74 protein-coding genes and 7 pseudogenes (1 of these 81 only partly in view) are annotated in these 97,689 nt (G+C 70.3%); 41 read left to right on the top strand and 40 right to left on the bottom strand.

Translation table 11 applies throughout. The features are described from left to right. The 3 genes from ACFVYS_RS23755 to ACFVYS_RS23765 form a co-directional block, all read right to left on the bottom strand. Positions 1–568, bottom strand: the start of a protein-coding gene (locus ACFVYS_RS23755) for a class I SAM-dependent methyltransferase (RefSeq protein ID WP_389504937.1). It extends 575 nt beyond the left edge of the window; the window shows 568 of its 1,143 coding nt (coding positions 1–568); it begins with the start codon at positions 566–568; its stop codon lies beyond the left edge, outside the window. Beyond that, positions 565–2,463, bottom strand: coding sequence for an amino acid adenylation domain-containing protein (locus ACFVYS_RS23760; RefSeq protein WP_389504939.1), 1,899 nt, complete (start codon positions 2,461–2,463; stop codon positions 565–567). Before ACFVYS_RS23760 ends, ACFVYS_RS23755 begins: the two co-directional genes overlap by 4 nt. A gap of 67 nt (positions 2,464–2,530) precedes the next feature. Next, a complete protein-coding gene (locus ACFVYS_RS23765) occupies positions 2,531–3,715 on the bottom strand; it encodes a nucleotidyltransferase family protein (protein WP_389504941.1) in 1,185 nt (394 codons plus the stop codon). A gap of 342 nt (positions 3,716–4,057) precedes the next feature. Here ACFVYS_RS23765 and larB point away from each other — a divergent pair, with 342 nt between their 5' ends. Both larB and larC read left to right on the top strand, forming a co-directional pair. Beyond that, entirely contained in the window at positions 4,058–4,882 is an 825-nt protein-coding gene (larB, locus tag ACFVYS_RS23770) for a nickel pincer cofactor biosynthesis protein LarB (RefSeq protein ID WP_389504943.1), read from the top strand. Then, on the top strand, positions 4,879–6,201 hold the full coding sequence (larC, locus tag ACFVYS_RS23775; RefSeq protein ID WP_389504945.1) for a nickel pincer cofactor biosynthesis protein LarC: 1,323 nt from the start codon (positions 4,879–4,881) through the stop codon (positions 6,199–6,201). Before larB ends, larC begins: the two co-directional genes overlap by 4 nt. Here larC and ACFVYS_RS23780 read toward each other — a convergent pair. Then, the gene (locus ACFVYS_RS23780; RefSeq protein ID WP_389504947.1) at positions 6,146–7,012 is read right to left on the bottom strand and encodes a LuxR C-terminal-related transcriptional regulator; all 867 of its coding nucleotides are present in this window, start codon (positions 7,010–7,012) and stop codon (positions 6,146–6,148) included. The genes larC and ACFVYS_RS23780 overlap by 56 nt on opposite strands. A gap of 461 nt (positions 7,013–7,473) precedes the next feature. Here ACFVYS_RS23780 and ACFVYS_RS23785 point away from each other — a divergent pair, with 461 nt between their 5' ends. Beyond that, positions 7,474–9,459, top strand: a complete 1,986-nt coding sequence (locus ACFVYS_RS23785; RefSeq protein ID WP_389504949.1) for an ABC transporter ATP-binding protein — start codon at positions 7,474–7,476, stop codon at positions 9,457–9,459. Further along, a complete protein-coding gene (locus ACFVYS_RS23790; protein ID WP_389504951.1) occupies positions 9,456–11,276 on the top strand; it encodes an ABC transporter ATP-binding protein in 1,821 nt (606 codons plus the stop codon). Before ACFVYS_RS23785 ends, ACFVYS_RS23790 begins: the two co-directional genes overlap by 4 nt. 87 nt (positions 11,277–11,363) lie before the next feature. Here the strand turns inward: ACFVYS_RS23790 and ACFVYS_RS23795 are convergent, their stop codons facing one another. Beyond that, positions 11,364–12,092: an adenylate kinase family protein gene (locus ACFVYS_RS23795; protein WP_389504953.1), complete on the bottom strand. Its 729-nt coding sequence runs from the start codon at positions 12,090–12,092 to the stop codon at positions 11,364–11,366. Between the two features lie 534 nt (positions 12,093–12,626). Here ACFVYS_RS23795 and ileS point away from each other — a divergent pair. From ileS to ACFVYS_RS23830, 7 genes are all read left to right on the top strand, one after another. Then, positions 12,627–15,764 carry an isoleucine--tRNA ligase gene (gene ileS / locus ACFVYS_RS23800; RefSeq protein ID WP_389504955.1) on the top strand — a complete coding sequence of 1,046 codons (3,138 nt, stop codon included), beginning with the start codon at positions 12,627–12,629 and terminating at the stop codon, positions 15,762–15,764. A gap of 197 nt (positions 15,765–15,961) precedes the next feature. Next, complete coding sequence (locus ACFVYS_RS23805) at positions 15,962–17,074, top strand: radical SAM protein (protein WP_389504957.1); 1,113 nt, start codon at positions 15,962–15,964, stop codon at positions 17,072–17,074. A gap of 27 nt (positions 17,075–17,101) precedes the next feature. Then, positions 17,102–18,064: a PHP domain-containing protein gene (locus tag ACFVYS_RS23810; RefSeq protein WP_389504959.1), complete on the top strand. Its 963-nt coding sequence runs from the start codon at positions 17,102–17,104 to the stop codon at positions 18,062–18,064. Positions 18,065–18,108: 44 nt separating this feature from the next. Next, complete coding sequence (locus ACFVYS_RS23815) at positions 18,109–19,365, top strand: lactate racemase domain-containing protein (RefSeq protein WP_389504961.1); 1,257 nt, start codon at positions 18,109–18,111, stop codon at positions 19,363–19,365. 37 nt (positions 19,366–19,402) lie between these two features. Further along, positions 19,403–20,404 carry an alcohol dehydrogenase catalytic domain-containing protein gene (locus ACFVYS_RS23820; protein WP_389504963.1) on the top strand — a complete coding sequence of 334 codons (1,002 nt, stop codon included), beginning with the start codon at positions 19,403–19,405 and terminating at the stop codon, positions 20,402–20,404. After that, on the top strand, positions 20,401–21,360 hold the full coding sequence (locus ACFVYS_RS23825; protein WP_389504965.1) for a carbohydrate kinase family protein: 960 nt from the start codon (positions 20,401–20,403) through the stop codon (positions 21,358–21,360). The genes ACFVYS_RS23820 and ACFVYS_RS23825 overlap by 4 nt, the downstream gene beginning before the upstream one ends. 26 nt (positions 21,361–21,386) lie before the next feature. Then, positions 21,387–22,595: a ferric iron reductase gene (locus ACFVYS_RS23830; RefSeq protein WP_389504967.1), complete on the top strand. Its 1,209-nt coding sequence runs from the start codon at positions 21,387–21,389 to the stop codon at positions 22,593–22,595. 670 nt (positions 22,596–23,265) lie between these two features. Here the strand turns inward: ACFVYS_RS23830 and ACFVYS_RS23835 are convergent. Further along, positions 23,266–24,372 carry a cytochrome P450 gene (locus ACFVYS_RS23835; RefSeq protein WP_389504968.1) on the bottom strand — a complete coding sequence of 369 codons (1,107 nt, stop codon included), beginning with the start codon at positions 24,370–24,372 and terminating at the stop codon, positions 23,266–23,268. Between the two features lie 200 nt (positions 24,373–24,572). On the opposite strand from ACFVYS_RS23835, the gene ACFVYS_RS23840 reads away from it, so the two are divergent. From ACFVYS_RS23840 to ACFVYS_RS23865, 6 genes are all read left to right on the top strand, one after another. Continuing rightward, positions 24,573–25,697: an aldo/keto reductase gene (locus ACFVYS_RS23840; RefSeq protein ID WP_389504970.1), complete on the top strand. Its 1,125-nt coding sequence runs from the start codon at positions 24,573–24,575 to the stop codon at positions 25,695–25,697. A 45-nt stretch (positions 25,698–25,742) separates the two neighbouring features. Continuing rightward, positions 25,743–26,699 carry a TIGR03557 family F420-dependent LLM class oxidoreductase gene (locus ACFVYS_RS23845; RefSeq protein WP_389504971.1) on the top strand — a complete coding sequence of 319 codons (957 nt, stop codon included), beginning with the start codon at positions 25,743–25,745 and terminating at the stop codon, positions 26,697–26,699. An 86-nt stretch (positions 26,700–26,785) separates the two neighbouring features. Beyond that, entirely contained in the window at positions 26,786–27,760 is a 975-nt protein-coding gene (locus tag ACFVYS_RS23850; protein ID WP_389504973.1) for a phosphotransferase family protein, read from the top strand. A 59-nt stretch (positions 27,761–27,819) separates the two neighbouring features. Continuing rightward, positions 27,820–28,758 carry a RimK family alpha-L-glutamate ligase gene (locus tag ACFVYS_RS23855; protein ID WP_389504975.1) on the top strand — a complete coding sequence of 313 codons (939 nt, stop codon included), beginning with the start codon at positions 27,820–27,822 and terminating at the stop codon, positions 28,756–28,758. Then, positions 28,755–29,621 (top strand): ATP-dependent sacrificial sulfur transferase LarE, encoded by an 867-nt coding sequence (larE, locus tag ACFVYS_RS23860; protein WP_389504977.1) that lies wholly within the window; start codon positions 28,755–28,757, stop codon positions 29,619–29,621. The genes ACFVYS_RS23855 and larE overlap by 4 nt, the downstream gene beginning before the upstream one ends. A gap of 33 nt (positions 29,622–29,654) precedes the next feature. After that, on the top strand, positions 29,655–30,302 hold the full coding sequence (locus ACFVYS_RS23865) for an HAD family hydrolase (protein ID WP_389504979.1): 648 nt from the start codon (positions 29,655–29,657) through the stop codon (positions 30,300–30,302). Here the strand turns inward: ACFVYS_RS23865 and ACFVYS_RS23870 are convergent. Both ACFVYS_RS23870 and ACFVYS_RS23875 read right to left on the bottom strand, forming a co-directional pair. After that, on the bottom strand, positions 30,299–31,039 hold the full coding sequence (locus ACFVYS_RS23870) for an HAD family hydrolase (RefSeq protein ID WP_389504981.1): 741 nt from the start codon (positions 31,037–31,039) through the stop codon (positions 30,299–30,301). The genes ACFVYS_RS23865 and ACFVYS_RS23870 overlap by 4 nt on opposite strands. Beyond that, positions 31,036–31,800: a hypothetical protein gene (locus tag ACFVYS_RS23875; RefSeq protein WP_389504983.1), complete on the bottom strand. Its 765-nt coding sequence runs from the start codon at positions 31,798–31,800 to the stop codon at positions 31,036–31,038. The genes ACFVYS_RS23870 and ACFVYS_RS23875 overlap by 4 nt, the downstream gene beginning before the upstream one ends. A 724-nt stretch (positions 31,801–32,524) precedes the next feature. On the opposite strand from ACFVYS_RS23875, the gene ACFVYS_RS23880 reads away from it, so the two are divergent. Then, complete coding sequence (locus ACFVYS_RS23880) at positions 32,525–33,208, top strand: hypothetical protein (RefSeq protein WP_389504985.1); 684 nt, start codon at positions 32,525–32,527, stop codon at positions 33,206–33,208. A gap of 719 nt (positions 33,209–33,927) precedes the next feature. On the opposite strand, the gene ACFVYS_RS23885 is transcribed toward ACFVYS_RS23880, so the two are convergent. Beyond that, positions 33,928–34,335 (bottom strand): hypothetical protein, encoded by a 408-nt coding sequence (locus ACFVYS_RS23885; protein ID WP_389504986.1) that lies wholly within the window; start codon positions 34,333–34,335, stop codon positions 33,928–33,930. A 280-nt stretch (positions 34,336–34,615) separates the two neighbouring features. After that, positions 34,616–35,440: a universal stress protein gene (locus tag ACFVYS_RS23890; protein WP_389504988.1), complete on the bottom strand. Its 825-nt coding sequence runs from the start codon at positions 35,438–35,440 to the stop codon at positions 34,616–34,618. Positions 35,441–35,748: 308 nt separating this feature from the next. Between ACFVYS_RS23890 and ACFVYS_RS23895 the strand changes: the two genes are divergently transcribed. Further along, positions 35,749–36,624: a universal stress protein gene (locus ACFVYS_RS23895; RefSeq protein ID WP_389504990.1), complete on the top strand. Its 876-nt coding sequence runs from the start codon at positions 35,749–35,751 to the stop codon at positions 36,622–36,624. A gap of 41 nt (positions 36,625–36,665) precedes the next feature. Here ACFVYS_RS23895 and ACFVYS_RS23900 read toward each other — a convergent pair whose 3' ends face one another. From ACFVYS_RS23900 to ACFVYS_RS23920, 5 genes are all read right to left on the bottom strand, one after another. Next, positions 36,666–37,457 carry a universal stress protein gene (locus ACFVYS_RS23900; protein WP_389504992.1) on the bottom strand — a complete coding sequence of 264 codons (792 nt, stop codon included), beginning with the start codon at positions 37,455–37,457 and terminating at the stop codon, positions 36,666–36,668. Between the two features lie 182 nt (positions 37,458–37,639). After that, complete coding sequence (locus ACFVYS_RS23905; protein ID WP_389504993.1) at positions 37,640–38,539, bottom strand: universal stress protein; 900 nt, start codon at positions 38,537–38,539, stop codon at positions 37,640–37,642. Between the two features lie 63 nt (positions 38,540–38,602). Beyond that, on the bottom strand, positions 38,603–41,035 hold the full coding sequence (locus tag ACFVYS_RS23910; RefSeq protein WP_389504995.1) for a glycoside hydrolase family 65 protein: 2,433 nt from the start codon (positions 41,033–41,035) through the stop codon (positions 38,603–38,605). Further along, the gene (locus ACFVYS_RS23915) at positions 41,032–41,721 is read right to left on the bottom strand and encodes an HAD family hydrolase (RefSeq protein ID WP_389505069.1); all 690 of its coding nucleotides are present in this window, start codon (positions 41,719–41,721) and stop codon (positions 41,032–41,034) included. Before ACFVYS_RS23915 ends, ACFVYS_RS23910 begins: the two co-directional genes overlap by 4 nt. Positions 41,722–41,769: 48 nt before the next feature. After that, positions 41,770–42,645, bottom strand: a complete 876-nt coding sequence (locus ACFVYS_RS23920) for a universal stress protein (protein WP_389505071.1) — start codon at positions 42,643–42,645, stop codon at positions 41,770–41,772. A 307-nt stretch (positions 42,646–42,952) separates the two neighbouring features. On the opposite strand from ACFVYS_RS23920, the gene ACFVYS_RS23925 reads away from it, so the two are divergent. The 4 genes from ACFVYS_RS23925 to ACFVYS_RS23940 all read left to right on the top strand — a co-directional run bounded on the left by ACFVYS_RS23925 (position 42,953) and on the right by ACFVYS_RS23940 (position 45,790). Then, the gene (locus tag ACFVYS_RS23925) at positions 42,953–43,678 is read left to right on the top strand and encodes a CBS domain-containing protein (RefSeq protein WP_389504997.1); all 726 of its coding nucleotides are present in this window, start codon (positions 42,953–42,955) and stop codon (positions 43,676–43,678) included. Positions 43,679–43,740: 62 nt separating this feature from the next. Further along, positions 43,741–43,962 (top strand): hypothetical protein, encoded by a 222-nt coding sequence (locus tag ACFVYS_RS23930; RefSeq protein WP_020129639.1) that lies wholly within the window; start codon positions 43,741–43,743, stop codon positions 43,960–43,962. Between the two features lie 222 nt (positions 43,963–44,184). Further along, entirely contained in the window at positions 44,185–44,565 is a 381-nt protein-coding gene (locus ACFVYS_RS23935; RefSeq protein WP_389504999.1) for a hypothetical protein, read from the top strand. Positions 44,566–44,755: 190 nt separating this feature from the next. Further along, positions 44,756–45,790 (top strand): helix-turn-helix transcriptional regulator, encoded by a 1,035-nt coding sequence (locus ACFVYS_RS23940; RefSeq protein ID WP_389505001.1) that lies wholly within the window; start codon positions 44,756–44,758, stop codon positions 45,788–45,790. 18 nt (positions 45,791–45,808) lie between these two features. On the opposite strand, the gene ACFVYS_RS23945 is transcribed toward ACFVYS_RS23940, so the two are convergent. Further along, complete coding sequence (locus ACFVYS_RS23945; RefSeq protein ID WP_327186463.1) at positions 45,809–46,012, bottom strand: hypothetical protein; 204 nt, start codon at positions 46,010–46,012, stop codon at positions 45,809–45,811. Positions 46,013–46,549: 537 nt separating this feature from the next. On the opposite strand from ACFVYS_RS23945, the pseudogene ACFVYS_RS23950 reads away from it, so the two are divergent. After that, a pseudogene (locus tag ACFVYS_RS23950) lies at positions 46,550–47,199 on the top strand (CBS domain-containing protein). Between the two features lie 74 nt (positions 47,200–47,273). On the opposite strand, the gene ACFVYS_RS23955 reads toward ACFVYS_RS23950, so the two are convergent. Further along, a complete protein-coding gene (locus tag ACFVYS_RS23955) occupies positions 47,274–48,992 on the bottom strand; it encodes a GAF domain-containing protein (protein WP_389505003.1) in 1,719 nt (572 codons plus the stop codon). Between the two features lie 261 nt (positions 48,993–49,253). Here ACFVYS_RS23955 and ppdK point away from each other — a divergent pair, with 261 nt between their 5' ends. The 5 genes from ppdK to ACFVYS_RS23980 all read left to right on the top strand — a co-directional run bounded on the left by ppdK (position 49,254) and on the right by ACFVYS_RS23980 (position 57,292). After that, the gene (ppdK, locus tag ACFVYS_RS23960; RefSeq protein WP_389505005.1) at positions 49,254–51,941 is read left to right on the top strand and encodes a pyruvate, phosphate dikinase; all 2,688 of its coding nucleotides are present in this window, start codon (positions 49,254–49,256) and stop codon (positions 51,939–51,941) included. 122 nt (positions 51,942–52,063) lie between these two features. Then, the gene (locus ACFVYS_RS23965; RefSeq protein ID WP_389505007.1) at positions 52,064–52,936 is read left to right on the top strand and encodes a universal stress protein; all 873 of its coding nucleotides are present in this window, start codon (positions 52,064–52,066) and stop codon (positions 52,934–52,936) included. A 212-nt stretch (positions 52,937–53,148) separates the two neighbouring features. Continuing rightward, positions 53,149–55,983, top strand: a complete 2,835-nt coding sequence (locus tag ACFVYS_RS23970; RefSeq protein ID WP_389505009.1) for a cation-translocating P-type ATPase — start codon at positions 53,149–53,151, stop codon at positions 55,981–55,983. Further along, complete coding sequence (locus ACFVYS_RS23975; RefSeq protein WP_389505011.1) at positions 55,980–56,639, top strand: potassium channel family protein; 660 nt, start codon at positions 55,980–55,982, stop codon at positions 56,637–56,639. Before ACFVYS_RS23970 ends, ACFVYS_RS23975 begins: the two co-directional genes overlap by 4 nt. Then, positions 56,636–57,292 carry a potassium channel family protein gene (locus ACFVYS_RS23980; protein ID WP_389505013.1) on the top strand — a complete coding sequence of 219 codons (657 nt, stop codon included), beginning with the start codon at positions 56,636–56,638 and terminating at the stop codon, positions 57,290–57,292. The genes ACFVYS_RS23975 and ACFVYS_RS23980 overlap by 4 nt, the downstream gene beginning before the upstream one ends. A 138-nt stretch (positions 57,293–57,430) precedes the next feature. Here the strand turns inward: ACFVYS_RS23980 and ACFVYS_RS23985 are convergent, their stop codons facing one another. Both ACFVYS_RS23985 and ACFVYS_RS23990 read right to left on the bottom strand, forming a co-directional pair. After that, the gene (locus tag ACFVYS_RS23985) at positions 57,431–58,951 is read right to left on the bottom strand and encodes an AAA family ATPase (RefSeq protein ID WP_389505015.1); all 1,521 of its coding nucleotides are present in this window, start codon (positions 58,949–58,951) and stop codon (positions 57,431–57,433) included. Then, on the bottom strand, positions 58,944–59,813 hold the full coding sequence (locus ACFVYS_RS23990; RefSeq protein WP_389505017.1) for a universal stress protein: 870 nt from the start codon (positions 59,811–59,813) through the stop codon (positions 58,944–58,946). Before ACFVYS_RS23990 ends, ACFVYS_RS23985 begins: the two co-directional genes overlap by 8 nt. Before the next feature lie 321 nt (positions 59,814–60,134). On the opposite strand from ACFVYS_RS23990, the gene ACFVYS_RS23995 reads away from it, so the two are divergent. The 5 genes and pseudogenes from ACFVYS_RS23995 to ACFVYS_RS24015 all read left to right on the top strand — a co-directional run bounded on the left by ACFVYS_RS23995 (position 60,135) and on the right by ACFVYS_RS24015 (position 64,409). Further along, positions 60,135–60,740 carry a hypothetical protein gene (locus ACFVYS_RS23995; protein ID WP_389505019.1) on the top strand — a complete coding sequence of 202 codons (606 nt, stop codon included), beginning with the start codon at positions 60,135–60,137 and terminating at the stop codon, positions 60,738–60,740. 52 nt (positions 60,741–60,792) lie between these two features. After that, positions 60,793–61,851, top strand: a pseudogene (locus ACFVYS_RS24000) (nicotinate phosphoribosyltransferase); the annotation flags it as partial. Positions 61,852–61,874: 23 nt separating this feature from the next. Then, positions 61,875–62,640: pseudogene (locus tag ACFVYS_RS24005) on the top strand (helix-turn-helix domain-containing protein). Positions 62,641–62,792: 152 nt separating this feature from the next. Next, positions 62,793–62,989 (top strand): annotated as a pseudogene (locus tag ACFVYS_RS24010) (6-phosphofructokinase); the annotation flags it as partial. Positions 62,990–63,356: 367 nt separating this feature from the next. Then, positions 63,357–64,409 carry a class I fructose-bisphosphate aldolase gene (locus ACFVYS_RS24015; protein ID WP_389505021.1) on the top strand — a complete coding sequence of 351 codons (1,053 nt, stop codon included), beginning with the start codon at positions 63,357–63,359 and terminating at the stop codon, positions 64,407–64,409. 63 nt (positions 64,410–64,472) lie between these two features. On the opposite strand, the gene ACFVYS_RS24020 is transcribed toward ACFVYS_RS24015, so the two are convergent. The 3 genes from ACFVYS_RS24020 to ACFVYS_RS24030 all read right to left on the bottom strand — a co-directional run bounded on the left by ACFVYS_RS24020 (position 64,473) and on the right by ACFVYS_RS24030 (position 66,809). Continuing rightward, the gene (locus ACFVYS_RS24020; RefSeq protein ID WP_142267602.1) at positions 64,473–64,913 is read right to left on the bottom strand and encodes a pyridoxamine 5'-phosphate oxidase family protein; all 441 of its coding nucleotides are present in this window, start codon (positions 64,911–64,913) and stop codon (positions 64,473–64,475) included. 131 nt (positions 64,914–65,044) lie between these two features. Continuing rightward, positions 65,045–65,719 (bottom strand): pyridoxamine 5'-phosphate oxidase family protein, encoded by a 675-nt coding sequence (locus tag ACFVYS_RS24025; RefSeq protein ID WP_389505023.1) that lies wholly within the window; start codon positions 65,717–65,719, stop codon positions 65,045–65,047. A gap of 16 nt (positions 65,720–65,735) precedes the next feature. Continuing rightward, entirely contained in the window at positions 65,736–66,809 is a 1,074-nt protein-coding gene (locus tag ACFVYS_RS24030; protein WP_389505025.1) for a zinc-dependent alcohol dehydrogenase family protein, read from the bottom strand. A 275-nt stretch (positions 66,810–67,084) separates the two neighbouring features. On the opposite strand from ACFVYS_RS24030, the gene ACFVYS_RS24035 reads away from it, so the two are divergent. After that, positions 67,085–67,459 (top strand): STAS domain-containing protein, encoded by a 375-nt coding sequence (locus tag ACFVYS_RS24035; RefSeq protein WP_389505027.1) that lies wholly within the window; start codon positions 67,085–67,087, stop codon positions 67,457–67,459. A gap of 179 nt (positions 67,460–67,638) precedes the next feature. On the opposite strand, the gene ACFVYS_RS24040 is transcribed toward ACFVYS_RS24035, so the two are convergent. The 15 genes and pseudogenes from ACFVYS_RS24040 to ACFVYS_RS24110 all read right to left on the bottom strand — a co-directional run bounded on the left by ACFVYS_RS24040 (position 67,639) and on the right by ACFVYS_RS24110 (position 86,571). After that, on the bottom strand, positions 67,639–68,136 hold the full coding sequence (locus tag ACFVYS_RS24040; RefSeq protein ID WP_389505029.1) for a flavodoxin domain-containing protein: 498 nt from the start codon (positions 68,134–68,136) through the stop codon (positions 67,639–67,641). 16 nt (positions 68,137–68,152) lie between these two features. After that, entirely contained in the window at positions 68,153–68,884 is a 732-nt protein-coding gene (locus ACFVYS_RS24045; protein WP_389505031.1) for a CBS domain-containing protein, read from the bottom strand. A 13-nt stretch (positions 68,885–68,897) separates the two neighbouring features. Beyond that, a pseudogene (locus tag ACFVYS_RS24050) lies at positions 68,898–71,596 on the bottom strand (GNAT family N-acetyltransferase). A 143-nt stretch (positions 71,597–71,739) separates the two neighbouring features. Next, positions 71,740–74,124, bottom strand: a complete 2,385-nt coding sequence (locus ACFVYS_RS24055; protein ID WP_389505033.1) for a phosphoketolase — start codon at positions 74,122–74,124, stop codon at positions 71,740–71,742. 44 nt (positions 74,125–74,168) lie between these two features. After that, positions 74,169–75,050: a universal stress protein gene (locus ACFVYS_RS24060; RefSeq protein ID WP_389505035.1), complete on the bottom strand. Its 882-nt coding sequence runs from the start codon at positions 75,048–75,050 to the stop codon at positions 74,169–74,171. Next, positions 75,047–76,069: a zinc-dependent alcohol dehydrogenase gene (locus tag ACFVYS_RS24065; RefSeq protein ID WP_389505037.1), complete on the bottom strand. Its 1,023-nt coding sequence runs from the start codon at positions 76,067–76,069 to the stop codon at positions 75,047–75,049. Before ACFVYS_RS24065 ends, ACFVYS_RS24060 begins: the two co-directional genes overlap by 4 nt. Before the next feature lie 23 nt (positions 76,070–76,092). Continuing rightward, positions 76,093–76,998: a universal stress protein gene (locus tag ACFVYS_RS24070; RefSeq protein ID WP_327186450.1), complete on the bottom strand. Its 906-nt coding sequence runs from the start codon at positions 76,996–76,998 to the stop codon at positions 76,093–76,095. Positions 76,999–77,156: 158 nt separating this feature from the next. After that, a complete protein-coding gene (locus tag ACFVYS_RS24075) occupies positions 77,157–77,786 on the bottom strand; it encodes a hypothetical protein (protein ID WP_389505039.1) in 630 nt (209 codons plus the stop codon). A 385-nt stretch (positions 77,787–78,171) separates the two neighbouring features. After that, positions 78,172–79,083, bottom strand: a complete 912-nt coding sequence (locus ACFVYS_RS24080; RefSeq protein ID WP_389505041.1) for a universal stress protein — start codon at positions 79,081–79,083, stop codon at positions 78,172–78,174. Between the two features lie 296 nt (positions 79,084–79,379). Next, positions 79,380–80,108, bottom strand: a complete 729-nt coding sequence (gene pflA, locus ACFVYS_RS24085; RefSeq protein WP_389505073.1) for a pyruvate formate-lyase-activating protein — start codon at positions 80,106–80,108, stop codon at positions 79,380–79,382. Positions 80,109–80,113: 5 nt separating this feature from the next. Further along, complete coding sequence (gene pflB / locus ACFVYS_RS24090) at positions 80,114–82,372, bottom strand: formate C-acetyltransferase (protein WP_389505043.1); 2,259 nt, start codon at positions 82,370–82,372, stop codon at positions 80,114–80,116. A gap of 140 nt (positions 82,373–82,512) precedes the next feature. After that, a complete protein-coding gene (locus ACFVYS_RS24095; protein WP_389505045.1) occupies positions 82,513–83,436 on the bottom strand; it encodes a carbamate kinase in 924 nt (307 codons plus the stop codon). A 94-nt stretch (positions 83,437–83,530) separates the two neighbouring features. Next, positions 83,531–83,863 (bottom strand): annotated as a pseudogene (locus ACFVYS_RS24100) (ornithine carbamoyltransferase subunit F); the annotation flags it as partial. A 34-nt stretch (positions 83,864–83,897) separates the two neighbouring features. Continuing rightward, positions 83,898–85,112, bottom strand: a complete 1,215-nt coding sequence (locus ACFVYS_RS24105; RefSeq protein ID WP_389505046.1) for an arginine deiminase — start codon at positions 85,110–85,112, stop codon at positions 83,898–83,900. 51 nt (positions 85,113–85,163) lie between these two features. Continuing rightward, positions 85,164–86,571 (bottom strand): annotated as a pseudogene (locus ACFVYS_RS24110) (APC family permease). Between the two features lie 321 nt (positions 86,572–86,892). On the opposite strand from ACFVYS_RS24110, the gene ACFVYS_RS24115 reads away from it, so the two are divergent. Beyond that, positions 86,893–87,357, top strand: a complete 465-nt coding sequence (locus tag ACFVYS_RS24115; RefSeq protein WP_389505048.1) for a cyclic nucleotide-binding domain-containing protein — start codon at positions 86,893–86,895, stop codon at positions 87,355–87,357. Between the two features lie 37 nt (positions 87,358–87,394). Next, positions 87,395–88,078: a CBS domain-containing protein gene (locus ACFVYS_RS24120; protein WP_389505050.1), complete on the top strand. Its 684-nt coding sequence runs from the start codon at positions 87,395–87,397 to the stop codon at positions 88,076–88,078. Between the two features lie 153 nt (positions 88,079–88,231). On the opposite strand, the gene ACFVYS_RS24125 is transcribed toward ACFVYS_RS24120, so the two are convergent. The 3 genes from ACFVYS_RS24125 to ACFVYS_RS24135 form a co-directional block, all read right to left on the bottom strand. Beyond that, positions 88,232–89,221: an Acg family FMN-binding oxidoreductase gene (locus ACFVYS_RS24125; RefSeq protein ID WP_389505052.1), complete on the bottom strand. Its 990-nt coding sequence runs from the start codon at positions 89,219–89,221 to the stop codon at positions 88,232–88,234. A gap of 243 nt (positions 89,222–89,464) precedes the next feature. Beyond that, positions 89,465–90,493 carry a type I glyceraldehyde-3-phosphate dehydrogenase gene (gap, locus tag ACFVYS_RS24130; protein WP_389505054.1) on the bottom strand — a complete coding sequence of 343 codons (1,029 nt, stop codon included), beginning with the start codon at positions 90,491–90,493 and terminating at the stop codon, positions 89,465–89,467. A 141-nt stretch (positions 90,494–90,634) separates the two neighbouring features. Next, positions 90,635–91,327 carry a response regulator gene (locus ACFVYS_RS24135; RefSeq protein WP_389505056.1) on the bottom strand — a complete coding sequence of 231 codons (693 nt, stop codon included), beginning with the start codon at positions 91,325–91,327 and terminating at the stop codon, positions 90,635–90,637. A gap of 558 nt (positions 91,328–91,885) precedes the next feature. Between ACFVYS_RS24135 and ACFVYS_RS24140 the strand changes: the two genes are divergently transcribed. The 4 genes from ACFVYS_RS24140 to ACFVYS_RS24155 all read left to right on the top strand — a co-directional run bounded on the left by ACFVYS_RS24140 (position 91,886) and on the right by ACFVYS_RS24155 (position 97,456). Next, a complete protein-coding gene (locus tag ACFVYS_RS24140; protein WP_389505058.1) occupies positions 91,886–92,596 on the top strand; it encodes a CBS domain-containing protein in 711 nt (236 codons plus the stop codon). Between the two features lie 215 nt (positions 92,597–92,811). Further along, positions 92,812–95,472, top strand: coding sequence for a bifunctional acetaldehyde-CoA/alcohol dehydrogenase (adhE, locus tag ACFVYS_RS24145; RefSeq protein ID WP_389505060.1), 2,661 nt, complete (start codon positions 92,812–92,814; stop codon positions 95,470–95,472). 817 nt (positions 95,473–96,289) lie between these two features. Next, a complete protein-coding gene (locus ACFVYS_RS24150) occupies positions 96,290–96,889 on the top strand; it encodes a hypothetical protein (RefSeq protein ID WP_389505062.1) in 600 nt (199 codons plus the stop codon). Positions 96,890–97,240: 351 nt separating this feature from the next. Beyond that, positions 97,241–97,456: a hypothetical protein gene (locus ACFVYS_RS24155; protein WP_389505064.1), complete on the top strand. Its 216-nt coding sequence runs from the start codon at positions 97,241–97,243 to the stop codon at positions 97,454–97,456. Positions 97,457–97,689 lie beyond the last annotated feature (233 nt).

Consider the following 97,689-nt stretch of genomic DNA (forward strand, 5'->3'; position numbering starts at 1 on the left):
CGCTGCGCCACTCCGCCCAGGCGTGGTGGACGTCCTGCAGCCCGCGGTGGCGTACGTCGCCGAGGAAAAGGACGCCCGAGCCTCTCACAAGCCCATGGGCCCGGCGCAGGACGTCATGGACATACGCGCTGTCAGGGAAGTACTGGAGCACGCTGTTGAGGACGACGCAGTCGTACTCCCACTGCGGCACCCGGTCCAGATGAGTCGCACTGCCCAGCACCAGGCAGACCGCGGTGCCGGCCCGCGGATCCATGCCGAGGGTGAAACGGCGGAGGGCGCCAACGGAGAAGTCCAGGCCGCAGTAGGCGTCCAGGCTCGGCATCAGGCGATGGCCCAGAAGTCCGGTGCCGCAGCCGATGTCCAGCACAGTGTGCGGGCCGTGCTCCGTGATGCCCCGCACGGTGTCGTCGACCCACTCCTCCATCTCGGCTCGTGTGTAGGGCTCTGCCGTGTACGTGTTGGTCCATCCGGTGGTGTCGAAGGCTGCGCCGACGGGCTCCTCATCGATGCGGTAGGTGTGGTCGTACACCTGCCGCCAGAGCGCCTCGCGGCCTGGCCGACCGGTCACCCCGAGCACGGTGCGCCTCCCGCCGCGGCGACCACCGCCGCCGACTTCGCCACCGTGTCGCCGTCCATGAGGACGCGCGGGACGAGCGGATCGTCGTAGGCGAGGCCCAGCCGTTCGGTGAGCAGGAAGGAGATCTCGACGGCGGCGAGGGAGTCACCGCCCAGGTCGTGGAAATTGTCGTGCACACCGACCTCGTCCAGGTCGAGAACCTGTCCCCAGATGTCCGCGATCAGTTCCTCCATCGGCTCCGTCGGCTCCTGGAAGGCGGGGGTGATGTCGGGGCGGGCGCGGCCCGGGGCAGGCAGGCGGTCGGCGTCGATCTTGCCGTGTCGGCCGATCGGCAACGCGTCCAGCAGAACGATGCGTGATGGCAGGGAGCGCGCCGGCAGGCGGTCCGCCAGATAGGCGATGAGCTCGCCGGTGACGTCCGTCATGCGGAACTCGGGGGCCACCACGGCGTAGGCGACGAGCAGTGTCCGCCCGCTGCCCGCGGCATGAGGCCGTACGCAGGCTTCGAGAACGGCGTCATGGCCTCGCAGGACCGCCTCCACCTCCCCGGGTTCCACCCGCTGGCCGCGGATCTTCACCTGGTCATCGATGCGGCCGTGGAATTCGATCTGCCCGTCCGCCGTGTAGCTGCCCAGGTCTCCGGTGCGGAAGGAGCCCCACCCGGCCGGGGCGCCAGGCAGCACCGGCACGAAGCGCGTGGCATCCTCCTCGGTCGCCCCGCGGTAGCCGACCGCCACACCGATGCCCTGGATGTGGATCTCACCACGCTCGCCTACCGGGCAGACGAGCCCGTTCGGGTCCAGGACGTACAGACGGGTGTTGGTGATGGGTCTGCCTATCGGGACCGTCGGGCGTTCCTCGGCGTCGGCTCTGAAGTGTGTGACGTCGATCGCCGCCTCGGTTGGGCCGTAGAGGTTGTGCAGCTCGGCGTCCGTCTGCCGCCTGAACTCGCTGACGAGCGCTGCGTCGAGCGCCTCTCCGCTGGAGAACACCCGCCGCAGCGTGGGGCATCGACGGCCGCCGGACACGCGCAGCCACATCCGGAGCATGGACGGCACGAAGTGGGCGACGGTCACGCCGTGCCGGTTGAAGATCTCTATCAAGGCCTCGGGCGAGGTGTGGGCACCGGGTGGGACGACGACTGTCCGCGCTCCCGCGTACTGCGGCCAGAACAGCTCCCAGCCGCTGACATCGAACGTGCTCGGCGTCTTGAGGGCCACGCGGTCATCGGCCGAGAGCGGAAAGCAGCGTTGCATCCACTCGATCCTGTTGGTGAAACCGCGGTGTGTACACATCACGCCCTTGGGACGGCCTGTCGAGCCGGAGGTGAAGATGATCTGCGACAGGGCGTCCGCCGCCAGGGGGGCCGGCGCGAAGTCGGCCGGTCCGGGACCCTGTGCAGCCGTGTCCGGCGGGTCAATACGAAAGACGGTGTCGAACGGCTCGCCATCGTCCGGGGTGTCGCCGGCTATCACGGCGACGGTTTGGGCGGTTTCCACCACGGTGCGCTGCCAGGCGACGGGGTCTGCGGGGCCGAGCGGACAGTACGCGGATCCGGTCAGGGCGACGGCGTGCACAGCCTGGATCAGGTCTGCGGAGCGGTCGAGGGCTACCCCGAAGACGGGGTTCCGGGGCGGCGCCGAGCGCAGACCGTAGGTCTCCGTCAGCGCGTGGGCCAGGGCGAAGACACGCTTGCCGAGATCGTCGTACGTCCACTGCCGATCGCCGTCCGTCACCGCGATCTGCCCGCCGCCGCTGCGGTACCGGTCCCACAGTCCGCGGACGATCTTGTCGGCCGCGACGGGGCGCTCCCGGCCTTGGAGTTCCTCGATGACCTGCCGATCCGCGGCCGAGCAGCGGATCCACGGGTCCCTGGGCACTGGCATGTGCACTGCCTCCCTGTGCGTGGTCATGACGGCACGGGCAAGCCGCCGCCGACAGAATTCCGCCGCGTTACCACACGCGGACGGAGACGGGCTGGTCGGCACCGGTCGGCTGCCGGGGGTCGCCAAGCGTGAATTCGATGCCGATGTCGAGCAGCGTCGGCAGACAGTCGCCGACGTTCATGAGCGGTGTGATGGCCGTACGGATCTCCTCCGGGTCGCCCGGGTGCCCGATCGTGCTGCCGCGCAGCTGGTCGAATGCGCGCAGCACGTAGTAGAGGGACGGGGCGAGATAGGGGTAGCGCTGGGCCGTATGGCGGACGTGTCCGGCGTCGAAGGCGTCGTACCGCTGAAGCAACCGCAGGTGGCACAGCGCCTTGATGCTGGTGTCGTTGAGCAGCATGGCGTCCACGTAGAGCCGGTGCGGCAGCAGCCAGGACAGCACGCGCGGGCTGAGCGTCGCGACCGGAACGCCATCGATGTCGACGCGCTGCGTGTCATTCAGCCACACTTCCTCCGCGGGCTTCACGCGCGTGCCGATATCGTCGGCGATGTGGTTGAGCGTGTAGTGCAGGTCGACCGACAACTTCAGGCAGAACTGGCCGCCGGAGAAACAGAACAGAGTCGGAAAGCACTGCATAATGCGGCCGCTTTGTGCGGCCAGCTCCGGTATCGGGATCAGCCGTTCCAGAGGAGCACACTGACCGAAGGAATAGACCGACTGCTCCACCGCCTCGACCACTTGACTGGGCATCTGGCGCGCCTTGCCGTTCCGGATGCGAAGGTCGGGTACGTACCCCAGCTCCCGCATGCGCGCCACAGCTCGGTCGAGATCCCGACGTGCGACCAGAATGTCGATGTCACTGCCGAATGACGGCGCATCAGTGTTGGCCAATGCGGCGTCCATGGCTACACCCTTGAAGGCGATCAGCGGCACGCCGGCCGCCTCGAAAGCCTTCGCCAGGCAGGCCAGTTCGTGGCGGTGGGCGTCCCGGATAACCACACTGACTTCACGGAACAGCCAGAACAAGCCGTCCTCGGCAGCCACTACCTCCGACTTCCGGTGTGCAGCCACGGCGGCGTGCACCATGCCGCGACGCCGGAGATAGGCGAAGACGTCTTCTGCCCCAAGTTGGTCTACGAGGCGCCCGAATACGACTTCATCTTCCCCCTCTGCCATGTCTGGAAAGGGGCGCAATATCGACCTGATGAGATCTATTCGGTCCGAAATGCTCAGCTTGATCAGCGTTCCCACAGAGTGCTCCGGACGCAAATTCGGCCCCACCCGGTGTCTTCATCACTGCCACCGTTCCAGATTCCGAAAACACTGACCGACATGGCTCTGACCCCTTTGGCTTGCGCTACCGATAAAGCTTCCTGGGAAACCTTTCGAATCCCTGAGGTGTTCCGACGATAGGACGCCGTTCACGAGCATGTACAGCGCCAGGGGCGTCATCAAACTGCATGGCAGCAAGTGGGCAATCGAATGGATGAAACGGAAAGAAAGGGGCATCCTGCCCGCTTGGGGAATAGACAGTCGAAGACTGTGACTCCTAGGCTTTCAGCACCAGACCGGAAACCATGAGAGCGAGGGAAAATGGACCGAGCCGACGTCCGCAACCTGCTCGTCCGCGTCGCCCGGGGTGCAGAGTCCGTCGATGCGGCCCTGTCACGCCTGGCCGCCGGCCCGCTCACCGCCGGCTCGACAACGACTGCGGACCGGGCTGATGGTTTCGTCGACCTGGGGTTCGCCCGGGTCGACACACACCGCGGGCTGCGCACGGGTGATCCCGAGGTCGTGTATGGGGCCGGCAAGACCCCGCGGGAACTCGTCCCGATCGTCGAGGCGATACGCGCCGCATCCGGTACCCGGCCTGTGCTCGTCACTCGCCTGTCGCACGACGGAGCTGCCGAACTGCGCGCGGCGATTCCCGGGATCACCGTGGACGAGCCGTCACGCTGCGCGCTCCTCGGAGACCCACCCGAACCGAGAGGCCGCGTCGCAGTCCTCAGTGCCGGCACCTCCGACGGCCCCGTGGCGGCGGAGGCGGCTTTCGTGGCCCGCGCGATGGGAGTGCGGGCCGTCCGGTACGACGACGTGGGCGTGGCCGGACTCCACCGTCTGCTCGCCATCTCTCCCGAACTCGAGGGCTACGACTGCCTGGTGGTGGTGGCCGGCATGGAGGGAGCCCTGCCCAGCGTCGTCGGCGGCCTCACGGGGGTGCCCCTGGTGGCGGTGCCGACCAGCGTCGGCTACGGCGCCTCGTTCCAGGGGCTGACTGCGCTCCTGGCGATGCTCAACTCCTGTGCTCCCGGAGTCGTCGTCTGCAACATCGACAACGGTTTCGGCGCCGGGCTGTTCGCGGCGCGCCTGGCTCGGCGTTCGACGCCGCGGACCCCAGCACCGGGAGCCGTACGGTGACCACCGCCTGGTTCCACTGCGCCGCGGGACTGAGCGGCGACATGCTGCTGGGGGCACTGATCGACGCCGGTGCCGACATGGAGGCGATGCAGCACGCGATCGACATGGTCGTACCAGGCAGGGTACGGCTGCGCACCGAGCGCACCGTCCGGCGCACCATCAGCGCGCTCAAGGCACACGTGGACGTCACGGACGAGGCACACCATCGCACTTGGCCGACGGTCAAAGCGCTGATCACCGGTGCCGACCTGCCTGAGCAGGTGCGCGCCCACGCGCTGGAGGCCTTCGCCCGGCTGGCCCGGGCCGAGGGCCGGGTCCACGGCATCCCGGCCGAGGACGTGCATTTCCACGAGGTGGGCGCCCTGGACGCCATCGCCGACATCGTCGGCAGCGCGACGGCACTGCACTCCCTCGGCGTGGATCGGATCGTGAGCTCGCCCCTGACGCTGGGCTCCGGAGAGGTCGACACCGCCCACGGACTGCTCCCGGTGCCCGTGCCGGCAGTCCTCCAACTTCTCGCGGAGGAAGGCGCGCCCGCCCACTCCGGCGGCGAGGAGCACGAGATGTGCACGCCCACCGGCACGGCCTTCCTTCTGTCGGTCGTCTCCGCCTGGGGCGGTATGCCCCCTCTGCACGTCGTCGGCACGGGCACCGGAGCGGGCGGCCGGGACCTGCCGGACCTCCCCAATGTCCTGCGTGTGGTGCTGGGCACACCGATCGCCCCGTGGAGCGCTCCGCAGCACCGTGAGGAGGCGGGCGACATGCAGGCGCGTCCGGCTCTCGTCGTCGAGTGCAACGTGGACGACATGGACCCGCGGGTATGGCCCCATGTGTTGTCCCGGCTGCTGGATGCCGGTGCCGCCGACGCCTGGCTCACTCCGATACTCATGAAGAAGGGACGGCCCGCGCACAGCCTGGCGGTGCTGTGCCGGCCGGACCGGGTGGGCGCCGTCAGGGAAGCGATCCTGTTGGAGACGGCGACCATCGGCATGCGTGTCCACCCGGTCGAGAAGTGGGAGGCGGCGCGGGAGTTCGTCACGGTGTTCGTGGAGCGGGAGCCCATCCGAGTGAAGGTCGCGCGCCTGCGCGGGCGCGTGGTGAACGTGCAGCCTGAGCACGACGAGGTCGCCACGGCCGCCCAGGCCCTGGGCATCCCGGTGAAGAGTGCCCATGCCCGAGCACTGGCGGCGGCACAGGCGCTGTGGGACGAGCGCGAACCGGCGCCGCCGGTCTCGCAGATCTGGCCGCCCTACGAATCCGCCGTCACGAATCCATCCGCGCCAGGACGTAGCCGGCCTGGAACCGACTCTCCGCATTGAGATGAAGCATGATTTCGGCGATGTGTCTGCGGCAGGTCCGAACCGAGATACCCAGTCGGCGGGCGATAAAGTCGTCCTTGTGCCCGGCAGCCAGCAACTGGGCGATCGCCTGCTTCACCTGGTCGAGGCTCGCACTGTCGTCCAGAGCCTCACCGAACGGCGTGGCTGTCTTCCACAATTGCTCGAACACCCGCAACAGAAAGTCCACGACCGACGGCTCCCGGCTCAGCACCGCGCCGGTGGCCGAGCGTTCGAGAGGGATGACCGCCGTCTCCCGGTCGAAGATCAGTAGACGACTCGGCAGTTCCCGGGTGGTCCGGACGAGCGCGCCCGCCTTCTCCATCGCCCTCACATATCGCTGGGTGGGAGGGCTGAAACGGGCGGTGTCCTCGTACAGGATCCGCATGGCGATCCCGCGTTCGAGCATGGCCGAGTCGCGGGGAAACGCCTCCTCCAGGACGGCTGCGGGCCGCCCACCGCCCGGCTGGATCGTCAGCACTTCCCGCGTGCATTTCTGTGCGATGTCCGTGAGGACGGACAACACGGAACCGGTGTCGTCGAGGACGTCGATGGCCTCCTTCGACCGCCGCCGACGCCGATGCTCGTGGTACAGCGGCAGCAGGGACATCAGATCCGACCGCACCCGCTCGATGGTGGTCTGGCGTTGACGGATTTCGGCCTCGATCGGCGTGACCAGCTGCGCGGCGGCGGCCTCGGGACTCACCGGGACGAACAAATTGGTCTCATCCGCGACGGGCCGAATGAGATGCAGCGCTTGGAGTGCGTCGATGGATCGCTCGACCTTGTCCACGGAAAGCCCCAGCACGGACCGGAGAGAGTCCCGCGTGAATTGTCCTCGCTCAAGGGCAAAACGATATACAAGGGAACTCGCGTGATCCACTTTGGGTACGGCCTGAAATCCTCGCAATTCGGCAGTCACGCTACCCCCCTTGCGCTTCCTTCAGTCGCGTGTGAACATCTGACGCAATCCGACTTCACGCGGGGTAACGCGACCGATGAAAATCTCGGAAACCCTAGCCCACCGCCCAGAGTCTCCCCACTCGCCCGCACCCCACCGCGCCGGTAACCGCGCACCAATGGTCCTCCCCCGTTTTTGTCGAGAATTTCGGCGGCGTCGCAGTGAACATCTTGAAACGATTCATGATTTGCCCCGAAACCGCCCGAACCAGAACCTACCCGAGAGTGACAGACGCTTGAATCAACGTCAACCTCGATAGCCTCAAGTCGAGAAGTTTCGAAAATGGAGCGAAAATGGCAAAACTCGATTTACCCGACCCAAGGCGACGGCGAGGGGGGCTCCGGCCCGCCGCACTGCGTGCGCTCGTCGCCGAGCGGGTACGCCTGCTGCGCCTTCTGCCGCTCGCCGGGCGCAGATCGACGGCGGCGCTGCTGGCCGTCATGGCGACCATGGTGCTCACCGGTCCAGCCGTGGCCGTGCTGACGGGGGAGCTCCTGGACGAGGTGACGCGTGCAGGTACGAGCGGGGAGTCAGCCTGGGTGATCGCCGGTCTCAGCGGCACCCTGCTGCTCCAGCAACTGGTCCGGCCGCTAAGCGAGTTACTCATGACTCAGGCGACCCGGCAGATCGATGGCGCACTGCGCGCCCGGGTGCGCCTGACGGCGCTGGCCCCCGCGACCATCTCCCATCTGGACGAAGCGGAGTTCCAGAACGACGCCGCACGAGCGAGTGAGATCGGCGAGGGATGGTGGGTGCGCTCGGCCGGCACCGCCGCGTACAGCAGCATGCTGCTGGCCGGCCGTGTGCTGTCCGCGGCAGCCTCCGCGCTGGTCCTGGCCCGCTGGTTCCCCTGGCTCGCGGCCTTCCTGCTGCTCGCGTCACTGCTCAACCGCTCCCTGCAACGCCGCCAGTGGACCCATCTGGTCGCAGTCGGCGACCAGCTCACCGAGGGGCAACGCAGGGTCGACTACTTCGACGAGTTGGCCGCAGGACCCGCGGCGGCCAAGGAGATCCGACTGTTCGGCCTCGCCGACTGGGTGGTGAACCGGCGCAGTGCCGAGCACTGGGAGCTGCGCGCGCCGTACTGGGCGCTGCGTCGCAGCCTGCTGCGCCACCAGGGGCTGACGGTCGCGCTCTCCGTGTCATGCGGTGCGTCGGCACTCCTGGTGCCAGGGTGGGAAGCGGCACAAGGGACGATCGGCGTCGGCGCGCTGGGCGTCTGCCTCACCTCGGCCATGGGCGTCGTCCAGATCACGCTGATGGGGTACGAGACCTTCGACATCGAGTACGGCAAGGGCGCGGTGCAGGCCGTGGACCGGCTTGTCGCGCAGTACGGGGAGGACGACCGGCTTGTCGCGCAGTACGGAGCCGCCGAGGACGACCGGCCTGCCCCGGCCCGTCCCTCCGTTCCTGTAGCGCCCGGACAGCCGGCCCGGAGGGCCCCGGCCGTCCGCTTCGAGCACGTGGAGTTCAGCTACCCAGGCACCGACCAGCCGGTCCTGCGCAATCTCGACCTCACGATCGAGCCGGGCGAGGTGCTGGCGGTCGTCGGGGTCAATGGAGCGGGGAAAACCACGCTGACCAAGCTCCTGGCCGGGCTCTACCCGCCCACCCGCGGGCGGATCACCGTCGACGGGCGGAGCCTGGGCGGCGTGCCGATAGCCGCCTGGCGTCGTCGGCTGAGCGTGGTCTACCAGGACTTCGTCCGTTACCCAGCCACGGTCCGCGACAACATCTCCTGGGGCGCTCCCGAACACATTCCCGAACCTGACGAGGACAGTGAGCTGCTGGAGGTGGCCCGCCGCAGCGGCACGGACCCGCTGCTGCGCGGGCTCCCCCGAGGGCTGGACACCCAGTTGTGGCGGACCGGTAGTGGTGGTCAGGACCTGTCCGGCGGGCAGTGGCAGAAACTGGCCATCGCACGAGTGCTCCACGCCACCGGCCATGGCCGTGACCTGATCGTCCTGGACGAGCCCACGGCCAACCTCGATGTCAGGGCCGAGATCGAGTTCTTCGAGAAGGTGGTGGCCGGGGCTCGCTCCGACGGGGTCTCCGTCGTCCTGATCTCCCACCGGCTGTCCACACTTCGGCAGGCTGACCGCATCGTCGTCCTGGACGACGGCGCCGTCACCGAGTCCGGCAACCACGATCAGCTCCTGGCGGCGGGCGGCACCTACGCCCGGCTCTGGCGCCTTCAGGCGTCCCGCTTCACCGACCACGAGCCCCCGTTCGTGAAACCGACCGCCGGGGGCTCCGGCATCGAGGAGGCCGTCCGATGAGGAAGCCCGGACCCCGCGATCTCACCCGCTCGTCCCGGCTCGCCACGCTGGGCCGCATGCTGCGGCTGTCATACCTCGCCGCTCCCCTGGTCACCGTCGTCAACGTCGCCCTGATCGCCCTGCTCGCCGGTGGCGTCGCTGTCACCGCGCTCAGCCAGCGCCTGATCGTGGAATCGGCGGGCGACCACGCGCTCCCCGCCGTATTCGTCGCGGCCGGGCTGGGTGTCGTAGCCCACGGGGCGAGCTTCATCCTTCAGCACATCCAGGCAGAGGTCCGACAGGACCTCACGGTGCGCACTGCCCGACAACTCGATCACGAGATCCTCGGCCTGACCGCCCGCATCCCCACGCTCGACCACCTGGAGCGCCCCGACTTCCTGGACCGCGTCACCAATCTGCGGCGCGGTACGCAGGCCCTGGCCGCCTCCGCCTGGCGCGTGGCCCAGGCTGCGGCGGCGCTGGTCAGCCTCGGTCTCAGCGCCTGGCTGCTGGCCACCATCCACCCTGGGCTCCCCCTGCTCGCCCTGTGCGCGACGCCCCTGCTGCTCCTGACCAGCCGTGGGCGCCGGCACTTCCGGTCGGTTCGCGACAACTGCGCCGAGGACGAGCGCCTGGAGCGGGAGTTGCATGACCTGTGCCTGCGGCCGGACGCGGCGAAAGAGATCCGGATCGCCGGAAGTGGCCCGGTTCTGTCCGCGCGGGCCACGGAGTTGTGGGAGCGCACCACCGTCCAGCTGAACCGCGCCCGCCTGCAGGCTGTGGCCTGGGAGACGCTGGGCTGGATCCTGTTCGCCGCCTCGCTGGGCGGCGCGCTGGCCCTCACGGTGCATCTGTACTCCACGGGTCTGGCCGCTGTGGGGGACCTCGTCATGCTGGTCACCCTCGGCAGCGCGCTCAGCCGCCAGATCGAGGGGGCGCTGTTCGCCTTGGGCGTCGTCGCGGAGGCTGGACACGTCACCCGCCACTACGTGTGGCTCAAGGAGTACGCCGCGAAACAGCCCCAGGGCACGGTGCCGGCGCCTGCGCGCCTTGCCAAGGGGATCAGCCTGCGCGGCGTCGGCTTCAGCTACCCCGGCACCGACACCCCCGTTCTGTCGGGCATCGACGTCGACCTCGCCGCCGGTTCCGTCGTGGCCCTGGTCGGTGTGAACGGGGCGGGCAAGACCACCCTGGTCAAACTGCTGACCGGCATGTACCGACCGGACACCGGTACAGTCACGGTCGACGGCATGCCCGTCGCCGACCTGGACCAGCACACCTGGTCCGCCCGCTGCACCGGCACGTTCCAGGATTTCGCCAGGCTCCAGCTCGTGCTGCGGGAGAGCGTCGGTGTCGGCGAGCTGTCCCGCAGCCACGTGCCAGGGGCCGTGGAGGAGGCCATGCGGCGGGCGGGCGCCGAGGCAGTCGTCCGTGCCCTTCCCGAGGGATACGACACCCAGCTCGGCACGGTCTTCGGCGGCGCCGAGCTGTCGCACGGCCAATGGCAGAAACTGGCCTTGGCCAGGGGCCTGCTGCGCCGAGATCCCCTTCTGCTGGTCCTGGACGAGCCGACCTCCGCACTGGACCCGCAGGCCGAGCACGACCTCTTCGACCGTTTCACCGCCCAGGCCCGCGACGCCGCCGCACGCCTGGGCGCCATCACGGTCCTGGTCTCCCACCGGTTCTCCACGGTCCACATGGCCGACCACATCGTCGTACTGGACGACGGCCGCGTGGTCGAACAGGGCGGGCACGCGGAGCTGCTGGCCGCAAACGGCCCGTACGCCCAGCTCTTCACCGCTCAGGCGGCAGCATACGGAGCGACCGGCCCTCGCTGAGCAGCCCTTGGCCGGGCCCGCCACTCAGGCACGGTCAAGGGCCGGCGCGTCACCTGCCTGTCACGACCGCTTGGTCGTCGCGTTCACTCACCCCGCGACGTCGGCCGTCTCGTCGGCCTCCACACGCGCCCGCGTCGGCATCGCGTCGATCAGCGTCTGTGCCACGGTTTCGGTGGTTCCGGCGCCTTCGACTCGCACGACAAGGTCGCGGGGCGCGTAGTAGGCGAGGAGTTCTCGCACGCTCTCGCGGTGGTGCCGCAGCCTCTCCCCGAAGACGTCGGGCGCGTCGTCCCGGCGCAGCACCACGGGTCCCCCGCACCGCGGGCAGGAGGCATCCGGCACGGGGATCCCGTCCTCCACGAAGGTGTCACACCGCTGGCAGACCCGGCGTTGTCCGACCCGCGCCGTGGCGACCTCGTCCGGTACGTCCATATAGACGAAGCGGTCCAGTCCGAGGCCGAACCGTTCCAGCACACCGTCCAAGACCTGCGCCTGGTCGGCGTTGCGTGGAAAACCTTCCAGCACGACACCGGCGGCACCAGGCAATTCCATCTCGAGGAATACGCTCAGCCCTTCCCCTACGAACTCGTCGGGCAGCCACCGGGCCTGCGCCGCGTATTCCTTCGCGCGCACGCCAAGGTCCGTTCCCGCCGCAGCCTGCTGTCCGAAGAAAACTCGGACGGCGAAGTGCACGAGTCCCGGTCGCGCCGCGAAAACCGCACGCATCGCGGTGCTCTTTCCCGCAGCCGGCGGACCGACCAAAGCGACGACCGGTACAGCCGGGCAAACAGCACGATTCGACTCGACATTCGTCAAGGTATTCCCCTCACATGGAAGTCCTCACGATGGTTTCGCGCTCGTCTCCCTCTCGGAGTCTCCCCCTGGCTGGCATCGAGACGATGGGGACTCACACAAGTGGGAGACGGAATGGGCAGAAGAGGCGCCCGCGACCGCTGGAGCGCAGAAGTCTGCTCGCCACGCAGTCTACCCATTGCCGTCGCTGTCAACTCCCGCCCCTTTGACGGAAAATCGCCGCTCCCACGACGCTCTCTTCGTACACTGGGCGGAGCGAGAAGCGTGGATGGGGACGAGTAGCGGCGTACGCAGCCCAGAGCGACCCGGGGACGGTGGAAGCCCGGGGGCGAGCCCGACGCGAAGATCACCCCGGAGCCGCCGGAAGAAACCCCGCGAGGGGCGTTAGACCCGGCATCGCGACCCAATGAGGGGGCTCACCCGTGTGGAAGGCGCATCGGGGAGCCAAGGAGGGTGGTACCGCGGGAGGACGCATGGAGCGGCTCTCGTCCCTCCGGACGGAAAGCGCATTCAGTATCCGCCGGAGGAAGCCCCCTGATGACAACGCCGACGTACCGCCAGGTGCCCGCCCAGGTCGACCTGCCCGCCCTCGAGCACGCGGTGCTCGACTTCTGGCGCGAGCAGAAGATCTTCGCCAAGAGCCTGGAGCAGTCCGAGGGCCGCCCCGAGTGGGTGTTCTACGAGGGCCCGCCCACCGCCAACGGCATGCCGGGCGCCCACCACATCGAGGCCCGCGTCTTCAAGGACGTCTTCCCCCGCTTCCGCACCATGCGCGGCTACCACGTGGCCCGCAAGGCCGGCTGGGACTGCCACGGCCTCCCGGTGGAGCTGGCGGTCGAGAAGGAGCTCGGCTTCTCCGGCAAGCAGGACATCGAGGCGTACGGCATCGCCGCCTTCAACGACAAGTGCCGCGAGTCCGTGACCCGCCACACCGACGCCTTCGAGGCGCTCACGACCCGCATGGGCTACTGGACCGACCTCCAGGACCCGTACCGCACGATGGACCCGGAGTACATCGAGTCGGTCTGGTGGTCGCTGAAGGAGATCTTCAACAAGGGCCTGCTGGTCCAGGACCACCGCGTCGCCCCCTGGTGCCCGCGCTGCGGCACGGGCCTGTCCGACCACGAGCTGGCGCAGGGCTACGAGACGGTCGTGGACCCGTCCGTGTACGTCCGTTTCCCGCTCACCTCCGGTCCGCTCGCCGGCGAGGCCGCGCTCCTGGTCTGGACGACGACCCCCTGGACCCTGGTGTCCAACACGGCGGTCGCCGCGCACCCGGAGGTCACCTACGTCGTCGCGACCGACGGCGAGGAGAAGCTCGTCGTCGCCGAGCCACTGCTCGCCAAGGCGCTCGGCGAGGGCTGGGAGCTGACCGGCCAGTCCTTCACCGGCGCCGAGATGGAGCGCTGGACCTATCAACGTCCGTTCGAGCTCGTGCAGTTCCCGGAGCCGGCCCATTACGTGGTCAACGCCGAATACGTGACGACCGAGGACGGTACGGGCCTGGTCCACCAGTCCCCCGCCTTCGGTGAGGACGACCTCAAGGTCTGCCGCGCCTACGGCCTGCCGGTGGTGAACCCGGTCCGCCCCGACGGCACCTTCGAGGAGGACGTCCCCCTGGTCGGCGGCGTCTTCTTCAAGAAGGCGGACGAAAAGCTCACCGAGGACCTCCAGCAGCGCGGCCTCCTCTTCCGGTACATCCCGTACGAGCACAGCTACCCGCACTGCTGGCGCTGCCACACCGCGCTCCTCTACTACGCCCAGCCCTCCTGGTACATCCGCACCACCGCCGCCAAGGACCGCCTCCTCCAGGAGAACGAGAACACCAACTGGTTCCCGGAGACGGTGAAGCACGGCCGCTTCGGCGACTGGCTCCAGAACAACATCGACTGGGCCCTGTCCCGCAACCGCTACTGGGGCACCCCGCTGCCGATCTGGCGCTGCGAGGACGACCACCTCACCGTCGTCGGCTCCCGCGCGGAGCTCACCGAGCTGACCGGCACCGACCACTCCGAACTGGACCCGCACCGCCCGTTCATCGACGACGTCACCTTCGCCTGCCCCCAGTGCGCCAAGACCGCAGTCCGAGTCCCCGAGGTCATCGACTGCTGGTACGACGCCGGCTCAATGCCGTTCGCGCAGTGGGGCTACCCGTACAAGAACAAGGAACTGTTCGAGTCCCGCTACCCGGCCCAGTTCATCAGCGAGGCCATCGACCAGACGCGCGGCTGGTTCTACACGCTGATGGCCATCGGCACCCTGGTCTTCGACAAATCGCCGTACGAGAACGTCGTCTGCCTCGGCCACATCCTCGCCGAGGACGGCCAGAAGATGTCCAAGCACCTGGGCAACATCCTGCAGCCGATCCCGCTGATGGACCGGCACGGCGCGGACGCGGTGCGCTGGTTCATGGCGGCCGGCGGCTCCCCCTGGGCGGCCCGCCGCGTCGGCCACGGCACGATCCAGGAGGTGGTGAGGAAGACCCTCCTCACCTACTGGAACACGGTCGCCTTCCAGGCCTTGTACGCCCGCACGTCCGGCTGGGCGCCCAGCGAGGCGGACCCGGCCCCGGCCGACCGCCCGGTCCTGGACCGCTGGCTGCTGTCCGAACTGCACGCGCTCACCGACCAGGTGACCCAGTCCCTGGAGGCGTACGACACCCAGCGCGCCGGCAAGCTCCTGTCGGCGTTCGTCGACGACCTGTCCAACTGGTACGTACGCCGGTCCCGGCGCCGCTTCTGGCAGGGCGACAAGGCCGCGCTGCGCACCCTGCACGAGGTCGTCGAGACGGTCACCCAGCTGATGGCCCCGCTGACCCCGTTCATCACCGAGCGGGTCTGGCAGGACCTGGTCGTGCCGGTCACCCCGGGCGCCCCCGAATCGGTGCACCTGGCCTCCTGGCCGGAGGCGGACCTCTCCGCCATCGACCCGGACCTGTCGCAGCAGATTGTCCTGGTGCGCCGGCTCGTCGAGCTGGGCCGTGCCACGCGCGCGGAGTCGGGCGTGAAGACCCGTCAGCCGCTGTCCCGGGCGCTCATCGCCGCGACCGGCTTCGACGCCCTCGACCGCGAACTGCACGCGCAGATCACGGCCGAGCTGAACGTGAGCGCGCTCGCCTCCCTCAGCGAGGTCGGCGGCAGCCTGGTCGACACCACGGCCAAGGCCAACTTCCGCGCCCTGGGCAAGCGGTTCGGCAAGCGCGTCCAGGACGTGGCCAAGGCCGTCGCGAACGCCGACGCGGCCGCGCTGTCCCTCGCCCTGCGCGAGGGCACGGCCGCCGTGGAGGTCGACGGCGAGACGATCACACTCGCTCCCGACGAGGTGATCATCACGGAGACCCCGCGCGAGGGCTGGTCGGTGGCGTCCGACTCCGGTGCCACGGTGGCCCTGGACCTGGAGATCACGGAGGAACTCCGCCGAGCGGGCCTCGCCCGTGACGCGATCCGCCTGATCCAGGAGGCCCGCAAGAACAGCGGCCTCGACGTCGCCGACCGCATCGCGCTGCGCTGGACCTCCACAGACCCGGCCGTGATCGCGGCCCTCTCCGAGCACACGCCCCTGATCGCCGACGAGGTCCTCGCCACGGACTTCGCCCAGGGCGAGGCCGACGACACCTACGGCACCCCGTTCACCGACGAGGGCCTGGCCCTGACGTTCCGCCTGCGCAAGGCGTAACACTCCCCGGGTCGGGGGTGTTTCCGACACCCCCGACCCGTTGCGCGGCAGGGGATGCCACCCGGTCGCCGCATTTTCCTCTTCCTGCAATGCATTTTCCTGACACCCATGACGCTGGACTGCAGTCACATCTCCTTGCCAGGCTGATCACACGGCTTAAGACCGAAACCCGTGTGTCGTCTCGCCAAGGAGACCCCGTGACCGTTTCCCAGGGAATAACATCAGCAGAACGACCGGCCATCGCGGATCATGCCCGTTACGTGGTGCGGCGTATCGGTCCCGCCATGGAGGAATACAACGGTCGCCTCTACCAGAACTGCAGTGTTCTCCATTTCGATGGAGCTGAGTACCTGTTCAGTCACCGGGCCATCTTCACACTGGTGACCACGGCATCGTGCAACGCCGCCTGCAAGTTCTGCTCGAACGAGATCACTTTCACCCCCAACGGCCCCTACCTGGAGCCGACTCCCCACCTGGAGCGGGTTGTTGATTTCGCCGAGCTGGCAGGCGTGACCAAGGTCGCCTTCACCGGCGGCGAACCGACGGCCAACCCCGGCAAGCTTGCGTCGCTCGTCGCCGCCGTGGCGCCGCGTTTCCAACGTGCCAGGCTGCACACCAACGGATTTGGCCTGGCCAAGACGGTGGAAACGGCCCATGGCAGCAGTGAGCTGCTCCCCGCACTGATCGCCTCCGGACTGACCGGAGCCAGCCTCAGCATCGCCCACCACGAGACCGCGACGAACCGGCGACTGATGCGGATCAAGGGCCGCTGGGGCGGCATGAGCGAGGATGATGTGCGCTGGGTGGCGAGCCACGCCTCGGGCCGGTTCACACCACGGCTCAGTTGCGTTCTCAGCACGGAAGGCGTGCACCGGCTCAGCGATATCCTCGAATACATCGAGTGGGGCGTCTCAAACGGGATCAAGAGGTTCATATTCCGCTCGTGTTCACAGATTCCCGAACCCTTCCAGAAGGAAACTGAATACTCGGACTTCAATGAGTCCGAGTACATTCCGATCGAGCCGCTCGTTCAGCAGATGAGAAAACTGGACGGCGTCGAGGAAACATACGCCCAGCACAAATCAGACTCGCATGTCCATGTTTTCCGCATGGGTGACGACATAACCGTGGACATCGACGAGTCAAGCGAAGAAGAGGACCCGGATCCCAAGATCCGGCGCCTCAACGTCATGCCCGACGGGGTGGCCTACACGAGCTGGATCGACCCGCGCTCCCACCTGTTCACGGACGACGCCGAGCGGGTGCGCGCCACGATCCGCCGGGAACTCCCGCTGCTCGCCACACAGTGACCCGCGATCCCCGGAGCAGGAGGAAGCGTGCTCTCGCCCACCGTAGATGACCGGCCCGCGGCACCTGTCGACCTGCACACTCACACCACGGCCAGCGACGGACGCCTGGATCCGGAGGACTTGATCGTCGCCGCGGCTGCGGGCGGGGTTCGGGTCCTGGTCATCACCGACCACTCCGCGGTCACCTGGTCGCAAGCGCTCGTGGACCTGGCCGCGGCACAGGGTGTGGCGCTGCCCTTCCCCGGTATGGAGCTGAGCACGGTGGACGAGGGCGGGCGCTATCACGTGCTCGTCTACGGCCCCGGTTGCCTGGACCCGGACTTCGCCGCGTACGCGGAACGGCCCAACGAGGTGAAGAACGAGCGCATCGGACGCGCCCTCGACCTGCTGCGCGAGGAGCACCGGGGAGTGCCCGAACTGTCCGAGGTGCTGTGTGGCAGACTGCCGGACGGCTCGGCTCGCCATCCGCACAAACGTCTGCTCTCCCGGACCGATACCTGCGCGGTATTGGCACCGTTCTTGAACCGCGATGTCGAGGTCGCACGTGTCCTGCTCGGTGCGGCGCTGCGGGAAGTGGATCGGCGCGATCCTTGGCTGAGGGCCCCCGAGCACACCTATCTGCCCACGAAGGAGACTATCGAGCGGGCGGTCGACGCCGGTTGCCTGCCGGTCCTGGCCCATCCCCTGTGGCGGTTGTCCCACCAGGACGACGATCGTTCCCGTGTCGAGCGGGACATGGGGACGTTCCGTGGGCTCGGGCTGCGCGCCGCCGAGGTCGCCTCGTACCACCATCCCCGGCCGGGTGTCGACCGCCGGTTGCTCGAGCTGCTGGCCGATCTCGGTCTGGAGCGTTCGGGCGGCTCGGACTTCCACGGCAACGGAAAGAGCCGGCTCGGGCGGTACGGACTGACCTTCGCCGAGTTCGACAGACTCTCCGGACTCGTGCCGGGCGCGGGCATCCCGCAGGCTGACACCGGGGCGCGGCCATGATGATGCGGTCTCCGGTCCAGGAGCCATGTCCCGCGCCGTGCCCCGTGGCGCTTCCCTTCGGTGCGGGCGCCCAGACGGTGGTGCTGCCGTCGTCCGCCGAAGTGGTCGGTCCCACCGATTCCCTGGGACGCTGCTCCGAGGGGCACTCGGCGGCCGGTTCCGTCCGGGAGACACAGCGGGCCGTCGAGACGGGGCTGGCCGACCTCGACCGTGCGGGTCGCCTGGCCCGCGCCCGACGTATCGCGGTCTGCGTGACCGACGGGACGCGTCCGACGCCCGTGGAGCTGATGCTGCCGGTGCTGTTGCGGGCCCTGGTACTCGCATGCCCCGGCTCGGCAGACATCACCTGTGTGATGGCCACCGGCCTGCACCGGCCGATCGGCCTGGAACGCCTGATGGCCGGGGTGGCGGAGGCCGGGCTGACCGGACGGGTCACCGTGGTCGCACACGACGCGCACGCCGACGACCTGGTGGAGGTCGGCACCACGAACAACGGCACACCGGTGTTGATCAACCGCGTCGTGGCGGGTGCGGATGTCGTGTTGTGCGTGGGGGTGATCACCGCCCATGCCGAGGCCGGCTACTCGGGGGGTGCGAAGTGTGTCGTGCCGGGCGTGGCGGGTGCCAAGACCATCGCGGCTCTGCACGATCACGCCCGGCACCCCCTCGAGTTGCGGGGTCAGTTGCGCGACAACCCTTTCCGCGCCTTCTTGGAGGAGGCGGCCGGTCTGCTCGGTTGCGTGCAGGTGCTCAATGCCGTGTTACACCCGTGCGGGCAGGTGGCCAGGGCGGAGTTGGGTCCGCCGGTGGCGGCACACCGGCGCGCCTGCGCCTGGTTCGCACAGCGCTACGGAGTCACCAGGCCCGCGCGGCCCGACGTTCTGGTGCTGGGCGCGGGCGGTGCCCCGTCCGACAGCTCGCTCTATCTGGCGGAGGGCAAGGCCTGGCGCACGGGGCTCGACCTGCTCGGGCCCGACACCACCGTCGTCCTCGTCGCCGCGTGCGGACACGGCGTCGGAGGAGGCGACTTCGCGGCGGCGCTGACAGGCGCGGACTGTTCGGAGCACGCCGAACGCAAGGCGCGTTTCCTGCGCTCCCTCGTCAGCGGTGCGCGCGCCGCGTACCTGGTCCACGCGGGCCTCCCGGGCGAGGTGGTGTCCGCGCTGGGGGTCACGGATGACACCGGCAGTGCCCAGCAGGCTCTGGACACGGCCCTCGGCACCTCACACGGCGACCGTGTCGTCGTACTCGCCAATCCCAACTTCGTCGTCTGGACGGCTGCGGCCGACCGGACGTTCTGACCGCCGACGGGTCGTCGGCACAAAGGAGAACGCAGACATGCTGAGTGTGGTCATTCCGGCATCAGGCCGTGGCTGGACCCTGGAGGAGCGCGACATGCCTGCGCCGGGCGCGGGGGACGTGCTCGTCCGGGTGCTCGCCAGTGGCGTGTGCACCATGGACGTTCGGCAGGCTCGTGGCGAGATGGGCTATCCGCTGCTCGTGCCGGGACACGAGTTCGTCGGCGAGGTGGTGTCCCTCGGGGAGGGTGTGCACGGCCTGGCTACGGGCGACCGGGTCGGCGTGACCTGGCACCAGCGGTGGTGCCGGGTGTGTGAGCACTGCGTGCGTGGTCGGCTGGAGCTGTGCAAGGACGCCGACGAGACCGGCATCCACGTCGACGGCGGCCACGCCGAGTACGCGGTGGTGGACGCCGACAGTGCTGTCCGGATCCCGCCGGGCCTGTCGGACGAGTCGGCCGCCGTTCTGCTGTGCAGCGGTTATACGGCCTACTCCGCGCTGGTGGACACGGCCGTCGGCCCAGGCACATCGGTGGCCGTCATCGGCGTCGGCGGCATCGGTCATCTGGCCCTCCAGTACGCCTGTGCCATGGGGGCCGCGCGGGTTGTCGCCGTGACAGGGTCGGCCGCCAAGGCGGATCTGGCGAGGGAACTGGGCGCGGACGAGGTGATAGTGAGCGACGGCGGGGACTTCGCGCCCGCTCTCAAGGAACTCGGGCAGGTCGACGCAGCCGTGCTGACCAGCGAGGCGAAGGGCGCTCTCGCCTCCGCAGTGGAGGGACTCGCCCCCTATGGCCGACTGTCGGTGCTGCCGGCGACCGTGGAGCCGGTCCCGATGGTCCTCCAGCGTCTGCTGCACTTCAAACTGACGGTGCGCGGCTCATCGCAGGGGCCCCGCAACCGGCTGACGGAGACACTGCGGCTGCACGAACGGCACGGGCTCACGGCTCTGGTGGACAGTCATCCGCTGGACAAGGCAACCGACGTGCTGGACCGGGTGGCCCGGCGCGAGGCGCACCTGCGCGCCGTGCTGGTGCCGTGAGGATCGCTGCCTACGGGGAGCTGTCCCTGCATGTGAGCGTCGCACCGCCGAACGGCCTGCAGGACGGCGCCCGGGAGTTCCGGCTGCGGGGCGTGGACATGGAGGTCGGCGGGAGTCCGCACTACGTCGCGGCGCAGGCGGTCGCGGAGGGCGACAGCGCCCTGTTGGTGGGTACGGTCGGGCCCGACCCGGCCGGCGCCTGGATACGAGCGGGCCTCGCCCGGTGGCAGTCGCCCGCCGTCTCCGTGCATCTGGTGGAAACCGGCACCCGCAGTGCCCGGCTCGTTCTGGAGCCGAGCGCCGACGGGAACGACGTCGACATCACGGCCGACCCGGCGGACGGCAGTATCGACACGCTGGCCTACCGGGTGCCGGCGGTCGGTGACGCCGAATACGCGCATCTGTCTTGCTTTCCCGGGAGCGATCGGCTGCGCGAGGCGCTCGCCGCCACCGGCACACCGTTGATCGCGGACTTCGGGTTCCTGCCCTGGCGGCGGGACCCGCAGGCGCTGGCGCGAGCGGTCCGGTCCCGGCTGACCGGGGTTGCGGTGGCCGTGTTCAACGGGCTCGGAGCGGAAGAGGAGACGACACGCGTGGCCCGGCAAGCGGTGGCGGCGGGGGTGCGCGTGGCCCTGGTGACATTCGGCGCGGCCGGAGCACTGGTGTGCGATGCGCGGGGGATCCACCGCCAGTCGGCCCCACCCGTGCCCGTAGTCAACCCGGTGGGCGCCGGCGACACGCTCGCCACGGCGTTCGTGCATGCCTGGCACCGCGGTGCGGCACCGGACGACGCTCTGGAGTACGGGCAGTCGGCGGCGGCCCGGCATGTGAGCGGACGTCCAGCGACGATCGGAGCGGGAGCACGTACTCCCGGCGCGACAGGAGCGGGAGCGAGTCCCGTTGGAGCGAGCCGGACGGTGACGAGCCCTGCGGCACGGACAAGGAGTGCGGGATGAGAGCGGAGCAGCTCATGAGGGATCCGGTGAGATCCCTTCTCCACCTGGAGCGCTGGTGCAACGACGGCTCCCCCAGCGGTCTGTCCTTCGGCGCGCACCAGGTCTCCCCCGCGTACCGTCCGCGCACAGACACGGTGGACTTCCCGGCGGACGGTCTGGTCCTGCCATGGGGCGAGGTCGAAGTCTGCGCCGCCGCGCCCTCTTCCGCACTGGCGCGGGAGATCGTGCGTTCCGACGGGGTCGTGTTCATGGTGCACCCGGACAACCCGGTGCTCCGTGACGGGACGCCAGGTACCGCTCGGCGGGTGGCGCCGACAGCGTCGGCAAGGACGGTGGCGGTCCTGGACGCCGGGCCGGTGCACTATGCGAAGCTGCACTATCCGGGGTTGCTCGGACGCGTGCCACGGGAGATGGACGCCAAGCGGGTGCGGGCCAGCGTCCGGATGTCGGCGGCACTCGACGACGCGACGGAGCTGCTGCCAGACGGCTGCGCGTACCTGCCGGAGTCCATCGGAGTGGTCGCCCGGCTGGACGGCGCCGAACAAGGCGTCGTCTACCGGGAGTTCGTACCGCGCTCGCGCTCCGGTGGAACCGGTGGCGGCATGCAGCCGCAGATACCGATGTTCTCGCTCTTCTCCACGGATCTGCGGGCTCCCGAGGATCCCCCGCTACTGGTGGATCTGCTGCGCGGGCAGGGCGACGGAGCGAGGCCAGGCGAGGCGTTCATCGCTCTGCTCGACCTGCTGCTGGATTCGTACACCGCCCTCGTCCTCGGAGTGGGGCTGGTGCCGGAGGACCACGCCCAGAACGTGTTGATCGAGCTGGACCCATCCGGCGTTCCGCACCGTGTGGTCCGGCGCGATCTGCTCGACTGGTACGCCGACATGGAGATCCGTCGGCTGCGCAAGCTGCCGACGGACTTCGCGCGGGTACTGGACACCGAGGGTGATCCGGAACGGGCGTACGGCGGCCGCAGCTACGCGTTCGACTTCCGGCTCGGCGAGTACGTGCTGGATCCCCTCATCGCCTGCGCCGCCGAGCATCTCGGCGTCGATGCCGCGGGCACCCGTGCCTGGGTCAGAGAGCGCGTGCACGCGCTGGCAGCCACCTACAACGTCGATCTCCACGACTACTTCCGGCCGTTCGAGCTCACCAGTCGCTATGAGCGCGGGCTACGCATCTGGCGGGACGGCCGACCCCTCTTCCACCCGGGCCCCGCGCCCGTGTACCGATAGGGGGATCCGGGATGCCAGGTCTGACGCAGGGCAGGGGCGGAGCGTGCCGTCCATGAGGATCGCCGTCTGGACCATGCGACACGGCGGGCGGGAGCACTCGGCCATCGCCCGCACCATGGCCGGCTGGGGTGCGGATCTCGTCGCGGTTCCCGAATACCGCACTGGGGGCGAGCACGGCGGTCTCAGCGCCGCGCTGCGTCGGCACGGAATGGCGTGGACTGCGGACTCCGCTCCGGAGCCCGGCCGCAACGGTGTCCTCGTAGCGGCCGGGCTGCCCGGCCGATGCGAGATGACGACGTCGGCGGCGCTGCGCGGACGGGTGATCCGCGTCAGCTGGCGGGGCATGCCCCTGCTGATGGTCAGCGCGCCCTCGCCCAAGGGTGGTCGGCAGCGGCAGGAGCGGTTCGCCGAGGCGCTCTGGCGCATGGTGGAAGGGTGCCCCGGGGTCTGGCTGGCGGGCGATCTGAAGAGCGGCGGCGCCGAGGACGTCACGCCGATGGGCGTCCTGCTCGGACGGTTGTCGGGGGCGGGCTACCAGCGCCTCGGGCCCGCAGCAGGCCGTGCCCCGCATCTGCTAGTACCGGCCGGCTCAGCGCGGGCCCGGTCGGTGCGCCTGCTGTGGCCGGCCGGCACCCTATCCGATCGGCCCGCACTGCTGGTCGACCTCCGGTCACCCGAGAGGTGGGCGCGGTTCGAGCAGGACGGCGCAGCCCCGACCGGGGACGATGGTGATGGACTGCCGCCGCGGCGGTTCGGACCGCGAGTGAGCGGGCCGTACCTGGAAGGCGCGCACGAGAGCGGTGAGGGCGATGCGGACCATGGTCACGGCCAGCCTGTCCCCGAGGCAGCTGCGCGTCCCTCCGCCGAACGGCAGCCAAGCCGCGGGATCCTTCGGCAACGCGAAATCGCCGACTGCGGTGAAGCGTTCCGGCCGGAAGGCACGCGGCTGGGGATGCACGGCGGAGTCGTGGTGGACCGACCAGGCCGAAAGTCCCAGCTCGATGCCGGCGGCGAGCTCACGCCCGGCCAGCGTGTACGGGGCATCGAGCGTCCGGCCGAGCAGCGGGACGACCGGGCGCTGGCGGAGCGCCTCCAACACCACCAGGTGCAGGTAGCGCTCCAGTTCGGCGGTGTCCCGGGCGGGTACGCGCCGGTCGATCTCGGCCAGGACGTGCGGGGTGTGGGCGATGCGCTCGACAGACCAGGCGAGTGCCGTCGCGGCTGTCTCGTGCCCGGTGACCATCACGGTGGCGAGGGTGTCGCGCTGACAGCCGGTGGCGGAGCCGACGAGCCCGTCGATGCCGTAGCCGGGTTTAGCATCCGCGACCGCGTTCCGCAGAGCCTCGTCGAAGCGGGACGCGTTGCCGGCCAGGTGCGGCCAGGGGGCGGGCGGCGGTCCCGGCCTGGCCCAACGCCCCGCGTCCCGGCTGTCGGTGAGGTCGAGAAACAGCAGTTCCCGCAGGGAGTCGGCCACCGGGCCGTCAGCGGTTCCGAGCAGGGTGTGGAGCAGCAGGTCGAGCATCAGCCGCTGCTGGCGACGGTGCAAAGCCACGGGTCGGCCGGTCGGCCAGCTTCGTACGGTCCTCTGCGCCAGGCCGTAGAGCTCCTCCTGGAAGTCCTTGCCCCAACGGGCGAACGGGGCGCGCAGCTCACGCCGTCGGCTGCGGTGCTCGGTACCCGTGACGACCAGCACGGACGAGGCGCCGACGAGGGAGCCGAGGATGTCGTTGGCGTTGGCGCCGCTCCCTTCGCGTCCGGTGCGACGGAATGCGTCCATCACGTCGGCGGAGCGCCCAACGACGACGAACGAGGGCCGCCCGGCGCAGTCGATCCGGAATACCGGTCCCAGCAGGCGCCGCCCGGCGTCCAGCAGGACGGTCGGGCGATGTGCCCACAAACGTAACTGAATTCCGGCGGGGAGGGGCAGACCGGGAATCTTTCCAGCCTTTTCCATGGATTACCTCTACTTCGTCAGGGGTGGAAGACGGAGCGGAATTCCGCTCACCGGAGCAAGTAGATATGAATGGTCAGATCTACGCAAGACTGCGGCGGGAGAATTACATGAAACAGCGAAGGCTCGGCTCGACCGGACTTCTGGTCTCCGAAATGGCCCTGGGCTGCATGACTTTCGGGAACGAAGTCGACGAGATCGAGGCACAAGCGATCATCGCGGCCTTTGTCGAGGCCGGCGGAACCTTCTTCGACACGGCCGACTGTTATCACGGCGGCCGGTCGGAGACCATTCTGGGAAAGGTGCTGAAGAAGCGGCGCGACGACGTCGTGATCGCCACCAAGTCGGGCCTGCGCGTGGGCGACGGCCCGAATGATGTAGGCGCTTCGGCGAAGCATCTGATACGCAGCGCGGAGCGGAGTCTGCGCCACCTGGACACCGACTACATCGACCTCTACCAAATACATTGCTGGGATCCCGAGACACCGGTGGAGGAAACACTGTCCGCACTCGACACACTATGGCGTCAGGGAAAGGTCCGCTATTTCGGCGTCTCCAATCAGTCGAGCTGGCAGATCGCGAAGACCTATTTCACCGCGCTGCTGCGCCATCTGCCGGAAATCGTTTCCGTCCAGGCGCAGTACTCCCTGGTCGAGCGCGAGGTGGAGCGTGAGGTGATCCCCGTCTGCCGGGACCTGGGACTCGGAGTGCTGCCGTGGGGGCCGCTGGGCGGCGGTTTCCTGTCCGGCAAGTACCACCGCACGGCCGAGCCGCCCGCCGGCAGTCGGCTGGCCCGTTCCGTCGCCTGGATGGAGGAGCACTGGGAGCGCCGGGCAACGGACCGAGGCTGGGCCGTGCTCGACGCCGTCCGGCGAGTCGCGGCCGCGACAGGCGGCACTCCGGCGCAGGTGGCCTTGGCCTGGCTCGCCCGGCAGCCCGCTGTCAGCAGTCCGATCATCGGCGCTTCCTGCCTGGCGCATGCGAAGGACAACATGGGCGCCACCGCGTTGGAACTGAGCGACGAGCATCTCGCCCTGCTGGACCGGGCCGGTGCCCTTGAACCGACGTACCCGCAGCGGTTCGTGGACGTGGCCATGAGCAGCCGGTCGGACTTCGTCCCGAAGCGGGACGCATGGATAGGCCTGCGCTGACTCCGGCTCCGTCGCCCAGGCCGGTCACGTACGAGAGGACCCCCTATGCCCGAGTACGGTTTTGCCCTGATGGGGGAGGAACATCCCCCGGAACGGCTGGTCGAGATGGCCGTGCAGGCCGAGGCAGCCGGATTCGACTTCGCCATGCTCTCCGACCACTACCAGCCCTGGACCAGGGTGCAGGGCCACGGCAGCAACGTGTGGCCGGTGCTCGGATCCGTTGCGCGCGCCACCGAACGCATCACGGTCGGCACCGCGGTGGTCTGCCCGACCATGCGGGAGCATCCCGCCCTGGTCGCGCAGGCCGCGGCGACGACCGCGCGGTTGCTGCCCGGTCGCTTCCTGCTGGGCCTGGGCAGCGGTGGCATGCTCAACGAACACATCACCGGCGCCCCCTGGCCGCCGGCGGGGGTACGACTGGAGATGCTCGACGAGGCCGTCGTCCTCATACGTCAGCTCTGGGAGGGGAAACTGGTGTCGCACCACGGCCGGCACTTCACCGCCGTGGACGCACAGTTGTGGGGACTGCCTGACGCCCCGCCGCCGGTGCTGATCGCGGCCAGCGGGGTGCGGGCGGCGCGACTCGCGGGCACCAGAGGCGACGGTCTCATCGCCACCGTGCCGGACCACCGCCTGGTCGACACCTTCCGCGCGGCACGCGGGACGGACGCGCCTGCGTACGGTTGGATCAGCGTCTGTTGGGGGTTGCATCCCGATGACGCCCTGGCCACGGCCCACCATCACTGGCCCATAGCCGGACTATCCGGCGACCTCTTCCAGGAGTTGCGGCTCCCCCGGCACGTCGAGGCGGCCACGCGGCACGTGCGTCCGCAGGACATCGCCGAGGCCCTGGTGACAGGTCCGGACGCCGGCGCCTACACGGCGCGGATCCATGCGTTCCTGAATGCCGGGTTCACGCATGTGTGGCTGCATCAGATCGGCCCGGACCAGGAGGGTTTCCTGAAATTCTGGCAGGAGGAGGTACGTCCGTGTCTGCCCTGAGACGCGACGGCACTACGGTGCCGACGGCACACCACGATGGCTCCCCCACAGCGGTCGCTCAACCCCCGCCCGAAGTAGCGGAGCTGGTGGCCGAGCTGCGTCACGGCCGGGCCGGCCTCCCCGAAGGGGAACCGCTCGTGGGCGGGTTCCTGCACGACGTCCGGCGGATCCTCCTGGCCGACGGCAGCCGGGTCGTGGTCAAGCGGATCGGCCGCCGGTCCACCGACGCGAGCGGCGGCGACCGTTTCCGGCTGGGTGAGAGCGTCGCCCGCGCGGCCGTACGGCACTCCATACCGGCCGTCCCCGCCTACCTCGTCGCGGACGGTGATCCGGTCCTGTGCCTCGGGGACACCGAGTTGCTCTTCTACCCGGACGTGCCGGGCACGATCCTGTCGACAGCCGACCGGGCTGCAGATCCCGACCGCTGTCGGCGCGCCGGGGAACTGCTGGCCCGCATACACCTCTTGGACCTGCCCCAGCGGCCCTTCAGCGACGCGGGCGAGACACCACTCTGGGACACCATGGAGGACGTCCCCTGGGACCGGCTGTTGGCCGGCCTGCGTCGCCGCACCGGGGGCGGCCCGTCACGTGCGGACGCGGCGCTGCTCACGCACTGGTCCCGGGCGTACGCCGACGTGCTGCCGGGACTGTCCGGGCGCAGCTGCGTCGGGCATGGCGACCTGGCGCCCCGCAACATCATCGTGCACGGCCACGAGGATGCCGTGATCGACTGGGAACACGCCGGACTCACGGAGCCATGGACCGAACTGGCGGTGGTGGCCCTGGACTGGAGCAGCGGACCTGGCGTCGGGGTGAACCGTGCGGCGTTCAGTGCGGTCGTCAACGGCTATCTAGCAACGGCCGGAGGCGGTTCGCCGGACCCGAACGCCCTCGTCGGGCGGGCCGGCCGACTGCTCGCTTGGCTCCTCTACAACTCCCGCCTGGCCATGCGGCACGGGACCGAGCCGTACCTAGAACGCGTCGAGACAACGCTGCAGCTGCTGCGCGTGCAAGCCGACCTGATGACGGAGTTGACGACATGGTTCACTCAAGTGCGCTGAGCAGAAGGGCGGTTGTACCGCCGGGCGCCCCCGGATCCCCCGTGCGGCACACCCGCGACGTGCCGGAACAGGGACGCCCCGATGGGCGTCAGCGGGAGATCGTGTTCCTGTGCGACGAGCCCGACGCACAGGACCTGCGCCTTCTGCGCGCCGAGATCAGCAATCTGGGGGCAACCTCGGAGCAGTTCCATCCTGACGCGATGACGATCAGCTCGGCCGCCGGGCGCGCTCAGGTGTGGTGCGAGGACCAGCCGCACACCGCGAGCGTTCTGATCGGCTGGGTGCGAGGGGAGGCGCGGGCCGCGGCCATGGCGAAATTCTGGGCGCTGGAGCAGCTGGGGCTTGACGTGGTCAATGGCTGGAGCAGCATGTTGATGGCCGCAAACCCGTTCTACCGAAGCGTTCTGCTGCATGCTTCGGAGCTACCCCATCCACCGCTCTTCTCGGGCCGCGAGTCCGAGGCGGCTCTGTCACTGGCGGCGCGGGTCGGCTACCCCGTGGCGGCGCACCCTCTGGTCCTCCTGCCCTGCCACGGCCACAACCACCGCGGCTCCGTGCTCTTCGAGGACGAGACGTCTTTGCGGTCGTTCCTCACCCACCAAGTGGCGACGGAACACTTCTACGTCCACGCCCATCGGGGCGGCAGAACCCTACGGGTGACCTGTGTCGGCGGCATTCCCGTACTGAGCAGCTACGACCATGTGTCATGGGGCGCCTGCGGACTGCCGGCCCCGGGGCCCGTCGCGCTGGAGACCCTCCCCTCCGAGGCGGCGGCGCTGGCCGCTCAGGCTTCGGCCGTGGTCGGCCACGAGTTCACCTCGGTGCACCTGGCCGAGGACGACCTCGCTCCGGGCGGCTACTGGGTTCTCGACGCCGTCCCCTATCCGGCACTGGACAGCACCAGCTGGCCCACGCCCACCGTCGCGTCTGTCCTCGGCCATCTCGCGGCGGCTCTGTCGAGGCGGGCGCATCAGGGGTGTGCGGGAGGTTCGGCATGAGCAGGACAGATACGTCCAGCGGCGCGCCCGGCTCTTTGCCTGATGAGATCCGGGCTCGCTTGGACCAGGCGATGGCGGCCCTGTCCGGGACGGGATCGCTCCTGGTCGCCTTCTCCGGCGGAGCCGACTCGGCTCTCGTGCTCGCCATGGCAGTGCGGGCGCTGGGGCCCGGCCGGGTCGTCGCCGCGACGAGTGTGGCGCCGAGCATGCCTCAGTCAGAGCTGGCGCCGGCTGATGCGTTCGCAGCGGAGCTCGGAGTACGACACGAGCGACTGCACACCCGGGAACTGGAGCGGGCAGACTACCGGGCCAACGGCCGTGACCGCTGCTACTTCTGCAAGTCCGAGCTGCTGGACACGCTGCTGCGGCTGGCCGATGAGCTCGGATGCCGAACCGTGGCCACCGGCACCAACGCGGACGATGCGGTGGATCCCTTCCGGCCCGGCATCCGTGCTGCCAATGAGAGAGGCGTCGTGTCTCCTCTACGCGACGCGGGGTTCACCAAGGCGGATGTCCGGGAGACCAGCAGAAGCTGGGGGCTGCGGACCTGGGACAAACCAGCCAGCCCCTGCCTGGCCAGCCGGATCGCCTATGGCATTCCCATCGACTCCGCGCGGCTGGGGCGCGTCGAGGCCGCCGAGGAATCGGTCCGCGAGGCCCTACGGGCGCTGGGGATGGAGACCCGCGACCTACGCGTGCGCGACCTGGGCCACCACGTCCGCATCGAGCTCGACCCTTCGCTCGCCCAGCGGTTGGGTCGGGCCGCGGAACTGCGCTCCGCCGTCGACCACGCCGGCTTCTCGGGCGTGCCCATGGACGTCAGCGCCTTCCGCTCAGGGGCACTGAACCTGCTGGACATCTGACGACTCGAAAGGCGGTACCCGGCCTTGCATGCCGTGATCTTCGACGTGGACGACACCCTGCTACAGACCCATGCGGTCGCCTACCGCAAGAGTGTGCTCACTGCGCAGATGCTGGGTCTGCGGCCCCCCTCCGCTCAGGACTTCCGCCAGGTGTTCGGGCGGCTGACCTTCGAGGAGTGCCTCCAGGTGTGGCACCCCGAATTGCCGCCCGAGGAATACTCCCGTGTCTACGAGTCCCTCGCCGATGCCGTTCCCTATCGACCTGTGGACGGGGCGCGCCTCGCGCTCGAAGAGCTCTCGAAAAGAGGGACAACTATCGCCGTGCTGACTAACGGCCCCGGCCATAAGACCCTCCGCAAACTGACCGCCCTCGGTACCGGGACGCAGCCATTCGCATTCGTCCGCCACGCCGGGAACGCCCGCTGTCTCAAGCCACGCCAGGAGGCGTTCAAGGATCTCGTCACGGATTACGGTGTCGATCCCCACGGTTCGGTCTACATCAGTGATCTACCGGACGACGGAATTGGCGCGCGAGCAGCGGGATTCGGCTTTCTCGGTGTGCTGACCGGTCTGTGGTCCGCCACGGACTTCCGTACGGCCGGTGTACCGGACGAGAACGTCCTGGAGAGCGTCCGTGACATCGAGCACGGACTCTCCAGCCGGCACGCGGCCGACCGTTAGCCGGGCAGACGTCCGTCGAGCACGGCCAGGACATCCCCCAGCCTGTCGACCCGCGGGCTGGGGCAGTTCGGTCTGGGCGCCTGCTGCTCCACCGTGCCGGTCGCCGCTGCGCTGCGGCACACCCAGATTGCCCGCGCCCCAGCGGCGACAGCTCCCTCGACGTCATGGAGGAGATCGTCCCCCACGTGCACGAGCGCCGACACCGGTACACCGAGTGCGCGCGCCATGGCGAGGAAGGCACCGGCATCGGGCTTGTGCACTCCGAGGTCCTCCGATACGACGACCTGGTCCACCAGCCCGGCCAGCCCGCTCACGCGTAGCTTGCGCAGCTGTGTCCCGCTGCTGCCGTTCGTCAGCACTCCGACCGGCAGTCCGCTGCGGCGCACCCGCGCCAGCGTCTCACGGGCGTCGGGAAACGGGACGGTCGTGTCGTGCAGTGTCCTCATGAAGACTGCGGACACCTGCTCCACCTCGTCGGCAGAACAGACCACGCCGACCTGGCGCAGGGTCTCCGCCCACTGGTCCTCGACGGGCCACCAGGGCAGCCCTGCCGCGTCGGTCAACCTCTTCATCCGCAGCCCCACGGAGGAGAAGCTCTTTCTCACTTCGATCGCGGGAAGCCCGGGCAACAGCGTTTCCAGCAGGCCCAACCCTGCGTCGAACGAGCGGCGGATCGCTTCCTGGTGGTCGCACAGTGTGCCGTCCAGGTCGAATGACACGGCGCGCGTCGTGCTCAAGAAAGTTCCCGCCACTGCTCCGGCATCCGTGTCGCGAGTTGTGCGGCAATCTCCGCGCACAGCAGGGGAAGCCTGAGCACCGCGTCGCAGTGCCGCGCTCCGTCGGCCACTGCACGCACAGCCCCGCAACCGCCATGTGTGGGGCCAGGGTCGGCGTCGTCCCGACCGATGATCTTGCGGTAGAACGGCTCGTCATCCCAAATACCGTCCCAGCGCCAGCCCGCGACGAGCCGCTCCTCCGCCGCGGCCACATCGTCCAGAGTTACGTCGATGTGTTCCCTCAGCAGGTCCGTCGAAAGCACACAGCCGGACTCGGACACCTTGGAATAAGGGACCGTAACTCCATAATGCCCGGAAAGACGGCACACATATCGGCGGCCGGCCGGACCCCACCAACTCGTATTCATGCGCACGCCCAGAATCGACGGAAGCCGTTCCGGACGGCGTGCGTACCAGCGTGCGTACGACGCCGGTGGTTCGGCACTCCACTGACGCAACGTCGACATCGAGATTCCGAAGAAGACGGCCATGAGCAGGGCGCGGAACTGTTCGGCGGAGCCTTCCTCAGGAGTCCCGAACCGGAAGACAGCACTGTCCGGACGTATCAGACCCGCCTTTCGCGTGACCGGAAGTCGGGCGGAACGAAGAGAATGAATTCCCAGAAGCCCTCTACTCGCATCAGAAGTCGCCATGTCGAGCATCTTCGGGGGACCCGTGCAGGCACGTCCAGAGATCTCCGCTGCAAGTTGATGCAACGTCATGTTGAGGCCACCTCGAATGGATTGCCCGGAGCGACTGCAACAAAGGGCATGTGCACGAAACGGACGAAAGATCATCTACCCGACCCAGCGAGGTGTAGCGGCCCAACGCTATGGGCTACAGAGCTGACCAGCCCTTCCGGGGCCAGCAGCACTCAGCAGCTCAGGCCCCTTCGGCCTCGTCGCCGTAAAAGAGTCCGACCTGCCCCCACAGGCGGGTTGCCACCCCACCAGAGCGAGCGTCGAATGGAGTCCTTCCAGCGTCAAGAGTTCGCCCGCAACACCCACACCACACATAACGTACGGACACAAAAACCGCAGGCATGAGCCCTTGCTTGCCGACTCATGACAACGCACTCCACATGGTGCGTCATCAGAAACAGATCCATTGAGCAGTGCCGGATCCGACCCCACCTCGCCAGCGCGGCATCAGCCCACCCCACGAAAGACATGCCGGACGATACTTTTCGTAGGCGCTCAAGGCTTCCCGGGCCACCCCCCCCCCCCCCAGAGCGCCCGACATGACCCATTGATCCCGGGCAGCACCCTGACCGCAGCAAGCAATCGGCCCACCTGCGCCGGATTGGGCAAGCGGCTTGCGGTGGTCTGCGCCGGAAGTTGCCGACGAAGTCGATCCGGACTGCCGGGTTAAGTCCGAGACGCACCCCAATGTCGGCACCGCGGGATGTTGCAATCACGCCTGCTGGCCACCCGCATGCTCGTGAAGATGGACGAGCAGCAGCTCGGCTGGATGGCGGCTGACCGCGCACGGCAGCTCGCCGAGGCCGCACAAGGCGTCCTCGCCGTCGCCGAATCCGCCCGCCAGCTGGCCGTTTTGGCCAGGAAAGCAGGGTGGCACTCCGAGGCACTGTCGATCGCGCTGTTCGCCGCCGACCACCCGGATCTGCGCCGCGCTGGACGGCCCGGGGCCGCGGTACGCGGCCTTCTCGTGCAGAGCGCCAGTTACACCCTCGCGCGCAGAGGCGACCGGGACGGGATGCGGGAGCTGACCGACGAGGCCGCAGCCATCGCCAGGGAACTCGGCGGCGTCACCCTCCTGCGCGACCACGGCGGCGGCTTCAGCCCCCTCACCGTGGCACTTCACAAAATCAGCGCCGAGAATCACGCCGGGGACCCCCTGGCCGCGCTCGCCGCAGGCCACTCGATCTCCCTCAAGGCTCTCCCCAGCATCGAGCGCCGCTCCCGCGCCCTGAGCGACATCGCCGTCGCCTACGACCGTCTTGGCCGCCGCACCGATTGTGTCCGCACCCTCTTGGCCGCCGAACAGTGCGCTCCCCAAGAAACCCACGCCCGCCCAGCAACCAAAGCGCTCATCTCGAGCCTGCTGGTCTCCGGTCCCACAACGACGGAACTGCGCGGCCTCGCCGCACGCAGCGGCCTCCTTACCTGACGCTGGGTGACCGCGACCAGCGGGCCACAGCCGGGGACGGTGTCCGTCCACCATCTGACGGTCGCTGTAACGGCCTCCTTGCCCAGCCCTTCGCTCCAGGCGGACGGGAGCAGCTGGTAGGAGATTTCGGCGCTGGGATGGTGCTGAAAAGCCGTGCTCCGATCGGCGGGCATTACGGGGCGAGTGCTGATGCCGTCACGGGGATACGAGACGGCATCAGCACTGCACGGAATATCGTGGCATGCACCCTTCGCCCACGAAAGACCGCACAAATGGTCAGCCGGGGCGCCGGCAGCGGGCTGATCTGACTGCGACGGACGGGTGCGCTATGCGCTCCCGCTGGGGCAGGCACCGTGGACGGTGCCTGCCCCCTGCTCGACCTGCCTAGAGTTTGATAGCCGGTGTGCGGTAGACCTTGCCATTGCTCATCTGCCAGCCAGTGGCGTGGTCACGGAAGCCCTTCGGGCACTGGTACGACTTCGAGAAGGTGTCGTAGCCGGGAATCGTGCCGTCCTTGCGGACCTTCGCGTCCTGGCCGCCGGAGCCGGCGCACGTGACACCGAACTGCCCCTTGGCGGACCTGGCGGTCGTGTTCGAGAACTTGACCGTGACCTTGGCGCCACTGTGGCTGATGCACCGCTTGGTCAGCTTGCCGCTGCAATGCCAGCTGGTGGCAGCGTCCGCCGACGGGGAGGCCAGCCCGACGAGCGAGATCGTGGTCAGCGCCGCGAGGGCGAGATGGGCAAGGCGATCGCCGCGCGTACGAAGTCGCCGAACGAGCCGCGGATCGAGGTGAGCGCGCCTTTGGCGAGGCGGGTCGCGGCCGCGGCGCCGCCGCCGGGCAGCAGGACGTAGATGGCGCGGGATGTCGTGGCGATGCTCGCGTCGGGGCGGACGGGCACGACGTAGCGGGTCAGGGCGTGCCCCAGGTGGGCTGTCAGGGCGAGGAGACCCCTGGCGTCGGCGGAGGCCGCGAATCCGAGCAGGCCGAGTTCGGCTCCTGGTGGGATGGACAGACGGAAGCTGGTCTCGTGGGTGGGCCACAAGCCCTCCAACGCGCCCAGGAGCGCGCTCTCGCGCTTCTGGAGTTCGAGTTCGCTCGCGTTGCGGTTACGGAGGATGCGCAATGCGGCCAGTCGTGCGCAGTCGATGAGAGCTCGTTCTCCGTCGGCGCCGATGCCGTCGGGACGGTTCCCTCGGCGAAGTGGGCGGGCCACAGAGGCCGGACGGCCCCAGCCCCAGGGACTGCCGGCACCGGCGCCAGACCACGCGGGGAAGGAGCCGGTCCATCTCATTGCGTTGATCTGCCACCCCACGGTGATCACCGCGGCGTCCTTGATGTCGCCCCTGGCTGCCGCCACCACGGCGGCGATCAGAAGCTCGCCGTCGGCCTTGTCATCGGCCTTGTCATCGGGTTTCCTCCTCCGCGCGGATCACCGCGACGGGGCAGTCGGCGTGCCGCAGGGTCGCTCGGCTGATCCGGGTCGGGGACGCGGCCGTCCAGCCGACACGGCCGTTCATGCAGACCACGACGAGCTGTGCGCGGGCGCTCGCCTCGACGACCGCCCGTCGGATGCCGCCCCGCACACGAGGACGGCGCACGACGATGTTGGGGTGACTCTTTCGCAGCGCGGACAGGGTGGCCGCGAACCCGTTCCGGGGCTTCCCTGTCCGCGTGTCCCACCTGTTGAGCACCACCAGGTCCGTGCCGCGGGCGGAGGCCTCGGTGAAGGCGAACTCGGCAGCCGCTCGGCCGACCCTCCCGTGATCGCCGACCAGTACGACCGGACCAGCCGGGTCCGGCCTGCCCCGCACCATCAGTACCGGAGACTGTCCGTGGGCGGCCAACCGCACGGCGAGGGAGCCGCGTCGGCTGCCTGCGGACCGGCTCGGCGGCCGGCTGCCGACGACGGTGAGCGACGCCCGGCGGGACTCGGTCTCCAGCACCGTCATGGGCTCACCCATGAGGACCGTGCGCGTGACGCTCAGCCCGGGAGCGGCGCTACGGGCCCGGCGCTCTGCCTCCGTCAGCGCGCTGTTCACCGAGCCGTGCACCCGGGAGCCGCCCGGATCCCATGGGGGCACGCCCAGCGGCACACGGGTCGCCGACCACTCGAAGGCGTGTGTCAGCCGGAGTTCCACCCCCAGACGGTCCGCCTCGCGTGCGGCTGCCTCCACCGCGGCCATGCTCGTCGCCGAGCCGTCCACTCCCACCAGTACGGGGCCGCTCATGACGGCTCCCCCCTTCCCTTCACATGCTTCTGAGGACCGGGGAACCCTGCTCCTCGGCTAGGAGACGGACGGCCGCGTGCCGTCGGCCTCGCGGTCGGCGCCGCGAGGCCGACGGAGCCCTGCCCGGCTTCCTGACCCCACGTTCTCCTGGCAGGGGGTGCGCCGGCAGGGGCCGACCGGCTCCCCGCGGCGCACCGTCCGGCCCTGTCCCCGCCGGCCGGGGGTCCCGACGATGGAGGCACCGGAGGAAACAGCAAGCGTCAGCCGATCCGTCGGGCGCCTGCCGCGTCGAGCACAGGAGGTGTCCCATGACCGGACCCGTCATAGTGGGACTCGACGGTTCTCCCGGGAGCGTGACTGCCGCATGGTGGGCCGCCGACCAGGCCGCTCGAAGGGCGCTGCCCCTGGTTCTGCTCCACTCGTGGACCGATCAACCGCTGACCGTGCCGATCCCGCAGGAGGTCCGAAGCAGCCAGCGGTACGGGCGGGATGTGCTCCAGCGCATGGAGACCGAGCTGCTGCATCGGTACGGCGATCTGAAATTGACGACGGAACTGGTGTCGGACACGGCCGCTCACGCCCTCGTGGAACACGGTGAAAGCGCGTCCTTGCTGGTGCTCGGGTCTCGCGGCCTCGGTTCGATGGCGGGTTTCCTGCTCGGTTCCATCAGCCTGCATGTGCTGGGCCTCGCGCAGTGCCCGGCCGTCACCGTCAGAGCGGGTGATCCCTCCGTCGAAGCCGGCCGGAGCAATCCGGCGACGGACCGCGACGAGGTCGTGGTCGGCGTGCAGAACCCGGGACCGACGAGCGACCCGCTGCTGGAGGTCGGTTTCACCGTCGCGAAGTCGTACGGCGTCGGGGTACGGGTCGTGCGTGCCATGCCTCGTTCCGCCCCGCACCTGACCTCTGTCGGCGGCGAGGACGGCCACCGCGACTCGACGGAGGACTCGGCGCTCACCACCACGTTGGCGCGGTGGCGCGAGACACTCCCCGACGTCCCCGTCGTGCAGCAGGTCGTCACCGGATCGGCCGCCCATGCGCTCCTGTCGGCCACCCCGCACAGCCGGCTCACGGTGGTGGGACGCCGCAGTCATCCGTCCCGCCTGACGTGGAAGCTCGGGCCCGTCGCCCACGCGGTGCTGCACCACGCTCCGGGCCCCGTCGCCGTCGTGCCGCACGACTGAGGGCACCTGTGACGAGGAGCGCCGCCTCCTGCTCTCCGCCGTCAGTCGTGCGGGACCAGCACGACCGGCCGGCTCACGTGGTGGATCAGCGCGTGAGCGACCGGGCCGGTGTGCGGGCCGATCCCGGTACGCCGCTTCCGGCAGCCGACCACCAGCAGCCCGCCCCCACCCGCGGCGCGCACGCGGACGTGGGCCGCGCGCCCTTCGTGCAGGTTCTCCCGGACGACCACGTCGGGGTACTTCGCGCACCACGGGCCGAGCATCTCCGCGAGCTCGCGCTCGGCCTCCGCCCTGGCCCGGGTGCTCTCCTCGACCCCCGGGACGCCCCTGGCGCGCGGTACGTGCCAGGCGTGGACGGCGCGCAGTGGGGCCTGCCGGAGTTCAGCCGCGCGGAAGGCGAAGTCCAGGAAATCGTCGCAGGGCCCGTCGGTGTCGACGGCGACCACGACATCCCGGTAGGGGGTATGCGTCGATGCCTTCTCCGAGCCGTCGGGGTGGCGTTCGTCAGCCGCCGTCTCGCCTCCCCGCACCAGGACGACGGGCCGGTCCACGTGAGCCACGGCCGACATGGCCACCGATCCCGACATGAACCCGCCGACGCTGCCCGTCCCCTGGCTTCTGATGAACAGCAGCTCCGCGTTCGCCGCCTCGGCGAGGAGTGCGGGGCCGGGCCGCCTGCGCACCTGCTCGGCGGCGATGTACAACCGCGGATAGCGATCGTTCAGCTGTTCGGCAGCCGTGTGCAGCAACCGGCGTGCGCGGTACTGCGGTGCGCGGATCTCGGGCAGGTCGGCATCGGTGCCATCGTCGGGCAGTCCCTCCCAGGCATGCACCAGCCGGAGCGGCAGCCCTCCAGCAGGGCTTCCCTGGCCGCCCAGTCGGCAGCGGCGAGGCTCTGTCCCGAGCCGTCCAGAGCGACCACCACCGGCCTCGTCATGACCGTCACCTCCTTCGTCCGGCCGGGCCGAGGCCCGGTCTGCGACGAACCGGCCGCTCGACGCGGTCCGGGATGTCCCTACACATGAGGTACGACGGCCACGGGGCAGCCGACGTGATGGATCGCGGCGTGGGTGACGGGTCCGGTGCGCGGGCCGACGGGCCGTTCGTCGAGGCGGTGACCCACAACCAGGAGACTCGCGCCGGTCGAGGCCCGGACGAGCGCGGTCGTGGGCTTGTCCTCCACCACCGTCTCCAGGACCTCCACGTCGGGGTACTTCTCGCGCCACGGCTGGAGCACGGCCTTGAGGAAGCCCAGCCACTCCTCGCCCCGCCAGGGGTCGTCCACCAAGCCGATGTCACCTGCTCCGAGCCCGAGCGGGCCAGGCGCGTGCCAGGCGTGCACGGCCCGCAGGCGCGCGTGCCGGAGACGGGCCGCCTCGAAAGCGAACCCGATGACCTCGTCGCAGGCATCGGCCAGGTCGACGGCCAGCACCACATCCCGGTATCCGGTGTCGGTCGAGGTGTCGCCGTCGTCCGTCGGCACGTGTTCGTCCGACGCCTCCTCTCCGGCCCGGACGAGGACGACGGGACGCGTGGCCTTCGCGACCACGCCGAGCGCGACGGAACCCACGAGGAATCCGGTGAAGCCGCTCAGGCCGCGTGAGCCCAGGACGATCATGTCGGCCTGGTCCGCGGCCTTCGACAGGGCGGCGGTGGCCGGACCCTCCATCTGCTCGTCGGAGAGGCGGACGTCCGGGCACTCGGCACGGACCCGCTCCTCCGCCTCCCGCAGGGAACGCCGGGCCAGATGCCGCTGAGCGGCGCCCGCCGTCTCGTGCTCCTGACGGGGGTGCCAGTCCCGGACATGCACCAGGTGCAGCCATCGGTCACGCCTCCGGGCCTCGCGGGCCGCCCACGCGGCGGCGGCCAGGCTCTCGGCGGATCCGTCCACTCCTGCGACAACGGGAAGAAGCATCTCGGCACCTCCAGCGACAGCACTCTCATCCACTTTCAGCGTGATACCGAACCCGGAGCAGGGTCAGGGGCCGGCAGGTCCTCTCACAGGGCCGTCCGGCCCCTTCGGCCCGGGAGCGACAGTCGGCACCGGGAGCGACAGCCGGCACGTCTCCCCCGGCTGCACGCGGACCGCCCGGTCCGGCAGCCGGATGTCGATCGGTGCACGGTCGGACGGCGGCACGGCCACCTCCAGCAGGCCGCTCTCCAGTCGCAGCCGGACGCCCCAGTGCCCCTGGTAGTGAAGGGAGAACCCATAGGAGGAGAGTTCCGGCAGCGGTACGGGGTCGAGCCACAGCGCGCCCGCGCGGGTCTCCAGTCCGGTCAGTCCGCGCTGGACGAGGTCGAGGGAGCCGGCCATGGCGCCGAGGTGGATGCCTTCTCCCGTGGTACCGCCTTGCAGGTCGGCGACGTCCCCGAGCAGGGCTTCCTGGCAGTACGTCCATGCCTCCGCCCGCCGGGCCCGGGCCAGGACCCAGCCATGGACCAGGCCGCTGAGAGTGGAGCCGTGGCTGGTGCGGCGCAGGTAGTGGTCGACGGTGCGCTGCCAGCTGTCGTCGTCGAGGCGATGGCCCAACCTGCCGAAGAGAGAGCCGAGTTCGGCCGGCGAGAAGAGGTAGCCGAGCATCAGGACGTCGGCCTGCTTGGACGCCCGGTACCGGTTCACGGTGTCGCCCTCCGCCTCGAGGATCCGGTCCAGCCGCCGGATGTCGCCGTACCGCTGCCGGTAGGCCTCCCAGTCGAGCTCGGCGAGGCTGCCGTAGCCCTCGAACTGGCTGATGACACCGTCGTGGAAGGGCACATGGAGTGTGCGTGAGACGTCCTCCCACTGTTCGAGCTCGCCGTCGTCCAGGCCGGTGCGCTCGGCGAGTTCGCGCCGCCGGGGCTCCGGCAGGGCCCGCAGCACCTCCAGGGTGCGGGTGAGGACCCATGCCGCGCTGACGTTCGTGTACGTGTTGTCGTCGAGACCGGGTTCCCGCGCGCCGGGATACGCGTCGTGATACTCGTCGGGGCCCATCACGCCTCGGATGCGGTGCCGGCCCAACTCCTCGTCCCAGGTCGCCGAGTCCGCCCAGAAACGGGCGATCTGCAGCAGCATCTCGGCGCCCTTGGTGTGCAGGAACTCGGCGTCGCCGCTGGCCTCGCAGTACTGCCACACGTTGTACGCCACCGCCGAGCCCACATGCCGCTGAAGCTGGGAGTGGTCGGGCAGCCAGCGTCCCGAGCGGGGGTTGAGGTGCAGCGCCTGTGTCTCCTCGCGCCCGTCGCTGCCGCTCTGCCACGGGTACAGGGCTCCGCGCCGGCCGGCCGCGCGGGCGGCGGCACAGGCCTGGTCGAGGCGACGATGACGGTAGCGGAGCAGGGCTCGGGACACTTCCGGGAAGTGCAGGTTGAGGTACGGCAGCACGAACAGCTCGTCCCAGAAGACATGGCCGCGGTACGCCTCGCCGTGCAGGCCGCGGGCCGGGACGCCGACGTCGAGGTCCGCCGTGTACGGGGAGAGGGTCTGCAGTACGTGGAAGAGGTGCAGCCGCAGGACGCGGCCCGCCTCGCCGGGGACGTCCAGCTCGGCCCTCCGCCACAGCTGGTCCCAGGCGGTCAGGTGTGCTTCGAGCAACTCGTCGAAGGCGGGTGCCGCGCCCACCCGTTGGATCGCGGCGTCCAGCGGGTCACTGATCGCGGGGTCCCGGGAGGTGTGCAGAGCGACGGTCTTGACGACGGTGACCGTACGGCCCGGCAGCAGACTCACGCGCACTCGCTGACCGGCGCGCGGTCCCTCGTGCAGGTCGGTGACGACGGGCGCGTCGGCGGTCAGCCGGGCCGCCATGCCGATCCGGACGTCGGAGGTGCGGGTCCGGCAGCGCAACCACACGGTGTCCGGCGCGGCGGTACCCGTGTGCACGTGGGTCAGGTGGTGGCCGTCCAGTCCCCGGTAGCGCGGTACCCCCGCGTTGGTGACTCCGCCATCGAGAGCCGCCTCGACCTCGAGGTCTCCGGAGAAGCCCTCGGCCCTGAAGTCGGTGCGCAGGGACGCCAGGTGGGGGTCGGCCATGTGTACGAGACGTTGCTGCCGGACGGTGAGCGACCGGCCCTCGCCGAACGTGTACCGCGTGCTGCGCTCCAGCAGTCCGGAGTCCAGATGCAGCACCTGCCGGTGGTGGAGGACCTCGGCCGTGTCGGGGCTGAGCCACTGCTGCCCGGCGAGGCGGTACCGCAGGGGCAGCCAGTTCGGGAGGTTGACCATGTCCTCGTTCTCCACCCGGCGTCCCGCGACGTCCGTGGTGAGCCGGTCGTAGCAGCCGGCGACGTAGGTGCCGGGGTAGTGCACGTCGTCCGCCGTGCACTCCGGCAACGCCCCGCGGGTGGCGAAGTACCCGTTGCCCAGCGTGCACAGCGACTCCCGCAGGCGTTCGTCCGCCGGGTCGTAGCCTTCGTACTCCCAGGTCCGGCCCGTCATCGCCCTGCTCCCTCGACGAGCAACTCCAGGAGATCGTTTACGACGACGTCCGCGCCGTGGCGCAGGAGTCGCCGTCGGGTGTCCGGACCGTCGGCGCGGTCCACGCCGACGACCAGGGCGAATGCGCCGCGACGGGCCGCTTCCAGGAACAGGTCGGGCCCCGGCTTGCCCGCCGGCCCCAGGCGAGCCGCCTCACCGCCCTCGACGAGAGCGTCGAAAAGGTCCGGCACGCCCGCTCCGGTGAGCAGTTCGCGGGCGTGCCGTGACGCGGAGGCCGCGGCGACCGGCACGTCGGCGCCACGCAGCGCGCGCACCAGCCGTACCGTCCCGGGATACGCGTCGACACCGTGCTCGCGGAGCCGCTCGGTGAACAGCCGCTCCTTGTCCCCGGCCACCGCGTGCACGGACGCCTCGGTCGGATCGAGACCTCGCGACGCCAGGAACGCGGCGGCGCCGTCGAGCCGGGACCTGCCGTCCACGTACCGCAGGTAGTCTTCGCCGGCGTCGAAGGGACGCCGCTGAGCGGAGTCGTCGGGCGGGTGCTCGGTCAGGAAGGTATCGAAGGCGGTCTTCCAGGCGGCTGCGTGCACCCTCGCCGAATCGGTGATCACTCCGTCGGTGTCGAGGACGACCGCCTCGATGTCCCGCAGCACGGGTGCGAGTACGTCATGGGACCGAGCGGCCATCATCACTCCCCCTGTGCGCGGTCGGACAGGCGTGGGCCAGGACAACACTCACACTGTCTGCGGGACGATCGCCACCGGACAGTCCGCGTGGTGGAGCAGGGTGTGCGCCACCCGTCCGATCTGGAGCCCGAGGTGACCGCTTCTGCGCCGGACTCCGACGATCACGAAGTCTGCGGCGGCCGAGCGGCGCACCAGGACACCGTGGGCGGGGCCCTCGGCCGTGACCCGCCGCACCCGGACAGCGGAGTGATCGGCTACGCCGTCCCGCAGCAGCGCGTCCAGCAGGGCCGAGGCCCGCTCCTCGTGCCGGCGCACCGGTTCCTCCGCGAGCGCGGGATCGTCGGCACTCTCGTGCGCGGGACAGCGCCAGGCGCGGACGACGTCGAGGCCGCAGCCGCATGCCTCGGCCTCCCGGACGGGGAAGCGGGCGGCTTCGGCACAGGTGACGGGTTCTCCCGCACCCAACAGGACCCGCCCGTGCGCGCCGGCCAGAGCGGCCTTGTCGCCTCTGACCACGATCACCGGACAGCGCGCGCGGGCCGCCACGGCCAGGCCGACCGAGCCGAGGAGCAGCCCTTTCAGCTCACCGCGGCCGCGCGATCCCGTCACCACGGCGAAGGCGTCGTCCGCCTCCCGCAGGAGAGCGTCCGCCGCGTCGTCGGGGACGACGTCCGCGGTGACCTTCACCTGGGGATCGCGCAGCTCGGCGCGCTCGGCCGCGGCGGCCACAAGGTTCTCCGCGACCACGCGCTCGGACGGGCGGTCGAGGCCGCCGGAGGGGACGAACCTCTCGTAGCGTTCCCAGCGGGACGCGTGCACCAGCCTGAGAGGGACGCCGTGTCGAGCAGCCTCGTCCACCGCCCAGTCCACCGCGAGCAGGCTCGCGCCCGATCCGTCGACGCCCACGACCAAGGGGAGTGTCATCATCCCCACCGCCTTCCGTCGGACTGCCCCGGGGCAGCTCAGGGCCATGCCCCCACCGTCTCACCGGTCGGCTGTCGGTACGAGGGGCGGTTCGGCCCCCGATGGGGCCGTTCGGCCCATGCCGTCGTAGGAAAAGCGCCCGCTGATCGCGGGAACGCCGAACGCGTGGGCCGGACCAAATGGGCCACTCGGCCCGCGCGTGGCCCACTCAGCCTCTTTGGTCCGTCAGTCCGTGGCTGGAAGCTGAACTCGACTCCCCGGAAGGGGTGTTCGTGATCGTTCCCATCCAGGACTGGGAGGCTCAGCAATGAAGCCCACGAGAACAGCCGCTCTCATGGTCGAGGATGTCGTCACCGCGCGGTACGGCACACCGTTCAAGGAAGTGGTACGCCTGCTCGAAGAGCACGGCATCAGCGGGCTTCCGGTGGTCGACGACGACAAGGTCATCGGTGTGATCTCCGAGACCGATCTCATGCTGCGTCAGGCCCGAGAGCCACGCGTCTCCGGCGGCCGGACGCGCCGTTTGCATCTGTTCGGCGGCAGTGCCCGACGGGCCGCCGCCAAGAGCCGGGCAAGGACGGCCGGCGGAGTGATGTCCACGCCCCCCGTCACCGTGCGTGCCGACGCCACCGTCACCGAGGCCGTCCGGTTGGTGGCGGACCACCGCATCGAACGGCTTCCGGTGGTGGACGAGGAGAACCGGCTCATCGGCATCGTCACGCGTCGGGACCTGCTCCAGGTCTTCCTGCGCACCGACGACGAGATCCGGCTGGACGTACAGCAGGAGGTCTTCGTCAACACGCTCTGGCTGGCCCCGCACACGGTCGAGGCGGCAGTGCTGGACGGGGTGGTCACGCTCACCGGCCAGCTGGAACGACGCAGCGAGATCCCCGTCGCGGTGGGCATGACACGACGGCTGGACGGTGTCGTGGATGTCGTCGATCACCTTTCCTACCGGATCGACGACAAGCGCCTTCAGCCTGCCGAACCGGGGATGCGGGGCGTCGCCGAAGACTGGCTGCGCAAGATCTGAACCAGCGCTCCGGCGCCCTCGGTCGTATCTCGAATTCTCAGCGGGGAGAAAGGACAACAGCCATGATCCCCATCGTTCTGATCGTCGCCGCCGTACTGGGCGCCTGCCTGGTCTTCGGCTACAGCTCGTTCGTCGTCGGCTTCTCCCTGATGGTCGTCGGCGTTCTGGGGCTCATCGCCTTCCTGGCGACGCCGGGCGCGGTCCTGCGCCCCGGTGAGCGGGAGTTCGTCGAGGAGCGGCACTACTTCGGCGAGCACGACGACCACCGGGAGTTCCGGAAGTGATCGTCGCCGGACGTCGGCCCTCCTCCCACGACGTCGCTCCGCCACTGCTTGCGGGGCGGCGTTCGTGGGCGCAGGCGTGAGGTGCTCCTCGTGGCTCTGTCACCCCCCTGTTTCTGGGGGATTCACGCATCTTCCCGGCCAGGCCATTGTCCTGGGTGTGCTCCGGGCTTCGGTGCACGCTCCGCACGGCAAGGCATTGCCGTCAGTGATCAGGGGGAAATGATGACGAGAACCATCCTGCGGTGCCGTGGCGCCGTCGTGGCAGTGCTGAGCGCCGGCGCGCTGGCTCTGGCGACCGGCAGCGCGTCCGCCGCGGCCGCGTTGATCCCCATCACCTCGACCACGGGGGTGGGCGTCTACAACACGACGCACACACGCGACGGCAAGGTGGGCGTCCCGGACATGGGCTTCGGTGACGCGATCATCGCCGACTGCTGGGGCCGCGGTGACAACATCAACAACCGTGGAAACGTCTGGTACCACACGCTGACGGAGCGCTACACCGCCAGCACCGGACAGGAGTTGTTCGTCACCGGGTGGACGTACGGGGCGTACGTCGACGGCAACACCGCATTCCACAACGGAACTGTTCCGGAGTGCTGACGGGATGAGTTGAACCGCCCGGTCCGTGGGTGTTCCAGGGCCGGGCGACAGCCCTTCGGCAATGGCGGGAATCGAATCCTCCAATTCCGTTTCCTCCGGCAGGGGTTGGATATGCGCCACCGAGCGCTCCCTGCCGGCCAACGTACCGAACATGCGAGCTGGGGAAGGTGTGCCGATCCAGACTCCCTCCATGGATCCGGACCTGGAACTGATCTCCCGCGCCCTGTTCTGCGCGACAGCGGAGGCCACCACCGTTCCCGAACTGGGCATGGTGATTTCACGGCAGATCGCGCAACTCGTACCGCACGACGGATACATGCTGAGAGGAGTCGACCCTCTCAGCGGAGCCGCGTGTTTCCTGGCAAAAGAACACGGTTACGGAGCCACCTTCTACCGCGCACTGGAAACCGAGGAGATCCTCGGCCACGACCGGCACACCGTGGCCGGTCTGGTCAGAAGTGCCTGTCCCGTCGCGGTCCTCGAATCCGACGCACCCGACAGACAACACAGCGTCCAGCACGAAGAAATCATGAACGCGGCCGAAGTCGGCAGCGAGATGCGGGTCGCGCTGACCCTCAAGGGGATGGCGTGGGGCGTACTGGTGCTGCTGAGAGGGAGGGGCAGCAGACCCTTCTCGACGACCGACGCCGTACTCGCCGGGCGGCTCTCCGGCCCCCTGGCAGGCACTCTGAGGCAGTACGTCGCCGGCCGCTTCCTGCGTCCCGTCCGTGCCGCACCCGCGCCGGGCGTAGTGGTGATCGACAGCAACGACACGATAAGAGCCGTGACCGTAACCGGCCGTGAATGGGTGCGCAGACTCGTGCCGGAGAACGTGACGGCCGACGAGGACGAGATATTCGCGCACGTCTGGAATATCGCCCTCGCGGCACGACAGCCGGGCCGTCAAGCACTGAGCCGTATCCCCGGACCTGACGGGTGGATCGTGTTGCAGGCTCAACCGCTCGACGAATCAGGCCCCGGCGGTGTGGCGGTGACCATCCAATCCGCTTCCTCGGACGTGCTGTTGCCCGCTGCGGCCGTCCTGTACGGGATCACCCCGAGGGAACAGATGGTCATCCGGCGTGCTCTGGACGGACTGGCCGTCAAACAGATCGCCCGCAGTCTGAATCTTTCCTTGCACACCATCAATGATCACTTCAAGGCCATCTACCGAAAGACCGGAGTCAACAGCCGTGAAGAACTCATCTCCAGCCTTTCGAGATGACCGGCGAGAGATCGGCGTTCAGCAGTGCGTCGACATACGGTGGTCGCTTCGCTGCTCGAGATGCGTCGTTCGCGGCGGCGTCCGCTGCGTTCGGCTACGCAGCAGGCGGACAGCCAGGGCGTCGAAGGTCGCCGCGAGCACGAACGTCACGCCCGTCGCCAGCACGAACAGGAGCGCGAACCGCTCCCAGAACTCCGGCGTGAGACTCGTACCCACTGTCATCACCCTCCCTGATCGGTGTGTTCTCTCTGCTTCCAGCCAACTGCGAAGGAGGCGAGGGCGCATGAGCCGACCGGTCCGCGCAAAGGTCCGCAAGGTACCTGCACGCAAGCCCGTATGGACCCTCCCCATCGGCCGGTTCACGACCGGATGAGTGCCCCGGATGCGCCCACGCCAGGGCCGATCGGGGCCGATCGGCCCTGGTGGCCGGGCGGTCCTCCGTGGTGTGGTGGAGACGACGGGAGGGGCGCGACACAGACGCGGAGAAGCGATCGACGGCGGTCGTGCACCGCGCAATCAGGATCCGCGAGAAGCGGGTGACGCCCTTCCCGTCCTGTGTTCGCGGCGCCTTCTGGGCCTGGCGCGGACATCCGGCGCCGGAGACCGAGCGCCGGAGACCGGGCCTGCCGATGGTCCTGAACACCGAACAGCAGCCGGATCGTCCCAAGGGTCGGGGCCATCCTCGAGGACGCGGGGCGCAGAACCGGCTCGGCCCGCGTCTCCTGGCCCCGCCGTGGACGACCCTTCGAGGAGGAGACCATGAACAGCAGCCCGCACCTCGTGAGCGACGTTATGACACGCGCCGTCATCGGCGTCGGCCGCGACGCGTTGTTCAAGGACATCGTCCAGTTCATGGAGCGTTGGAAGGTCAGCGCCCTCCCCGTGCTCGAGGGCGAGGGCCGGGTGATCGGCGTCGTCTCGGAGGCGGATCTGCTGCCGAAGGAAGAGTTCCGGGACAGCGATCCGGACCGGTTCACCCAGCAGCGGAGGCTGTCCGACCTGGTCAAGGCCGGCGCGGTGACTGCCGAGGAGCTGATGAGCAGTCCGGCGATCACCGTGCACGGCACCACCACTCTGGCCGAGGCGGCCCGCATCATGGCCCGGCGCGGCGTCAAGCGACTGCCGGTGATCGACGACGAGGGCATGCTCCAGGGTGTCGTCAGCCGCTGCTCAAGGTGTTCCTGCGGAATGACGAGGAGCTCACCGAGGAGGTGCGCCAGGAGGTCATCGACCGCATGTTCCCGCTGTCCGCCGACCACATCCGGGTCGAGGTGACCGAGGGGGTCGTGACCCTCACGGGATGGGTCGACGGCCCGCGGCTGGTACCGGTGGCCGAGCGCCTGGCGCGGGCCGTCGAGGGCGTCGTCGATGTCCGCTGCGACCTCTCCGCACGCCTCGGAGCGGAGTGACCCGCTGTGACGTACCTCGACGAGCGATCGGCGCCCTACGACGTCGCGCCGCAGTGGTGTGTGGGACCGGACGCCTAACCTTCCTGCACCGGTGCCCACCACATCAGCGAGGTGCCACCGCCGGAGGGTTTCGCCAGTTCGAGGCGACCGCCCAGCTGCTCGGCCCGCTCTGCCATGTTCCGCAGTCCGCTGCGGCGGCCCTCAGGCGGGATGCCGACGCCGTTGTCCGTGATCGACAACCGCACCTCGCGCCCGTCGGTCGTGAGGACCACCTCGGCCCGGTCGGCACGGGCGTGACGCGCGATGTTGGTCAGGGCCTCGGAGAGTACGGCCACGACGTGATCGGCGACCTCCTTCGGCACATCGGTGTCCAGCAGGCCCTCCATCCGCACACTGGGGGCGAAGGCCAGGACCGGCGCCGCCTCCCCCACGATCCGCATCACGCGGGCCCGCAGTCCGGTGCCGTCGGCTCCTTCGCGGGTGCGCAGGCCGAAGATCGTCGATCGGATGATCTTGATGGTCTCGTCGAGGTCGTCGACGGCCCGCGCCACGCGCTCGGAAGCCTCGGGATGCTCGATGAAGCGGCCCGCACTCTGCAGCGTCATGCCGGTGGCGAAGAGCCGCTGGATCGCGAGGTCGTGCAGGTCGCGTGCGATGCGGTCGCGGTCCGTGAGCACGGCGATCTGCTCGGCGTCCTGACGGCGCTCCGCCAGCTCCATCGCGACGGCGGCCTGCGCGGCGAAGACCTGCAAGGTCTCGGTCTCCGTCGTGGTGAACACCGGCCGGCCGGCTTCACGCGCCAGCAGCACCACACCACGCACACCCGCGTCGCCGGTACCGATGGGCATGGCCACGGCGGGGCCCAGCCCGCCGAAGCGCGGAGGCTCCAGGGAGATCCGCTCGTCGTGGGCGACGTCCTCGCTGGTGACCGGAGCCGCTCCGGAGAAGGCAAGTCCCATCAGGCTCCTGTCCATCGACAGGACGAGCCCCCGGTGCGCGTCGGCGTCCAGTCCGACGGCGATCTCGACGGCGAGCGACCCGGTGTCGTCCATGGGCAGGGCGACCGCCGCCAGCGCCGCCTCGGTGATCTCGCCCGCCCGCTCGGCGATCAGGCGAAGGACCTCGGTGCGCCCACCACCCGCCATCAGGCTGTGGGTGATCTCGGCGTTCGCCCGCAGCCAGCGCTCGCGCAGCCGGGACTCGGCGTACAGCCGGGCGTTGTCGATGGCGACGCCGGCCGCGACGGCCAGGGTGAGCGTGACGGAGATGTCCTCCTCGTCGAACTGCCCACCGCCGCGCTTCTCGGTCAGGTACAGGTTGCCGAACACCTGGTCGCGGACCCGGATCGGGACGCCGAGGAAGGTGTTCATCGGCGGGTGGTGGGGCGGGAAGCCGTACGAGGCCGGGTGCTCGGAGATCTTCGCGAGCCGAAGGGGTTCCGGGTGGCGGATCAGCTCTCCGAGGATTCCGTGGCCCTCGGGGTAGGGGCCGATCGCGGCGATCTGCTCCTCGGTGACCCCGATGGTGTGGAAGGCGGACAGCCGCTTGCCGTCGGGCCCGATCACGCCCAGCGCGGCGTACTCCGCGTCGACGAGCACCGCGGCCGCTTCGACAATGCTGTGGAGGGCCTGCTCGAGGTCCAGCTCCCGGCCGACCGAGAGCACGGCCTCCAGCAGGCTGTGCACCCGGTCGCGGGTGCCTCGCGCGGCGTCCAGCCGTGCCTGCAACTCCTCCAGCAGTTCGTCCAGGCTGAGCTGAGGCAGCCGCACACGGGCTTCCTCGGGGCTTCCCACCTGTGTTCCTCCAGGTCCGCTCACCGAACGGACACCCACTGGTCCGATCATGTGCCACGGTAACGGTCGCCGGTCCGGGGCGTAAGCGGAACCGGCCGAGTCACCACGCCCGTCGGCGTGCCCGCCACAGGCCGGACCCTGTCGCGCAAAGGGGGGCCGGTCGGCCCACCGGACGGGACGGACAGCACCTGTCCCCGCCGCTGCCGTCGCCGGACGCTGGAGCCGTACCGAGTCCGCAGACACAGCGAGGAGACCGGTGTCATGGTCCGTTACGTGTACGAGTTCACAGACGGCGGCCGTGACATGGCCGACCTGCTCGGCGGCAAGGGGGCCAACCTCGCCGAGATGACCCGGCTGGGCCTGCCGGTCCCGTCGGGCTTCACCGTGACCACCGAGGCGTGTCGGGCCTTCCTGACGAGCGGCGCGGAACCGGAGGGCATGCTGGAGGAGGTTTCCCGGCATCTCTCCGTCCTGGAGAAGTCCGCCGGACGCCTGCTGGGCCGGCGTGACGATCCGCTGCTGGTCTCCGTCCGGTCCGGAGCACGGTTCTCCATGCCCGGCATGATGGAGACCGTCCTGGACATCGGCCTCAACGACGAATCCGTCCTCGGACTGGCCAAGGCGTCTGGCAGCGACCGCTTCGCCTGGGACTCCTACCGTCGACTCGTCCAGATGTTCGGCAGCACGGTCATGGGGGTCGACTCGGCCCTGTTCGACGCGGCCATGACCCTGCTCAAGGAGACCCGCGAAGCCGCCGACGACCTGCACCTCGACGCGAACGACCTCGCCTGGCTCGTCGAGACGTACAAGCGGCTGATCCACGACGCGACGGGGCAGGAGTTCCCCCAGTCCCCCGCCGAGCAACTGCGCCTGGCGATCCTCGCGGTCTTCCGTTCCTGGAACGGCGAACGGGCCCGGCTGTACCGCCGGCGCGAGCACATCCCCGACGACCTGGGTACCGCCGTCACAGTGCAGCGCATGGTGTACGGCAACCGGGGCGCCGACTCCGGCAGCGGCGTCGCCTTCACCCGCGACCCCGCCACGGGGCGGCCCGGCCTCTACGGCGACTACCTCTCCAACGCCCAGGGCGAGGACGTCGTCGCCGGCATCCGCAACACCGTGCCGCTGGCCGATCTCGAGCGGCTGGACGCGGACTCGTACCGGCGGCTGCTCGACCACATGGGGACCCTGGAGCGCCACTACCGCGACCTCTGCGACATCGAGTTCACGATCGAGCGCGGCAAGCTGTGGATGCTCCAGACCCGGGTCGGCAAGCGGACCGCGGAAGCCGCGTTCGCCATCGCCGCCGAGCTGGTGGACGAAGGACAGATCACGCCGGAGGAAGCACTGGCCCGGGTCAGCGGGGACGGCCTCGCCCGGCTGATGTTCCCCCGCTTCGACACCGGCGTCACCGGCGACGCGCTCGCCCACGGGCTTCCGGCCTCCCCGGGTGCGGCGGTCGGCGCGGCGGTGTTCGACTCCGCCGAAGCCGTACGGCGTGCCGCGGCCGGCGAGAAGGTGGTGCTCGTCCGCCAGGAGACCACCCCGGACGACCTGCCCGGCATGGTGGCCGCCGAAGCCGTGCTGACCAGCCGGGGCGGCAAGACGAGCCACGCGGCCGTCGTCGCCCGCGGCATGGGCAAGGTGTGCGTCTGCGGCGCGGAGGAACTCACCGTGCACACTGAGGCCCGGCGGTTCACCACCCCCGACGGCACCGTCGTCGAGCAGGGCACGGTCATCTCGGTGGACGGCTCCGTCGGCGCCGTGTACGCGGGTGAAGTCCCGCTGGTCGCCTCCGCGGCCATGCGCTACCTGGAGACCGGCGAAGCGTCCGACGGCGTGGTGGCAGGGGTGGCCCGCGCCCTCCGGCACGCCGACTCCGTACGGCGGCTGGAGGTCCGGGCGAACGCCGACACCCCCGAGGACGCGGCCCGCGCCCGCCGCTTCGGTGCGCAGGGCATCGGCCTGTGCCGTACCGAGCACATGTTCCTCGGCGAGCGGCGCAAGCTGGTCGAGCGAATGATCCTGGCCCGCACCGACGCCGAACGCGACCGGGCGCTGGAGGCCCTTCTCCCGCTTCAGCGCCAGGACTTCGCCGGCATCCTGGAGGCCATGGACGGCCTGCCCGTGACCATCCGCCTGCTCGACCCGCCGCTGCACGAGTTCCTCCCCGACCACACCGAACTCGCCGTACGGATCGCCGCGGCCGAGGCCCGGGGCGGGCAACCGGACCCGCGCGACGTCGAGTTGCTCGACGCGGTGAACCGTATGCACGAGGAGAACCCGATGCTCGGCCTGCGGGGCGTGCGGCTGGGCCTGGTGGTGCCTGGACTGGTCGCCATGCAGGTACGGGCGATCGCCGAGGCGGTCGTGGCCCGGACGAGGGCCGGGGGCTCCCCCGAGGCGGAGATCATGGTGCCGCTGGTCGGCGCGGTCGAGGAACTCCGGCTCGCCCGCGAGGAGGTGGAGCGGGTGCTCGCCGAGGTCACCGCCGAGACGGGCGTGCCGCTGCACTGCCCCGTGGGCACCATGATCGAGCTGCCCCGGGCCGCACTCACCGCGGGCCGGATCGCCGAGGAGGCCGAGTTCTTCTCCTTCGGCACGAACGACCTGACGCAGACCACGTGGGGCTTCTCCCGCGACGACGTCGAGGCCGCGTTCTTCTCCGCTTACCTCGACAAGGGCATCTTCGCCACCTCTCCCTTCGAGACCCTCGACCGCGACGGAGTGGGCCGACTGGTCCGGATCGCGGTCGACGAGGGCCGCGCCGCACGCCCCGGTCTGAAGATCGGCGTCTGCGGCGAACACGGCGGCGACCCCGAGTCCGTGCACTTCTTCCATGCGGCGGGCCTGGACTACGTCTCCTGCTCCCCGTTCCGTGTTCCGGTGGCGCGGCTGGAGGCCGGCCGGGCCGCCCTGCCCGCGACGGAAGGGAGCGACAGTCGCTGACATGCTCGGGGGCGTGGGCCCCAGCGGGTGGGGCCAGCACCGTGACGTGGCGGCGCTCGACGGCAAGGGCGAGGCTGGAAGGAGAGTGGACCGGCAGGACGCGGAGATCAACTGGAGGTGCCATGGCCAGTGCGGACGGTCGTCGGCCGGTCGTGGTCGGTGTCGACCCCGATCCCTCGAAGCGGCTGGCCCTGGCCTGGGCCGCCGACGAAGCGGATCGGCGTGGGCTGCCGCTGCGGCTCGTCCACGCCCAGGGCATGCCGACCGGCGGATACCGGTCGGGGGAGGCACGGCCGTCCTGGGAGGAGTGGAACCGGGTGCTGCACGGAGCCGGCGACCGGATACTCGAGGGGGCGGTCGTCTTCGCCGAGTCCCGGCGGCCGACGGTGGAGGTGTCGACCTCGCTGGCGGAGGGAGAGCCGGCATGGGTGCTGCGCGAAGAGGCACGGAACGCCTCCCTGGTCGTGGTGGGCTCCGGGCATCTGAGCACCCGGCGTGAAATGTTCACCTCGGCGTCCGCGGCGCTCCCGCTCACCGCCCACGCTCCCTGCCCGGTCGTGGTGGTTCCGGAACCGGAGCACGTCACCGAGCAGCCCGCGTACTTCGTGGTCGGCGTCGACGGCAGCCCGCATTCCGCGGCGGCGGTGGACCTGGCGTTCGAGGAAGCGGCCCTGCGCGGAGCGGCCCTGAGGGCCCTGTACGCGTGGCATCCTCCGCTCCTCGGCGTCCTGGACGAGGACGCGGCACTGTTGGAGTGTCGCCGCGTGCTGTCCGAGACGGTCGCCGGTCGCACCTCGACGCACCCGGAGGTGGAACTGCACCACGAAGTCGTCCGCGGCCACCCGGTACAGGTCCTGACCGCCGTCTCGGAACACGCACTGGGGCTGGTCGTGGGAACCCGCGGGCGCGGAGGATTCACGGGCATGCTGCTGGGCTCGGTGAGCCAGGGAGTGCTGCACCACGCCCATTGCCCCGTCGTCACGGTCCCCGTGTGAGGGCCCGAACGGCCCTGCCTGTTGCCCCGGACGGCCCTGGTGGCAACGGTCGGCCCGGCACAGGATGACGAGGTGCCGCCGATCGACGGCGGCGAGTCGGCGGGACGGCAGCCGAACCCACTGGAGTCCGTGATGGAAGCCTCGTTCAAGGCCCTCCGCGCCATCCGACCGGTTGCGGCGGCTGCCCACACCTTGTCGCGGTACGGGCTCGGATGATGCGCACCCGTGCGGATCCGTCGGTGGCGGGCGGTGGGCAGGACAGGACATCCGGCAGCACGTCCGGCACCGGTCCGTCCCCCGATCCGATACCGCAGCTCACCGCCGGTGATGTCTTCTCCACGCTGACCACGTCACGACGTGGTCTGTCGGCGGCGCAGGCGCGGGCGAGGCTGGAGCGATACGGGACCAACGAACTGCCGCGTGTCCGCCGCCGCTCCGCATGGCGACAGTTGGGGGCGCAGTTCACCGACCTCTTCGCGGTGGTGCTCATCGTCGCGGCGTGCGTCACCTTCCTGGCGTACAGGCTTCAGGAGCCGCGTGACGTGGCCACCTTGCAGCTGGCGGTGGCGATCCTGGGCGTCGTCGTGCTGAACGCCGTCATCGGCTTCGCGCAGGAGTACTCGGCCGAGCGGACAGCACAGGCGCTGGAAGCGATGGTGCCCCACACCTGCCGGGTGCTGCGGGACGGCGAACGGCTGGAGGTGCCCGCCCGGGAGCTGGCGCCGGGTGACGTGGTGGTGCTGGAGGCCGGGGACGCGGTGCCGGCGGACTGCCGAGTGGTCGAGGCGCACGAGCTGACAGCGAACAACGCTCCGTTGACCGGCGAGAGCAACGCCGTGGTCCGTACGGCCGACCCGGTGGCCGCCGCCTCATTGCTGGAAGCTCGCAACTGCGTGTTCATGGGAACCGATGTCGTCGCCGGGTCCGGGCGGGCCGTGGTGTACGCCACCGGAGCGACGACCGAGTTCGGGCGGATCTACCGCCTGGCCGCTGCGGCCCCGAAGCAGAAGACCCCGCTCCAGCACCAGGTGGCGTCCATGGCGCGGCGGGTGGCGGGGGCGGCCCTGGCGATCGGCGCCCTGATGTTCGCCGTGCGGCTGCCCACCGGGGAATCCCTGGTGCCCGCGTTCGTGTTCGCGCTGGGGGTGATGGTGGCCATGGTGCCGGAAGGGCTGCCCGCCACCCTCTCGGTGTCGCTGGCGATCGGCGTGCGGCGAATGGCACGCCGTCATGCGCTGATCAAGCAGCTGCTGGCGGTCGAGGCGCTCGGGTCGACCACAGTGGTGTGCACCGACAAGACCGGGACGCTCACTCAGGCGGAGATGACCGTCACCCAGGTGTGGGCGGGGGGCACGCACGCGGTGAGCGGCGTGGGATACGCGCCGAACGGAGAGGTCTCCGAGCCGGCTGCGGTGCGCGAACTGCTGCGGGTGGCCGGTCTGTGCTGCAACGCCCGGCTGGTTCCGCCTGGAGGCCCCGGGGGCCGGGAGCACTGGCGGGTTCTCGGTGACACCACCGAGGGGGCGCTGCTCGTCGTGGCGGCCAAGGCGGGGCTCGATCCGGGCACGGAGGAGGAGACAGCACCTCGGGTGACCGAGTTCCCCTTCGACTCCACCCGCAAATTGATGACCACGGTGCACAAGCACGGCGCGGGCCACCAGGCGTGCGTCAAGGGGGCGCCCGTGGAGTTGCTGGCACGCTGCACCGACCTGGAATGGGATGGTCGCCGCGAGCCGCTGACCGAGCAGGACCGGGCAGCGGTCGTCGCGACGAGTGACGCGATGGCATCGCAGGGATTGCGGGTGCTGGCCGTCGCGCGACGGGGGCTGGCCGGGCCACGCCCCGCGCAGGACGAGGCCGAGTCAGGACTGACGCTCCTGGGACTGGTCGGCATGCTGGACCCGCCGCGTCCCGAGGTGACCGACGCGGTCGCCGCCTGTCGTCGGGCCGGCATCCGCATCGTCATGGTCACCGGCGACCATCCGCTGACCGGGGAGGCCGTGGCCCGCCGGGTCGGGATCGTACGGGGGCCGCATCCGGTCGTGGTGACGGGCGCCCGGCTCGACGCGATGGACGACGAGGCGCTCGACGCGCTGCTCGCCGAGTCTTCGTCGGAGCTGCTGCTGTGCCGGGTCAGCCCGGAGCACAAGATGCGCGTGGTCACCGCTTTCCAGCGGCGCGGTGAGGTGGTGGCGGTCACCGGGGACGGGGCGAACGACGCGCCGGCGCTCAAGCACGCCGACATCGGCGTGGCGATGGGGGCCTCGGGCACGGACGTGGCCCGGGAGGCGGCCTCGATGGTGCTCCTGGACGACTCGTTCGCGTCCATAGCCGCGGCGGTGCGGCTCGGCCGGACGGTCTACCGGAACATCCGCAAATTCCTCGTCTACCTCTTCAGCCACAACATCGGGGAGTTGGTCCCCATCCTGGCGGCGACCTTCGCCGGCTTCCCGCTGGTGCCCATCAGCGCCGTCCAGATCCTGGCGATCGACCTGGGCTCCGACGTGCTGCCCGCCCTGGCCCTGGGTGCCGAGCCACCCGAGCCCGACGTGATGGAGCGCCCGCCGCGCTCCCGCCGGGAACGGCTGTTCTCAGCCGGTGTGGTGGGGCGGATCCTGTTCCTCGGCGGCATCCAGGCGATCTGCGTCACCGCCGTCTTCTTCTGGCACATCGGGTCCTCGGGCATCCCGTTCGACGACTTCACCAAGGACACGCCCGTCTACCGGGAGGCGATCACCATGGTCCAGGCCGGGATCGTGCTCAGCCAGTTCTTCAACGCGCTCGCCGTGCGCACCGACCGGCAGAGCATCCTGAAGGTAGGACTGCTGTCCAACCCAGCCCTGCTGGCGGCGGGCGGCTTCGGCATCGCCCTCATGGCCGCCATCAGCTACGTGCCGCCGCTGCAGGACGTCTTCGACACCGCCCCGCTCGAAGCCGCCGACTGGGCGGTTTTGGCCGGGCTCGGCACCCTGCCCCTGCTCGCGGACGAGGTCCGCAAGTGGTGGCTGCGACGCCGTACCGACCCCCGGAAAGGAGTCTCACGGTGAAGGTGATCGTCGTCGGCTGCGGACGCGTGGGCGCCGCCCTCGCCGGTCTGCTCGCCACGGAAGGGCACGACGTGCAGGTCGTCGACCGGCGCCCCAAGGCGGCTCGGCGGCTGCCCGACAGCCCTCGCATCCGCTTCCACGAGGGCAACGGCTACAGCCGCGCCGTGCTCGAGGCCGCCGGTATCGAGCACGCGGACGCCTTCGTCGCCGTCACGTCCGGGGACAACAGCAACATCGTCAGCGCACGCACGGCAAAGGAGACCTACCGGGTGCCGAACGTCCTCGCCCGCATCTACGACCCTCGGCGCGCCGACATCTACCGCGAACTCGGCATTCCCACCATCGCCAGCGTCCGTTGGACCGTGCACCAGATCCACCAGATGCTGCTGCACCGCCACCTGAGCCCAGAACTCAGTTTCGGCAACGGGGAGACACTGCTGGTCCGCTCCGAGGTGCCGGACTACCTCATCGGCCGGCGGCTGGCCGAGTTCGATGTCGACGGCGAGGTCCGCGTCGTCGAGGTCACCCGCGGGGGCCGCTCCCTGATCCCCTCGCACGGCACGCCCGCGCAGGCGGGCGACCTGGTCACCTTCGCCGTCGCCGCGACCGCGCTGGGCAGGCTGCGCGGCTTTCTCGACAAGGAGCTGGGGACGTGAACGTCATCGTCGCCGGTGCCGGACGCCTCGGCACCCAGATCGCCCAGGTGCTCGCCGCCGCCCGCAACGAGGTCACTCTGATCGACGTCGACGACGACCGCGTGGCCGAACTGGAGGGCCGTGTTCCGGTGCGGCTGGTCGCCGGGGACGCGTGCGAACCGGCCCTGCTGGAAGACGCCGGCGCGCTGACCGCCGACCTCGTCGTCGCCACCACCGGGGACGACGAGGACAACCTCGTCATCAGTCTGCTCGCCAAGCGGCAGTTCTCGGTGTCCCGAGTGGCCGCCCGGATCAACGACGCCGACAACGCCTGGCTGTTCGACGAGCGCTGGGGAGTCGACGTCGCCGTGCCCTCCGCCACCCCGTTGATCTCCCTCATCGAGGAGGCCACCGGGGCCACCGACACGGTCGCCCTGCTGCGGCTCAGCAAGGCCGGAGTCGACGTCATCGAAACGGCCATCACACCGCAGTCCGGTGCCGCGGGCCGTGCTCTGGGCGAGGTCCGCCTGCCCGAGGGGACGGTCGTCGCCACCATCATCCGCGACGGCCGGCCCACTGTGCCCGATCCGGCGATCCGGCTCCGGCCCGGCGACGAACTCCTCCTCGTCTCGCACACCGCGACCGAGCAGGAGATCCACGCGGCCTTCCAGTGAACCGCGCCTGCGCGCCAACGGGCTCTCGGCCTCCTAGGGGAGCCGTACCCGCCGCCGACGCGGACTGTGTTCTCCGCGCCCTGCAGCCGTCGTCCTCGAAGTCCCAGCCGCGGTCCAGGACGACCTTGGGCGGCTCCTCTAGTCCGGCTCCATGTACGGGCGGCGGAAAACCGGTGCCTGATCGGCGCCCCATGGTCTTGCGGCAGCGAGTGCCCGGGAGACCGCGGACTCCAGAGACCCGCCGGTGTCGATCGCGACGGCTTCCGGCCACGGCGGTTCATCGGCCGCCATGGCGTAGGCGACACGGGCGTCGGCATCGGACGGGCCGGAAGCACGCGTGCTCAGCCGTGCCGCTGACACGTCGACCGGAACATCGCAGTGCAGAGCGACCAGGTCGGCGCTCGTGCGCTCGGCCATGCGGTGCGCCGCCGCGCGGTGTTCGGCCTCGGACCAGGTGGCGTCCAGGACGACCGACTCGCCGGACGAGAGCAGCGCGGCCGCACGGTCGAGCAGGGCGGCGTAGGTCCTGGCCGTCCATTCGGGTGTGTACAGTCCCTCGCCGTAGCCGGCCGCCGCCGAGTGCTCCGGGGGAATGCCCGCCAGCTCCTTGCGCATGCGGTCACTGCTGAGCAGGGTGACTCCCAGCCGGTCGGCCAGCGCACCGGAGAGGGTGGACTTCCCGCTCCCCGGCAGTCCGCCCACGACCGTCACGCCGACCGCCGAGGTACGCAGATGGCGCAAGGTCGTCGCGACCAGCCGTTGCGATGCCGCTTCCATGCCGGACGTCCCCTGACGGGCCTGGATCAGGGAGACCTTGGCGCGGACGAACGCGCGGTAGGCGACGTAGTGATGCCACAGGGACGGGGGCGCCGGGTCGCCGGAGTACTCGCTGTAGCGGGCGAGGAAGTACCCCGCCTCCGCCGGGGCGCCGAGCTGTTCCAGATCCATGGCGAGGAAGGCGGCGTCGTCGAGGCCGTCGACGTAGCGGAGGTGGTCGTCGAACTCCAGACAGTCCAGGACACGGGGACCGTCGTCGAGGCAGAAGACGTCGTCGGCGAGAAGGTCGCCGTGACCGTCGACCACCCGCCGCTGCTGGATACGGGAGTCGAACAACGACTCGCGACCTGCGAGATATCTACGCACCAGCCGTTCGGCCTCGGGCACCCCTTCGGGCGCGGAGCCATCGCCGGACAGCGCGCGGACCTGGGCGAAGCTCGCCTCCCACCGCGATGACAGAGCGTCCCGTGTGCCCTGTTCGTCCACGTCCCGGCCGCGGGGCGCCTCCGCATGCCACGCGGCCAGGCGCCGGGCGACGGCCCGGAGACTCTCGTCGACGTCGGCGCCTCCTCGTACCAGCCGGGACAGACGCCGGTCCGCCGGCATGCGGCGCATCACCACGAGCGGTTCCGGGGAATCGGCTCCAGGACCGGTCACTTCCCCCAGGCCCAGGTACACGTCCGGAGCGAAGCGGCGGTTGAGAGCGACCTCGCGTTCGCACGCCGCGAGGCGGGCCGTCCGCGTGCTGTAGTCGAGGAATCCCAGGTCCACCGGCTTCTTGACCTTGTAAACGCGGTCGCCGGCAAAGAACACGATCGCGGTGTGGGTCTCGCACACCTCCGCACGCCACGGCTCCGTCCCGTTGTGGTCCGGTTCAGTCATGGGGGACGACGGCGACGGGGCAGCGCCCGTGATGGAGGGCGGCGTGCGCGACGGAACCCAGGTGGGGTGCCACACCGTGTCGGTGCGCGCGCCGACCGACGACCAGCATCGCGGCGCCGTGGGCAGCCTGCACGACGGCCTTGGCCGGGCTCTCCAGACGGATGCTGTGGGCCACGTCCACCTGCGGGTACTTCTCGCGCCAGGGACGGAGCGCTTTGCTCAACTCCTTCTGTGCGTCCCGCGTCACCTCGTCGGTGACGTCGTGGTCGACGCCCCAGGGCATGCGCGCGTGGAACGGCACGCTTCGGCCGTGTACGGCCAGGAGGGGAACGTCCCTGACCGCGGCGCTGTGGAACGCGAAGTCGAGCAGGTAGTCGCTGGAACCGTGCAGTTGCAACGCGACGACCACGCGATGTCCGGGTGCGGGGTGTGCTACGTCCTGCGCGCTCTCCGCGCGGACGAGGACGACCGGCCGCTCGGCCCGCGCCACGACAGGCATGCTGACGTCGCCCATGAAATAGCTCTGGGCGGTGTCCAGCCCTCGAGACCCCAGCACGAGCATCTCGGACTCCGACGCCGCGTGGAGCAAGGCCTCCTGGGCGTCTTCGGCAACCAGGCTCCCGATGACGGACAGACCCGGGTGGCGCGCCTGCAATTCCGCCTGCGCGGTGTGGACGAGCCGCTTCGCCCAGTAGTTCTGGTCGACTTCGACGGGGGCGCCGGCCGGTTGCGGGGCCAGCAGCGGCCACGCGTGCAGCAGGCGCAGGGTGAGCTTGCGCTTCTCGGCCTCGTCGGCCGCCCATCTGGCGGCGGCAAGGCTCTCGGGTGAGCCGTCAAGGCCCACGGTGACAACTGGTTGCATGGCGGCGGCCTCCGACTCGTACGAAGCTGGATGTGCCGGTGAATGACGATGAACGAGCCCGATGGCGTGTCGTTCGGGCGGACGTCGCCGACATGCCGGGCGGGCTGCGTTCCTTCTTCGAGAGAACCCCATTCCCTCCCCGGGCGCATGTGGACCCGAGGGGGAGGGGTGCTGAAAGCGCCGATACGACCGCGGCCGCCGGAGACCGGCTCCGGGCCGGAAGTCGGTCACTCAGGGACCTTCGGCCCTGTGCCCGAGGCCCGTGCCGCCCGACGGTGGAACAAGGGGGCAGCGGACCAGCCACCTGCTGGAGGCCGAGTCATGAGCGCACAGGGACCGCCGTACACATCCGGTCCGCCCTCGCCGCGCGACGCACCCGCGCCGAAGGGCGCGAACCCGCTGAAGCGTACGTCGGACACGTTCGAACACTGGCTCCGTCGCGTCCTGATGGTCGTCCTCGTCCTAGGGCTGCCGACCGCCGCGATCAGCGCGGGTCTGACGGCCTACAAGGCGTCGATGAGCACCGTACGGGTCCAGCGGGCGGAGCGGCACGAGGTCACCGCCCGACTGACTGCGCGCGTCAAGAGCTACGACGACGGGGCGAAGAGAGCGGCGCAGGTCCGCTGGACCGACGGAGAGGGTGTCGCGCGCACGGGAGCGGCCCTCGTGAGGCCGGGAACGCCCGAGGGCGCCGCCGTGCGGGTGTGGGTGAACCGTGACGGAACCATCGTCGCTCCGCCGATGAGCACCCTCGACGCGACCACTTCTGGTTGGTTCGTGGGCGTTGTGGCGGCCTTCGGCGTGGCCGTCGGGACCTACGGGACATGGGCGGGCACGCGCCTGGTGCTGGACCGGAGAAGGTACGCGCGGTGGGACGCCGAGTGGGACCTGGTGGAGCCGCGATGGTCCGGACGCTTCCACCGGTGACAGGCGGTACACGGGCCGGGGAACGCAGGACGGAGGCCGAGGAGGTGCTCGGATGTCGGATGCGACGACCACCGATCTGTACGAAGTGACGATGGTCATGTCCTACCTGCAAAAGGGAATGACGGGCCCGGCGACGTTCAGCCTGTTCGTCCGTGACCTGCCTCCTGGGCGTGGCTTCCTGGTCGCGGCCGGGCTGGAGTCGGCCCTGGACTACTTGTCCCGCTTCCGTGTGGGCCCGGAGGACGTCGACGCCTTCGCCTCCGCTCTGCACCGGCCGCCACGAGATCTTCAGCCACTGCTCGGAACGGAGTTCACCGGCCGCGTGCGGGCGGTCCCGGAAGGGCGGGTCGTACTCGCGGGAGAACCCCTGCTCGAGGTGACGGCACCACTTCCGCAGGCGCAGTTGGTCGAAACGTACGTACTCAATCAACTCAGCCATCAGACGGCGATCCCTTCGAAGGCCGCTCGGTGTGTGCTCGCGGCGGCGGGACGTCCGGTCGTGGACTTCTCCCCACGGCGCACGCACGGTCCGCAGTCCGGGTTCCAGGCCGCACGCCTGTGCGCGCTGGTCGGCTTCGCCGGGACGAGCAACGTGGCGGCGGCCACGACTCTCGGTGTTCCCGCCGTCGGCACGATGGCGCACTCCTTCGTGGAGGCGTTCTCCCGCGAGGAGGACGCCTTCCGGGCCTTCGCGAGGTCCCATCCCGGGCCGGTGACCCTCCTGGTGAACACCTACGACACCGAGGGGGGCGTCCTCGTCGCGGCACGCGTCCTGCGGGACCTGGACCGCGGGCCCGGTTGCGCCGTACGGCTGGACAGCGGCGACCTCGGGGGCCTGGCGGTACGGGCGCGGGCCATCCTCGACGGGGCGGGCCTGACAGACGTGCGGATCGTCGCCAGCGGCGGTCTCGACGAGTACGCCCTGGACGACCTGGTCCGCTCCGTGGCACCCATCGACACCTTCGCCGTCGGCACCCGGGTTGGGGTGTCGGCCGACGCACCCTATCTGGACTCCGCGTACAAGCTGGTGAAGTACGACGGCAGACCGGTGATGAAGCTGTCGTCGGCCAAGGTGACGGCACCCGGTCCCAAGCAGGTGTTCCGCCGCCCGTCCGCTGGTCGGAGACCGACGAGGTGACGCTCGTGTTCCCTGGGTCCGACGCGCACATCCACCCGGTCGAGCACGCCCGGCATGAGACCGCCGGCGAGTCCGCTCGGCCGATGACGGACGAGGCGCGGGCCGCATCCGCGGGCAACCCGGGCGACATCGGCTGGCGCGTGGCCCTGGAGCGCAGGAGACAGAAACTCAGCCGGGAGGAGACGGCCCGCCGCGCCCGCATGGCGCCCGGCTACCTCGCCTACCTGGAGGAGCAGCCCTCCGACCCGAGCGTGGGGGCCCTCATCCGGCTGGCCGACGCACTGGGCCACCACCGTCGCCGCTCTGCGCGGAGGGGGAATCGATCTTCCGTCGGGCCGAGGCCGCGCCGTGCCGCACCCGCAGCTGCGAGACCTCAGCCGGGACGAATGCCGTGGACTGCTCTCCACGCACGGCGTGGGGCGCATCGCGGTGTCGGCGCCCGACGGCCGGCCGGCGGTCGTCCCGGTCAACTACGAGGTCGTCGACGACGCGGTCGTCTTCCGGACCGCACCCGACTCGTTGCCCGCAGCCGCCGTCGGAACCGAGGTCGCCTTCGAGGTCGACCACGTGGACGAGGCCCTGAGCCAGGGATGGAGCGTGCTCGCCGTCGGCCCCGCCGGCGTCATCACGGATCCCGACACCGTGCGCAGGCTCACCGAGCGTGCCCACACCATGCCCTGGCCGGGCGGTGAACGTGAGATGTGGGTGTCGATTCGGCCGACGAGTGTCACCGGCCGCAGGATCACGGCCGCCGATCGGTAGCCGGCCACCGATGGGTGTGCGGCGGCCGAGGTGATTCCCGGCGGTGTCACAGCCGGCCGACCGACTGCGCTGACGGAGGCGGGTCGCAGACCTGGTCGGCGTCGCTCAAGCTGGAGGGAGAGCCACCTGTACGCGAAAGCGTCCCGCGCCGCACACCGAGCGCCTTCGACCGGTGGCTGGCAACGCGCTTCGGGCTCCACGCCGTGGACGCTGTCAAGGACGGGGACTCGGCACCATGGTGGCCTTGCGCGGTACCCGGATCATCCGTATCCCGCTCTCCGAAACCAGGGCGACGACCAAGCGGGTGGATCCGTCGCTGTACGACGAGTTCGAGGTGTTTTTCGGCTGACCTCCGCGCAGTCGACCGGCGTGCGGTACGACCGCCACCGGGCAGCGGGTGTGGTGCGGTACGGCGTGAGCGACCGGCCCGAGTCGCACCTCGGCCGTCCGGGGACCGGTGCGGTGGCCCACCACCGGCGGCTGCTGCCCGAGACGGGTTCCCCGGCGAGGGCCGTTCGGCCTCGGTGCGGGGCCGAACGGCCCTGCCGAGCGTCCACGCAGCCCGCCATGGTGGACTGGGAACGCGCGACGAAGCCGAACGGGTCGTGATGCCTTCGGGCTCCCGCTCACGGTTCGCACGCGACACGCATCCGGTGGGTCCGTCGATGCACAGCAGACCGGCACGTGGCCTCCCGGTACACAGGAGAGGCGGAGCGATGACCGACATCCAGGGCCTGCTGGGCGACGAGGCCAAGGACCTGCTGACCCACACCGCCACGGGGATTCCCAGGGAAGACCTCGTACTGCCCGGTCATGACTTCGTCGACCGGGTCGTGGTCGCCACCGACCGCTCGCCCCGGGTGCTGCGCAACCTCCAGTCCCTCTTCGACCACGGCCGTCTGGCCGGCACCGGGTACGTGTCCGTACTGCCGGTCGACCAGGGCATCGAGCACTCCGCGGCATCGGCGTTCGCCGCGAACCCCCGCTACCTAGACCCCAAGAACATCGTCGAGCTCGCCGTCGAGGGAGGCTGCAACGCGGTCGCCAGCACGCTCGGGGTGCTCGGAGCCGTATCCCGGTGGTACGCGCACAAGATCCCCTTCATCGTGAAGCTGAATCACAACGAGCTGCTGACCTACCCGAACCACTACGACCAGATCATGTTCGGCAAAGTCGAGCAGTGCTTCGATCTCGGGGCCGCAGGCGTCGGCGCCACGGTCTACTTCGGTTCGGAACAGTCGGACCGTCAGTTGCGGGAAGCCAGCACGGCCTTCGCGCGGGCTCATGAACTGGGCATGTTCACCGTGCTGTGGTGCTATCTGCGCAACTCGGCCTTCAAGCAGGACGGCGTGGACTACTCGGTGTCGGCCGACCTCACCGGCCAGGCCAATCACCTCGGCGTGACCATCAAGGCCGACATCGTCAAGCAGAAGCAGCCGGAGAACAACGGCGGCTACCGCGCACTCGGCTTCGGCCGCACCGATCAGCGCCTGTACGGCACCCTCAGCACCGACCACCCCATCGATCTCACCCGCTGGCAGGTGGCCAACTGCTACATGGGCCGTGTCGGCCTGATCAACAGCGGCGGCGCCTCGGCCGGCCAGGGGGACCTCGCACAGGCCGTACGGACCGCGGTGATCAACAAACGGGCCGGCGGCACCGGCCTCATCACCGGCCGCAAGGCCTCCCAGCGGCCCACCGGCGAGGGCATCGAGCTCCTCCACGCCGTCCAGGACGTCTACCTCGACGAGAGCATCACCATCGCGTGAGTGAAATCCGGGGGGGAATGGGCGACCTCACGGTCGGTGAGGCACCGGCCCGGCCCTGAGTGCTCAAGAGCCGAGGTCCACTCCGTACAACGTGTGTCCGCCGACGAGTTCACGCCCCCGGACCAGCTCCGGGTCGATGCGGACGAAGACCTCCCGCGGCGCGGGCACCCAGGACCGCGGCCCCGCGCTCAGGAGCCGCGTGTGCTCGGCCGGGTCGGTGATCAGGGTGGCGGTGCCGGTGACCACGACGCTCCAGCCGGAGTGGGCGGCGGCGTCGACCGCGTCGGCCTCGAAGGCGACCACCGCACCGTCGATCGCACCCACCAGCTCCGACGTCGCGGAGGTGCGCAGCAGGATCGCGTCGTCGCCGTCCAGACAGAAGTTGACGGGCAGCACCGCGGGCAGCGCCTGCCGGGTGTGGACGATACGCCCCACGGGGACCGTGCCCAGCAAGCGTACGCACTCCTGTCGGTCGAGTTCGCGGAATCCGTCGTTGGCGTACATCTGCCTTCTCTTCTCTCGCACCTGATGACGCGCACCCGATGAGGGGGCGCGCCGCGGCGTCCAAGGTCGGACCGCGCGGCACGCCGTGACCAGGGGCCATCGGTCCCGGGCCGCCCTGAGAAGGGCCCGGTTCAGACCGTGATCCGGCGTCCGGTGACGGAGTACGGATCGATCCGCACCCACATGTCGCGCCGGCCGCCGGCCCACGGTGTGCTGTGCGCCCGTGCCGCGAGGCGGTTCGCTTCGTCGACGTCCGTCACCAGGCGCGCGTGTCCCCGCACCAGCACGCTCCAGCCCTGGCTGAACGCCGCGTCGATGCGGTCGATCTCGAAGGCCACCGAGCAGCCGGCCGCCAGCGCCGGCGTCGCACCGCGGGCGGTCCTGAAGACGATCGTGCCGTCGATGACGCTGTAGTTGACGGGGACGATCACCGGCCCGGATGCCGTGGGCACCGCGAGCCTTCCCACACCGTGGGTCGAGAGCAGGTCACCGCACTCGGTCCTGCTCAGCTCGGTGAATTCGGGATCATGCCCGGCCTGTCCGGGTCCGGGGGGCGAATCGGCGTCGCCTCCGGTGAGCGCCGAGAGCGTGGTCTCCAGAGCAGCCGCCAGTTTGAGCAGGGCGGCTCGGCTCGGGGCGGCGTCGGAATGCTGCTCCAGGTGCCGCAGATAGCCGGGGTCCATGTCCGCCCGTGCGGCCGTCTCCTCGTGTGTGAGTCCGAGTTGGAGTCGGCGTGCGGCGAGTCGGCGGCCCAGGTCACCCGAAGGGAGGCTCTCCGTCGCACTCATGTGTGTCTGTTCGGCCATGGCTCGTCACGTCCTCTCATCGGGCCGCCGGGATGGCGATCTCCTCGTGCGGCTGTTCGCCGAGCACCACCTTGAGCGCGCCGGTGTCGGCGGCCCGGGCGAAGACGTCGTACGCCTCCTCCATGCGGTCCAGCGGGAAGCTGTGGGTGACCAGCTGTGCGGTGGGCAGCCGGCCGGCGGCGGCCATGCGCAGCAGGGTCGGGGTGGAGTGCGTGTCCACCAGGCCCGTGGTGATCGTGACGTTCTTGATCCACAGGTCTTCCAGGTGGAGCGTGGCGGGCTTGCCGTGGACTCCGATGTTGGCCACGTGGCCGCCGGGGCGCACCATCCGCGTGCAGAGCTCGAAGCTCTCCGGCACGCCGACGGCCTCGATGACGACGTCGGCGCCGAGCCCGTCGGTGAGGTCGGCGATCAGCTGCTCGGGGTCCTCGCGCGCGTCGGCCACGGCGTCGGCGCCGAGCCGCCGGGCCGCTTCCAGCCGGGACGCGGCCAGGTCGACGGCGATGATCCGCTCGGGCGCGAACAGTCGCGCCGTGGTGATCGCCGCGAGGCCGATGGGGCCCGCTCCGACGACGGCGACGGTGTCGCCCGGGCGTACGTGGCCGTTCAGTACGCCCACCTCGTACGACGTCGGGAAGATGTCCGCCAGCAGGACGGCGTCCTTGCTCTCCACCGCGGTGGGCAGGGCGTGCACGGACAGGTCCGCGTAGGGGACGCGGACGTACTCGGCCTGGGTGCCGTCGATCAGGTGGCCGAGGATCCAGCCCCCGCCGCCCCGGCACTGGCCGTAGGCGCTTTCGCGACAGAAGCGGCAGCGCCCGCAGGCAGTGATACAGGAGACCAGCACGCGGTCGCCCGGCCGGACGGTCCGGACGTCGCCGCCGACCTCCACGATCTCGCCGACGGCCTCATGCCCCAGGACGGTGCCCGGGCGCACCTCGGTGACGTCGCCCTTGAGGATGTGCAGGTCCGTGCCGCAGATGGTGACGGCGTCGACCCGCACGATGGCGTCGGTGGGCTCCTTGACGGCCGGGTCCGGGACGTCCTGCCACGCGGACTGCCCTGGACCGTGGAAGACAAAGCCTTTCATGACCTTCCTCACCCTCGTCGGTCGGTGCGGAGCCGGGGGGCGATGGTGGTCGCCGTCCCCTGCGGACCCGGCGTCGACTTCAGCGCCGGGGTTGCCCCACAGGTCCAGCCTGTCCGGTGGTGAGGAGCGGCGCTTGGGCCGTCCGGCCCCCATGGCCTGCCGAACGGGTCCACCAGCGGTCGGCGGCCCGCAGGATCGGCGCAGTCCTGTCGGCCCCACGCAACAGGGCCCGAACGGCCCTTCCCCTCACCCTGTCGGACGACTTTGCTGATCCCATGGCCGAAAACCACACGAGGTCAGCGCCGTACCAAGCGGATCCCCGTGCCGCAGGCGCGACCGTCGTGGCACTGCACGGTGAGATAGACCTGCTGGCCGTACAGCCGCTCAGGGCGCGCCTGGACGCGCTCAGTGCCGGCCCGCACCCCGATCTGGTGATCGACCTGCGCGCCGTGTCCTTCATCGACTGCGCCGGACTGAGCATCCTGTGCCGAACGCGCAACCGTGTCACAGCGCGACGGGGTCGGCTGCGGCTGATCGCCGACAGGTCCTCCTTCCTCCGGGTACTTCGATCCACCGGGCTCTCCGGCGTCTTCGACATTCGGCCCGAGATGCCGGATTCCTCGGGTGCCCTCGTACCGCTGCCGGGCTGAAGGCCTCCGTCTGCCGGCGCGTCGGGGCCGAACGGCCCCCATGCGGCCCCGGTTCGGCCCATCCCTCGGCACGAACCCCGCAGGCACGGAACGGGACGGCATCACTCACGCGCTGTTACGGCGAGCGACCTGTCCCGTTGCCGTGGTGCCGGCGCGGCCCGGCGACTTGCATCACGCTCCTACGCCCGCGTCAGCTCGCGGGCCACGCCCGCTGCCCATGTCTCGATCGCGTCGAAGTTCCGGAAGTCGCCGCCCTTGCCGGAGCGGAGGATCATCCCTGCCACACGCCCCTTCGCGCCCTCCTCGAGGCAGCCACCGAAGGTGACGTGCTCCTGGACGGAAAGGCGTGTCATCGCCCGCCTCACACCGCGCACGGGCGGGATGTCCCGTTCCGATGCCGATGCGTCCAGCGGGCCACTGCTGAAGAACCAGACCGGTCGCTCCGCGAGGAGATGGCGGTGGCGGCGGACGAAGCGGCGCGCGTCCTTCTGCCAGCGCCCGGCGTACAGCCCGCCGCCGACCACCACGGCGTCGTACGACGCCACGCTCGTCACGGCGCCTGCCGGCAGTGCGTCGACCGTCAGCCCGTCCTTGCGCAGTACCCCGGCGACCGCTTCGGCGATCTGCGCTGTCGACCCGTTCGTGGATCCGTAGGTGACCAGCACGGTGTCGGTCATGGCGGTGCGCCTCCTCTCACAGCCGGCCCGGCCGGTCGTCGGCCGCGCCGTGCGGCGCCTGCGCCTCGGCGCGCAGGGTCGCGTCGTCCAGTCGGTAGGTGAGGTGGTCGACCACGTCGACGACGCCGACCGTGCGTCGGGTCATGGCGAGGGCGATCTCCGTCTCGGTCTCGCGTTCCATGTGTCCCGTGAGAGTGACGACGCCGGCGGTGACGGTGACGTCGACGCTTCTGGGCGGAAGCCACAGCGCGCGTATCAGTACCTCCTCGATCACCTCGTCCCGGATCTCTGCGTCCGGCCGCTGGAAGCCCCGGAGCAGGTCGCGCCGGGTGACGATGCCGACGAGCCGCCCCTGCTCCTCCACGACGGGAAGTCTCTCCACCCGACGCCGGGTCATGGTCCGGGCTGCCTCGGCGATGGTGTCGTCGGCGTGGACGATGACGGGCGGTTCGGTCATGAGCCGGCCGGCTGTGCGGGCGTTCGCCCTCGCGGCCAGCCGCCTGGCGCCGGGCATCAGCACGTGGAACGCGGTGCGGCGCTGTGGCTCGTAGGGGTCGGGGGCGGCCGCCTGGTGCAGCATCAGGTCCGTTTCGGACAGGACGCCGATGACCTTGTCCTGTTCGTCCACCACCGGCAGTCCGCTGATTCGGTGGTCCGCGCGCCGGCGCGCCACCTCCTTGAACGGTGTGGCGTACTCGGCGCGGACGACATTCGTGGTCATCACGGAGCCGACCTTGTCGTGCCTCATGGCCGGTTCCTCCTCAGCGCAGTCGGCGCAGGTAGGGGTCCTGGGGGCGGCGCGGCAGTAGGCGCACCCGCGCGTCGAGCACGGTGACACCGCCGGGCGCCGCCAGAACCGGGTTGAAGTCGACCTTGGCGAGCTGCGGAAGGTCGGAAGCCATCCGGTGACAACCGCTGGGGCAGCTGTTCCAGCTCCTCCAGGTCGACGGGGGCGCTTCCGTTCGCGCCCAGCAGCAGCGGGGCACAGCGTGGCGAGGTGATCAGTTCGTGCACGTCGCGGTCGGTGAGCGGGGCGAGGCGGGCCGCGTGATCGGCGAGCACCTCCGTCGCGGTACCGCCTAGCCCGAACAGGACGAGCGGGCCGAAGACCTCGTCCTGGACGACGCCCGCGAACAGCTCTGTGCCGCGCGCGGCGAGCGGCTGTAGGACCACTCCGGTCATCAGTCCGTCGAAGCGGGTCGCCAGGTCACGGAAGGCCGCTCGCACCTGGGAGTCGCCGCGCAGGTCGAGGTGGACGGCGTGCTGTGCGCTCTTGTGGACGAGTCCGGGCCACTGGGCCTTCATGACCACCCGGCCGTCGAGTCCGTGCAGCCGCTCGGCGGCCAGGACGGCCTCGTCCTCGGTCTCGGCCCATGCCCAGGGGATCTGCGGAATGCAGTAGCAGGCGAGCAGGTCGGCGCAGGCGCGGGGATCGAGCCAGCCGCCGTCGGGTGTCAGCGCGAGGTACTCCTCGACGACCGTTCGGGCCCGCACGGTCTCGACGTCGTCGAGGACCGGGACCACACCGGCGGGCCTGGCCAGCCAGGCGGCCCGGTCGGCGGCGCGGGCGAGGGCACGGGCCGCGGCCTGCGGTTCGGCGTAGGAGGGGATCGTGCCGCCGTCGGCGGCGGGCAGCAGCCTGGTGGACCGGTCCTGCTCCAGGCGTACGGCGAGCACGGGCATCGCCCGCCGGCCGGGAGCGGCGGTGACGGCCCGCACCAGGTCGTCACCGGTGGCCACCGCGACCGCCGTCGGGACGAGGGCCACGACGACGGCGTCGATACCGGCGCACCGGGTCAGACGGTCGACGCATTCGGTCAGCTGCTGCTCGGACACGGCGGCGGTGGCGTCGACAGGGTTGCCGATGGCGGCGCCGTCCGGCAGCACGCCGAGCAGTTCCTCGACCATGGCGGGGGTGAACGGGGGAAGGGCCAGCTCCGCCTCCACGCAGGCGTCGGCTGCCAGCACTCCCGCGCCGCCCGCGTTGGTGACGATCGCGACGCGGGTGCCTTCCGGCAGCGGCTGGGAGTGCAGCAGGGCCGCGGTTTCGAGGAGCTCGCCGACCGAGCGGGTCGCGGTGATGCCCGCCTGGGTGAACAGCGCGCCGCGGGTCATGGTGCGGGTGGCGGCGGCAGCGGTGTGCGAGGCGGCCGCGCGGCGCCCCGCGTCCGTGCGTCCGGTGTCGACGGTGAGCACCGGGATGCGACGCGTGACGCGGCGGGCGGTCCGGGAGAAGGCGCGCGGGTTGCCGAAGGACTCCAGGTGCAGCAGGGCGAGGTCGGTGCGGCCGTCGCTCTCCCACCACTGCAGCAGATCGTTGCCGCTGACGTCTAACTTGTCGCCGAGCGAGACGAAGGACGAGACTCCGATGCCCAGCCGGGAGAGCCCGTCGAGCAGGGCGATGCCGACGCCTCCGGACTGCACGGCGACACCGGCCGTCCCGGGTCGGGGGTGTTCGGCGGCGAAGGTGGCGTCGAGGTTCAGCTCGGGGTCCGTGTTGGCGACGCCGAGGCAGTTGGGTCCGACGAGCCGCATGCCGTAGGTGCGGCAGGCGTCCAGCAGGGACCGCGCCTGGGTGTGGTCAAGTCCGGCGGTGACGACGATGAGCGCACGCACCCCGGCCCGGCCGCACTCGTCGGCGACGGCCGGGACCGCGCCGGCCGGCACGGCCACGATCACGAGGTCGGGGGTCTTGGGCAGAGCCGCGACGGACGGGTGGGACGGCACACCGAGCACCGAGGTGACGCGGGGGTTCACGGCGAAGAGCCGCCGGGGGCGATCCTCCACCATCTGCACCAGGGCAGCTTCACCCTTCACGGCCGACGCGCTGAGCGAGAACCACGAGGTGCTCCGTCTCTTCGCCGACCTCGGCCTGCGCACCTCCCGCCGCTTCGAGGGACCGGAGGTGCGCTGCACCGTCCACCTCGACCAGGACGACACCTACCTGTCGGCCGTCGAGGCCAGGGGCCGCGCCGCCGAGGCCCACCGATCCCGGCGTGCGTCCGGCACCGACGACGGCGACGGCGTCCGGGCGCAGCAACGGCAGGAGGCTGGCCACGTAGGTGGTGATGCCCTCGGCGTGCGCCGCCGAGACCAGGTGCTCGACGAGCAGGGTGCCCACGCCCCGGTGGTGCAGACCGTCGGCGACGGCGATGGAGACCTCCGCGTCGTCCTTCTCCCCGGCGGTGTCGTACTCGGCGAGGCCGATCACCCGGCCGTCCGCCTCGGCCAGCAGGGCCCGGTAGCCCGGGCGGGTCGGGGCGCAGGCCCGGTCGGCGGCCATGGCGGCCGACCGTCGGCTCGCCGAGAAGAACCGCAGGCGGAGGTTGTCCGCCGACATCTCCTCGTAGAACCCTTGCAGCTGGCCGTGGTCACTCGGCCGCACGGGCCGTATGCACACGGTGGTGCCGTCGGCGAGCAGGGCGTGGACCGTGGGCCGGTCGATCAGGTCGTCCGTCATCGCAGGTCTCCTCCATGGCTCTCGACACTTCGATCGTCCGGCAGACCGGAGGGCGGTCCCATGGGCTGTCCGGGGCGGAACGGGGGGCCGATCGGCCCCCCGTTCCGCTGATGGTCCCGGGGCGGTCGGCGTCGTCAGGCCCGTCAGGCCGTCCAGGTCCAGTCGGCGACCTCGGGCAGGTCGGTGCCGTGCTCCCGGATCCAGGCCTGGTGACGGGTGCGGGCGTCGGCCATCCGCTGGCGTACCGCGGCGGCCCGCACGGCGAGGCCGGGGACGCGGTCGATGACGTCCATGACGAGGCGGTAGCGGTCGAGGTCGTTGCGGACGACCATGTCGAACGGCGTCGTCGTCGTGCCGGACTCCTTGTAGCCGCGCACGTGAAGGTTCCTGTGCCCGGTGCGGCGGTAGGCGAGGCGGTGGATCAGCCACGGGTACCCGTGGTAGGCGAAGATCACCGGCTTGTCGGTGGTGAACAGTCCGTCGTACTCGAAGTCGCTCATCCCGTGCGGGTGTTCCTCGCGCGGGAGGAGCCGGGTCATGTCGACGACGTTGACCACGCGCACGGCCAGGTCGGGCAGATGCCGGCGGAGCAGCTGCGCGGCGGCCAGCACCTCCAGGGTGGGCACGTCGCCCGCACAGGCGAGGACCACGTCGGGTTCGCGGGCGCCGTTGTCGGTGCCGGCCCACTCCCAGATGCCGGCCCCGCGGGCGCAGTGGGCCCGGGCGGCGTCCATGGAGAGCCAGTCGAAGCAGGGCTGCTTGCCCGCCACGATGACGTTGACGTAGTCGCGGCTGCGCAGGGCGTGGTCCGCGACCGACAGGAGCGTGTTGGCGTCCGGCGGGAGGTAGACGCGGACGACCTCGGGGCTCTTGTTGAGGACGTGGTCGACGAAGCCGGGGTCCTGGTGCGAGAAGCCGTTGTGGTCCTGGCGCCAGACGTGCGAGGTGAGCAGGTAGTTGAGGGAGGCGATCGGGGCGCGCCAGGGCAGCTCCCTCGACGTCTTGAGCCACTTGATGTGCTGGTTGACCATCGAGTCGACGATGTGCACGAACGCCTCGTAGCAGGAGAACAGGCCGTGCCGGCCGGTCAGCAGATAGCCCTCCAGCCAGCCCTGGCAGGTGTGTTCGGAGAGGATCTCCATCACCCGGCCGTGGTGCTCGAGGTGCTCGTCGACCGGCAGGTGTTCGGCCTGCCACGCCTTTCCGCTGACGTCGAAGACGGCCTGAAGCCGGTTGGACGCGGTCTCGTCCGGGCCGACGAGACGGAAGTCCCGTCGCTCACCGGTGTCCTTCATCACCCGGGCGAGGAGGTCGCCGAGAACGCGGGTCGGTTCGTGCAGGGTGGTGCCCGGCTTGTCGACGGGTACGGCGAAGTCGTCGAGCGGGGGGACGGGCAGGTCGCGCACGAGCAGGCCGCCGTTGGCGTGCGGCGTGGCGCCGAGCCGCTGGGCGCCGTCCGGGACACAGGCGAGGACGTCGGCGGTGGGACGGCCGTCGGGCCCGAAGAGTTCCCGGGGCCGGTACGAGCGCAGCCACGCCTCCAGCTGCCGCAGGTGCTCCGGATTCTCACGGACCCCGGACAGAGGCACCTGGTGGGCGCGCCAGGTGCCCTCGACGGGTTCGCCGTCCACCACGGCCGGTCCCGTCCAGCCCTTCGGGGTGCGCAGCACGATCATGGGCCAGTGCACGCGCTCGGTGACACCGTCCTCGCGGGCGGTGCGCTGCATGACGGCGATGCGGTCGAGTGCGTCGTCCATCGCCGCGGCCATGGCCCGGTGGACCTTGGCGGGGTCGTCGCCGGTGACGTGGATCGGGTCGTGGCCGTAGCCGCGCAGCAGCTCGTCGAGTTCGGCCTCCGGGATGCGGGAGAGCACGGTCGGGTTGGCGATCTTGTAGCCGTTGAGGTGCAGGATGGGCAGGACCGCTCCGTCGTGGACGGGGTCGAGGAACTTGTTGGAGTGCCAGGCGGCGGCCAGCGGCCCGGTCTCCGCCTCGCCGTCGCCGATCACGCAGGCGACGAGGAGGTCCGGGTTGTCGAAGGCTGCGCCGTAGGCGTGGGCCAGCGAGTAGCCGAGCTCGCCGCCCTCGTGGATCGAACCGGGGGTCTCCGGGGCGACATGGCTGGGCACGCCACCAGGGAACGAGAACTGGCGGAACAGCCGGGCCATGCCGTCCTCGTCGCGCGTCACGTCCGGGTAGGTCTCGGTGTAGCTGCCCTCCAGCCAGGAGTTGGCGAGGATCGAGGGACCGCCGTGGCCCGGACCCCATACGCACAGCGCGTCGAGCCCTCGGGCCTTGATCACCCGGTTGAGGTGTGTGTGGACGAGGTTGAGACCGGGCGAGGTGCCCCAGTGCCCGAGCAGCCGCGGCTTGATGTGCTCGGGTCGCAGCGGCTCCCGCAGCAGCGGGTTCGCCATCAGGTAGATCTGTCCGGCGGCCAGGTAGTTGGCGGCGCGCCAGTGTGCGTCCAGAGTGCGCAGCTCTTCGTCGGTGGGTGCGGTGGCGTCCTGGTGCCGGACGGTGGACATGGTGACTCCGAAGGCGTCGAGTGGTCGGTCGGGTCGCTGGGCGCTCACGCCTGCTCGGGCACGATCGCGACAGGGCAGGCGGCGTGGTGCAGGACTCCGTGGGCGACACGCCCGAGCTGGAGCCCGAGGTGCCCGGGGTTGCGCCGGGCACCGACCACCAGCAGGCCGGCGTCGCGCGAGGCGTCGAGCAGGACTCTGCGGGCGGGTCCCTCGACGGTGCGTCGGTGCAGTTCGACGTCCGTCGGGGCGTCCTTCAGGGCCTCTTCCAGAGCTTCGGCGGCGTGTTCCTCGTGCAGTCGCGCCGGCTCGCCGGCGAGGAGAGGATGGTCCACGCTCTCGTGTGCGGGGCACCGCCACGCGCGCACGGCGTCCAGGGGTGCGGCGCGCAGCCTCGCCTCCTGAAAGGCGAAGCCCGTCGCTGCGGAGTCCTTCCCCGTCTCCCCCACGCCGAGCACCACGCGCCCTCGCGACTCCGCCCCCACCCGGTTGTCGTGGCTGCCGCGCAGCACGATCACCGGGCAGTCCGCGTGTGCGGCCACGGTGAGGCTGACGGACCCGAGCAGCATCTCGACGAGGCCGCTGCGGCCCCGGGTGCCGAGCACCAGCGCGGAGGCGGTGCGCCCTTCCCGCACCAGCGCGTATTCCGGCTCCTCGGGCAGCACGTCCGCTGAGACCTTCAGGTCCGGTCGACGGCGGAGGGCACGCCGCGCGGCGGCCCCCACGATGTCGTCCGCCCTCACCTCCTCCGACGGCTTGCCGACGTCCGAAGCGAGTGCGCTGCCCTCATAACGCTCCCAGAGGGAGGCGTACACCACCTTCAGCGCCACTGCGCGCAGAGCTGCCTCGTCGGCCGCCCAGTCGACGGCGCGCAGGCTCGGCTCGGAGCCGTCCACACCGACGACCAGGGGCAGTCCCACCGTGTTCACCCCTGCGCTCCGAGGTCGAAGACGATGCGCGCCTTGACCTGGCCGCGCAGTACCTCGTCGATGGACTCGTTCACCGAGGCCAGAGGTCGGGTCTCGTAGATGACCTTCGTGCGGCCGGCCGCGTGCAGTTGGAAGACCTCGGCGAGGTCCTGCCGGGTGCCGACGATCGAGCCGATCACCGAGGTGCCGTTGAGAACGGTGTCGAAGATGGGCACGCGGACCGTGCCGTGCGCGGGCAGGGCCACCATGACGAGCTTGCCGCCGCGCCGCAGCCCGGAGTTGACGGCTTCGAAGGCCGCTTCGTTCACCGCGAGCGCGATGGCGGTGTGGGCGCCGCCGTGCCGCTTGAGCACCTCGCCGACGTTCTCCTTGCGGGCGTCGATGACGATGTCCGCGCCGAGTTCCGCGGCCAGCCGGAGTTTCTCGTCGGTGACGTCGATCGCGGCGACCGTGGCACCGGCGATCTTCGCGTACTGCACGGCCAGGTGGCCGAGCCCGCCGATCCCGGAGATCGCGACGAGCTGGGCGGGCCTGACGTCGGCGACCTTCAGCGCCTTGTACGTCGTCACGCCCGCGCAGGTCAGCGGGGCGGCTTCCAGGGCGCTGATACCGTCGGGTACGGGCTGGGCGAAGTCGGCCCAGGCGAGCATCTTCTCGGCGTAGCCGCCGTCGCAGCCGTAGCCGGTGTTGATCTGCTGCTCGCACAGGGTCTCCCAGCCGGACAGGCAGTGCTCGCACCGCCCGCAGGCCCTGCCGAGCCAGGGCACGGCGACGCGCTGCCCGACGGCGAGATGGGTGACGCCTTCGCCGAGCGCCTCCACCAGGCCGACACCCTCGTGCCCGGGAACGAACGGCGGGTTCGGCTTGACCGGCCAGTCGCCGTGGGCCGCGTGGATGTCGGTGTGGCACAGCCCGGACGCCTCCACCCGGACGCGGACCTGGCCGGGGCCGGGCTCCGGGTCGGGGCGCTCCTCGATGACCAGTGGCTCGCCGAACGCGCGTACGACCGCTGCCTTCATGGGTCTCTTCTCCTCAGGGTGAATCAGCTGTGCGGGACGACGGCGACGGGGGCGGTGGAGTGGTGCAGGACCGCGTGGGTGACGTGCCCGACGTGGGCGCCGAAGGAGCTGCGGCGGATGCGCCGGCCCACGACGACCAGGGATGCGTGACGGGAGGCCTCCACGACGTGGATCGCGGGGCTGCCGTAGCGGGACTGCTCGACGACCTCCACGTCCGGGAACTTCTTCCGCCAGGGGGCCACGGCCTCGGCCAGCGCCTCGGCATCACTCAGGGCCAGTGCCTCGTGCAGTGCGGGGTTGGCTGGTGTGCCGTACGCGTAGTAGGGCGGCGGGTTCCAGCCGTGGACGACCCTCAGGGACGTCGCGCGGCGCCTGGCGGCGTCGAAGGCGAACTCGATCAGCGTCTCGTCCGGGTGCTCGACGTCGAGTCCGAGCACCACCGGCCGGAACGGGGTCGCGGCGGAGGGAACGCCTGCCGGGTCCGGCTCGTGCTCGTCGGCGGCCTGCTCCAGCGCCCGTACCAGCACCACGGGGCGGTCCGTGTGGGCGACGACGGACAAGCCGACCGAGCCGACCATGAACCCGCCGATCCCGCCGAAACCACGAGAGCCCAGGACAAGCAGTTCGGCACTCTTCGCCACCTCGGCCAGCGCATGGCCCGGGTGTCCGGAGAGCTGCTCCCTGATCACCTCGACGCCCGGGTGCCGCAGACCGATGCCCTCGGCGGCCTCGCGGGGAATCCGCTCGGTCCAGTGCTGCTGGGTCTCCGCCCCGAGGAGCGGGGCCTCGGCCATGGGCTCCGGCACCGGCTCCCAGACGTGGACGATCTTCAGGGGCAGGTCGCGCAGCTTTGCTTCGCGAGCCGCCCATTCGGCGGCTGCCCGGCTCTCCTGCGAGCCGTCGAGACCTACGGTGATGGTGCGGAGCATGATCTCCACCTCCTGAGGCGAGGGATCCGATTCCAGCGTCGTGTTCGGGGGGTTCGTTGTGCAGGGGCCACTGGTCCCGGATCGGGACCGGACGGCCCTAGGCAGGGCTCGGCGCGGCGGGCCGGGGCCGGGTGACGGGCCCACCGCGCCGCCTGCGTTCAGCGCAGCCAGCCGTGGTCACGCACGCTCGGCAGCCGGGCCCAGAGCCGACCCGCGCCGAGGGTGTCGCCGGCCGCGGTGGCGGCCAGGACGATCAGGGCGACGGCGTAGACGACGTGATAGTCGGCGAACGGGTTCGTCGACATGCTCAGCGAGCCGTCCGAGATGTGCCGCGCGGGCGGCCACTCGGCGATCCACATCAGAGTCATCATCGCGGTCCCCGCGGCGGCGGCGAACCGCAGCGCGACCCCGAGGACAAGGGCGAGGCCGATCCCGAGCAGACCGAGCATGAACAGCCAGTTCGCCCACGGGTCGCCGGCCCAGGCGTGGAAGGTGGACTCCATCGGCCCGACGGCGACGGAGCCGAGAAAGCCCTTCGTCGGCGATCCGCCGTCGATCCAGCCCTTGCCGGACGGGGTCGCGTAGCCGAGGCCGAAGGTCTTGTCGAGGAAGGCCCACAGGAAGACGAACCCGGTGAGCAGGCGCAGGGAGGCGAGGGCATAGGCCCGCACGGTGTGCGTGCCGGTGTCTGGCGACACAGCCGACTCGGATGCGGTGGCGGCCCGGTTCCCGCGCAGTGACGGCAGGTGGAAGCCGGTGCTCCGGTGCGGGTGCTCGTGCACGGACATGGTGGGTTTCCCTTCGAAGGCGGTCGGGACGCTGCCTGACGTGACTCACTCTGGTCCTGTGCACCGGACAGCGCCGGATGCCGAAGGTCCGCGACCATGGAGCTGAACGGCCCTGTCTTGAGGGGCTGTTGGGCATCGACACGACACGCCCGACACGCGAAGTGCGCCGGGACCTCGGGCACCTCTCCTCGCCGAACCGTGCCGCGAACTCGCCCGGCACGAAGTCGTGTTCGCCCTCACCCGTGTGAAGCAGCGCCTGCGGGACGACTTGGCCGCCTACGGCCTGACGGAGTCAGCGGGCGGGGACTGATCTTCCCTACCCCGCCCACTGCCGTGGACGGGTACCGGAGGTGGTGCGGCGAGCGGTGGACACCCGGCCCCGCGGTCAGTCGTGCGGCACCACCGCGACCGGTGCGGAGGCGTGTTGCAGCACGGCGTGTGTCACCGGGCCGACGTGGCCGCCGACCGCCGCGCGGCGGTTCTTGCGGCCGACGACGACGAGCGCCGCGTCCCGCGAAGCGTGCACGAGATGACGGCCGGCGCCACCGATCACGGCCTGCTCATGCACTTTGACCCCGGGGAACCTGTCCTTCCACGGTCGCAGGACGTCGCTCAGCCCGTTCCGCGTCTCCTCGGCCAGCTCTTCGTTGAGTCCCGCGTCCACGGCGGCGGCGTAGCCATAGACGGCAGCCGGGTTCCAGCCATGGACCACGCGCAGGCCGGCCGCGCGCCGCTGAGCGGCCCTGAAGGCGAACTCGACGACGGCATCGCTCGGCTGCTCCAGGTCCAGACCCAGCACCACGTCACGGTACGGAGTGGTGGTCGCCCCGGCGCCCGCGGCGTCCGGCAGGTGCTCGTCCGCTGCGTGCTCGGTGGCCCGAACGAGGACGACGGGTCGTACGGTACGCGCCACGACGGCCTGTGCCACGGAGCCGACCAGGAACCCGGCGACGGTACCCAGGCCCCGGGACCCCAGGACCAGCAGATCGCTGTCCTCGGCGGCGGCCAGCAGTGCGGGGACGGCCTGGTCTCCGGTGAGCCGGCTGGTGATCAGCAGACCGGGGTGGCGCCGCGCGAGCCGGGACTCGGCCTTGCGCAGCAGATCCGCGGCCCACTCGTGCTGCCCGTCGATCGCGCCGAGCGACGGAACGCCACCGAACGGCGCGTAGGGAGGGGGCGGGTCCTCGGCATGAACGAGGTGCAGGAGCGCCTCTCGTTGTGCCGCTTCCCGAGCCGCCCAGTCTGCGGCGGCGAGACTTGCGGGCGAGCCGTCGAGACCGACGGTGATGGTGGGCATGTGCGGACCTCCTTGGGGGATGCACCGTAAGTCTCCGAGCCCCGTGATCCGAGGAAGAAGAGGCCGGAGGGTCCCTCCTGAGGGCCAACCGGCCCACGAGAGGGGCGGGCTCCCCGCCGGACCTCCTTGGGGGATGCCGTCTGAGGGCGAAGGCTGTCGGATCCTCCACCGTGCCCAGGCTCATGCCCCGTCAATGACCCGGTGTCGGGCGGCGGACGGGTACGCCTCGGCCACCCGGCCGGTCCCGGTGCGGTCCACAGGTGACGGCGGGGTCACGCGGAGAGGCGGGTGCCGGCTCACACCGCCCGCACCCCGTGCTCGCGGAACTGTTCACGGACCCGCTGGACGAGGTCCCGGTCGGGCGTCGGGGTGTCCTTGAGCGGGAAGGGGATCCCGAGGGCCTCGTACTTGTGGCTGCCGAGATTGTGGAAGGGCAGGACGTCGACCCGGTCGACGTTGCCCAGCCCGGCCAGGAACGCGCCCAGGCCGTCGACGGCGGTCTCGTCGTCGGTCCACCCGGGGACCAGGACGTAACGGATCCACACGGGGACGCCGAGCCGGTCCAGGCGGGTGGCGAAGTTGAGGGTGGGGGCCAGCTCACCGCCGGTCAGCTTGCGATACGTGCCGATGTCGAAGGACTTGATGTCCAGGAGCACCAGGTCGGTGTCGGCGAGGAGCGTGTCGTCGGCACGGACGCCGAGAAAGCCGGAGGTGTCGAGGGCGGTGTGCAGCCCGAGTTCCTTGCAGCGATGGAGCACGGCAGCGGTGAAGGCGGACTGGAGAAGGGGCTCGCCACCGGTGAGAGTGACTCCGCCGCCTGCCGTCGTGACGAAGGCCCGGTACTTCTCGATCTCGGCCATCACCTCCTCCACCGTGGTCTCCCGGCCGTCGCGCATGTGCCAGGTGTCGGGGTTGGCGCAGTACAGGCAGCGCAACGAGCAGCCGCTGACGAAGAGCACGAACCGGGTCCCGGGACCGTCCACGCCGGTGGAGAGGTCCCAGGAGTGGATCCGGCCCTTGATCATCGTGCTCACAGCGAACCGTGGAAGGTGCGGCTGATCACGTCGAGCTGCTGTTCACGGGTCAGCCGGACGAAGTTGACGGCGTATCCGGAGACCCGGACCGTCAGCTCCGGATACTTCTCCGGGTGCTCCATTGCGTCCTCCAGGGTCGCCCGGTCCAGGACGTTGACGTTCATGTGGAAGCCGCCAGAGGACATGTACGCGTCCAGGATCCCGGCCAGGTGATCCGCGCGCTCGTCCGGGTCGTGACCCAGGCCTTCCGGAGTGATCGTCGTGGTCAGCGAGATCCCGTCCCGCGCCTGTTCGTACGGCAGCTTGGCGACGGAGAGGGCGGAGGCGGCCACGCCGTGGCGGTCGCGCCCGTTCATCGGGTTGGCGCCGGGCGCGAAGGGCGCGCCGGCCCTCCGGCCGTCGGGGGTGTTGCCGGTGTGCTTGCCGTAGACGACGTTCGAGGTGATGGTCAGTACCGACTGGGTGTGTTCGGCGTCCCGGTAGGTGGGGTGCTTGCGGACCTTGGCCATGAAGGACTCCACGAGGCCGACGGCGATGCTGTCGGCGCGGTCGTCGTTGTTGCCGTAGGCCGGGAACTCCCCCTCGGTGCGGAAATCGACGGCGAGACCGGTGGCGTCGCGGAACACCTTCACCCGCGCGTGTTTGACGGCGGACAGGCTGTCGGCGGTGACCGAGAGTCCGGCGATCCCGCAGGCCATGAACCGGTGCACCGGATGATCGTGCAGGGCCATCTCGATGCGCTCGTAGGCGTACTTGTCGTGCATGAAGTGGATGACGTTGAGGGTGTTGACGTATGTCTCCGCCAGCCAGTCCAGGACGCGGTCGTACGCCGCCGACAGCTCGGCGAAGTCCAGGTACTCACCCGTCAGCGCAGTTGCCTCGGGGGCGACCTGTTCGCCGGTCATCTCGTCCCGGCCGCCGTTGACGGCGTACAGCAGTGCCTTGGCCAGGTTGACCCGCGCCCCGAAGAACTGCATCTGCTTGCCGACAGCCATCGCGGAGACGCAGCAGGCGATCGCGGTGTCGTCGCCGGTCCGCGGACGCATGAGGTCGTCGGACTCGTACTGGATGGCGCTGGTGCCGATGGAGACCTGGGCGCAGAACTTCTTGAAGCCGTCGGGCAGTCGCGGCGACCACAGCACGGTCAGGTTGGGCTCGGGGGCAGGTCCGAGGTTGTACAGGGTCTGGAGGAAGCGGAAGGAGGTGCGGGTGACCAGGGTGCGGCCGTCGTCGCCGATGCCGCCGATGGACTCCGTCACCCAGGTGGGGTCGCCGGAGAACAGGGCGTCATACTCGGGGGTGCGCAGGAACCGCACGATCCGCAGCTTGATCACGAAGTCGTCGATCAGTTCCTGCGCGCGGGTCTCGTCGACGAGCCCCGCGTCCAGGTCCCGCTGGAGGTAGACGTCCAGGAAGGTGGAGGTGCGGCCCAGCGACATCGCGGCGCCGTTCTGCTCCTTCACCGCGGCCAGGAAGCCGAAGTAGAGCCATTGCACGGCCTCGTGGGCGGTGGCGGCGGGGCGGGAGACGTCACAGCCGTAGGTGGCCGCCATCTCAGCCAGTTCCCTCAACGCCCTCATCTGCTCGGTGAGTTCCTCGCGATCACGGATGACGTCCGAGGTGGAGGGCTGCGTGTCCAGCAGGGCCTTTTCGGCCTGCTTGGCCTCGATCAGCCGGTCGGTGCCGTACAGCGCGACCCGCCGGTAGTCGCCGATGATCCGGCCGCGACCGTAGGCGTCCGGCAGCCCGGTGATGATGCCCACCTTGCGGGCGGTGCGCATTTCGGGGGTGTAGGCGTCGAAGACACCGTCGTTGTGGGTCTTGCGGTAGGTGCCGAAGACGCGGGTGACAAAGGGATCTGCCTGGTAGCCGTACGCCTTCAGCCCGTTCTCGACCATCCTCAGGCCGCCGTTGGGCATGATGGCCCGCCGCAGCGGGGCATCGGTCTGGAGGCCGACGATCAGTTCGCGGTCGCGGTCGATGAAGCCCGGCCGGTGCGAGGTGATCGTGGACGGATTGCCCGGGTCGACATCGAGGATGCCCCGGCGTCGCTCCTCGGGAAACAGGGAGCTCACCTTCTCCCACACCGCGCGCGTGCGCTCGGTGGGCCCGGCCAGGAAGACCGCGTCCCCCTCGTACGGCGTGTAGTTCGCCTGGATGAAGTCGCGGACGTCGATCCGCTCCCGCCAGCCTGCGCCGGCGAAGCCCCGCCACGCCTGCGGCGTCCGGGGTACAGCCGTCACCGTTACCGTCATCGCCGGTCTCTCCTCGGTCCGCACGGTTGCTCCTTCTGTACTGCCGATCCTTCTCGTCGGCCCCGGCCGCCGGGAGGGTCCGTCGGCACACCTGCGGGCGGCCACCGGTCCCTCCCACCCGGGCCGATCGGCCCTTCGCCTCAGCCCGCTGCCATCTCGGGGCGGACGAGCGTGCCCGATTGGCCGTGGACGATCTCGTACGCCGCATCGAGGGCGCCGATCGCGGCCAGACCCCCCGTGCGTTCCACGAATCGGGCGCACGCCTCGGCCTTGGGGCCCATCGAGCCGTCGGGGAAGCCCCTTCGCCGCAGCTCGGCGGGGGTCGCGTCGAGCACGGGCTGCTGGTTCGGGGTGCCGTAGTCCTCGTATAGGCAGGGGACGTCGGTGAGGACGAGCAGGAAGTCGGCCTTGAGGTCCTCGGCGAGCAGCGCGGCCGTGAGGTCCTTGTCTATGACGGCCTCGACCCCGGTCAGCGCCCCGGTGACCTTGTCGGCGGTGACGGGCACGCCTCCCCCGCCGGCGCAGATCACCAGAGCGCCGCCGTTCAGCAGTTCGTGGACCGTGTCGGTCTCCAGGATCCGTTCCGGTACCGGGGAGGGCACCACGCGGCGCCAGCCGCCGGTGTCCCGGGCGATGTGCCAGCCCCGCCTGCGCGCCAGGGACCGAGCCGACTCCCGGGAGTAGGTCTGTCCCACGAATTTCGTGGGTCGTGCGAAGGCTGGATCGTCGGCCCGTACGAGGGTGTGGGTGACGAGCGTGGCGATCCGGCGGCCGGGCAGGGCGTCATGCAGGGTGCAGGCCAGCAGGGAACCGATCATCCCCTGGGTCTGGGCGCCGAGCAGGTGCAGCGGATAGGGGGCGCTGAGGGCGGGGTCGGACGCGCTTTCCATGGCGAGCAGGCCGATCTGGGGGCCGTTGCCGTGAGTGAGGACGACCTCGTGCTCGTGCGCCAGAGCCGCCAGGGCGGTGGCCACCCGGTCGATGTTCTCCTGCTGGACGGCGGCGTCGGGGCGCTCGCCGCGGTGGAGCAGGGCGTTGCCGCCGAGGGCGACGACGATGCGCATGGCTTCAGCCCTCCAGGGTGGCCACAAGCACGGCCTTGATGGTGTGCAGCCGGTTCTCGGCCTGGTCGAAGACGATCGACGCGGGCGAGGAGATGGCCGAGCCCCGGTACCCGATGGCATCGAACATACGACCGAACACACGGGCGGTGTCGGCGATGGACTCCTTGACGCCGACATGGGTGTCGCCGGGGCCCAGGTAGGTGGTGGCGACGCCCTGATCAGCGGCGGCGACCTCGAAGGCACAGCGGGTGCGGGAGGAGGTCTTCTCGAAGATCAGCGCAAGGTGCCTGCCGGTGAGCCGGGGCTGCTCGGTACCGGCACGCTTGGCCGCCTTGAGGTCGGCTGCGAGGTCGAGGAGATGGTGGATCTCGCGGGCGGTGAAGTCGAGTTCGCTCAGACAGGAGCGGCCTCGGAGGTCGACGGTCATGGTGGAATCCCTCCCTGGGACGGTCGGTCGCGGGTCAGGCGACCGGGTCGCGCTCGATGGGGCAGCTCATGCAGCGCGGGCCACCGCGTCCGCGGCCGAGTTCGGCGCCGGCGATCGTGACGATCTCGATGCCCTGCTTGCGCAGATAGGTGTTGGTGGTGACGTTGCGCTCGTAGCCGACGATCACGCCGGGAGCGAGGGCGAGGAAGTTGCTGCCGTCGTCCCACTGCTCGCGCTCGGCGTTGCGGATGTCCTGCGGGGCGGAGAACATCCGGACCTTGTCGAGGTCGAGTGCCTCGGCGAGTGCGGTGGCGAGGTCCGAGTTCGGCGCGACCTCGAAGCCGCACTCCCGAGTGTCGCTCGGGGTGAGCGTCCAGGAGCGCAGCGAGTCGGCGAGGCCCGGATAGACGACGAAGGTGTCGCGGTCGACCATCGTCAGCACGGTGTCGAGGTGCATGTACGCCCGTGTGACGGGGAGTTGGACGGCGACCAGCCGGTTTGCCGTGCCGTCGGCGAAAAGCCGGGCGGCGAGGTTCTCCACGGCCTGGGCGGTGGTCCGCTCTCCCATGCCGACCATGACCGCCCCGCCCCCGAGGACGTGGACGTCACCGCCCTCCAACGTGCCCACGGGGCCGTCGAGAAGCGGTACGGGCGCTGCGTCGGCGAACATCGGGTGGAACCGGTAGATGGTTTCGGCGTGCAGGCTCTCGCGACGGCGGGCGGGCTTGGCCATGGGGTTGACCGAGAGCCGGTCGTAGACCCAGCAGGAGTTGTCGCGCGGGAAGAGGTGGTTGGGCAGCGGGGCGAGCGCGAAGTCCTCGGCGTCGAGCGCGTTCCAGACCAGGCTGTGCGGGCTGGCCAGCGGCAGATCGCTCTTGAGCAGCCCACCGATGAGGTGTCCGGCGAACGTGTCGCCGTCGAGTTCGGCGCACAACTCGCGGACCGGGTCGATCAGGGCCGGTCCGACGGTGGCGGGGGTGATCACTCGGTCGAGCAGCCAGTCGCGGGCCTCGGGAAGGTCGAGGGTCCGGGCGAGCAGGTCAGCGAAGTAGTGGACCTTCGTTCCGTGGTCGCGCAGCACCTGGGCGAAGGCGTCGTGCTCCTCGCGGGCTCGCTTGGCCCACAGGATGTCGTCGAAGAGGAGAGCGTCGACATTGCGCGGGGTCAGTCGGGAGAGTTCGATGCCGGGGCGGTGCAGGATCACCTGGCGCAGCGGGCCGGCCTCGGAGTCGACGTGGAACGTGTTCATGGCGTGGGTTCCTCTGTCGGGAGGTGGGGTGGTCATTCCTGGTGAGGGTGATCACTCGTGGTGAGGCTGGACGTTGCGCTTGCGCAGGGAACCGGTGCCGCTGCCGCGCGGGCGCGCCCGGGGCGGTGTCGGCGTCTCCGGCGCCCGCTCCTCCCGGGGAACGCGGGCGGCGGGAATCGGCAGGCCGGTACCGCCGTGGACGCCCTCGCCCCGCTTCAGCCAGACGTAGACCGGAACTCCGAGCAGCAGCACGAACAGCCCGTAGTAGACGGTCTGGTAGCCGCTGCCCTGGATCGACCAGTAGGAGAAGACGAGTGCCAGGCCGGCGACGGTGACATCGCGGGCCAGGCGCCGGGGGGCGAGGCTCTCCCGGCCGCGCACCAGGAGCCAGTACAGCTGGGCGGCGGCGGAGAACAGGTACGGGATCAGCGCGGTCAGCACGCTCAGCAGCACGATCTTCGTGAAGACGTCCTCGAAGCGCGAGTAGCTGAACACCGTGATCAACGAGGCCAGCACGGTCGAGGCGACGATACCCGAACGCCGGGACGCCGCTCTGCCCGCGAAGCCTGGCGAAGGAGCCGGGAAAGAGACCGTCGCGGGCGGCGGCGTACGGCATCTCGGCGCACAGCATCGTCCAGCCGTTCAGGGCGCCGATGCCGGAGATGACGGCGGCGACAGCCACGACGTCCCCGGCCCAGGTAGCGCCGAAGATGTTGTTCGCGGAGTCGGTGAACGGCGCGGTGGTGGCGCCGAGCTCGCCGTGCGAGACGGTGCCGAACACGGCGAGGGTGCCGAGGATGTAGAGGACGGCACACAGGAGGGTGCCGTACACGGTGGCACGGGGCACGTTCCGCTCCGGATCGCGCACCCGGCCGGCGACCACGGAGGCGGCCTCCAGGCCGAGGTAGCTGAACAGGGCGATGGCGGCCGCTGCCGAGATCGCGCCGACGGCGGACCGACCACTGGCGTTGAAGGTGCCGAAGTTGTCCGGGTCGATGAACAGCAGCCCGACGGTGGCCATGAAGACGAGCGGGACGAACTTCAGCACGGTCGTGACCACCTGGAACGCGCCCATGTTGCGGACGCCGGTGAGGTTGATCGCGGCCGCGGTCCAGAGTCCGCCGAGGGCGAGCCCCATGGAGATCCACGTCTTGTGGCCCGTGTTGACGAACACCTCGACGTAACCGACCCATGCCACGGCGATGGCCGCGTTCCCGGCCCAGGCGGTGATCCAGTACGACCACGCGTTGAGGAATCCGGCGAACTCCCCGAACGCCTCGCGGGCGTAGACGTACGGCCCGCCGCTCGCCGGCGCCCTCTTCGACAGGGCTCCGAAGGTCAGTGCAAGCGCCAGCGCGCCCAGCGTCACGACGACGAACGCCACCAGGGAGATCGGTCCGTACGGTGCCAGGGCGGAAGGCAGGGCGAAGATCCCCGTGCCGATGATGGTGCCGATCACGAGCGAGGACGCGGCGGGCAGACCGAGTGATGGTCCCGGCGCAGCTCGCTCCCCTGTCCTGGTGGTCCTGGGCATGGCTGTGCTCCTTGTGCGGTTCGGTGCAGATGGGTCGAATCCGTGAACGATCTTTCTGCGCCGTGCCGGGCGCAGGCAGCGGCCACACGGCCCGAGGCGGTGCCGAGGGGTGCCGGGCCGCGAGGGCCGACCGGCCCGGGGTGCCCCGAAGGTCCCGGCCAAGGGACCGGGTGGCCCCTGCCCTGCTCAGGGGCTCATGGCACACGCTGGTCGTGGAACGTCGTACAGCCCTCGCGGAGGCACGCCATGAGCCCTTCCCCCACCCCCACCATGCTTCGCTCCCTGACCGCAGAACACCGCGAGCGGTTGATGCGGTTCGCCCGGGAGGTGTCCATTCCTCAGGGAACCCGCCTGTTCGAGGAGGGATCGCGCGCCGATCGGTTCTGGATCATCCGCACCGGCAGGATCGACCTCGACATGCGCGTCCCCGGCCGTCGGCCCGCCGTGATCGAGAACCTCGGCCACAACGAACTGGTCGGCTGGTCCTGGCTCTTCCCGCCGCACGCGTGGCACCTGGGCGCCGAGGCGACGACACCGGTCAGGGCCTACGAGTTCGACGGCGCGGCGATCCGTTCCCTGTGCCAGGACGACGCCGGCCTGGGCCGGGACGTCTCCCAGTGGGTGGGGCAGGTCCTTGCCCACCGGCTCCGTTCGGCCAGGACGCATCTGCTGGACCTGTACGCCCCGTACGGCGCCGGCAGCTCCGTCTGACCCCGCCGGCTCCCGGACGAAGAACGAAGGAGTGGCCATGCACGGCACCCCGCACATCGTCAGCGATGTCATGACCCACACGGTCGCCGCGGTCGGCCGCGGGGCGGCCTTCAAGGAGATCGTCCAGCTGATGCAGGAGTGGAAGATCAGCGCCCTGCCCGTGATCGAGGGCGAGGGCCGGGTCGTCGGCGTGGTCTCCGAGGCGGATCTGCTGCCCAAGGAGGAGTTCCGCGACGGCGATCCCGACCGCTATACGCAGCTGCGGCGTCTCAAGGACCTGGAGAAGGCGGGTGCGCTCACCGCTGAGCAGCTGATGACATCCCCTGCCCTCACCGTCCACGCGGACGCCACCCTCGCACAGGCGGCTCGCACCATGGCGCGCGCGAAGGTCAAGCGGCTGCCCGTGGTCGACGCCCTGGGCATGCTCGAGGGCGTCGTCAGCCGCGCCGACCTGCTCAAGGTCTTCCTGCGCGACGACGAGGAGATCGCCGAGGAGGTACGGCGCGAGGTCGTGTCCTACCTCTTCCCCCTACCGAAGTCGGCCGTGCTGGTGAGCGTGCGGGACGGGGTCGTACAGCTCACCGGCCGCGTCCGGGACACCGCATTGGTGCCGGTGGCAGCACGTCTGGCCCGTGCCGTCGAGGGCGTGGTGGACGTGGAATTCGACCTCGCTCCCCACGGAGGGCCGCCCGAACCGGAGGAAGCCGCCGCGCCGCGGTGACGCTCACCGGCGGAGTCCACTGCCCTCGCCCAGCTGGGCGCGAACGGGGTGCCCGCGACCCGCAAGGAACGGGCTGCCGTCGGCGCAGGCTTCGCTCGCCACCAGACGCGGGGGACCGCGCCACGCCCCGCCGGGGAATCCGTCGTGCCGAGGTCACGCGATGTCGAGGACCTCCCCCACCGCGCGCCGAGGCGTGACCGGCCCGCGCGGGCCGTAGCCGAGTCGCAGCACCATCTGTACCTGGCCTGTGCCCTCCCCGGGGTCGCGGGCCAGCAGGCGCAGGTCGCGGGTCTCCAGCGCGTGCGAGGTCAGGGAGGTGGCCAGGTCGGCCAGGGTGGCCTCCAGCAGGACGCGTTCCAGTGCCTGCCCTGCACGCAGCCAGTCGTCGGAGCCGTCGCCGGGGGTGCTGAGCAGGGCTAGATGCGGGGTGTGTTCGAAGGTGGTGGTGCCACGGTCGGCCACGCGCCGACGGCCGGCGAAGTCCCGTACGGGAGCCTTGCCGTCCCGCTTGCGGGGACCGAAGGCGTACTCCGGGACGCCGTCGACGGCGATGTCCGCTTCCGGCCCGAGCCGCGTCCAGTGCACCAGGTCCTCGTCGGAGCCGGGGTCCATGACGTCGCGGCTCTCGGCGTCGCGGACGAGGTCGAGAACGGTCTCGGTGTGCCAGGGGCCGGGGAACAACAGCTCGGCGCCTTCGCGTGCCGCGGCCTCGCACAGGGTGGCCTGCACGTCTTCGGGGACGGCCTTGTCCGCGAACGGGTGGCGGCTCGTGTGCCGTTGCTGGATCCCCGGGTGCAGCCGCACCAGGTCGTCGTCCCGAAGACGCCCGACAGCGCCGAACAGACGTACGGCCGCAAGCAGCGTCGGGTCCTGCGGATCGGGCGACAGCGCTGTCTCCGCGACGAGGTCCGCATGCGCGGCGGCGACGCGGAGATTGAACAGCGCCGCCCCGCAACCGATGTGCAACGCCCGGTTGCCGGGGTCCGAGCGGGGCATGGCCCGCTCGAGATCCGCGTACAACAGCATCAGGCGTTCACCGGTCACGAAGCGGAACCGCCACGGCTGCGCGTTGTGCATGGACGGCGCCGCCGTGGCCTCGGCCACCAGCTTCGCCACCGTCTTCTCGTCGAGTCGGGACGCCATGGCATCCTCCTCACACGCTCGGGATACGCGGCGAGTCCCACCCGTCGGTCGTGACGGGCGGGGCGCCGCACATGCGGGCTTCTTCGAAGCGGTGTGCGTTCCCGCCGACCTGCGCCCGGCGGGAACGCGCGGCTCTGTGCAGGTGTGCCCTACCTCCATTCACCACGTCCGAACACAGGACGCAAGGCCAGTCGCCCCTGGCCCCCTCATGTCCGCAGAGGTCATCGCGTGCGACCAGGCTCGTCAGCTCTGCGAAAGCCGCGCCGCGACGTACTCCGTGAGGTCCAGCAGCCGGTTGGTGTAACCCCACTCGTTGTCGTACCAGCCGAAGATCTTGACCAGGTCGCCGTGTGCCTGGGTCAGCGGGGCGTCCAGGACGCACGAGGCGGGATCGCCTACGACGTCCCGGGAGACGATCGGTGCGTCGGACACCCGCAGGATGCCCTTGAGCGGTCCGTCGGCGGCCTCACGGAAGGCGGCATTGACCTCGTCCGCGGTCACGGGCCGCTCCAGGACCACACTCAGGTCGGTCAGCGAGCCGTCCTCGACCGGCACTCGCACGGCGATGCCGTCGAGGGTCCCGGCCAGCTCCGGCAGCACCAGACCGACGGCACGCGCGGCCCCGGTGCTGGTGGGGATGATGTTGACTGCGGCACTGCGGCCACGGCGCAGGTCCTTGTGCGGGCCGTCCAGGACCACCTGGTCGTTGGTGTAGCCGTGGATGGTGGTCATCAGGCCCTTGACCAGGCCGAAGTGCTCGTCGATGACCTTCACCATGGGCGCCACGCAGTTGGTGGTGCAGGAGGCGTTGGAGACCACGTGGTGGAGCTCCAGGTCGTACGTGCCTTCGTTGACGCCCATCACCACGGTGGCGTCGACGTCCTTGCCCGGCACCGACAGCAGTACCTTGCGGGCGCCGGCCTTCAGGTGCAGTCCCGCCTGCTCGCGGGTGCGGAACCGGCCGGTGGACTCGATGACGACATCGACTTCGGCGTCACCCCAGGCCAGAGCTGCCGGGTCGCGCTCGGCGGTCACGACGATCCGGTGCCCGTCGACCGTGAGCGAGGTGTCGTCGTGCTCGACCACGCGGTGCAGCCGGCCGTACGTGGAGTCGAACTCCAGCAGATGGGCCAGCGCCGCCGGCGAGGTGAGGTCGTTGACCGCGACGACCTCGACCGGTGTGCCGGCCGAGGTCTCCGCACGCTCCAGCACACAGCGCAGATAGTTGCGTCCGATGCGGCCGAAGCCGTTGATGCCGACGCGCACGCTCATGTCCGTCATCCTCCCGATGAGTGCCGTCCGGTGATGTCCGGGTGCGCTGCCAGCCTGACGGCCCGGAAAGGGATCCGGCTTGGGCCGCACGGGGCTGGGAGGAGGGCCGTTCGGCCCGGTGGGCCTGGCGTGCGGGCGGGCTCAACGGCCTTGCTGCCTGAGCCGGTCCTGGGCCTGGGTGGCGATGACGGCCGCCTGGATGCGGCGCTCCACGCCGAGTTTGGCCAGCAGCCGTGAGATGTGGTTCTTGACCGTCTTCTCCGCGAGGTAGAGCCGCTGACCGATCTGCCGGTTGGTCAGTCCCTCACCGATGAGGGCCAGGATCTCCCGCTCCCGGTCCGTCAGGCCCGGGATGGCGTCGGGCTCCGGCTCCGGCTCCGGGCCCTGGCGCAGGCGGGCCATCAGCCTGGCGGTGGCGCTGGGGTCGAGCAGGGACTGGCCGGCGGCCACGGTACGGACGGCCGAGACCAGGTCCGATCCCTTGATCTGCTTCAGGACGTATCCGGAGGCGCCGGCCATGATGGAGTCGAGCAGTGCCTCCTCGTCGTCGAACGAGGTCAGCATCAGACAGGCCAGCTCCGGCATGCGCGACCGCAGCTCCCGGCAGACGGTCACACCGTCGCCGTCCGGCAGGCGGACGTCGAGCACCGCCACCTGCGGGCGCAGCGCGGGGACACGCACCAGTGCCTGTTCCGCGGTGCCCGCCTCACCGACCACGTCGATGTCCGGCTCGTCGTTCAGCAGGTCGCGCACCCCGCGGCGTACCACCTCGTGGTCGTCCAGCAGGAAGACCTGGATCGGATCGTCGGGTCCGGGCCGCTTGCCGTCCGCCATCGAATGCTCCTCGTTCTGCGCCGTCTCGTACCTGCGCCGGAAGACGCCCACCGCGTGCCCCGGTCCCTGCCTACCGTAGATCGTGCGCGTTCCAGGGCCGAAGGGCCAGGGCCGGTCGGCCCTACACTGCTGCGGACCATCGAACTCCGGTGTCGAGCAAGGCCCTCGCCGCGTTCCTCGGACCACCCGTGGGCGGCGGGAGATCGTCGACGATCCCTCTCCTGCGCGCCCCCTGCGCCCAATCGCGCGCATCCCGAAGCGGCGGATTGCGTAGGTGACAGGGCCGATTCCTGGAGTCGGGGCATTCGGTCCCGGCTTCGGGACGGTTGGCCCCTGCCCCGGCGGCTCGTCGTGCCGGACGCTGGATTCGTACCGGGGGCCGGTTCCCCGGGACGGTCCGTAGGGACATCGACGGCCGGCGGCCGACATTGCCCGTGCGCTCCGGCTCCGGTGCGTTCACGGACGACCTGCCGCACAGGGTTTCCGGCCTGTGGGCGTCCGGGCACAACACCGTCCGCCGCGCTTCTCTCGCGGATGGTCGAGGGAAGGAGTGGTGTGATGACCCGCATCGTCGGCGAGGTGATGACCAGCGAGGTCGTCGAAGCGCGCCGGGAGACACCCTTCAAGGACGTGGCACGCCTGCTGGACCGGCACCGCATCAGCGGCGTGCCCGTGGTGGACGACGACGACAACGTCCTCGGGGTCGTCTCCGAAACCGACCTGATCCGCCATCAGGCGGCTCGGCCCCCTCACGGCCGCGTCCGGCGTGGCCGCAAGTCCGCGCGCGGCTCCACCCCTGACGCGGCGGCCGCGGCCCGAGCCACGACCGCCGGCGAGCTGATGTCGACGCCCGCTGTCACCGTGCACCCCGAACAGCGCGTCGCGGACGCCGCACGCATCATGGAACGCCGCCACGTGGACCGGCTTCCCGTGGTGGACGAGGAAGACCGGCTGATCGGCATCGCCACCCGACGGGACCTGCTGCGCGTCTTCCTGCGCACGGACGAGGAGATCGGCCGGGAAGTGCTCGAGGACGTGCTGACGCGGGCCATGTGCGTGCCGCCCCACACGGTGAACGTCTCGGTCCGGGACGGCATGGTCACCTTGCAGGGTCGGCTGGAGCAGCGCAGCGGCATCCCCCTGGCCATCCAGCTGACGTGGCGGGTGGATGGAGTGGTGGGCGTCGTGAACAACCTCACGTCCCGCGTCGACGACACCCGTCCGCCCGAGCGGCACACGGGCGGGATCGCGCACCCCTGGCCGCTCTGACAAGCGCTCGCACCGCGCAGCGTTCAACAGGCGTAAGGGCCACTCGGCCCGCGCATTCGGGGCCGGTCAGGAACCCGCTGGGAACCGGGAGGACCTGCTCGGGGCAGCGCTGCCGACGAGACGCTGCTGACGGAGCGGCACCGGTCATCCACGGCGCCGCTCTCGTACGGCCGCCGGAAAGTGCGGCCTCACCTCTCGACGACGGAGGCACACCCATGACCCGCCACGACGACCGCACCGCGACCAGGGCCACCGCCGAGGCGCCGTCGGACACCGTCATCGCCGTTGACCAGCTCGTCACGAACGGACTCAAGGCCTTGGCCGACTACGAGGCCCTGGACCAGGAGCAGGTCGACCACATCGTCAAGAAGGCGTCGGTCGCCGCTCTGGACCAGCACACCGCGCTGGCCCGCCTCGCGGTGGAGGAGACCGGACGGGGCGTCTTCGAGGACAAGGCGGCCAAGAACATGTTCGCCTGCGAGCACGTCACCCACAGCATGGCTCCCCTGAAGACCGTGGGCGTCATCGCCCGCGACGACATCGAGGACATGGTCGAGGTGGCGGAACCGGTCGGCGTGGTGTGCGCGGTCACTCCCGTCACCAACCCGACCTCCACGACGATCTTCAAGGCGCTGATGGCGCTGAAGACCCGCAACCCCGTCGTGTTCGCCTTCCATCCCTCCGCCCAGCGCTGCAGCGCGCAGGCGGCCCGCGTCGTGCGCGACGCCGCCCTCGCCGCGGGAGCTCCCGAGCACTGCATCCAGTGGATCGAGGCTCCGTCCGTCGAGGCGACCGGCACTCTGATGCGCCACCCGGGCGTCCCGCTGATACTCGCCACGGGCGGCAACGCCATGGTCAGGGCGGCCTACTCGGCGGGCAAGCCCGCCCTGGGGGTCGGCGCCGGCAACGTCCCCGCGTACGTCCACAAGAGCGCCAGGCTGCGCCGCGCCGTCAACGACCTGGTGCTGTCCAAGTCCTTCGACAACGGCATGATCTGCGCCTCCGAGCAGGCCGTCATCCTGGACGACGAGATCTACGAACCGGCGCTCGCCGAGTTCCGCACGCTGCACGCCCACCTGGCGACCGCCGAGGAGAAGGCGAAGCTGGAGACCTTCTTGTTCCCTGCGGGCACCGCCGGTGCGGGCTGTGAGCCCAAGGTCAACGCCACCGCCGTGGGCCGGAGTCCCGAGTGGATCGCGGAGCGCGCGGGTTTCCGGGTGCCCGCCGGCACCTCGCTCATCCTGGCCGAGACGGACCGGGTCGGCCCGCAGGAGCCGCTGACCCGGGAGAAGCTCTGCCCGGTCCTCGCCGTGCTGCGCGCCCGTTCGGAACAACAGGGCTTCGACCTGGCCGCGGACATGGTCGCCTTCCACGGCCAGGGCCACAGCGCCGTCATCCACACCGAGGACCGCGCGCTGGCGGAGGCGTACGGGAAGCGGATGAAGACCGTGCGGATCATCGTGAACGCGCCGTCCTCGCAGGGCGCGATCGGCGGCATCTACAACGGCCTGCTGCCGTCGCTGACCCTGGGCTGCGGCTCCTGGGGCAGCACGTCGGTGTCCAACAACGTATCCGCCGCCCAGCTGCTGAACGTCAAGCGGGTCGGCACCCGCCGCAACAACCTGCAGTGGTTCAAGGTGCCGCCGAAGATCTACTTCGAGCCGCAGGCGATCCGGTACCTGGCGTCCATGCCGGACGTGCACCGGGTCACGGTCGTCACCGACGCGACGATGACCCGCCTCGGCTTCGTCGACCGCGTCACGCGCGTGCTGCAGCGGCGCCACGAGCCGGTGACCGTCCAGGTCATCGACAACGTCGAGCCCGAGCCGAGCATCGACTCCGTGCAGCGCGGCGCCCGGCTGATGCGTGACTTCCGGCCGGACACGATCATCGCGCTGGGCGGCGGCTCGCCGATGGACGCGGCCAAGGTGATGTGGTTGCTGTACGAGCAGCCGGACATCGATTTCGCGGACATGCGGCAGAAGTTCTCCGACATCCGCAAGCGGGCCTTCCGCTTCCCCGTCCTCGGTCGTCTGGCCCGTCTCGTGTGCGTGCCCACCACTTCCGGCACCGGCGCCGAGGTCACCCCCTTCGCTGTCATCTCCGACCCGGCGACCGGCAAGAAGTACCCGCTCGCCGATTACGCGCTCACGCCGAGCGTGGCCATCGTCGACCCGCTGCTCACCACCGGGCTGCCCCCGGCGCTGGCGGCGGACAGCGGCTTCGACGCCCTCACCCACGCCATCGAGGCGTACGTGTCCGTCTACGCCAACGACTTCACCGACGGCCTCGCCCTGCACGCGATTCGGCTGATCTTCGGCCACATCGAGGCCGCCGTGAACGACCGGACGGACAGCCCGCAGGCGCGCGAGAAGATGCACAACGCCGGCACCCTCGCGGGTATGGCCTTCGGAAACGCCTTCCTCGGCATCGTCCACGCCATGTCCCACACCCTCGGCGCCACGTTCCACATCGCGCACGGCAGGACCAACGCCGTCCTGCTCCCCCTCGTCATCCGCTACAACGGCACCGTTCCGACCAAGCTCACGGGTTGGCCCAAGTACGAGAGCTACCGTGCTCCCGAACGCGTCCAGGACATCGCCCGCACCCTGGGCCTGCCGGCCGGCACCCCGGCCGAGGGCGTCGAATCCCTTGCCCGCGCCGTGGAGCGTCTGCGCGACGCCGTGGGCATCGAACCGTCGTTCCAGTCTCTCGGCATCGACGAGAGGACCTTCCTCGACGCATTGCCCCAACAGGCCATGAACGCCTACGAAGACCAGTGCGCGCCCGCCAACCCGCGGATGCCCATGCTCGACGACATGCAGGGGATCATGCGAGCCGCCTTCTACGGGCCGACAGGCACACCCGACCAGTAGGGTCCGGCGGTGCCTGCCACGCGAGGTGCCGTGCCGTTCTGCCGTGCCGTACCGGGAGCCCGGGGACAAGTCCATTCGGCCATGCCCAACTCCCGGCACGGCACCCTCGCAGCTCGTCCGCCGGTCCCCCGCCTCCGCCTCGCAGTCCCTGCGGATGCAGACAGGGGCCGACACGATGATCCCGGTCAGTCCCGGCATCTCGGGAGGGCGTCCGCCATGGCCGCCGCGCCCCTCGTCTCGCGCATGACCGCACTCCGGAGGACAGCGCCCCTCTTGACCGCCCCTCCCGGGAACCGGCCCTGAGGAAGCGGTCGAGCACGGCGGGGCAGCCGAACCACACAGAGCCGCCCCTTCCGCCGAACCCCGCGATCACGCCCCGCCGCGCCGCCTCCTCCACGAGCAGTTCGGTCTGCGTCCATCCCATGCGGGGAGTCTGCGGGACCGGACGGAGTGGAGCCTGAGTAGCCGTACCCAGATCTGCCACTCTCTGTGGGTATCAAGGGCCTGTGGACCAGCTGGCCCACCAACGGTCGCCGTGAATACACAACCATCGTTGCAAGAGGTCAGGAAGAGCCGCCTCGGGACTGTTCGTTGATCCACCGTGGCCGACCCACCACACATCGTGTACAACGGAAACGCCGATTCGGTGCTGAAAGCGCTGGATGAATCCGCGTAGACGCTATCCACCGCCGCGCGCGCGACACACCTTGCTCTCCCTGATATCTGGCTCAAGCGACGGCGCTTTGTCGGCTACATCAGCGCCGCCAACACCAGCCGCAACAGGCCCTGTTGACCCTTCAATAATGGCGACCTAAAGGTGCCCCATCCGAGCGAATGTGGCTCCTGGAAGGAGGGATGTCCCAGTAGCGACACCACACCGCTGATCATTCACTGCAAGGGCGGTGACCTCGTCTCCTACGACCTTCCGGCGAAGTCCGCCCGCTACACCTTCGAGACACAGACCGACGACGTCACCACGGTGTGGCAGTACAGCTCAGCTACGGCGGCCAAGAACGACACCTCGACGCTGAGCCCGTGCATCGGCGAGACGGTGGGCAGCAACCAGGCGGCCTGCCGCCCCGAGCCGCTGATCTTCCTGCGCTACGACTTCGGTCTGGCCCTGGACAACACCGCCGAGGCGGGGCAGGTCCACGAGATCACCGTCGTCGCCTACTACCAGGAACGCCTCTCCGACGGTCCGAAGGTGACCTCTCTGAAGGCGGAGACCACCTTCGACGCGGGCAGCACCTGGCACCCCGCGACCACGAAGGCGACCGGGAAGAACACCTTCACCACGACGGTCAGGAACCCGCGGCGGGACCAGGCCGCCAAGGGAGTCGGCCTACGGATCAGCCCGACCGACAGCCAGGGCAACACCGTCCGGCAGACCCTCCCCACGGCGTACACACTGCGTTGACGCCATCGGTGATCCGCAGACCGGTGGAGCGGGGCGAGAGCGGGACCCGCCCCGCTCCACCGGGCCGCACTGACGCCGAACCGGGGGCATGCAGGGCAGACTCTGCGGCATCGCAGGATGCGGGAGGCGGCCCGGACGAAAACGTCCCACTCAGGCACCCGACCGCCGCCTCGGCGAGAAGACTGCCGACGCTCGCACCGGGAACAAGGTAGGGGTGGCGTGATCAGCGACGGCCGTCTCCGTGCAGCCGAAGACGAGGGAGACCGAACGTGAAAGGCAACGCTGCGTAAAAGACGACCCCAAAAACGCCACACGAACCGCGGCAAGAGCATGTACGGAAGGGAAGTCCGCATGACCGAGAAGGAAGACCGCAAGCCGACCCCGCCCTCCGAAGCCCCCGGCGAGAGTGGCGACCGCGCCGCCCGCCGAGAGGCACAGGACGCGATCGTGCCCGGAACGCATGACAGCGAGGCCGGAGACGCGCTGAGCCACGACACCGACGCCCAGCGCCGCCCGGTCGAGCAGAGGAAGCGCGACGACGAACACACCAGGAAACCGGCCCGGTAGGGAAAGCGTGACCGCCCGCGGGCGTCGGCCGTCGATCATGTCCCGCGCCCGGCAGTCCGCGCGGCAGGCGATCAGAGCGCAGTCCTGGTTCGATCCTCCGGTCAGGTCGAGCCGGCGCCTCCCGGCATCGTCCACCGGCCGAGCCAGGACCTCGACTTCGCCACCGAGCACCCCGCCTCCATGCGGGAGATCATCGACCAGCTGGACCAGGCTCTCAGCGGCCGAGGGTGGGA

Origin of the sequence: Streptomyces sp. NPDC058295 (assembly GCF_042880655.1) — a bacterium.
In the GTDB taxonomy this organism is placed as follows: domain Bacteria; phylum Actinomycetota; class Actinomycetes; order Streptomycetales; family Streptomycetaceae; genus Streptomyces; species Streptomyces coriariae.

Excerpts from the sequence above, each read along its gene's own strand:
- ACFVYS_RS24025 (WP_389505023.1), bottom strand. The coding sequence starts at position 65,719 with ATGGCCGAACAGACACACATGAGTGCGACGGAGAGCCTCCCTTCGGGT.
- ACFVYS_RS23940 (WP_389505001.1), top strand. The coding sequence starts at position 44,756 with ATGGATCCGGACCTGGAACTGATCTCCCGCGCCCTGTTCTGCGCGACA.
- ACFVYS_RS23925 (WP_389504997.1), top strand. The coding sequence starts at position 42,953 with ATGAAGCCCACGAGAACAGCCGCTCTCATGGTCGAGGATGTCGTCACC.
- ACFVYS_RS23890 (WP_389504988.1), bottom strand. The coding sequence starts at position 35,440 with ATGAGCGGCCCCGTACTGGTGGGAGTGGACGGCTCGGCGACGAGCATG.
- ACFVYS_RS24070 (WP_327186450.1), bottom strand. The coding sequence starts at position 76,998 with ATGCTCCGCACCATCACCGTAGGTCTCGACGGCTCGCAGGAGAGCCGG.
- ACFVYS_RS24120 (WP_389505050.1), top strand. The coding sequence starts at position 87,395 with ATGCACGGCACCCCGCACATCGTCAGCGATGTCATGACCCACACGGTC.
- ACFVYS_RS24035 (WP_389505027.1), top strand. The coding sequence starts at position 67,085 with ATGGCCGAAAACCACACGAGGTCAGCGCCGTACCAAGCGGATCCCCGT.
- ACFVYS_RS24080 (WP_389505041.1), bottom strand. The coding sequence starts at position 79,083 with ATGCCCACCATCACCGTCGGTCTCGACGGCTCGCCCGCAAGTCTCGCC.
- pflA (WP_389505073.1), bottom strand. The coding sequence starts at position 80,108 with ATGATCAAGGGCCGGATCCACTCCTGGGACCTCTCCACCGGCGTGGAC.
- ACFVYS_RS23985 (WP_389505015.1), bottom strand. The coding sequence starts at position 58,951 with ATGACTGAACCGGACCACAACGGGACGGAGCCGTGGCGTGCGGAGGTG.
- ACFVYS_RS23820 (WP_389504963.1), top strand. The coding sequence starts at position 19,403 with ATGCTGAGTGTGGTCATTCCGGCATCAGGCCGTGGCTGGACCCTGGAG.
- adhE (WP_389505060.1), top strand. The coding sequence starts at position 92,812 with ATGACCCGCCACGACGACCGCACCGCGACCAGGGCCACCGCCGAGGCG.
- ACFVYS_RS23935 (WP_389504999.1), top strand. The coding sequence starts at position 44,185 with ATGACGAGAACCATCCTGCGGTGCCGTGGCGCCGTCGTGGCAGTGCTG.
- ACFVYS_RS24095 (WP_389505045.1), bottom strand. The coding sequence starts at position 83,436 with ATGCGCATCGTCGTCGCCCTCGGCGGCAACGCCCTGCTCCACCGCGGC.
- ACFVYS_RS23970 (WP_389505009.1), top strand. The coding sequence starts at position 53,149 with ATGATGCGCACCCGTGCGGATCCGTCGGTGGCGGGCGGTGGGCAGGAC.
- ACFVYS_RS23905 (WP_389504993.1), bottom strand. The coding sequence starts at position 38,539 with ATGCTTCTTCCCGTTGTCGCAGGAGTGGACGGATCCGCCGAGAGCCTG.
- ACFVYS_RS24065 (WP_389505037.1), bottom strand. The coding sequence starts at position 76,069 with ATGAAGGCAGCGGTCGTACGCGCGTTCGGCGAGCCACTGGTCATCGAG.
- ACFVYS_RS24045 (WP_389505031.1), bottom strand. The coding sequence starts at position 68,884 with ATGAGGCACGACAAGGTCGGCTCCGTGATGACCACGAATGTCGTCCGC.
- ACFVYS_RS23930 (WP_020129639.1), top strand. The coding sequence starts at position 43,741 with ATGATCCCCATCGTTCTGATCGTCGCCGCCGTACTGGGCGCCTGCCTG.
- ACFVYS_RS24015 (WP_389505021.1), top strand. The coding sequence starts at position 63,357 with ATGACCGACATCCAGGGCCTGCTGGGCGACGAGGCCAAGGACCTGCTG.
- ACFVYS_RS23990 (WP_389505017.1), bottom strand. The coding sequence starts at position 59,813 with ATGCAACCAGTTGTCACCGTGGGCCTTGACGGCTCACCCGAGAGCCTT.
- ACFVYS_RS23760 (WP_389504939.1), bottom strand. The coding sequence starts at position 2,463 with ATGCCAGTGCCCAGGGACCCGTGGATCCGCTGCTCGGCCGCGGATCGG.
- ACFVYS_RS24055 (WP_389505033.1), bottom strand. The coding sequence starts at position 74,124 with ATGTCCACCGTCCGGCACCAGGACGCCACCGCACCCACCGACGAAGAG.
- ACFVYS_RS23910 (WP_389504995.1), bottom strand. The coding sequence starts at position 41,035 with ATGACGGGCCGGACCTGGGAGTACGAAGGCTACGACCCGGCGGACGAA.
- ACFVYS_RS24105 (WP_389505046.1), bottom strand. The coding sequence starts at position 85,112 with ATGAACACGTTCCACGTCGACTCCGAGGCCGGCCCGCTGCGCCAGGTG.
- ACFVYS_RS24125 (WP_389505052.1), bottom strand. The coding sequence starts at position 89,221 with ATGGCGTCCCGACTCGACGAGAAGACGGTGGCGAAGCTGGTGGCCGAG.
- ACFVYS_RS24020 (WP_142267602.1), bottom strand. The coding sequence starts at position 64,913 with ATGTACGCCAACGACGGATTCCGCGAACTCGACCGACAGGAGTGCGTA.
- ACFVYS_RS23880 (WP_389504985.1), top strand. The coding sequence starts at position 32,525 with ATGGACGAGCAGCAGCTCGGCTGGATGGCGGCTGACCGCGCACGGCAG.
- ACFVYS_RS23965 (WP_389505007.1), top strand. The coding sequence starts at position 52,064 with ATGGCCAGTGCGGACGGTCGTCGGCCGGTCGTGGTCGGTGTCGACCCC.
- ileS (WP_389504955.1), top strand. The coding sequence starts at position 12,627 with ATGACAACGCCGACGTACCGCCAGGTGCCCGCCCAGGTCGACCTGCCC.
- ACFVYS_RS23915 (WP_389505069.1), bottom strand. The coding sequence starts at position 41,721 with ATGGCCGCTCGGTCCCATGACGTACTCGCACCCGTGCTGCGGGACATC.
- ACFVYS_RS23875 (WP_389504983.1), bottom strand. The coding sequence starts at position 31,800 with ATGACGTTGCATCAACTTGCAGCGGAGATCTCTGGACGTGCCTGCACG.
- ACFVYS_RS23790 (WP_389504951.1), top strand. The coding sequence starts at position 9,456 with ATGAGGAAGCCCGGACCCCGCGATCTCACCCGCTCGTCCCGGCTCGCC.
- gap (WP_389505054.1), bottom strand. The coding sequence starts at position 90,493 with ATGAGCGTGCGCGTCGGCATCAACGGCTTCGGCCGCATCGGACGCAAC.
- ACFVYS_RS23920 (WP_389505071.1), bottom strand. The coding sequence starts at position 42,645 with ATGACACTCCCCTTGGTCGTGGGCGTCGACGGATCGGGCGCGAGCCTG.
- ACFVYS_RS24030 (WP_389505025.1), bottom strand. The coding sequence starts at position 66,809 with ATGAAAGGCTTTGTCTTCCACGGTCCAGGGCAGTCCGCGTGGCAGGAC.
- larE (WP_389504977.1), top strand. The coding sequence starts at position 28,755 with ATGAGCAGGACAGATACGTCCAGCGGCGCGCCCGGCTCTTTGCCTGAT.
- ACFVYS_RS24040 (WP_389505029.1), bottom strand. The coding sequence starts at position 68,136 with ATGACCGACACCGTGCTGGTCACCTACGGATCCACGAACGGGTCGACA.
- ppdK (WP_389505005.1), top strand. The coding sequence starts at position 49,254 with ATGGTCCGTTACGTGTACGAGTTCACAGACGGCGGCCGTGACATGGCC.
- ACFVYS_RS24075 (WP_389505039.1), bottom strand. The coding sequence starts at position 77,786 with ATGTCCGTGCACGAGCACCCGCACCGGAGCACCGGCTTCCACCTGCCG.
- ACFVYS_RS24135 (WP_389505056.1), bottom strand. The coding sequence starts at position 91,327 with ATGGCGGACGGCAAGCGGCCCGGACCCGACGATCCGATCCAGGTCTTC.
- larB (WP_389504943.1), top strand. The coding sequence starts at position 4,058 with ATGGACCGAGCCGACGTCCGCAACCTGCTCGTCCGCGTCGCCCGGGGT.
- ACFVYS_RS23845 (WP_389504971.1), top strand. The coding sequence starts at position 25,743 with ATGCCCGAGTACGGTTTTGCCCTGATGGGGGAGGAACATCCCCCGGAA.
- ACFVYS_RS24115 (WP_389505048.1), top strand. The coding sequence starts at position 86,893 with ATGAGCCCTTCCCCCACCCCCACCATGCTTCGCTCCCTGACCGCAGAA.
- ACFVYS_RS23835 (WP_389504968.1), bottom strand. The coding sequence starts at position 24,372 with ATGGACGCATTCCGTCGCACCGGACGCGAAGGGAGCGGCGCCAACGCC.
- pflB (WP_389505043.1), bottom strand. The coding sequence starts at position 82,372 with ATGACGGTAACGGTGACGGCTGTACCCCGGACGCCGCAGGCGTGGCGG.
- ACFVYS_RS23895 (WP_389504990.1), top strand. The coding sequence starts at position 35,749 with ATGACCGGACCCGTCATAGTGGGACTCGACGGTTCTCCCGGGAGCGTG.
- ACFVYS_RS24140 (WP_389505058.1), top strand. The coding sequence starts at position 91,886 with ATGACCCGCATCGTCGGCGAGGTGATGACCAGCGAGGTCGTCGAAGCG.
- ACFVYS_RS23785 (WP_389504949.1), top strand. The coding sequence starts at position 7,474 with ATGGCAAAACTCGATTTACCCGACCCAAGGCGACGGCGAGGGGGGCTC.
- ACFVYS_RS23995 (WP_389505019.1), top strand. The coding sequence starts at position 60,135 with ATGAGCGCACAGGGACCGCCGTACACATCCGGTCCGCCCTCGCCGCGC.
- ACFVYS_RS24155 (WP_389505064.1), top strand. The coding sequence starts at position 97,241 with ATGACCGAGAAGGAAGACCGCAAGCCGACCCCGCCCTCCGAAGCCCCC.
- ACFVYS_RS23945 (WP_327186463.1), bottom strand. The coding sequence starts at position 46,012 with ATGACAGTGGGTACGAGTCTCACGCCGGAGTTCTGGGAGCGGTTCGCG.